The sequence below is a fragment of the Geobacillus thermopakistaniensis genome, assembly GCF_000498995.1.
Taxonomy (GTDB): domain Bacteria; phylum Bacillota; class Bacilli; order Bacillales; family Anoxybacillaceae; genus Geobacillus; species Geobacillus thermoleovorans.
Genome location: NZ_AYSF01000056.1, coordinates 1 through 115,343, shown reverse-complemented (window position 1 = coordinate 115,343; position 115,343 = coordinate 1). Strand labels below are relative to the sequence as shown.

105 protein-coding genes, 11 pseudogenes and 2 riboswitches (1 of these 118 running past the window's edge) are annotated in these 115,343 nt (G+C 51.2%); of the genes and pseudogenes, 80 read left to right on the top strand and 36 right to left on the bottom strand.

Going from position 1 to position 115,343, the window contains the following annotated elements:
- On the bottom strand, positions 1-718 hold the 5' portion of the coding sequence (gene gltC, locus T260_RS127395) for a glutamate biosynthesis transcriptional regulator GltC (RefSeq protein WP_011230926.1). Its footprint begins 194 nt before the window's first position; the window shows 718 of its 912 coding nt (coding positions 1-718); it begins with the start codon at positions 716-718; its stop codon lies off the left edge, out of view.
- A 125-nt stretch (positions 719-843) separates the two neighbouring features.
- Here gltC and gltB point away from each other — a divergent pair, with 125 nt between their 5' ends.
- The 5 genes and pseudogenes from gltB to T260_RS127410 all read left to right on the top strand — a co-directional run bounded on the left by gltB (position 844) and on the right by T260_RS127410 (position 11,335).
- Positions 844-5,547: a glutamate synthase large subunit gene (gltB, locus tag T260_RS0120485; protein ID WP_023634142.1), complete on the top strand. Its 4,704-nt coding sequence runs from the start codon at positions 844-846 to the stop codon at positions 5,545-5,547.
- 385 nt (positions 5,548-5,932) lie between these two features.
- A pseudogene (locus T260_RS01000000138035) lies at positions 5,933-7,463 on the top strand (glutamate synthase subunit beta).
- Between the two features lie 212 nt (positions 7,464-7,675).
- The gene (locus T260_RS127400) at positions 7,676-8,260 is read left to right on the top strand and encodes a phosphatase PAP2 family protein (RefSeq protein WP_020278734.1); all 585 of its coding nucleotides are present in this window, start codon (positions 7,676-7,678) and stop codon (positions 8,258-8,260) included.
- A 167-nt stretch (positions 8,261-8,427) separates the two neighbouring features.
- Positions 8,428-9,090, top strand: coding sequence for a hypothetical protein (locus T260_RS127405; protein WP_014195611.1), 663 nt, complete (start codon positions 8,428-8,430; stop codon positions 9,088-9,090).
- Between the two features lie 151 nt (positions 9,091-9,241).
- Complete coding sequence (locus T260_RS127410) at positions 9,242-11,335, top strand: GDYXXLXY domain-containing protein (protein ID WP_011230931.1); 2,094 nt, start codon at positions 9,242-9,244, stop codon at positions 11,333-11,335.
- A 24-nt stretch (positions 11,336-11,359) separates the two neighbouring features.
- Here T260_RS127410 and T260_RS127415 read toward each other — a convergent pair whose 3' ends face one another.
- On the bottom strand, positions 11,360-12,232 hold the full coding sequence (locus T260_RS127415) for a fructosamine kinase family protein (RefSeq protein ID WP_014195613.1): 873 nt from the start codon (positions 12,230-12,232) through the stop codon (positions 11,360-11,362).
- A complete protein-coding gene (locus T260_RS127420) occupies positions 12,229-12,957 on the bottom strand; it encodes an NAD-dependent deacylase (RefSeq protein WP_014195614.1) in 729 nt (242 codons plus the stop codon). Before T260_RS127420 ends, T260_RS127415 begins: the two co-directional genes overlap by 4 nt.
- A 145-nt stretch (positions 12,958-13,102) precedes the next feature.
- Here T260_RS127420 and T260_RS127425 point away from each other — a divergent pair, with 145 nt between their 5' ends.
- A complete protein-coding gene (locus T260_RS127425; RefSeq protein WP_023634140.1) occupies positions 13,103-13,654 on the top strand; it encodes a DJ-1/PfpI family protein in 552 nt (183 codons plus the stop codon).
- Positions 13,655-13,809: 155 nt separating this feature from the next.
- Here the strand turns inward: T260_RS127425 and T260_RS127430 are convergent, their stop codons facing one another.
- Positions 13,810-14,703 (bottom strand): DMT family transporter, encoded by an 894-nt coding sequence (locus T260_RS127430; RefSeq protein ID WP_023634139.1) that lies wholly within the window; start codon positions 14,701-14,703, stop codon positions 13,810-13,812.
- A 313-nt stretch (positions 14,704-15,016) separates the two neighbouring features.
- Between T260_RS127430 and T260_RS127435 the strand changes: the two genes are divergently transcribed.
- The 6 genes from T260_RS127435 to T260_RS127460 all read left to right on the top strand — a co-directional run bounded on the left by T260_RS127435 (position 15,017) and on the right by T260_RS127460 (position 21,226).
- Entirely contained in the window at positions 15,017-16,453 is a 1,437-nt protein-coding gene (locus tag T260_RS127435) for an NAD-dependent malic enzyme (RefSeq protein ID WP_014195615.1), read from the top strand.
- Between the two features lie 145 nt (positions 16,454-16,598).
- Complete coding sequence (locus T260_RS127440) at positions 16,599-17,354, top strand: SIS domain-containing protein (RefSeq protein WP_011230937.1); 756 nt, start codon at positions 16,599-16,601, stop codon at positions 17,352-17,354.
- A 79-nt stretch (positions 17,355-17,433) separates the two neighbouring features.
- A complete protein-coding gene (locus T260_RS127445; RefSeq protein ID WP_013145591.1) occupies positions 17,434-17,658 on the top strand; it encodes a glycosyl hydrolase-related protein in 225 nt (74 codons plus the stop codon).
- 466 nt (positions 17,659-18,124) lie between these two features.
- Complete coding sequence (locus T260_RS127450) at positions 18,125-18,859, top strand: CAP domain-containing protein (RefSeq protein ID WP_011230938.1); 735 nt, start codon at positions 18,125-18,127, stop codon at positions 18,857-18,859.
- Positions 18,860-19,076: 217 nt separating this feature from the next.
- On the top strand, positions 19,077-20,342 hold the full coding sequence (locus T260_RS127455) for an MDR family MFS transporter (RefSeq protein ID WP_011230939.1): 1,266 nt from the start codon (positions 19,077-19,079) through the stop codon (positions 20,340-20,342).
- A 134-nt stretch (positions 20,343-20,476) separates the two neighbouring features.
- On the top strand, positions 20,477-21,226 hold the full coding sequence (locus T260_RS127460; RefSeq protein WP_011230940.1) for a zinc ribbon domain-containing protein: 750 nt from the start codon (positions 20,477-20,479) through the stop codon (positions 21,224-21,226).
- Here the strand turns inward: T260_RS127460 and T260_RS127465 are convergent.
- Positions 21,216-21,878: an SIMPL domain-containing protein gene (locus tag T260_RS127465; protein ID WP_014195621.1), complete on the bottom strand. Its 663-nt coding sequence runs from the start codon at positions 21,876-21,878 to the stop codon at positions 21,216-21,218. The genes T260_RS127460 and T260_RS127465 overlap by 11 nt on opposite strands.
- A gap of 20 nt (positions 21,879-21,898) precedes the next feature.
- Positions 21,899-22,027 (bottom strand): hypothetical protein, encoded by a 129-nt coding sequence (locus T260_RS1000000140525; protein WP_013145587.1) that lies wholly within the window; start codon positions 22,025-22,027, stop codon positions 21,899-21,901.
- Positions 22,028-22,186: 159 nt separating this feature from the next.
- Between T260_RS1000000140525 and T260_RS127470 the strand changes: the two genes are divergently transcribed.
- Together T260_RS127470 and T260_RS127475 are read left to right on the top strand one after the other, a co-directional pair.
- Complete coding sequence (locus T260_RS127470) at positions 22,187-22,831, top strand: 5-bromo-4-chloroindolyl phosphate hydrolysis family protein (protein WP_014195622.1); 645 nt, start codon at positions 22,187-22,189, stop codon at positions 22,829-22,831.
- A gap of 2 nt (positions 22,832-22,833) precedes the next feature.
- Positions 22,834-24,024 (top strand): toxic anion resistance protein, encoded by a 1,191-nt coding sequence (locus tag T260_RS127475; protein ID WP_014195623.1) that lies wholly within the window; start codon positions 22,834-22,836, stop codon positions 24,022-24,024.
- A 338-nt stretch (positions 24,025-24,362) separates the two neighbouring features.
- Here the strand turns inward: T260_RS127475 and T260_RS127480 are convergent, their stop codons facing one another.
- The 3 genes and pseudogenes from T260_RS127480 to T260_RS1000000140520 form a co-directional block, all read right to left on the bottom strand.
- Positions 24,363-24,875, bottom strand: a complete 513-nt coding sequence (locus T260_RS127480; RefSeq protein ID WP_013145584.1) for a YndM family protein — start codon at positions 24,873-24,875, stop codon at positions 24,363-24,365.
- Between the two features lie 193 nt (positions 24,876-25,068).
- Positions 25,069-25,173, bottom strand: a pseudogene (locus tag T260_RS1000000140985) (YndM family protein); the annotation flags it as partial.
- Positions 25,174-25,188: 15 nt separating this feature from the next.
- A complete protein-coding gene (locus T260_RS1000000140520; RefSeq protein ID WP_014195625.1) occupies positions 25,189-25,317 on the bottom strand; it encodes a hypothetical protein in 129 nt (42 codons plus the stop codon).
- A gap of 154 nt (positions 25,318-25,471) precedes the next feature.
- Between T260_RS1000000140520 and T260_RS127485 the strand changes: the two genes are divergently transcribed.
- The 5 genes from T260_RS127485 (at position 25,472) to T260_RS127505 (ending at position 29,489) form a co-directional block, all read left to right on the top strand.
- Positions 25,472-25,660, top strand: a complete 189-nt coding sequence (locus T260_RS127485) for a YozQ family protein (RefSeq protein WP_014195626.1) — start codon at positions 25,472-25,474, stop codon at positions 25,658-25,660.
- Positions 25,661-25,813: 153 nt separating this feature from the next.
- Positions 25,814-26,221 carry a VWA-like domain-containing protein gene (locus tag T260_RS127490; RefSeq protein WP_014195627.1) on the top strand — a complete coding sequence of 136 codons (408 nt, stop codon included), beginning with the start codon at positions 25,814-25,816 and terminating at the stop codon, positions 26,219-26,221.
- A 175-nt stretch (positions 26,222-26,396) separates the two neighbouring features.
- Positions 26,397-27,698 carry an ammonium transporter gene (locus tag T260_RS127495; protein WP_020756901.1) on the top strand — a complete coding sequence of 434 codons (1,302 nt, stop codon included), beginning with the start codon at positions 26,397-26,399 and terminating at the stop codon, positions 27,696-27,698.
- A 17-nt stretch (positions 27,699-27,715) separates the two neighbouring features.
- Positions 27,716-28,768 carry a DUF294 nucleotidyltransferase-like domain-containing protein gene (locus T260_RS127500; RefSeq protein WP_023634137.1) on the top strand — a complete coding sequence of 351 codons (1,053 nt, stop codon included), beginning with the start codon at positions 27,716-27,718 and terminating at the stop codon, positions 28,766-28,768.
- A complete protein-coding gene (locus T260_RS127505) occupies positions 28,761-29,489 on the top strand; it encodes a 3'-5' exonuclease (protein ID WP_023634136.1) in 729 nt (242 codons plus the stop codon). The genes T260_RS127500 and T260_RS127505 overlap by 8 nt, the downstream gene beginning before the upstream one ends.
- Before the next feature lie 82 nt (positions 29,490-29,571).
- Here T260_RS127505 and T260_RS127510 read toward each other — a convergent pair whose 3' ends face one another.
- The 7 genes from T260_RS127510 to T260_RS127540 all read right to left on the bottom strand — a co-directional run bounded on the left by T260_RS127510 (position 29,572) and on the right by T260_RS127540 (position 35,520).
- Positions 29,572-30,060 carry a PCYCGC motif-containing (lipo)protein gene (locus tag T260_RS127510; protein ID WP_023634135.1) on the bottom strand — a complete coding sequence of 163 codons (489 nt, stop codon included), beginning with the start codon at positions 30,058-30,060 and terminating at the stop codon, positions 29,572-29,574.
- A 76-nt stretch (positions 30,061-30,136) separates the two neighbouring features.
- The gene (locus T260_RS127515; protein ID WP_023634134.1) at positions 30,137-31,342 is read right to left on the bottom strand and encodes an MFS transporter; all 1,206 of its coding nucleotides are present in this window, start codon (positions 31,340-31,342) and stop codon (positions 30,137-30,139) included.
- Between the two features lie 94 nt (positions 31,343-31,436).
- Positions 31,437-32,642: an FAD-dependent monooxygenase gene (locus T260_RS127520; protein ID WP_023634133.1), complete on the bottom strand. Its 1,206-nt coding sequence runs from the start codon at positions 32,640-32,642 to the stop codon at positions 31,437-31,439.
- Positions 32,643-32,673: 31 nt separating this feature from the next.
- Complete coding sequence (locus T260_RS127525) at positions 32,674-33,786, bottom strand: cupin domain-containing protein (RefSeq protein ID WP_023634132.1); 1,113 nt, start codon at positions 33,784-33,786, stop codon at positions 32,674-32,676.
- A gap of 15 nt (positions 33,787-33,801) precedes the next feature.
- Complete coding sequence (locus T260_RS127530) at positions 33,802-34,305, bottom strand: DinB family protein (protein ID WP_023634131.1); 504 nt, start codon at positions 34,303-34,305, stop codon at positions 33,802-33,804.
- On the bottom strand, positions 34,302-35,240 hold the full coding sequence (locus T260_RS127535) for a fumarylacetoacetate hydrolase family protein (protein WP_023634130.1): 939 nt from the start codon (positions 35,238-35,240) through the stop codon (positions 34,302-34,304). The genes T260_RS127530 and T260_RS127535 overlap by 4 nt, the downstream gene beginning before the upstream one ends.
- A gap of 25 nt (positions 35,241-35,265) precedes the next feature.
- Positions 35,266-35,520 carry a YciI family protein gene (locus T260_RS127540; protein WP_023634129.1) on the bottom strand — a complete coding sequence of 85 codons (255 nt, stop codon included), beginning with the start codon at positions 35,518-35,520 and terminating at the stop codon, positions 35,266-35,268.
- A 193-nt stretch (positions 35,521-35,713) separates the two neighbouring features.
- Here T260_RS127540 and T260_RS0120470 point away from each other — a divergent pair, with 193 nt between their 5' ends.
- The 5 genes from T260_RS0120470 to T260_RS127560 all read left to right on the top strand — a co-directional run bounded on the left by T260_RS0120470 (position 35,714) and on the right by T260_RS127560 (position 41,036).
- Complete coding sequence (locus tag T260_RS0120470) at positions 35,714-36,487, top strand: IclR family transcriptional regulator (protein ID WP_031212880.1); 774 nt, start codon at positions 35,714-35,716, stop codon at positions 36,485-36,487.
- Positions 36,488-36,744: 257 nt separating this feature from the next.
- The gene (locus tag T260_RS127545; protein WP_031212879.1) at positions 36,745-38,097 is read left to right on the top strand and encodes an MFS transporter; all 1,353 of its coding nucleotides are present in this window, start codon (positions 36,745-36,747) and stop codon (positions 38,095-38,097) included.
- A gap of 67 nt (positions 38,098-38,164) precedes the next feature.
- Positions 38,165-39,172 carry a TRAP transporter substrate-binding protein gene (locus tag T260_RS127550; protein ID WP_023634127.1) on the top strand — a complete coding sequence of 336 codons (1,008 nt, stop codon included), beginning with the start codon at positions 38,165-38,167 and terminating at the stop codon, positions 39,170-39,172.
- A gap of 98 nt (positions 39,173-39,270) precedes the next feature.
- The gene (locus T260_RS127555) at positions 39,271-39,762 is read left to right on the top strand and encodes a TRAP transporter small permease (protein WP_023634126.1); all 492 of its coding nucleotides are present in this window, start codon (positions 39,271-39,273) and stop codon (positions 39,760-39,762) included.
- A 2-nt stretch (positions 39,763-39,764) separates the two neighbouring features.
- The gene (locus tag T260_RS127560) at positions 39,765-41,036 is read left to right on the top strand and encodes a TRAP transporter large permease (RefSeq protein ID WP_023634125.1); all 1,272 of its coding nucleotides are present in this window, start codon (positions 39,765-39,767) and stop codon (positions 41,034-41,036) included.
- Between the two features lie 90 nt (positions 41,037-41,126).
- Here T260_RS127560 and T260_RS127565 read toward each other — a convergent pair whose 3' ends face one another.
- Complete coding sequence (locus T260_RS127565; protein ID WP_023634124.1) at positions 41,127-42,098, bottom strand: ABC transporter substrate-binding protein; 972 nt, start codon at positions 42,096-42,098, stop codon at positions 41,127-41,129.
- Positions 42,099-42,301: 203 nt separating this feature from the next.
- Between T260_RS127565 and T260_RS01000000138030 the strand changes: the two are divergent.
- From T260_RS01000000138030 to T260_RS127670, 26 genes and pseudogenes are all read left to right on the top strand, one after another.
- A pseudogene (locus tag T260_RS01000000138030) lies at positions 42,302-42,628 on the top strand (iron chelate uptake ABC transporter family permease subunit); the annotation flags it as partial.
- A gap of 31 nt (positions 42,629-42,659) precedes the next feature.
- Positions 42,660-43,448 (top strand): annotated as a pseudogene (locus T260_RS0120460) (FecCD family ABC transporter permease); the annotation flags it as partial.
- Positions 43,445-44,497, top strand: a complete 1,053-nt coding sequence (locus T260_RS127570; RefSeq protein WP_014195636.1) for a FecCD family ABC transporter permease — start codon at positions 43,445-43,447, stop codon at positions 44,495-44,497. The pseudogene T260_RS0120460 and the gene T260_RS127570, both read left to right, overlap by 4 nt.
- Before the next feature lie 12 nt (positions 44,498-44,509).
- Positions 44,510-45,322, top strand: a complete 813-nt coding sequence (locus T260_RS127575) for an ABC transporter ATP-binding protein (protein WP_011230957.1) — start codon at positions 44,510-44,512, stop codon at positions 45,320-45,322.
- On the top strand, positions 45,322-46,059 hold the full coding sequence (locus T260_RS127580) for an IucA/IucC family C-terminal-domain containing protein (RefSeq protein WP_014195638.1): 738 nt from the start codon (positions 45,322-45,324) through the stop codon (positions 46,057-46,059). Before T260_RS127575 ends, T260_RS127580 begins: the two co-directional genes overlap by 1 nt.
- 134 nt (positions 46,060-46,193) lie before the next feature.
- Positions 46,194-46,613, top strand: a pseudogene (locus T260_RS1000000140635) (PAS domain-containing protein); the annotation flags it as partial.
- A gap of 43 nt (positions 46,614-46,656) precedes the next feature.
- Positions 46,657-48,345 (top strand): annotated as a pseudogene (locus T260_RS0120450) (putative bifunctional diguanylate cyclase/phosphodiesterase); the annotation flags it as partial.
- Between the two features lie 77 nt (positions 48,346-48,422).
- Positions 48,423-48,725: a DUF5634 family protein gene (locus tag T260_RS127585; protein ID WP_013145569.1), complete on the top strand. Its 303-nt coding sequence runs from the start codon at positions 48,423-48,425 to the stop codon at positions 48,723-48,725.
- 48 nt (positions 48,726-48,773) lie between these two features.
- Complete coding sequence (locus T260_RS127590; protein ID WP_011230961.1) at positions 48,774-49,229, top strand: GNAT family N-acetyltransferase; 456 nt, start codon at positions 48,774-48,776, stop codon at positions 49,227-49,229.
- Positions 49,226-49,378 (top strand): peptidase U61, encoded by a 153-nt coding sequence (locus T260_RS127595; protein WP_013145567.1) that lies wholly within the window; start codon positions 49,226-49,228, stop codon positions 49,376-49,378. Before T260_RS127590 ends, T260_RS127595 begins: the two co-directional genes overlap by 4 nt.
- 36 nt (positions 49,379-49,414) lie before the next feature.
- Positions 49,415-50,041, top strand: coding sequence for a histidine phosphatase family protein (locus T260_RS127600; protein ID WP_031212871.1), 627 nt, complete (start codon positions 49,415-49,417; stop codon positions 50,039-50,041).
- Positions 50,042-50,191: 150 nt separating this feature from the next.
- A pseudogene (locus tag T260_RS127605) lies at positions 50,192-50,575 on the top strand (hypothetical protein); the annotation flags it as partial.
- Positions 50,526-52,460 (top strand): PAS domain-containing hybrid sensor histidine kinase/response regulator, encoded by a 1,935-nt coding sequence (locus T260_RS1000000138905; protein WP_081712614.1) that lies wholly within the window; start codon positions 50,526-50,528, stop codon positions 52,458-52,460. The pseudogene T260_RS127605 and the gene T260_RS1000000138905, both read left to right, overlap by 50 nt.
- 251 nt (positions 52,461-52,711) lie before the next feature.
- Positions 52,712-53,428, top strand: coding sequence for an EAL domain-containing protein (locus T260_RS127610; RefSeq protein WP_011230965.1), 717 nt, complete (start codon positions 52,712-52,714; stop codon positions 53,426-53,428).
- Positions 53,429-53,460: 32 nt separating this feature from the next.
- Positions 53,461-54,282, top strand: a complete 822-nt coding sequence (locus tag T260_RS127615) for a 6-carboxytetrahydropterin synthase (protein WP_023634121.1) — start codon at positions 53,461-53,463, stop codon at positions 54,280-54,282.
- 4 nt (positions 54,283-54,286) lie between these two features.
- The gene (locus T260_RS127620) at positions 54,287-55,006 is read left to right on the top strand and encodes an SDR family oxidoreductase (RefSeq protein WP_011230967.1); all 720 of its coding nucleotides are present in this window, start codon (positions 54,287-54,289) and stop codon (positions 55,004-55,006) included.
- Between the two features lie 13 nt (positions 55,007-55,019).
- Positions 55,020-56,021, top strand: a complete 1,002-nt coding sequence (locus T260_RS127625) for an ATP-binding protein (RefSeq protein ID WP_011230968.1) — start codon at positions 55,020-55,022, stop codon at positions 56,019-56,021.
- On the top strand, positions 55,963-56,988 hold the full coding sequence (locus T260_RS127630) for an alpha/beta hydrolase (RefSeq protein WP_011230969.1): 1,026 nt from the start codon (positions 55,963-55,965) through the stop codon (positions 56,986-56,988). Before T260_RS127625 ends, T260_RS127630 begins: the two co-directional genes overlap by 59 nt.
- Positions 56,989-57,000: 12 nt before the next feature.
- On the top strand, positions 57,001-57,240 hold the full coding sequence (locus tag T260_RS127635) for a phosphopantetheine-binding protein (protein ID WP_023634119.1): 240 nt from the start codon (positions 57,001-57,003) through the stop codon (positions 57,238-57,240).
- Positions 57,237-58,724, top strand: coding sequence for a class I adenylate-forming enzyme family protein (locus tag T260_RS127640; RefSeq protein ID WP_023634118.1), 1,488 nt, complete (start codon positions 57,237-57,239; stop codon positions 58,722-58,724). The genes T260_RS127635 and T260_RS127640 overlap by 4 nt, the downstream gene beginning before the upstream one ends.
- A 20-nt stretch (positions 58,725-58,744) precedes the next feature.
- The gene (locus tag T260_RS127645; protein ID WP_023634117.1) at positions 58,745-60,319 is read left to right on the top strand and encodes a HAMP domain-containing protein; all 1,575 of its coding nucleotides are present in this window, start codon (positions 58,745-58,747) and stop codon (positions 60,317-60,319) included.
- 32 nt (positions 60,320-60,351) lie between these two features.
- Positions 60,352-60,669, top strand: coding sequence for an STAS domain-containing protein (locus T260_RS127650; protein ID WP_011230973.1), 318 nt, complete (start codon positions 60,352-60,354; stop codon positions 60,667-60,669).
- 86 nt (positions 60,670-60,755) lie between these two features.
- A complete protein-coding gene (locus T260_RS127655) occupies positions 60,756-61,478 on the top strand; it encodes a PP2C family protein-serine/threonine phosphatase (RefSeq protein ID WP_236620442.1) in 723 nt (240 codons plus the stop codon).
- Positions 61,479-61,501: 23 nt separating this feature from the next.
- Positions 61,502-63,526: a FapA family protein gene (locus T260_RS127660; protein WP_023634115.1), complete on the top strand. Its 2,025-nt coding sequence runs from the start codon at positions 61,502-61,504 to the stop codon at positions 63,524-63,526.
- A 19-nt stretch (positions 63,527-63,545) separates the two neighbouring features.
- Positions 63,546-63,878 (top strand): STAS domain-containing protein, encoded by a 333-nt coding sequence (locus tag T260_RS127665; RefSeq protein ID WP_011230975.1) that lies wholly within the window; start codon positions 63,546-63,548, stop codon positions 63,876-63,878.
- 26 nt (positions 63,879-63,904) lie between these two features.
- Entirely contained in the window at positions 63,905-64,645 is a 741-nt protein-coding gene (locus T260_RS127670; RefSeq protein WP_023634114.1) for a LytR/AlgR family response regulator transcription factor, read from the top strand.
- A 400-nt stretch (positions 64,646-65,045) separates the two neighbouring features.
- On the opposite strand, the gene T260_RS127675 is transcribed toward T260_RS127670, so the two are convergent.
- The 3 genes from T260_RS127675 to T260_RS127685 are packed head-to-tail and all read right to left on the bottom strand — an operon-like array spanning position 65,046 to position 67,390.
- Positions 65,046-66,440: a nucleoside recognition domain-containing protein gene (locus T260_RS127675; protein ID WP_011230978.1), complete on the bottom strand. Its 1,395-nt coding sequence runs from the start codon at positions 66,438-66,440 to the stop codon at positions 65,046-65,048.
- Positions 66,409-67,143, bottom strand: a complete 735-nt coding sequence (locus T260_RS127680) for a FeoB small GTPase domain-containing protein (protein WP_011230979.1) — start codon at positions 67,141-67,143, stop codon at positions 66,409-66,411. The genes T260_RS127675 and T260_RS127680 overlap by 32 nt, the downstream gene beginning before the upstream one ends.
- Positions 67,136-67,390 carry a FeoA family protein gene (locus T260_RS127685; RefSeq protein ID WP_011230980.1) on the bottom strand — a complete coding sequence of 85 codons (255 nt, stop codon included), beginning with the start codon at positions 67,388-67,390 and terminating at the stop codon, positions 67,136-67,138. Before T260_RS127685 ends, T260_RS127680 begins: the two co-directional genes overlap by 8 nt.
- Positions 67,391-67,627: 237 nt before the next feature.
- Between T260_RS127685 and T260_RS127690 the strand changes: the two genes are divergently transcribed.
- Positions 67,628-69,616 (top strand): acetoacetate--CoA ligase, encoded by a 1,989-nt coding sequence (locus T260_RS127690; RefSeq protein WP_031212863.1) that lies wholly within the window; start codon positions 67,628-67,630, stop codon positions 69,614-69,616.
- A gap of 376 nt (positions 69,617-69,992) precedes the next feature.
- On the opposite strand, the gene T260_RS127695 is transcribed toward T260_RS127690, so the two are convergent.
- On the bottom strand, positions 69,993-70,421 hold the full coding sequence (locus tag T260_RS127695; RefSeq protein ID WP_011230982.1) for a hypothetical protein: 429 nt from the start codon (positions 70,419-70,421) through the stop codon (positions 69,993-69,995).
- 161 nt (positions 70,422-70,582) lie between these two features.
- On the opposite strand from T260_RS127695, the gene T260_RS127700 reads away from it, so the two are divergent.
- From T260_RS127700 to T260_RS127740, 9 genes and pseudogenes are all read left to right on the top strand, one after another.
- Positions 70,583-71,554 carry an ABC transporter ATP-binding protein gene (locus T260_RS127700; protein ID WP_011230983.1) on the top strand — a complete coding sequence of 324 codons (972 nt, stop codon included), beginning with the start codon at positions 70,583-70,585 and terminating at the stop codon, positions 71,552-71,554.
- Positions 71,551-72,324 (top strand): ABC transporter permease, encoded by a 774-nt coding sequence (locus T260_RS127705; protein ID WP_023634112.1) that lies wholly within the window; start codon positions 71,551-71,553, stop codon positions 72,322-72,324. The genes T260_RS127700 and T260_RS127705 overlap by 4 nt, the downstream gene beginning before the upstream one ends.
- Before the next feature lie 2 nt (positions 72,325-72,326).
- The gene (locus T260_RS127710; protein WP_011230985.1) at positions 72,327-73,115 is read left to right on the top strand and encodes an ABC transporter permease; all 789 of its coding nucleotides are present in this window, start codon (positions 72,327-72,329) and stop codon (positions 73,113-73,115) included.
- A gap of 364 nt (positions 73,116-73,479) precedes the next feature.
- Positions 73,480-73,626, top strand: a pseudogene (locus T260_RS127720) (MerR family DNA-binding transcriptional regulator); the annotation flags it as partial.
- Positions 73,627-73,636: 10 nt separating this feature from the next.
- Positions 73,637-73,783 (top strand): annotated as a pseudogene (locus T260_RS1000000140290) (threonine/serine exporter family protein); the annotation flags it as partial.
- Between the two features lie 115 nt (positions 73,784-73,898).
- Complete coding sequence (locus T260_RS127725; protein ID WP_023634109.1) at positions 73,899-75,068, top strand: M20 peptidase aminoacylase family protein; 1,170 nt, start codon at positions 73,899-73,901, stop codon at positions 75,066-75,068.
- Positions 75,043-75,855 carry a GNAT family N-acetyltransferase gene (locus tag T260_RS127730; RefSeq protein WP_023634108.1) on the top strand — a complete coding sequence of 271 codons (813 nt, stop codon included), beginning with the start codon at positions 75,043-75,045 and terminating at the stop codon, positions 75,853-75,855. The genes T260_RS127725 and T260_RS127730 overlap by 26 nt, the downstream gene beginning before the upstream one ends.
- A gap of 23 nt (positions 75,856-75,878) precedes the next feature.
- Positions 75,879-77,006: an o-succinylbenzoate synthase gene (gene menC / locus T260_RS127735; protein ID WP_023634107.1), complete on the top strand. Its 1,128-nt coding sequence runs from the start codon at positions 75,879-75,881 to the stop codon at positions 77,004-77,006.
- A 43-nt stretch (positions 77,007-77,049) separates the two neighbouring features.
- Positions 77,050-77,298 (top strand): annotated as a pseudogene (locus tag T260_RS127740) (GNAT family N-acetyltransferase); the annotation flags it as partial.
- A gap of 61 nt (positions 77,299-77,359) precedes the next feature.
- Here T260_RS127740 and T260_RS127745 read toward each other — a convergent pair.
- Positions 77,360-78,895: a solute symporter family protein gene (locus T260_RS127745; protein WP_014195250.1), complete on the bottom strand. Its 1,536-nt coding sequence runs from the start codon at positions 78,893-78,895 to the stop codon at positions 77,360-77,362.
- Positions 78,895-79,236: a DUF485 domain-containing protein gene (locus T260_RS127750; RefSeq protein WP_011230430.1), complete on the bottom strand. Its 342-nt coding sequence runs from the start codon at positions 79,234-79,236 to the stop codon at positions 78,895-78,897. Before T260_RS127750 ends, T260_RS127745 begins: the two co-directional genes overlap by 1 nt.
- 317 nt (positions 79,237-79,553) lie before the next feature.
- Here T260_RS127750 and bcaP point away from each other — a divergent pair, with 317 nt between their 5' ends.
- The 3 genes from bcaP to T260_RS127765 all read left to right on the top strand — a co-directional run bounded on the left by bcaP (position 79,554) and on the right by T260_RS127765 (position 83,069).
- A complete protein-coding gene (bcaP, locus tag T260_RS127755) occupies positions 79,554-80,969 on the top strand; it encodes a branched-chain amino acid transporter BcaP (protein WP_023634106.1) in 1,416 nt (471 codons plus the stop codon).
- A 277-nt stretch (positions 80,970-81,246) separates the two neighbouring features.
- Positions 81,247-82,005 (top strand): RNA polymerase sigma factor SigI, encoded by a 759-nt coding sequence (sigI, locus tag T260_RS127760; RefSeq protein ID WP_021321416.1) that lies wholly within the window; start codon positions 81,247-81,249, stop codon positions 82,003-82,005.
- Positions 82,002-83,069, top strand: a complete 1,068-nt coding sequence (locus tag T260_RS127765) for an anti-sigma factor domain-containing protein (RefSeq protein WP_011230434.1) — start codon at positions 82,002-82,004, stop codon at positions 83,067-83,069. Before sigI ends, T260_RS127765 begins: the two co-directional genes overlap by 4 nt.
- Positions 83,070-83,081: 12 nt before the next feature.
- Here the strand turns inward: T260_RS127765 and T260_RS127770 are convergent, their stop codons facing one another.
- Entirely contained in the window at positions 83,082-83,282 is a 201-nt protein-coding gene (locus T260_RS127770; protein ID WP_011230435.1) for an alpha/beta-type small acid-soluble spore protein, read from the bottom strand.
- Positions 83,283-83,460: 178 nt separating this feature from the next.
- On the opposite strand from T260_RS127770, the gene T260_RS127775 reads away from it, so the two are divergent.
- The 8 genes from T260_RS127775 (at position 83,461) to T260_RS1000000139985 (ending at position 90,735) form a co-directional block, all read left to right on the top strand.
- Positions 83,461-84,477 (top strand): LacI family DNA-binding transcriptional regulator, encoded by a 1,017-nt coding sequence (locus tag T260_RS127775; protein WP_023634104.1) that lies wholly within the window; start codon positions 83,461-83,463, stop codon positions 84,475-84,477.
- Positions 84,478-84,671: 194 nt separating this feature from the next.
- A complete protein-coding gene (locus tag T260_RS127780; RefSeq protein WP_023634103.1) occupies positions 84,672-86,768 on the top strand; it encodes an amylo-alpha-1,6-glucosidase in 2,097 nt (698 codons plus the stop codon).
- 61 nt (positions 86,769-86,829) lie between these two features.
- Complete coding sequence (locus tag T260_RS127785) at positions 86,830-88,098, top strand: ABC transporter substrate-binding protein (protein WP_023634102.1); 1,269 nt, start codon at positions 86,830-86,832, stop codon at positions 88,096-88,098.
- Positions 88,099-88,230: 132 nt separating this feature from the next.
- Positions 88,231-89,130: a carbohydrate ABC transporter permease gene (locus T260_RS127790; RefSeq protein ID WP_023634101.1), complete on the top strand. Its 900-nt coding sequence runs from the start codon at positions 88,231-88,233 to the stop codon at positions 89,128-89,130.
- A gap of 14 nt (positions 89,131-89,144) precedes the next feature.
- A complete protein-coding gene (locus T260_RS127795; protein WP_023634100.1) occupies positions 89,145-89,972 on the top strand; it encodes a carbohydrate ABC transporter permease in 828 nt (275 codons plus the stop codon).
- A 298-nt stretch (positions 89,973-90,270) separates the two neighbouring features.
- Positions 90,271-90,426 (top strand): hypothetical protein, encoded by a 156-nt coding sequence (locus tag T260_RS1000000139990; protein ID WP_013523245.1) that lies wholly within the window; start codon positions 90,271-90,273, stop codon positions 90,424-90,426.
- Positions 90,426-90,590 (top strand): protein YkzP, encoded by a 165-nt coding sequence (ykzP, locus tag T260_RS1000000139830; protein ID WP_014195259.1) that lies wholly within the window; start codon positions 90,426-90,428, stop codon positions 90,588-90,590. The genes T260_RS1000000139990 and ykzP overlap by 1 nt, the downstream gene beginning before the upstream one ends.
- On the top strand, positions 90,583-90,735 hold the full coding sequence (locus tag T260_RS1000000139985; protein ID WP_021321412.1) for a hypothetical protein: 153 nt from the start codon (positions 90,583-90,585) through the stop codon (positions 90,733-90,735). The genes ykzP and T260_RS1000000139985 overlap by 8 nt, the downstream gene beginning before the upstream one ends.
- A gap of 79 nt (positions 90,736-90,814) precedes the next feature.
- Here T260_RS1000000139985 and T260_RS127805 read toward each other — a convergent pair whose 3' ends face one another.
- On the bottom strand, positions 90,815-92,587 hold the full coding sequence (locus T260_RS127805) for a B12-binding domain-containing radical SAM protein (protein WP_011230443.1): 1,773 nt from the start codon (positions 92,585-92,587) through the stop codon (positions 90,815-90,817).
- Between the two features lie 264 nt (positions 92,588-92,851).
- On the opposite strand from T260_RS127805, the gene T260_RS127810 reads away from it, so the two are divergent.
- Together T260_RS127810 and T260_RS127815 are read left to right on the top strand one after the other, a co-directional pair.
- On the top strand, positions 92,852-95,068 hold the full coding sequence (locus T260_RS127810; protein ID WP_023634098.1) for a PAS domain-containing sensor histidine kinase: 2,217 nt from the start codon (positions 92,852-92,854) through the stop codon (positions 95,066-95,068).
- Positions 95,058-95,552: a methylated-DNA--[protein]-cysteine S-methyltransferase gene (locus tag T260_RS127815; protein WP_011230446.1), complete on the top strand. Its 495-nt coding sequence runs from the start codon at positions 95,058-95,060 to the stop codon at positions 95,550-95,552. The genes T260_RS127810 and T260_RS127815 overlap by 11 nt, the downstream gene beginning before the upstream one ends.
- A gap of 149 nt (positions 95,553-95,701) precedes the next feature.
- Here the strand turns inward: T260_RS127815 and T260_RS127820 are convergent, their stop codons facing one another.
- From T260_RS127820 to T260_RS127845, 6 genes are all read right to left on the bottom strand, one after another.
- Positions 95,702-96,715, bottom strand: a complete 1,014-nt coding sequence (locus T260_RS127820; protein ID WP_011230447.1) for an ABC transporter permease — start codon at positions 96,713-96,715, stop codon at positions 95,702-95,704.
- Positions 96,657-98,207, bottom strand: coding sequence for a sugar ABC transporter ATP-binding protein (locus T260_RS127825; RefSeq protein WP_011230448.1), 1,551 nt, complete (start codon positions 98,205-98,207; stop codon positions 96,657-96,659). The genes T260_RS127820 and T260_RS127825 overlap by 59 nt, the downstream gene beginning before the upstream one ends.
- Positions 98,204-99,364: a sugar ABC transporter substrate-binding protein gene (locus tag T260_RS127830; RefSeq protein ID WP_011230449.1), complete on the bottom strand. Its 1,161-nt coding sequence runs from the start codon at positions 99,362-99,364 to the stop codon at positions 98,204-98,206. The genes T260_RS127825 and T260_RS127830 overlap by 4 nt, the downstream gene beginning before the upstream one ends.
- Complete coding sequence (gene mtnA / locus T260_RS127835) at positions 99,351-100,418, bottom strand: S-methyl-5-thioribose-1-phosphate isomerase (RefSeq protein ID WP_011230450.1); 1,068 nt, start codon at positions 100,416-100,418, stop codon at positions 99,351-99,353. Before mtnA ends, T260_RS127830 begins: the two co-directional genes overlap by 14 nt.
- 83 nt (positions 100,419-100,501) lie before the next feature.
- Positions 100,502-101,692, bottom strand: a complete 1,191-nt coding sequence (gene mtnK, locus T260_RS127840; RefSeq protein WP_023634097.1) for an S-methyl-5-thioribose kinase — start codon at positions 101,690-101,692, stop codon at positions 100,502-100,504.
- 141 nt (positions 101,693-101,833) lie between these two features.
- A riboswitch (SAM riboswitch) is annotated at positions 101,834-102,002 on the bottom strand.
- Between the two features lie 94 nt (positions 102,003-102,096).
- Positions 102,097-102,909: a carbon-nitrogen family hydrolase gene (locus T260_RS127845; protein WP_023634096.1), complete on the bottom strand. Its 813-nt coding sequence runs from the start codon at positions 102,907-102,909 to the stop codon at positions 102,097-102,099.
- A gap of 97 nt (positions 102,910-103,006) precedes the next feature.
- On the opposite strand from T260_RS127845, the gene T260_RS127850 reads away from it, so the two are divergent.
- The 5 genes from T260_RS127850 (at position 103,007) to mtnD (ending at position 107,565) form a co-directional block, all read left to right on the top strand.
- Complete coding sequence (locus T260_RS127850) at positions 103,007-104,194, top strand: pyridoxal phosphate-dependent aminotransferase (RefSeq protein ID WP_031212858.1); 1,188 nt, start codon at positions 103,007-103,009, stop codon at positions 104,192-104,194.
- 84 nt (positions 104,195-104,278) lie between these two features.
- Positions 104,279-104,387, top strand: a riboswitch (SAM riboswitch).
- Between the two features lie 71 nt (positions 104,388-104,458).
- On the top strand, positions 104,459-105,700 hold the full coding sequence (mtnW, locus tag T260_RS127855) for a 2,3-diketo-5-methylthiopentyl-1-phosphate enolase (RefSeq protein ID WP_023634094.1): 1,242 nt from the start codon (positions 104,459-104,461) through the stop codon (positions 105,698-105,700).
- Complete coding sequence (mtnX, locus tag T260_RS127860) at positions 105,697-106,359, top strand: 2-hydroxy-3-keto-5-methylthiopentenyl-1-phosphate phosphatase (RefSeq protein ID WP_014195271.1); 663 nt, start codon at positions 105,697-105,699, stop codon at positions 106,357-106,359. The genes mtnW and mtnX overlap by 4 nt, the downstream gene beginning before the upstream one ends.
- On the top strand, positions 106,356-106,988 hold the full coding sequence (locus T260_RS127865) for a methylthioribulose 1-phosphate dehydratase (RefSeq protein WP_013145967.1): 633 nt from the start codon (positions 106,356-106,358) through the stop codon (positions 106,986-106,988). The genes mtnX and T260_RS127865 overlap by 4 nt, the downstream gene beginning before the upstream one ends.
- A 34-nt stretch (positions 106,989-107,022) precedes the next feature.
- Positions 107,023-107,565, top strand: a complete 543-nt coding sequence (gene mtnD, locus T260_RS127870; RefSeq protein WP_011230457.1) for an acireductone dioxygenase — start codon at positions 107,023-107,025, stop codon at positions 107,563-107,565.
- Positions 107,566-107,611: 46 nt separating this feature from the next.
- On the opposite strand, the gene T260_RS127875 is transcribed toward mtnD, so the two are convergent.
- Positions 107,612-108,346: a ZIP family metal transporter gene (locus T260_RS127875; protein WP_023634093.1), complete on the bottom strand. Its 735-nt coding sequence runs from the start codon at positions 108,344-108,346 to the stop codon at positions 107,612-107,614.
- A gap of 221 nt (positions 108,347-108,567) precedes the next feature.
- Between T260_RS127875 and T260_RS127880 the strand changes: the two genes are divergently transcribed.
- On the top strand, positions 108,568-109,017 hold the full coding sequence (locus tag T260_RS127880; protein WP_023634092.1) for a MarR family winged helix-turn-helix transcriptional regulator: 450 nt from the start codon (positions 108,568-108,570) through the stop codon (positions 109,015-109,017).
- An 87-nt stretch (positions 109,018-109,104) separates the two neighbouring features.
- A complete protein-coding gene (locus T260_RS127885) occupies positions 109,105-109,671 on the top strand; it encodes a phosphate propanoyltransferase (protein ID WP_031212856.1) in 567 nt (188 codons plus the stop codon).
- 213 nt (positions 109,672-109,884) lie between these two features.
- Here T260_RS127885 and T260_RS127890 read toward each other — a convergent pair whose 3' ends face one another.
- The 4 genes and pseudogenes from T260_RS127890 to T260_RS127905 form a co-directional block, all read right to left on the bottom strand.
- Positions 109,885-110,418, bottom strand: a complete 534-nt coding sequence (locus tag T260_RS127890) for a short-chain dehydrogenase (protein WP_011230461.1) — start codon at positions 110,416-110,418, stop codon at positions 109,885-109,887.
- Between the two features lie 18 nt (positions 110,419-110,436).
- On the bottom strand, positions 110,437-112,458 hold the full coding sequence (locus T260_RS127895) for a S9 family peptidase (protein WP_023634091.1): 2,022 nt from the start codon (positions 112,456-112,458) through the stop codon (positions 110,437-110,439).
- A 123-nt stretch (positions 112,459-112,581) separates the two neighbouring features.
- Positions 112,582-113,736, bottom strand: a pseudogene (locus T260_RS127900) (amino acid permease); the annotation flags it as partial.
- A 213-nt stretch (positions 113,737-113,949) separates the two neighbouring features.
- On the bottom strand, positions 113,950-115,197 hold the full coding sequence (locus T260_RS127905; protein WP_014195799.1) for an RNA-guided endonuclease InsQ/TnpB family protein: 1,248 nt from the start codon (positions 115,195-115,197) through the stop codon (positions 113,950-113,952).
- Positions 115,198-115,343 lie beyond the last annotated feature (146 nt).

Here is a 115,343-nt window from a genome sequence, read left to right as displayed (position 1 = left end):
GGGTCACGCCGATGCCGGCGGAGACAAGCCCTTTAATGGCATCGAGATCTTCGCCTTCCGATGAGATGTTGGGCGAAAATCCGGCTTGGTGGCAAGCGTCAATGACGATTTGATGCAAAATGTATCCCTTTGGAAACGTAACAAACGGGTCGTGGCGCAGTTCGTTTAACACGATCCGGTCGCGGCGAGCGAGCGGATGGCTGTTCGGCAGGAGGGCCGCAAACGGTTCAGAAAATAAAATTTCCCCTTTGATGCCGATTTCGCGTGCGGGAATTGGTCCAAGAAAGGCCAAGTCAATTTCCCGTTTTTTCACCGCTTCGATTAAATAATAGTACGACCCTTGGCGGAGATGGAACGAGACGTTTGGGTGTTCCGCTTTAAAGGCGGAGATGACCATGGGCATCATGTGGCTTGCCAGGCTTGTCGGAAACCCGATTTTAATCGTCCCGCGCTCCGGGTCTAAATATTCTTCGATTTGTTGCTTTGCATCATCGACCGCCTTCAACACCGCTTCGGCGTGCGGCAAAAAATGACGGCCGATGGGGGTGAGCTTCACGTTCCGCCCTTCCCGTTCAAAAAGCTGCACGCCAAGCTCCGCTTCTAAGTTTGCGATTTGCCGGCTGATCGCCGACTGCGCGACATGGAGGGCATCGGCGGCTTCGGAGACGTGTTCGCGCCGGGCGACTTCCACGAAATATTGCAGCTGCCGCAGCTCCATTTTTCTCCCTCCTTTTGATTGATCGCAAAATGAGATGGATTTTATCTAAATTATATATTGTTTATATTAATTTTGAAAACTACAATGAATATTACAGACAATTCGGAACGGGAGGGGAAGGCAGCATGAAACACTACGGATTACCGGAAGCGCAAGGGTTATATCGCCCGGAATTTGAGCATGATGCATGCGGGATCGGGTTTTATGCGCATTTGAAAGGAAAACCGTCGCACGACATTATCAAAAAGGCACTTCATATGCTTCGCCAGCTTGAACACCGCGGCGGACAAGGGAGCGATCCGGAAACGGGCGATGGCGCGGGCATTATGACGCAAATTCCGCATGAGTATTTTCAAGCGGTGTGCGGCGGGATGAACTTGCCGGAAAAAGGGCGCTACGGGGTCGGGATGTTCTTTTTGCCGGAAGAGGAAGCGAAACGGGCGTACTATGAATCGATGTTCAATGAGATCGTCGCTCAAGAAGGGCAACGGCTGCTCGGATGGCGGACAGTTCCAGTTGATCGTGAAAAGCTTGGCAAACTGGCGCGGCAAAGCCAGCCGTTCATCCGCCAAGTGTTTGTCGCGGCAAGTGATGACGTGGCTGATGAGTTGGCGTTTGAACGGAAGCTGTATGTGATCCGCAAACAATTCGAAAAATGTGTGGAAAACAACGAGTGCTATGTAGCGAGCTTCTCGAGCCGGACGATCGTTTATAAAGGGTTGCTTACGCCGGAACAAATCGATGCGTTTTATTTGGATTTGCAAGATGAACGGTTCCGTTCGGCGTTTGCCCTCGTGCACTCGCGCTTCAGCACGAACACGTTCCCGAGCTGGGAGCGGGCCCATCCGAACCGCTATTTGATCCATAACGGCGAGATCAACACGCTGCGCGGCAATGTCAACTGGATGACGGCGCGCGAGAAGCAATTTGTGTCGGAAGCGTTCGGCGCGGATTTGGAAAAAGTCGTGCCGATTTTGGATACGAACGGCAGCGACTCGTCGATTTTGGACAATGCGTTCGAATTTTTCGTTCTTGCTGGCCGGAAGCCGGCCCATGTCGCGATGATGCTCATTCCGGAACCGTGGTTTTGGGATGAGCAGATGGACGGGGCGAAAAAGGCGTTTTACGAGTACCATAGCTGTCTCATGGAGCCGTGGGATGGACCGACGGCGATTTCGTTCACCGACGGCAAGCAAATCGGCGCCATTTTGGACCGGAACGGCTTGCGTCCGGCCCGCTATTACGTCACCAAAGACGACTACATTATTTTTTCATCCGAAGTCGGCGTCATTGATGTCGACCCGAACAACATTTTATATAAGGAACGGCTGAGCCCGGGGAAAATGCTTTTGGTTGACCTCGAGCAAGGGCGCATCATCTCCGACCAGGAAATCAAGGAAGAAATGGCTCATGAAAAGCCATATCGCCAATGGATCAACGAGCAAATGATCACGCTTGGCGATCTGGAAATTCCGGAGGACGTCGAAGCGCCGAAGCAACTCGTCAAACTGCAAAAAGCGTTCGGCTACACGTTTGAAGATGTGGAAAAAACGATTTTGCCGATGGCGGCGGAAGGAAAAGATCCGACCGGCGCTATGGGCATGGACGCGCCGCTTGCCGTGCTGTCGGAGCGGCCGCAAAGTTTGTTCAACTACTTCAAGCAGCTGTTCGCCCAAGTGACAAATCCGCCGATTGATGCGATCCGCGAATATGTCGTCACCTCGACGATGACGCTGCTTGGCAAAGAAGGGAACATTTTGCATCCGGACGCCAAAGCGGCGCGGCGCATCCGCTTGGAAACTCCGCTATTGACGAACGAAGAGCTCGCAGCGTTAAAAGCCAATCCGTACCCGGAATTTGCGTGCGCGGTGCTGCCTACGCTGTTTACTGATGATTTGAAACAGGCGCTTGATGAGCTGTTTGCCAAAGCGGATGAAGCGATCGAAAACGGGGCGGCGCTTCTTGTGCTGTCCGACCGCGGCGTTGATGAAACACATGTCGCCATTCCGGTTTTGTTGGCGACAAGCGGGCTTCACCAGCATCTTGTCCGCAAAGGGACGCGCACGAACGTCAGCCTGCTTGTAGAAAGCGGTGAAGCGCGTGAAGTGCATCATTTTGCGGCGCTCATCGGCTACGGGGCGGACGCCATCAACCCGTACTTGGCGCTGGAGACGATCCGCCAAGCGTCAGAAAACGGCACGATCGCCTTGTCTTACCGTGAAGCGGTGAAAACATATATCAAGGCGGCTGTTGACGGTGTCGTCAAAGTGATGTCGAAAATGGGCATTTCGACGGTGCAAAGCTACCGCGGCGCACAAATTTTTGAGGCCGTCGGCATCGGCAACGATGTCATTGATGAATACTTTACCGGCACGGCATCGCAAATTGGCGGCATCGGGCTTGCGGAAATCGCCAAAGAAGCGAAAATGCGCCATGAGTCCGCATTTGACGCACGGTACGAAGACGATGTGCTGGATACGGGCAGCGAGCTGCAATGGCGACGCAACGGCGAACATCACGCGTTCAACCCGAAGACGATCCATTTGCTGCAGTGGGCGTGCCGGAAAAACGATTACAACCTCTATAAACAATATTCGAAACTGGCCAATGAAGAACAGTTGACGTTCTTGCGCAATTTGTTCGATTTCGATTCGAGCCGGCAACCGGTGCCGATTGAGGAAGTCGAACCGGTCGAGTCGATCGTCCGCCGCTTTAAAACAGGGGCCATGTCGTTCGGTTCGATCAGCCAGGAAGCCCATGAGGCGCTGGCGATCGCCATGAACCGGATCGGCGGAAAAAGCAACAGCGGCGAGGGCGGCGAAGACCCGGCCCGCTATGTGAAAGATGAAAACGGCGACTGGCGCCGCAGCGCGATCAAACAAGTGGCGTCCGGACGTTTTGGCGTAAAAAGCCATTATTTGGTCAATGCCGATGAATTGCAAATCAAAATGGCCCAAGGAGCAAAACCGGGTGAAGGCGGGCAGCTTCCGGCCAACAAAGTGTATCCGTGGGTCGGCAAAGTGCGCGGCTCAACGCCAGGGGTGGAGCTCATCTCTCCGCCGCCGCACCATGACATTTACTCGATTGAAGATTTGGCCCAACTCATTTATGATTTGAAAAACGCCAACAAAGATGCGCGCATCAGCGTGAAGCTCGTCGCCAAAGCCGGCGTTGGCACGATCGCCGCTGGCGTGGCGAAAGGGAACGCCGATGTCATTGTCATCAGCGGCTATGACGGCGGCACGGGCGCTTCGCCGAAAACGAGTATTAAACATGCCGGCCTGCCGTGGGAGCTTGGTTTGGCGGAAACGCATCAGACGCTCATGCTCAATGGGTTGCGCGACCGCGTCGTTCTAGAAACCGACGGCAAATTGATGACNGACGATTATGTGAAAAAACCGCCGAAAAGTATTAAACATGCCGGCCTGCCGTGGGAGCTTGGTTTGGCGGAAACGCATCAGACGCTCATGCTCAATGGGTTGCGCGACCGCGTCGTTCTAGAAACCGACGGCAAATTGATGACCGGCCGTGACGTTGTGATGGCGGCGCTGTTTGGGGCCGAAGAATTCGGATTTGCGACGGCACCGCTCGTCGTTTTAGGCTGTGTCATGATGCGCGTCTGCCATTTGGATACATGCCCGGTCGGCGTGGCGACGCAAAATCCGGAACTGCGTAAAAAATTCACCGGGAAGCCAGAACATGTCGTCAACTTTATGTACTTTGTCGCTCAAGAAGTGCGGGAAATTATGGCGGAGCTCGGCTTCCGCACGATCGACGAAATGGTCGGCCGCGTCGATGTCTTGAAGGTAAGCGAGCGGGCGAAAGCGCATTGGAAAGCGAAACATCTCGATCTGTCGCGTCTTCTGTACCAAGTCGATGGACCGCGCACTTGCATCAAAGGGCAAAACCATCGTTTGGAAGAGACGCTTGATCATACAGAAATTTTGCCGGCGGTGCAGCCAGCGCTTGAACGGCAGGAGCCGGTCGAACTTCACCTCGCCATCCGCAACGTCCACCGCACGGTCGGGGCGATGACCGGCAGCGAGATTTCGAAACGCTACGGTGAGGAAGGGTTGCCGGATGATACGATCCGCCTCCATTTCACCGGATCGGCCGGGCAAAGTTTTGCGGCGTTTGTGCCGAAAGGGATGACGCTCGAGCTCGTCGGCGACGCGAACGACTACGTCGGCAAAGGGCTTTCCGGCGGCAAAGTGATCGTCCGTCCGCCGCATGAGGCGCCGTTTGCCGCAGCGGACAATGTCATTATCGGCAACGTCGCTTTCTACGGGGCGACGAGCGGCGAGGCGTACATTCGCGGCCGCGCCGGTGAACGGTTCTGTGTGCGCAACAGCGGCGTTCATGCCGTTGTTGAGGGAGTCGGCGATCACGGGTGTGAATATATGACCGGCGGCCGCGTCGTCATCCTCGGTTCGGTTGGCAAAAACTTCGCCGCTGGCATGTCCGGGGGCATCGCTTACGTTCTCGCTGACGAAGACAGCTGGCAGCAAACCGCCAACCTTGAGCTCGTCTCGTTTGAGCGGCTCGAAGACGAGGAAGAAATTCGCGACGTGCGTCGGATGATCGAAAACCATTACCGCTATACGGGAAGCCCGCGGGCGGCGTTAGTGCTCGAAGAGTGGGATGCGTATGTCCGCCGGTTTGTCAAAGTCATTCCACACAACTACAAACTGATGGTGGAAACGATTCAAGCGCTCGAACAATCCGGGTTTTCGTATGATGAAGCTGCCTTGGCGGCGTTTGAAACGGTGGCGAAACGGAAAAAAGCGGCTGCCGTCGGTGTCCATGTGTTGCAAGCGGCCGCGAAATAAGGTCTTCCTTTCGGGCGGCTGTGGCATGGCGGCGCCGCTTTGGCCCCGCGGCCGCGCGGGGCTCGCTTTTTGACTGGCCTAACAGGCGGGAAGGCCGCATCGGGGAGAAGAGAGGNGCGAGCTCTTCTTCATACCGTTTATGGACTTCTCTATTTCCCGCCCATTTCAGCCTGAAATCATCCGTCGCCTTCTGCAAAGCCAGCAAAAACTCTGCCGAAAAGCAAGCGGCCGCGAAATAAGGTCTTCCTTTCGGGCGGCTGTGGCATGGCGGCGCCGCTTTGGCCCCGCGGCCGCGCGGGGCTCGCTTTTTGACTGGCCTAACAGGCGGGAAGGCCGCATCGGGGAGAAGAGAGGACGTGTACGGAAAGAAGGAGGGGGAACCATCGTGGGAAAAGCAACAGGGTTTATGGAATATGCACGCGAGGAGGAAAAAAAGCGCGACCCGCTTTCCCGTCTTGATGATTGGAAAGAATATACACAGCCGTTTTCGGAAGAGGTGCTGGCCCGCCAAGGCGCCCGCTGTATGGACTGTGGCACGCCGTTTTGTCATATGGGATTGGAGCTGAACGGCCTTACCTCGGGGTGTCCGGTGCACAACTTGATCCCAGAATGGAACGATTTGGTGTACCGAGGGCGCTGGAAAGAAGCGCTTGACCGACTTTTAAAGACCAATAATTTCCCGGAATTTACTGGACGCGTCTGTCCGGCGCCATGCGAAGGATCGTGCACGGTGGCCATTTCCGACCCAGCGGTTGCGATTAAAGGAATCGAACGGGCCATTATTGATAAAGGGTTTGCTGAAGGATGGGTGAAACCGCGCATCCCGAAGACGCGCACGGGGAAAAAGGTGGCCATCGTCGGCTCCGGCCCGGCCGGGTTGGCCTGCGCTGACCAACTCAACCAAGCCGGCCATTCGGTGACGGTGTATGAGCGGGCTGACCGCATCGGCGGCTTATTGATGTACGGCATTCCGAATATGAAGTTGGAAAAAGAAGTGGTCGAGCGGCGGGTGCGTCTGCTCGAAGAGGAAGGCATCACGTTTATTACGAACACCGAAGTCGTTTTCGGCCCAATTTTCATGGAACCATANGAAACCGGTTCAAAAAGGACGCCGAAAAATGGCTGACGAACTTCGTGCTCAGTACGACGCCGTCGTCTTGTGCATCGGTGCGCAAAAGCAGCGCGATTTGGCCATTGAAGGCCGGGAGCTTGAGGGGGTCCATTTTGCGATGGATTATTTGACCGGCGTGACGAAAAGTTTATTGGATTCGAATTTTGCCGACGGCCAGTTTATCGATGCCAAGGGAAAACGTGTCATCGTGATCGGGGGCGGCGACACGGGGGCCGACTGCGTGGCGACCGCGCTGCGCCAAGGCTGCAAAAGCGTCGTCCAGTTTGGCAAACACCCGGCTTTGCCGGACAAGCGCCCAGACAATAACCCTTGGCCGCAATATCCGCTCGTTTTCACGCTTGATTATGCGTATGAGGAAGCGAAGGCGAAATTTGGGGCAGACCCGCGTCAATATTGCATTCAAACGAAAAAAATCGTAGGCGACGAGCACGGCCGCGTGAAAGAGCTGCATACGATTCAAATGGAAAAAATCATTGATGAAAACGGCAAAGCGATCTTTAAAGAAATTCCGGGGACGGAACAAGTATGGCCGTGTGATTTGGTGTTTATCGCCATCGGGTTTGAAGGGCCAGAGCAGCCGTTGTTGAAGCAGTTTGGCGTTGAAACGATCAACAACAAAGTGAAAGCCCCATACGGCAAATATACAACAAACATCGAGGGCGTGTTTGCGGCTGGCGACGCCCGCCGCGGCCAAAGCCTGATCGTTTGGGCGATCCACGAGGGCCGGGGGGCGGCCCGTGAAGTGGACCGGTTCCTGATGGGAGAGACGAAGCTGCCGTCGTAACGGTTGTTTCCTCCTTAAAAAGTGTTGCTTTTTAAGGAGGATTTTTCTTTTGTTCATGAAAATATATTAAGTTATAATGAGGAACTTTCAATGTTTCCTTTTGGTTTGATCTCCGTACAAATCGACTTTGATATCCAGTGGTGGGCAACCGACTGATGCGGTTGTGAGGAAGCATCAACAAGGAGTGAGTCAGAGTGAACCGACGATTATGGATGATAGCGGCTGTCGGCGCGGTCTTTTTTTTGGCTGTTTGGGCAAGCGTGGCAGCCGGGGTGACAAAGGCGGCTGACGAAGGTGGGCTGCAGCTGTTTGATTCATGGCAATGGCTCGATCCGTTTACGTTTCTCGGCAATGGGAAAACAATAGGCATCATCAGTGTGATGCTTGTCATTGGTTTATGGTTTTTCCGCCGCGATGTCTATGGAATGGTGTTGGTTGTCGTCGCTGTTGGTGGGGGGTATGGCATCAACGAATGGATCAAGCATGTTGTGGGGCGGGAGCGCCCGCCGCATGCCGAGATCGGGGGGTTCAGTTTTCCGAGCGGCCACGCGATGATCGGGACGATTTACTTGCTGCTTTTAGCGTATTTTTTGGCGCAAACGCGCACCAAGCGTGGAGAACGGGCGGCCATTTACGGCGTGTTTGCGGCGCTGGCGCTCTTAACTGGCTTAAGCCGGTTAAGCTTGCAAGTGCATTATCCGTCTGATGTGCTTGGCGGGTTTGTGCTTGGCGGTGCTTACTTGGCGGCCTGTCTTGCTCTTTATCGGATGTGGATTCATCGAGGCGGCCGTTTGTAGCTGATCATCAAAAAATCATTTTTTGCCCCATGTTGATTTGATGATGAAGCCGATTCATCGGTTTGATTTAGCGTCTGATCTTGTCGAAAAGGAGAAGAAAATCTCTTTTTCTATACTATGACGTTGTGTGGGACAATGATACAATGGGGGAAAGGAGGTGAGAAACGATGAGCCAAGCCGAACTCGTGCAACTAATGGCTGAATTGCTTGACCAAAAGTTGAATCCGATCCACATGCGGCTCGATCGGATCGAAGGCGATGTCCGGGCCCTTCAAGAAGGACAAGCGCGTTTGGAAGGCGAGATCCAAGCGCTGAAAGAAGGACAGGCGCGCTTGGAAGGTGAAGTGCAGTTGTTGCAAGAGGGGCAAGCCCGCTTGGAACAGCGGCTTCACCGGGTGGAAGAGGATGTGCGCACATTAAAAGCGGACATGGACATGGTCAAAGGCGACGTGCAAACGTTGAAAGCGGACATGGACGCGGTCAAAGGTGACGTGCAAACGTTGAAAGCGGACATGGACGCGGTCAAAGGCGACGTGCAAACGTTGAAAGCGGACATGGACATGATCAAGGGCGACGTGCAAACGCTCAAAGAAGGGCAACAACGGCTTGAAGCGAAAGTTGAACGGGTCGAAGAAAAAGTTGACAACCTCGCAACAGAAATGCGGAGCCACTTTCGCCACATCGAGAACATGCTTCATAAGCATCAGGCCGCTCTTGATCTGGCTTCGCGCGAGTTCTCTTCCAAACAGGCATCCATCGATTATTTGATGAAAAAAGTGACAGAGCATGATATGGAAATTTTCCACTTAAAAAATTATCTCCAACCATAATGTTCTTCACCGCAACAAAGAAAAAAGTCTAAAAGGCCGGTGGTAACTAGGAAAATGCGATGGAATAAGGCGTGTTTTCACTGGTCTTCTAGACAGCTTTTTCAGCATATGCTTTATAGAGGAAAGATCTGAGTCACAGGGAGGAAGCGATATGGCGGCCCGGATCGTGAAAACGGGGTATGCGTTGGCGTTTTTGTGCATCATTGCCGGCATTGTGTATTTTTTTGCCGCCAACTGGCCGGGGATGGGGCGAGAGGTGAAAGTCGGAATCAGCATCGGCATGATGGCGGCATTTTACATCGCAAGCGCGGCGCTTTGGGGCCGCCATCGTTTCTTAGGGCGCTGGATGCTGATCGGCGGGGTGTTGTCATTTGGCATTGCGTTGGCGTTGCTTGGACAAATTTACAATTCGCATGCTGACAGTTATTGGCTGTTTCTTGCCTGGCTTGCGCCGACCGCTTTGTTGGCGCTGCTGACAAAAGAACGGGTGCTGTCCGTGATCGCGATTGGGTTGTTGCAGCTTGCGTGCTGGTTTTATTATTTTCCGTCCGCTTATCGGATTGAGTGGACGGAATGGTCGTCGTTTGGTTTGCTCTTATTGTTTGCAGCGATCAACGGCGTGCTGGTTGGTGTCAGCCGTACGCCGTTAGTCGCCCATCTCGCTTATATTGCCATGCAAGGTTGGCTGCTTGTGATTGACGTAACCGGTTTTTCCTATGGGCGCGACGCATGGTGGCCATACGTGTATACCGTGTTGCTCGCCGTGTTGCTTTATTATTTTCTTGTCATCGCCAAGCAGCGGCCGTACGTGTTGTTGACGAGTTTGTTTGCTGGACTGTTTTTGTTCATTCAATACATTCGCTTGCTCGCAGATCATTTTGAAACGTGGCTGCTTCTCATTGGGCTTATGGCGGCCGCTGCTGTGCTGTGCGGCGGCGTTGTGCTATTGCGGCGGGCTGGGCTGTTTTCAGCGGAGACGAAAGCTGGAAGGCGTTTTTTGGCGTCGTTTCAAGCGATTGTCACGCTTGCGGCTTCCGCGTTGGCCATACAAAGCCTGCTTGGCTTGTATTTCCTTTGGACAGAGTCATGGTCGCCTTACGTGCTCTTTTTCATTTCCATCTTTGGATTTGTCGTTCCCGCCTCATTTGGCCGGCGTTGGAATCCGGTCGTTCGTTATACACTGCTTGCTATTGGTTACGGGCTCGGGGTGGCGATGGCGTGGGAGGTCTCGCGGTCGACTCTGTTCCTCTATGCCATTGGGCTTGCGATTGGCGTCATCCGATCATCAGACAGCGGAGTGCGCCGGTTGACGACGGCGGCGCTGACGGTCTATTTAGGGATCGCCTTAAGTTCGGTGATGGATGACGGCCGGATGGTGTTGCTCACCTTGGCTTTGGTCAACGGCGGGTTGTATGCGTATGGCCGCTTTCGCGAAACGCCGTTTCTCACTCCGCTTGTCTTGGCGTTCGGCGCGCTTGGGATTGCGACAAGCGTTGATGTGTTTGCGGCTGATGGACTGTACGTGACGTTGAATATCGCCATGATTTTGGCGCTTGCCTTCTTTCTTTTCCGCGGTCGGCAACTGGAGCGGAAGACCGCTTGGGTGTACACAGCGCTTTATCTCGTGCTGAAATATTATGAACTCGCATGGAATTTGCTTCATAAATCGGTCAGTTTGCTGGCGGCGGGAGCGGTGTTGCTCGCATGGGCGGTATGGCTTGAGAAACGAAATGGCTTCACATGGAGGCTGGGCGTGCGCTGGGGGCGGCGCGTTTCGTTGTTGACGCTCATAGTCGTGATCGCTCAATTTTCATTTTTAGGTTATACCGTGTGGCAAAAAGAACGATTGTTGCGATATGGTGATGTAGTAAAGTTGGAACTTGAACCGTTGGATCCACGTTCCATGTTGCAAGGGGATTATATTCAGCTTCGGTACGATATTTCCACCATTCCGTCGCTTGACGGAAGCGGACGGGTGCAAGTCGGGCTGCGAAAAGGAGAGGACGGGGTGCACCGTTTGGCTGGCGTATATATGGTCAATGGGGAAAAAAGGCCGGGATACACGCCGCAACCGGGGGATGTGATCATCACCGGTACGTTTCACGGCCCGCAAGTCCTGTATGGCATTGAATCGTATTTCATTCCGGAAAAAACGGGGATGAAACGGCAAGAGAATGTTCGGTTTGCCTATGTGCGCGTGAGCGAAAACGGTGATGCGCTGCTCGAAGCGATCCGTGCTGAATAAGGATGGCGGGGGAAGCAGGAAAAACTACTCCCCCGCGTAACGATCCAGCACGCGGTCAACCGCGCTGCCGTATGTTTCGCCAAATAAATTTAGATGAACGAGCAAGTAAAACAGCTGGTAGAGTGGTTTTCGGCCATGATAATCAGCCGAGAGCGGCATAAGCTCGCGATAGCTCTCATAAAACCGGACTGGGAAGCCGCCAAACAGCTCGGTAAACGCGATCTCAAACTCATGATGGCCATATAAAACAGACGGATCGATCAAATACGGCACTCCGTCTGGTCCTGGAATCCAGTTGCCGCTCCATAAATCGCCATGCAAAAGCGACGGAAAACAGTCATCCGGGAGCCATTGGTCAAGCCGCTCGAGCAGCCATTCGAGACGTTTGCGCCGCTTGACGGGCAGGAGGCCTCTCTCCGCCGCTCGCGTTATTTGTGGTCTAAGGCGGGCGTCGCGGTAATAGTCGGTCCAGCGGCCGTACCAGCCGTTGCGCTGCGGCAGCATGCCGATATAGGTATCGCGGTCAAGCCCGAACGCCGGTCCGCGGCATTGATGGAGGCGGGCAAGGCCGCGGCCGAGCTGTTCGGCCGTCTGTTCCGTTTCTGTTCCTTCGATCCACTCCAAGACGAGCCAGCCCCAGCCGTCCGCTTCCCCGAAGCCGAAGGTATGCGGAACGTTGATGGCACGTGCTTGCCTGATCAGCTCGAGGCCCATCTGTTCGGCAGCGAAAAATCCACTCGGCGGGAAACGTTGCATTTTGATAAAGTACGTTTGTTTGCCGCTTTGGACGCGATAGACGTCATTGATGTCGCCGCCTGATACGCGGCGCCAATGGCGGATGTGGGAGTGGTCGCCGATCGATTCGAGCGCCATTTGCAACATCGTTTCTTTGGTCATGGATCCACCTCCGCCAACTGCTCATTGAGCTCGTTCAGCACTTCACCGATTTTTCGCTGATGGATGACAGCATCGGCGAGATCGTCCAGTTCCGTCGGTTCCCAATTGATGATCACGAGTTTAGCCCCACTCCGCTTGGCAACAAGCGGCAGCTGGTTGGCTGGGGATACCTGCAGAGAGGAGCCGAGCACAACGAACAAGTCCGCTTGGCGGGCCGCTTCCCACGCTTGATCGATGGCTTTCTCCGGCAGCGGCTCGCCAAACAGCACGACCGACGGGCGCAAAACTCCGCCGCATTCGCACGTCAACACACCGTGCAAATAGACAAAGCTGGGTTTTGACTCCCCGCACCGCTGACAATGGACGGTGCGGAGCGAGCCATGAAGTTCGATGACGCGTCGGCTTCCCGCTTCTTGGTGAAAGCCATCGACATTTTGCGTCACAATCGTTTGCACGATCCCGCGCCGCTCCCAATCGGCCAATAAGCGGTGTCCGTCATGCGGTTGGCATTGTTGCAAGGTGCGAATGCGATATTGGTAAAACTCGACGAACGATTCACGGCGATGGTACAGCGCATCGATGGTAGCGAGTTCGCTCGGGTTAAAACGCGCCCACAGCCCGGTGCGCGGCGAGCGGAAATCGGGCAGCCCGCTTTCGGTTGACATGCCGGCGCCGGTCAGCACGACGGTGTGGCGCGAGGCGGCCAGCCATGAGGTGATGGTCATTCTGTTTCCCTCCTTACTGTCGCAACCATAGCGACTCTCGTTTCTGCTGCTTCATACCTTTCCACCAATCATTTTACTTTTCCTTTTCACTCGTTTCCAGTATGATAGAAATGAAAGAAAAAAATGGACAAGGAGGCGGGAATCCATGAGCAAAAAAGTGCTGATCATCACGGGTGATGCTGTTGAGGCGCTTGAAGTATACTATCCGTATTACCGCTTGCTTGAAGAAGGTTATGAAGCGACGATTGCCGCGCCGAAGAAAAAGAAACTGCATACGGTCGTTCACGATTTTGCCGACTGGGATACGTACGTGGAAAAGCAAGGCTATTTGATCGACGCCCATGCATCGTTCGCCGAGGTTGACCCGGCGCAATACGACGGATTGGTCATTCCGGGCGGGCGCGCTCCGGAGTACATTCGCCTTGATGAGAACGTGCAGCGCATCGTTCGCCATTTCTTTGAGGCGAATAAGCCGATTGCCGCCATTTGCCACGCCTCGCTCATTTTTGAAACAATGCCGGATTTGCTGAAAGGACGGAGTTTGACAGCGTATATTGCCTGCAAGCCGGGGGTTGAGGCGCTAGGAGCGACGTATGTGTCTGACCATACAGTCCACGTTGACGGCAACCTCGTCTCCGCCCATGCGTGGCCGGATTTGCCGGCGTTTATGCGTGAGTTCCTTCGATTGCTCCAATAGCCAAAAAGCGGTCTCCCTTTGGGTGAGGGGAGACCGCTTGTGCATGCAACAGGGTTTTGGGTGCGGCGGGCGGCGCTGTTTTTCATGGCTAAAGGTTCCCGCTTGTGATGGCGGGTTTTATTTTTGATGATGCTGTCCGCCAAACGGCCCGGCCGTCATCCTGCGATATCCACTTGTTCCGTCTTCACTTTCGGCGCTTTTGTCGCCAAATAGACGCCGAACAAGACGATTGCGCCGCCGGCCAGCTGCAGGACGGATAGAGCACCGCCAAGCAAAAACGTGATCACAGCGGTAAATACGGCAATTAAGTTTAAATATACACCGGCATGGCTCGGACCGACTTTTTGCACTGAGATGTTCCAAAATAAGAAGGAAAGAATGGACGGAAACAAGCAAATATAGACCAATCCGGCGAGCCCAGCTGCACTTATGTGATCAGCTGGAAACGGATAAAAGAATGCGAACGGCCACAGCAGCAGCAAGCTAAAAAAAACGGAGCACGTTGTCGCTGTAATCGGTGGGACGGGTAGTTTTTTGCCGATGATCGAATAAAGCGCCCAGACGACACCGGCGGCGAGCATCATCAAATCACCGCGGTTGTAGTTCATTCGGAAGACGTGTGCTATATGCCCATCCGTTAAAATAAACAATACACCGGCCAGCGACAACAAAAAGCCGGCAATATTGGTTTTTGACAGCCGCTCCCGCAGCAGCGCATACGACAACACGACGATGATCGCCGGATTGAGCGAATTGACGATCGCTGCGTTCATCGGCGATGTATAGGCGAGCGCGCCGTATAAAAGCAAATTATAGCCGATGACGCCAAGAATTCCGGCTGCAGCGAGCGGCAGCCAATATTGTTTGATGATGTCCTGGTAGCGCGGCCGCTCAAGCCAGTACGATACGGGCGCCAACACGATAAAAGCGGCGCACCAACGGATCAACGTCAGCCAAAATGGGCCCGTTTCCGCAATGATGGACTTCCCGATGACGTAATTGCCGGCCCAAAACAAGTTGGCCAGCACGAGAAACAGCTTTTCTCTCATTCTTTTTCGCTCCTGTCTAGTTTTTCCTTTCTTTTACGTTTACTTCATTGCTGCTCTGATTTCCTTCTTGCATGTTGTTTTTCTGCCGTCAGCCACCCCTGTTGCTGTTTTGCCAACAGCGGAACATGAACGGTGGGAAGAAGGCTGCGCTGGCTCAGGACGCATGCTGTTTCACGTTCGGCGGAAAGATGCATGTGTTTGCCGAAAGGGGTGTACAATAAGGGTTGTCTTTTTCCGGTTCATAGGATAACATTTGTACCGTAAGATGATTTACTGATTTAAACAAAAATAGAGAAAAGGAAGGACGATTGTTATGGCATTACCAGGCGGGGCAGCGATGAACATTACGATTCGTCTCCAGTTCGAAAAAGATATCGTCTCGTTCAGCGATATCGCCGCCGCAATCGGCAAAGCGGGCGGGGACATTGTCGGAATTGACGTCATTTCATCAAGCAAAGTTCACACGGTGCGCGACATCACCGTCAGCGCCCTCGACACGAAGCAGTGCGATTTGATCATTGAGGCGCTGAAAAAAATTCGCGGTGTCAAAATCATCAACGTTTCCGACCGCACGTTTTTGATGCACATCGGGGGGAAAATTGAAACAAATTCAAAAATCCCAGTGAAAACGCGCGACGACTTGTCGCGGGTGTACACGCCGGGCGTGGCGCGCGTCTGCACGGCCATCGCTGAGGATCCGCGCAAGGCGTATTCGCTGACGATTAAACGGAATACGGTCGCCGTTGTCTCGGATGGCACGGCGGTGCTCGGGCTTGGCGACATCGGCCCGTATGCGGCGATGCCGGTCATGGAAGGGAAAGCGATGCTGTTTAAGGAATTTGCCGGAGTGGACGCGTTCCCGATTTGTTTGGATACGAAAGACACGGAAGAAATCATTCAAATTGTGAAAGCGATCGCCCCGGCGTTTGGCGGCATTAATCTCGAAGACATTTCCGCTCCGCGCTGCTTTGAGATTGAAAAGCGGTTGAAGGAAGAGCTTGACATCCCGGTGTTCCATGACGACCAACACGGCACGGCGGTCGTGCTCTTGGCCGGGTTGCTTAATGCGTTGAAAATCGTCGACAAAAAGCTCGAGGACATTAAAGTGGTTCTCACCGGCATTGGCGCCGCTGGCATCGCCTGCACGAAAATTTTGCTTGCGGCCGGCGTACGCAACATTATCGGGGTCGACCGCCACGGCGCCATCCATCGCGATGAAACGTATGAAAATCCGTATTGGCAAGAATATGCGCAAATCACGAACCCGGATAATCTGAAAGGAAGCTTGTCCGATGTCATCGCCGGCGCAGATGTGTTTATTGGCGTCTCAGCTCCCGGCATTTTAAAAGTGGAAGATGTGAAAAAAATGGCGCGCGACCCGATCGTGTTTGCGATGGCCAACCCGATTCCGGAAATTGATCCGGAGCTGGCCGAACCGTACGTGCGCGTTATGGCGACCGGACGTTCTGATTATCCGAACCAAATTAACAACGTCCTTTGCTTCCCGGGCATTTTCCGCGGGGCGCTCGACTGCCGGGCGAGAGAAATTAACGAGGAAATGAAGCTTGCCGCTGCGAAGGCGATTGCCTCTGTCGTGACGGAGGATGAATTGAACGAAACATACATCATCCCGAGCGTCTTCAACAGCAAAGTCGTTGAACGCGTCAGACAAGCGGTCATCGAAGCCGCTTACCGCACTGGGGTGGCGCGGAAGGACAATATCCCGGTTGGCGGATATACAGGGCAGTAAAGCAAGGAATGCGATGGAACCGACGGACGGCTTCCTTTATAGGGGAAGCCGTTTTTTTGGCTGCAGGAGCGGGTCTAACTGTGGCTGCGGCGGGCTAAATCTAGTTTAGGGATAGGAAATCAAGCGCTTAAGGGGCGAATGGCCGATGATCAATCAATATTTCCAAAAAATCAATGAACATCTGGAACTCGTTTTAAGCCATGAAAAGGACAATCTAAAAAAGGCCGCCCATATGGTAAGCGAAGCGATTCAAAACGGCGGAATCGTTCAGTTATTCGGATGCGGCCACTCCCATATTTTGACAGAGGAAGTGTTTTACCGGGCGGGAGGGCTTGTTCCGGTGAAACCGATCTTTGTCGAGCCGCTGATGCTTCACGAAGGGGCGGTGCGGTCGTCCATGTTGGAGAGAATGAATGATTTGGCACAAAATTTTATCAATCATGAGGATATCCGTCCTGAAGATGTGTTTTTTGTTTTGTCCACATCGGGGCGCAATCCTGTTCCGATTGATGTGGCGTTGGCAGCAAAGGAGAAAGGGGCGTACACGATCGCGATTACATCTTTGGAATATTCGAAGAGTCAACCGTCGCGGCATAAGAGCGGTCGGTTATTGTATGAAGTGGTGGACTTGGTGATTGACAATCATTGTGTGAGAGGAGACGCGATTTTAGCTCATCCGAATGTTTCCGTTCCATTTGCCCCTACTTCGACCGTGATCGGCAGCGCGATTTTAAACGCCGTTTTCGCCGAGGCGATTGTCCTCATGGCGGAAAATGGAATAGAACCGCCGATCTTTTTAAGCGGCAACATTGAGGGGGCGGACGAACATAACCGCCGATGGGTGGAGAAATATAAAGAACGCATTCCGGTGTTGGTTGAGGGGCATCAACTATCGCAATAGAAGAGGCGCTCTATAGCCAACCGCCATCCGTTCTTGCTAAAATAGTAGCAAACGATGAGACGGTGGGGGATGGAGATCGATGCGCTTTGACGAACGGGTGCGGCTGTATGCCGATAAGCTCCTCTTTTACAATTCAACGCCAACGATAACGACGGCGGCGTTCCAATGGAACAAGCCGTTTTCGGGCGTTTTTCGCGCGAATCTCAACGAGGAGCCGCTTGACTCGCTCGCGGCGGACGAATGCGGGACGTTTGCCGTCGAGGTGAAGCCGAATGAAGTGCAAACGGTGCTCGTTGTCGACTAGGAACGAAAAAGATCATGACAGAAGCTGGGGCTGATCGCCACCAGCTTCTTTTTTAAAACAAGAATGTGAATATCTCCCCTGTTTTGTAACACAGCTGTAACAATTGTTAAACGAAATGGTCCAAAAAAGAGGCTGTCAACTCCCTTTTTCCTAGAAAAATGTGGGTGGCTAGAATAATAGAGGGGAAAAAGGAAGGGCAGTTAGTGAAAGGATGCCGCTTCCAATCGTTGCAACTGCCGTGATGGGCAGCCAACTGGCAATGAAAACAAGCGCTTGTTTTTCCAGGTGTTGCCAGCCTGCGTTTTTTCCATTTTAGCCCAAAAATATTACAAAAAACCCGTGTTATAATGAGGGCGAAGGCAAGGGAACAACGAAACCGTTCCTCTTCGAATCTCATCGTGTAGGCATGACTGACGGACGCAATATCTCTGAAACTTTCAAATAGAGGATACAAGGAGGAATTCCGATGAAGAAAAAAATGGTAGCAACAATCGCAGCTTCGGTCGCACTCGCCGGCGCTTCGTTCGCGGCAACGAAAACGGAAGCAGCTGGGACGACGTGTCCGACAGCGAATGCGTATCAAGTAAAATATGTCAGCACAAACGTTCAAGATTTTGAGAAATGGCTGCAACAATACTTCCCGTTCGTGTCGTTCCAACCCGTAAAACCGGCAACACAACAACCGGCGGCAAAACAGCCAACGACAAAACCGCAGGCGCCGGCAACGGTCAAACAGCCAGCGACGAAACCGGCTGCGAATACGCCAGCACCGGCGAAAACGCCAGCGACGGCCCCAACAGCAGCACCGCAAAAAGCAACTGGCTTAAACGCCTATGAGCAACAAGTCGTTGAACTGACGAATAAAGAGCGGGCAAAATACGGCTTGCCGCCGCTTCAAGTTGACTTGGCCCTCAGCAAAGTCGCACGCGAAAAATCGCGCGATATGGCCGTGAACCACTACTTCTCGCACAACAGCCCGACGTACGGTTCTCCATTTGAGATGATGAAAAAATTCGGCATCTCGTACACGGCTGCCGGGGAAAACATCGCCAAAGGCCAACGCACACCACAGGAAGTCGTCAATGCGTGGATGAACAGTGAAGGCCACCGCGCGAACATTTTGAACAAAAACTTTACGCACATCGGCGTTGGTTTTGAAGAAAATGGATATATTTGGACGCAGCAATTCATCCGCAAGTAAGAGACAAAAGAAATGCAAGTCGAGGGTGTCCCAAAAGGATCGGGACACTTTTTTTATTATGTATATAGGCATGAAACAATATGTTGTGTTTGGTTTAAGGAAAAACACCCTTTTGGGTCAGCCCTTTTTTATTTGAAAAATATTTCTCCGATCCCCTATAAAAATATGATATAATTTCCAAAGAAATTCGAAAGACGAAAGATTAGGGGGACAGCGGATGCGAATACGCGATTGGGACCGCAACCTAAAAGTGCGCCTGTTTGGCGAGGCGCTCATGAATACGACCTTTTGGATGTTTTTTCCGTTTATATCGATTTATTTTGCCGATGCCTTTGGCAAAGAGACAGCGGGGTTGTTGTTGATTGTTTCGCAGTTGTTCTCGGTCATCACCAATTTAATGGGCGGCTATTGTGCTGATGTATTCGGACGCAAGCGGATGATGGTGTTATCCGCCTACGGACAGGGGGCGGCGTTTTTCGTTTTCGCCTTGGCCAGCTCCCCGTGGTGGTCGTCGCCGTTTGTTGGATTTCTTAGTTTTACGCTGGCTGGCATTTGCGGGTCATTTTATTGGCCGGCGAGCCAGGCGATGGTGTCCGATGTGGTTCCGGAGAAAGACCGGAGCGATGTGTTTGCTGTGTTTTACACATCCATCAATATTTCTGTTGTCATCGGCCCGACAATTGGCGGTCTTTTTTATGCTGAGCATCGGTTTGCCTTATTGCTTTTGGCGGCATGTTCATGTTTTGCGATGGCAACACTGCTCTCCAAAACGTTGCGTGAGACGGCGCCTCTAGCCGCAGCCGGCCAACAAAGGAGAGGGACATGGCAGTCTTTTTTGCGCACGCAGTTCAAGCAGTATGCCATCATTGTCCGCGACCGTGTCTTTTTCCTGTTTATCGTTGCTGGAGTGTTGGTGGCACAAACGTTTACACAGCTTGACTTGCTGATCCCGGTATATACAAAAGAAACGGTCGAAGCCGAAACATTGGCAGGATGGACGATTGACGGCGCGAGCGCCTTTAGTTGGCTCATTGCCGAAAACGGTCTGTTGGTCGCACTATGCACGGTGGCTGTGACGCGTTGGATGTCTCGCTACTCGGAGCGGCAGGCGTTTGTCGGTTCATCCGTCTTATACGGCATCTCGATGTGGCTGTTTAGTCAAACGTCTTCGCTGCTCGGATTGATCGCGGTCATGGCGCTGTTTACGCTGGCTGAGTTGATGACAGCTGGCTTGCAGCAGTCGTTCATTTCCCGCTTGGCTCCGGAGGCGATGCGCGGCCAATATTTTGCCGCCGCCAGTCTCCGTTTTACGATTGGGCGGATGTTGGCGCCGCTGTCGCTCGCCGCGGCGGAATGGATCGGCTATGCATGGACGTTTGTTGTCCTTGGGATGCTGGCGCTAGGAAGCGCGGCCTTATACGCCTGGATGTTTCAACAAGTCGGGCGGCGAATGGAGCGACCGAACGCTTCGTTTTCGCGATAATGGGCGGTGCAAACGGCTATCCGTTTTTCGCTCAGGCGGGTATAATAAAAAGCGCACCGTTGTTCGTGTAACATATATTCCCTGTCTCTGACATAAAGTGGAACTAGACAGCGAGAAGGAGAGGGGAAGCGCTCATGAAACCGCGCGTGTTCGAACCGGATGCCATTGAGGGGGAAACGGGAAGCCGCGGCGGTCAGAACGGCGCCGCGGCGTTGGCGCGCAGCGAAAAGAGGCAGCAGGCGCGCGTTTTGTCTCGGGAAAAGAGGAGAAAAAAGCAATACCGTCTCATCGGCTGGCTGCTTGTCGCCATCGTCGTTCTGTGGGGGGCGAGCACGCTTCTTTGGAGCGGGTATGGGGCGTTGAAGACGGCCGCGAGCCGAGAAATGGCCATTATGCGTTTAAAAGATGCGATCGAAGACCGCGATGTGGCCGCTTTGCAGGCGATGCTGCGGGTGACGGAGGAAAGCGTGCCGATCAACGAGAAAACGTTGGCGCCGTTGTTCGCGTATGTGGAACGGCACCCAGAAGCGTATAAACAGCTAGATCGGGAGTTTGCCCGCCAGCGCAAGAGCGGCCACGTGTATATTAAAGGATTGACATCTTACCCGCCGGTGTTTACGATTCATGTGTTTGAGGACCGGTATGTGTTTGAGCCAGCCCTCTATTTTCTCCATGTGCGCGTCGATGATCCGGAGGCGTCGCTTGTCGTCAATGGGGTGAAAACGGAAGAGGAGGCGACGAAAGACCCATTTGTCAAAAAAATCGGCCCGTATTTGCCGGGCGCGTACGCTGTGACCATCGTCCATTCGAACGGGAAAAAGAAAACCACCCGCGTCGAGCTGTTTGGCGGCGCTCGTGTCCATGAAGTCGACATCACGAAATGAACGAATAAGCAAATACCGCTTCCACGACGGCGGTAATGACAACATCTTGCGTCTGCACAGGCGGCGCTGATGAGGGAACGCTGAGAACAGCCGGACCGTATGGCGTCGGCCGGATCGATGACTGTTCTTTCAGTTCAATCGGCGTGTCATAAAGAGGCAAGCTGAGAGCGCGGGCGATGGCCAGCGCTTTTTCTTTGGCGTTTTTCACGGCCAACGCCAATGCCTGCTGGTAATAGGCTTGTTCGTTTGCTAGACGGAATTCCAAGCCGCGGGCGAGGTTTGCTCCATGGGCAACGGCCGCCTCGTAAATGGCGCCGGCTTTTTTAGGGTCGCGGACGGTGATTTCAAGCCAATGTTCGACTCCATAGCTGGATAATACGTCGGCTCCATTGTGATGTTCGTATTGGGGATAGATGGAAAACGCCGTCGTCTCCAAATCTTCTGTTTGCACGCCAAGCGCCTTGAGTGCTCCAATGACTGCGTCGGTGCGTTTCGCGTTGTCAGCAAGCGCTTCTTGAATATGGACGTGTTCGGTGCGCACCCCGAGCGCAATGAGGACGGTGTCTGGCTTGGCGATGACTGTCCCTTGGCCGGTGACGGTCAGTGCGGCGCGGGAGGCGGTTGGCGGTGTGGGGCGGTGCCAAGGCTGCATCGTGTTCCCTCCTTCTGCTGTTAGGCAGTTTTTTTGTCATCATCCGCCGCCTGCCAATAGTAGACGCGCGGCAGTCCGGCATAGCACCAATATTCTTTCAACAGCGAGATCGCGACAAAGGAGACAAGCTGCCAATTGATCGCTTTCATCCCGATTCCCCTTTCGATGGCCCTGTTACTATAGCCTATTCGAAACGGCCATTGTCCTATGCGCGCCGTCCAGTTGGCGATGAAACTTCTTTGGGCGCTTGTACGTATCATGGAATGGACATGCTATAATGAAAGAAAAGATAAAGAAGGAGAGGGACAATGAAGCAGCTGCTTCGTACGATATGGCGTTGGTTTGTCTCATGGAACGCAGGGGTCATCGTCGCGGTGATCGTATTCATCACTGCTGATTTTCGCTTTTGGCCTTCGATTTTATCCGGAATGGGGGCGATGTGGGGGGTGTCCGCCATCATGAAAAGGCGGCATCATCGCCTGCCGGCTGATGTGTCCGCTGAGGAGCTTGTCTACGTTCGCAGCCAGCTTGGCGAAGCGCGCGCGTTATGGAAGCGGCTGCGCCGCGCTCGCTATCGGCTTCGTTCTGTGGTGATGTGGCAAACGGTTTCCCGGTTGAGTGCCATCGTCGATCGAATCATTCGCGCCATCGAGCAACAACCACATCAACTGCGCCTCGCCCAGCCATTTTTCTTAAACGAATGGCCGACGGCGGTGGAGATGGTGGAGAAATACGTTTATTTGGCGCAGCAGCCGGTGCAAAGCGCCGATATGGCAAAAGCGTTGCAGGAGACGGAAAGAGTGCTTGACGAGCTGACTTCAGCGGCTGAACGGCAGTTGCTTGAGGTGTTATCGAACGACATCTGGTCGCTGCAAACGGAAGCGAAATGGCTCGAGCGATCGCTCCGACAATCGGATGGGCTTCGTCTGCCGCTGTCAAAGAAAGGAGAATGACGATGGACGAACGGAATCACGGGATGGAATCGACGGATTGGCTGCAAGGGCTGGAACGGACAAGTTCCCTTGATGAGCTGCTTGCAAAGCCGTTTTCTTCGCCGGCCGAATCGCGGCTCAAGGAGGAAGAAAAGCCGGCGCGCGCGCTTGATGCGTTGAAGCCTGAGCATCGGGAAAAAGCGCTTGCGCTCGCCAAACAAATCGACCCGGCCAACCATCAGGCCGTCTTGCAATACGGTGTGGCGGCGCAAGCCGAGCTGTCGAAGTTTTCTCATGCGATTTTGCATCATGTGCAAACGAAAGACGCTGGGCCGGTCGGCGAAGTGATCAGCGAACTGATGGCCAAAATTAAGGAGGTCAACCCCGATGACCTAATGCCGGCGAAAAAAGGGTGGCTGTCCCGCTTGTTCGGCGCAGTGGCCAAGCCGCTGCAAGAGATGGTGGCGAAATACCAAAAAATCGGCGTTGAAATTGACAAAATCGCTGATCGGCTTGAGAAGCACCGGCATTTGTTGCTTCGCGACATCATGATGCTTGAGACGCTCTATGAAAAAAACAAAGACTATTTTGAAGCGCTCAATATTTATATTGCGGCAGCGGAATACAAACTCGAAGAGCTGCGGACGAAGACGATTCCAGAAAAGCAAGCGGAAGCGGAGCGCTCCGGCGACCAAATGGCATGGCAGGATGTACAGGATTTGCGGCAGTTTGCCGAGCGGCTTGAGAAGCGGGTGCATGACCTAAAGCTCAGCCGGCAAGTGACGATTCAAACGGCACCGCAAATCCGCATGATTCAGCATATGAACGAAACGCTTGTCGAGCGGATTCAATCGTCGATTTTGCATGCCATCCCCCTTTGGAAAAATCAAGTCGTGATTGCCTTGACGCTGTTTCGGCAGCAAAGGGCGGCTGCGGCGCAAAAGCAGGTCGCCGAAACGACGAATGAGCTGTTATTGCGCAATTCGGAGATGTTAAAAACAAACAGCATCGAAATCGCCAAGGAAAACGAGCGTGGCTTGGTTGATATCGAAACGTTGAAGCGAACACAAGAAAATTTGATCGCTACGCTCGAAGAAACGTTGAAAATCCAAGCGGAAGGCCGCTTAAAACGGCAGCAGGCCGAACGCGAGCTGGCGGCGATGGAAGCGGAATTGAAACAGACGCTGCTTGCGCTGAAGCGACCGGAGCAATAAGGGCGGATAGGAGATCGTCCTGTTTCGGCTTGCGGCCAAACGTCCGATGGATCCGCCCATGGCTGTAGAAGAAAGCGCCGAAAAACCAAAGATCCTCATGCGAAACGGGTGTCTAGCGAACGAGAAGACACCCGTTTTTTCGTTCGCCATCTGTGTTATGATTTCCCAATTGAAGCTCCCCCACTTCCCTTTTGTACAGGGCGCAACCCAAAACGAAGTGGAGATGCAGCCATTGAATGTTCCAAACAAAGGTGGAGTCATTCACGTTGAAGCCCTGTTTGGAAGGAAGGAGAAGCGGCTGGCGTCTCAGACTGCAGCCGCCAACATTTGTTCCTCCTTCATAGGATGGGGGGATGGGGAGGCTCTTGATGATGCTGTTCATCCTCTTGTTCCGCTCGTTCACGATCGTTGCCGTCCGGGCGGGCGGCGCGGACATCAAACTCTTCTGCCGCCTCCGTTTGCCATTGGCGGCCGATGAGCGGGGCGTCTTTTTCACCGTGCTCGACAGTGACAAATCGCAGCACATAGGCGTGAAACAGCAATTCTCCGAACGCTGTAAGCAGAGCAGAGAAAAACGCCGCGTTTAATATGGCGGCGCCGGCGATGTCATAAAACGCGCCGATGCCGATCCATACCGCCACAAACACAAGTCCAAAGTCGGCAATCGTCGCTGAGACGTTGCCAAGGCGCCGCAGAACGTACAAGTCGCCGAGCGCATAGGCGACAAGCGTCAGCCAAAGGCTGAACCATAAAATCTCTGCCGATGAAATGCGCAAAAACAGCGGTAAAATGGCAAACATCACCGTGGCGGTCAGCAAATATTTCAGCACTAACGCAAGCAAATGTCTCATTGGGATTCGCCGCCTTTATTCTGCTGGATGGTTTGGACCTTCTAGTTTTTTATCGCCGCATCCCGGCTGTTTTTCCCTGTCTTTGTCCGGTTGCTGCTTTTTTTGTTGCTGTTCAACGCTGTCGTTTCGTGTTGGCTTTCTAGATCGGAAGAGCGTCGTGTAGGGAAANGTTCTGTTCGAAAAAATGAGCCGAAAATAAAATCTCTGCCGATGAAATGCGCAAAAACAGCGGTAAAATGGCAAACATCACCGTGGCGGTCAGCAAATATTTCAGCACTAACGCAAGCAAATGTCTCATTGGGATTCGCCGCCTTTATTCTGCTGGATGGTTTGGACCTTCTAGTTTTTTATCGCCGCATCCCGGCTGTTTTTCCCTGTCTTTGTCCGGTTGCTGCTTTTTTTGTTGCTGTTCAACGCTGTCGTTTCGTGTTGGCTTTCTCATCGGGGCTATCATCCTCTCTTGATCGTTGTTTATTCGTTAGTTTGCCACGTTTGCCTTTCTATATGCATTCATCATCCATAAACTTCCTCTGTTCATTTTTCGCTCTTGTTTTCACACTAATCACGAAACAGCATTCATGTAGGAGGAATGGTGGATGACGAAAAAGAAACGGCCCGTTGCGATTGCGGGGCAGCAATACGATCCGGCAGATGGCGGGGACGAGTCGTTTGTGTATGAGGCGCTCTCTGAGACGCGCGAACAGGTAAGCGATGTGTATGCAGAAGGAACGATTGAGGCGGCAGTGAATCAAGAAAATGGTTCGAACATCCCCCTTTCGCAGTAGTAAGAAACGTCAAGGAGCTGTTCCTTGGCGTTTTGGTTTATGTTTGTGAAACGGGAGGGGAAAAAGGAAAGAAAAACAGTTCGTACTTTCCCCCATCGTCGTCTATACTAGTAGTGCGCACGGCGATTCACCGATATAAGGGGGATGATCATCGTGAGATGGCAGCGGGCTTTATTGGCGTTGCTCAAAGAGCGGAAAGACCATTCCATCGCGTTGGCGATCGACACATCAAACCGTCCGGAGCGGCCAATGCTCATTCAAAACATTGTGAAGCTGTTTGAAAAGCTGCGTCCGGATACGCTGCTCGTCCAAGCGGATTTTAAAATTCGCGATGTCTCTCCGGTTGGCGTGGCGACGATTAAATATTTCAAGCACGGGAAATCGTCGTACACCGAAGTGTTGGAATGGGCCGCTGCGCAAAAAATCGATACGTTGTTTTACATCACCGATGTAACCGGCTATTTTTATGAAGAACTCGAAGTCGACTATGAAGTGTTTTGGCTTGTGCCGGACGATTATATGCCGCGCGTGCCGTTTGGCAAGCCCATTCGTGTGGCGTAACACTGTGAGGAATGCCCCTCGTGATGAGGGGCATTCTTTTTTTGTTAAGAAATTTAACAAACTTTTTGTGTTTGAAACCGATTGCAACCAAAAACACGCGTTGCTTTTGGTTGGTTTATGTTATATATTATGACATATAAAAGGGATGATAAATGACAAAAGGGGGATGCGTAAAATGGATGAAAAAACGTTGACGCTTGGGCTGGATGCACTCTGGGTCATGCTTTCGGCGGTGCTCGTCATCGGCATGCAGGCAGGGTTTGCTTTGCTTGAGGCCGGATCAACGCGCATGAAAAACTCCGGGCATGTGGCTGGCAAACAAATTTTAAGCTTTGCCATCGCCTCATTGGCGTTTTGGGCGTTCGGCTTTGCGATTACGTTTGGGGCTGGGAATAGCTTCATCGGGACGGAAGGATGGTTTTTAAAAGAAGGAAAAGGAACGTTTGACTCGTTGTCGTGGGCGAATGTGCCGCTCGAGCTCAAATTTTTATTCCAGCTCGGCTTTGCCGGCGTGTCGCTGGCCATCGCTTGGGGCGGCTTCGCTGAGCGGGCGAAACTGTCTGTTTATTTTCTTTTCGGCACGATTTTTACGATCGCCATTTACCCGGTGATCGGCCATTGGGTGTGGGGCGGCGGCTGGCTTGGAAAAATGGGAATGCAAGATTTCGCCGGTTCGACCGTTGTTCACTTGCAAGGAGCGATTGCGGCGCTCGTGGCTACAATTTTGCTTGGGCCGCGCATCGGCAAGTTCAATAAAGATAAGACTCCAAACGTCATTCCTGGGCATAACCAAGTATATACGGTCATTGGCGGATTGATTTTATGGATCGGCTGGTTCGGCTTTAACGCTGGCAGCACGATGGCGGTTGGCGACGGATTTTTCGGCTATGTCGCGCTGACGACGAATTTGGCCGCCGCGGCGGGAGCGATCGCCGCGATTGTGACGGCGAAAATTTTGGTCGGCAAAGCGGACATTCCAGCGATGGTCAACGGCGTGCTCGCGGCTTTGGTTGCCATTACCGCCGCGTGCGCGTTCGTCGAACCGTGGGCGGCGGTTGTGATCGGTGCAGTGGCGGGGTCGTTTACGTTCTGGACATCCATCTACTTTGAACGCAAAGGGATTGACGATCCGATTTATGCTTTTTCCGTCCATGGTGTCGCTGGCATTATTGGCACGATTTCAACCGGGTTTTTCGCCTCGCCGCGTTTAGTCGAGATCACGGGCATCGGGAAGGCTGGACTGTTTTACGGCGGCGGATTTGATCAGCTGATTGTGCAAACGGTCGGGGTGCTCGGCGCTGCGGTGTATGTCGCTGCTGTTTCGTTTGTCATCTTATATGCCCTGAAGAAAACGATCGGGCTGCGTGTCACGGCGGAACAAGAAATTTCAGGTCTTGATATTAGCGAGCACGGTTCTTATGGCTATCCGGAACAGCTCGATCCGGCGTATCAGCCCAAGACCCTCGCCCAGCAGTAGCCAGGAGGGGAAAGGTGATGGAATCGTTGGCGGCAAAGGTGGTCGAGCGGCTAAACCGAGCCGAGTCGGCCGCCGAACTTCGTTTTTGCCACGATGAACTGGCGCGCGAACTGCGGCGCTGTCTAGCACCTGAACAAATGAAGCAGCTTGCAGGCGACGTCGTTTGTGTGCATGAAGCCATCCTTCGCCGCGCGTTCTTCCTTGCGGAGCGGGAGACGATGAAACGGTCGGTCGGCATTCGTCCCCCGGCGTGGTGCTGGTATGTGATGGGAAGCATCGGCCGGTGTGAGCCGACGATTTGGACGGACCAGGACCACGGCATTTTATTCGACTGTCCTGAGGAAGAGGAGGCGGCTTGTTATGAATTCATCCGCCATATGGCGGCGGTTGGGGTGGACATGTTGCATGAGGCCGGCTATCCGTACTGCTCCGGTTACGTGATGGCGACGAACAAGCGGTGGGCGCAGTCGGTCCGCGGTTGGGAGCAACAACTTTCTTCCTATTTAGACAGCGGGTGGCCGAACGACATTCGTTTTTTGTTGATTGCAATGGATATGCGGCCTCTTTATGGGGAAGCAGAATTGGCTGAGAAGGCAAGAAAGGCGCTGTTTGCGGCGGTGGCCAAACGGCCGCCGCTGTTGGCGCGCATGGGCGAGCACGTTCAATTTCCTCCGGTTCCGCTCGGTTGGCTGGGCAACGTGCAAACGGAGCGATGGGGGCCGTACAGCGGGGCCGTTCATATGAAACAAAGCGGCTACGTGCAACTCACTAACGCTCTGAAATGGTTGGCCTGTTTTGCGCACGTCCCGACGGCGGGCACAGCCGAGCGGCGGCGGGCGCTTGAAGCGAATGGCGTATTGACGGCGCCGCTTTCCGACGCCGTTTGCGAGGCGCTTTCTGTTTACTATTCGATTCGCCTTAAGTACAGCACTGAGGCGGGGGACGGACGTGAATATGTGTTATGGCGGGCGCTTGAGCGGACGGAACAAAAGCAGCTGAAACAAGCGATGCGCACCGCAAAACGGTTGCAGCGCTTTGTCGCCCGGCGGGTGGCTAACATTCATGCATGAGCGGCACCGGTTTTGGCAACGGGCGCTCCGCTTGTTGTCGCTCGGCGTTCCGCGCGAGGCATCATCCGCCTTATTTGGGCATGACCATTCGCTGCAACAGGAAACATGGCTTCGCTCGCTGCAAAAGGAAAAACAGCACATCATCGATTGGCATGACCGTTTGACTGACATCCCGTTTGTCATCATCGATATGGAAACGACCGGCTTTTCCCCGGAGCAAGGCGATGAAATTTTGGCCATGGCGGCAGCGAAAACGGTTGGAGGAGTCGTGACGGATGCGTACATGACGCTCGTCAAGCCGGAAAAGCCGATTCCGGAACATATTTCCGCCTTGACCGGGATTGAGGCGAAGGATGTGGTGTTCGCTCCGCCGCTTGCCGAGGCGCTGCGCACGTTTGTGCCGTTTATTGCCGCCGGCGTCTTAATTGGCTATCATATCGGCCATGATTTGGCGTTTTTGCGCCATGCCCTTTGGCGCCATTATCGGCAAAAATGGAGCGGACGATTTCTTGACTTGCAGCCGATGATGACGCTGATCGGCCATTCGTGCCCGACGTTTGACGATGCGTTAGCTTGTTACGGCATCCGTTGCCCGCGCCGCCATACGGCGGATGGCGATGTAGAAGCCATGGTGAAGCTATGGGCGATCTTGCTCGGCGAACTGCATGAGCTCGGCATCGAAACATTGCACGACTTGTATGCCGCGCTCAGCCGTCATTGAGCTTCCAAGCGGGGAGGTTTCCGAGCGGGAAACGGCCGGTCTGAATAGAAAAAGCGCCGAAGTCGGCGCTTTTTTGTCGATATTAGAGTGGTTTCGTCGGTGTCGGTTCGGCGTAACCTTCTTTATATTTTTCATCGATCATGCGACGGATGTCTTTCACCGATTTCCCGTCTTCATAAGCGGCAATCGACTCAGCGGCGATCTCTAGGCAGACGCCGCATTTTGTCGCGTGGTCATCCCAAACGACTGCTCCGTCTTGTTTATTTTCATGGACGAAACAGTCGTAATTGTTTTGATGGCCCGCTGCTTCACCGCAGCCGCAATAGCACGGGATGTTCTCAAGAAGTTCGCGGTGCTCAGCGGCTTGTTGGTACAACACAGCCATGTCTTCTTCGAATGCACCTAAAAAGCTTGGCAAATGCTCAACCGATTTCGTTGTCTCACGAATATCGCCAGCAGCGGTTTTCGTCATATGCGAATGGCTTTGTTCTTGGCTGCTGTCATCGGCACAGCCTGACAATAGAACGCTAAGCGACAACAGGCATGCTGCGATCTGTGTCGGACGTTTCAATCTTCTTCTCCCTTTCTCTCCTTATTTCATAGTTTGAATGTATCACACTTTGCGCCAGGCGGCAACGGACTTGCTGTCAGGCGTGCTCTTGCCTGGCATGGGAATATTCTTTTTTCAGCTTTTTCCCCACCATTGAAAAATAAAGGATAAACACAACAAGCAAAAACGCTGCATCAGCCGCATATAATGTCCGAAATCCGAACGAAGTCATCAGCACACCGGTAAGAAACGATCCGGCGCTGATTCCAACGTCGAACACCGATAAAAACGTGCCGAGAGAAGAAGAACTGCGCGACAAAGGGCCTGATTGAATCGCCATCGTCTGTAAAATTGGAAACAAATTCCCCCATCCCATTCCGATGAGCGCGGCGCTCAACAGATACACTGCCGCTGTTTTCGCCATGCTTAACAAAAGCAGCCCAATCGCAAACGATGCTGTGCAAAATACAACGAGCGCTTTCGGACCGCGTGCGTCAAACCACCTTCCGGTAAACGGGCGCGAAACAAGCAGCACGGCGGCATAAATCACGAAAAATAAGTTGCCGCTCTCTCCGAAATGAAGCGATTGGGCATAAACCGACACAAACGATAGCACAGGGGCGTACGCCAAGGCAAACAGTGCGCCGATCAGCGCCAGCGGGAGAACGGAAGGTTCAATCATCTGCTTCAGCGAGAATCGGAGTTGCCGCTTTGCAGCCGGCCGCTTCACTTGTTGCGCCGCCAAGCGGATCAATAAGAAGGAAAGGAGAGAAGCGATAGTACATCCGAGCGCGAACACGAGCATCCAAAATGCCCCAAGACGTTCGAGCGAAAAGAGTCCGAAAAACGGTCCGGCTACCATAGCGAGATTCGAAGATAATACAAAATAACCCATTCCTTCCCCTTGCCGCGACAGCGGAACGATATGAGCAACGATCGCGCCGGCTACCATTGTTGCAACACCGAATCCTAAGCCGTGCAAAAAGCGGACAGCAAGCAGGCTAGCGGGATTATCGGAAAATAAGTATAATAAGGAAGAGATAACAAACATGATGATGGACCATTTTAGCATCGGTAATTTCCCGTAGCGCTCGATCAATGGATGGGCGACAAAGCGAACAATAATGGCCGCCGTTAAAAAAACAGCCGATACGAGTCCGGACAGCGACTCATCGATGTGCAAGTCATGTATGGCGTAAATCGGCATGGTGACTAAAAGAAAGTAATAGTTCGTAAACAGAAAAAAATTGCAAAGAAAAAGACTGATAAAGTTTTTCGTCCATAATGGTTCTGATTGGCTCATGAGTCAAGATCCTTTCTTTGTAAAAAATGAAAAACAGCAGGAGAAGCGGCATATGCCGCTTCCGCCTGCATTCGATGAATGTTTCGTATCATATTTATGATAGTACTTCTGACTTGATTTTTCTAGTTGTATGCTCGTAGTTATACAAAAAGTCGGCTGCCTCGTAATCTTGCGGTGTCCGCTGTTTGAAAATCGTGTTGCGCAATAAAATCGTGATCGGATCGGCGGCGTGGAGAATTTCTCCCCATGTCCGGGCGCTTTGTTGCACCCGAGCCGTGCGTGGAATCCGTTCTTTTTGATAAGCGAAAAATGCTTGTTCATAATCGTTTGGATATTGTTTGAACATGTCCGCCAAATAGGAAGCATCCTCAAGCGCTTGACAGCCGCCTTGGGCTAAATATTGAAGCATCGCATGAGCGGCGTCGCCAAGCAAGGTGACTTTTCCTTTTGTCCAGTTATCCATCGGCAGGCGATCATACATCGGCCAGCGGAACTGGCGGTTAATGAAGGATAGAGCGCGCCATACTTTCGGATGGCTGCCTTGGAAACGCTGTTCCATTTCATCCGGTGTTCCCCAGTCGTCACTGCCTTCTTTGTAACGATACGATTTAAACACGACGACTTGGTTATATAGCTGCTTGCTTCGAACCGGATATTGGACAAGGTGCAAGTATGGCCCAATCCACATGATGACATCGTCGAGCTCGAGATTATCTGTTTCTATTTCCTCGATCGGAATGGTGCCGCGGTAGGCGACATATTCGGAACAGACCGGTTCATCATCCGCAAAATATTTGCGGATGTTTGAACGGATCCCATCGGCGCCGATGACCGCGTCGGCAGTAAATGTGTCCCCGCTTTCGCTTTTAACGGTAACACCTTCGCCGTTTTGTTCCACGGAAACAATGGTTTGATTATTGACAAACGTTACTTTTCCCGTCTGGGCGCACGCTTCAAACAAAATGCGATGCAAGTCGGCACGGTGCAAGACGATGTACGGATGCCCGTAGCGTTTCAGGAATGCGTCCCCTAGATCCATTGTGCTTAACTCTTCACCTGTGTAAACATCTTTTAACACAAGCCGTTTTGGAAAGACGGCGACTTTTTGAATTTCATTCATTACGCCAAAACGTTTCAACACAGCCGTGGCGTTTGGCGCCAATTGAATTCCGGCGCCGACTTCGCCGAATTCCGGCGCCCGTTCTAACACCATTGATGTTTTTCCGTTTTCGGCGGCGGCTAAAGCCGCAGCCAAGCCGCCAATTCCGCCGCCGACGATGATCAAATCCGTTTTTGCCATGATGAAAACCTCCTATCTTCATGGTGAGTGATTATCCAAGAACAGGTGTAAATTCCCCAGTCACCGTTTGATGACCGTTGTTGTTTTCAAATGCCTCTTCGCGTTCCAAGCCGAACTTCTCGAGAATCGGCAAGTCGTTTGTCGAGAATAGGTAGCTGTCTTCTTCGGCCACATGTTCATGCCACGCCCAGTTCGGCACGACGAAGAAGTCGCCTTTTTCCCAGTCGAAGCGGACGCCGTTGATGATCGTATACCCCGATCCTTCAAAGACGTGATAGATGGATGCATGCGTATGGCGATGGGCTTTTGTGTGGAAGCCTTTCGGCAATTTTTGCATCCAGGAGGCGATCGTCGGGCAGGCCGTTTCGCCGGTTGACGGGTTAATATACTCGACCGCGTACCCGTCGTACGGATCGGGTTCAAAGCGGCTCAGCCCTTCTAACGCCTCATGTGTCCGCTTCCATTTATACGCGGCCAGCGGTGCTTTTTTCGGATAACGGTCGGAAATTGGGCGCACCATTCCGCCTTCATAGCGCTGTGCCGAGTAGTTGTCCGGCACTTCCGGCTCTTGGAGCCGTTCCGGATACGGATCGAAGAACGTGCCTCCCAAAAAATAGATGGTCGGAATATCCAAGCAGTCCATCCAGATCATCGGTTTTGTGCCCGGGTGGCCATGGCCGTGCCAAAAGCCGTTCGGCGTCGTCAGGAAGTCGCCGCGCTCCATGAAAATGCGTTCCCCTTGCACGATCGTGTAGGCGCCTTCTCCTTCCATCACAAAACGGAGTGCGTTTTGTACGTGACGGTGGGAAGGGGCGGTTTCGCCCGGCAAGATCAGCTGGACGGCCGCATACAACGTTTGGGTCGTCGATGCCCAACCCCACGGTTTTCGGTAGTTCAAGCCCGGGTTTTGCAAGTAGATGGCGCGCCGCTCGCCGCCGCGGTCCGGCGTGAAAATTTGCGTTGCTTCCATCAACTTTTTCTCAAGCAGGCTGTATTTCCATAAGTACGCCTGAGCATGCGGTTCCGGCTGGTGTTTCATCAAATCCGGAATGGCATGCCAAAGCGGGCCTAAATGGTATCGTTCGATATCGCGGTTAAAATCAAGAACGTCTTGGTCTTGTAAAAAGCTCCATTTTTCCGCCATGCAGATGTCCCTCCTTTAGTGGGTTTTGTTCCATTTGCGGACGTTGCGCTCGATTTGGCTAAGGTGCTTTTGGACGTGCTCCACAATCAAATGATCGATAATGAATTGCAGCGGTTGGCCGTTAAATTTGGGGTTCCGGCTTGGCGCGACAACGGACAAGTCATGTTCATCGAGCTGTTGGAACAAATGCTCCACCGCAGCCGGAATCGTTTTCAATTGCGCCAACAATTCTGCCGTAGACAAAGCATTGACATGCGTTTCGGCGACAGCGGCCAGCCGGGTTTCATCCGTGAGCCCGCGCCCCCATGTGACGGAGGCATCGTGCTTAATCCGTTTGATTTCCTCAATCCAGTACGGAATCGCTTCGTTTAAATGGGAGAGGATTTGTGCAACCGACCACTCATCCGCCGACGGTTTCCAGCGGATCAGTTCTTCAGAAAGAGATTGCACGAGTTCGGCAATGTTGTCGATCGTTTCTTTGACCGTTGCGGTTGAAGATTGTAAGAGTGCTTTCGTCATGACGGCATCTCCACCTTTTTCACCCGATTTTCCAATGCACCGATCTTATCGACCTCGATGCGGACGACATCCCCGTCTTTTAAGAACACTTGCGGATTGCGAGCCACGCCGACGCCGCCCGGAGTGCCGGTGAGAATGACATCGCCTGGTTCGAGCGTCATTAAACCGGATAAAAATTCAACGAGATACGGAACAGTAAACACTAAATTGGCGGTATTGGAGCGCTGGCGCTCTTCACCGTTGACAAATAAGGCGATGCCCAGCCCTGACGGGTCGGTGAGTTCATCGGATGTGACAAGCCATGGCCCCATCGGTGCGCTGCCATCGACCGTTTTTCCTTGCAGCCATTGCAGAGTGCGCCGCTGCAAGTCACGATATGTGACGTCATTGACAATCGTATAGCCGGCGACATAGTCAAGCGCTTCAGCTTGCGACACATTGCGAGCCCGCTTGCCGATCACAAACGCGAACTCCGCTTCATAGTCGAGCTGCTCGGAAATCGGATAGAACGGGATGTCGTCTTCCGGGCCGATGACTGTATTGGCGAATTTGGCGAATACGACAGGATAAGACGGGATTTCCCGACCCATTTCCAAAATATGCTCCCGGTAGTTATGGCCGACGCAAATCATTTTCCCAGGGGTGGGAACAGGGGCGTTCAGTTTCACTTCTTCCCGTTTGAACACAAGTGGGACATCGCTGTCATGGGAAAGGGCGAATTCCACCGCCTGTTTCGCATAGTTCATGCTTTCTTCGCCGCCTTGTAAAAAGCCAACGATATCATTTGGGACGTAGGCGTCGGCGATTTGTTGGGCGCGCAATTTGCCTTCGGCGCGCAATTTCTCAACAAACGCGCAGTGAAGATCAATGATGTAACCGCTTTCCACCACCCCGATACGGGTGAAGCCATCCTTCGTAAACGTAATAAGTTTCATCGTTCAACTTCCTTTCGCTTATCATCTAGTGGGCATTCCATTCTTTTAATTCATAGATTGCTTCGTTCGGGTCGTTCATCGGATCGCGGCGCACGATCGCTTCCGCTTCGCTGTATGAAGAACATTGCAAAATGTAGGCGCCGCCTGTTTGGTCAGTGAACGCCCCAGCGGAAACGAGTGTGCCGGACTCCCGCAAACCAGCTAAAAAATCACGGTGGGCGGGAAGAGTGCGTCCAGTAAAGTGCTCCGTTCTGCGAATAAAGACGAGATATTTGTTCAAGTCACGCCCCCCTCTCTTATGTTCACTATTTGATAACAATGTTATCTATTTATAGAATATTTTAATGTTTGTAGTATTGTCAATATTTATTTTCAAAAAAATGAAAAAACCAAAAACAAATCAACAAACATTGATTTTTTCACATGCGGCTGTTACATTCGTTAAAGAGGAAAAGAAAAAAAGGGGAACGACGATGGTGAAAACGGAAAAGAGTGCGAATGTCATTCAGTCGCTGCAAGTTGGCATGAATATTATTGATATTGTCGCTACGCAAAACCGGCCGTTAAAATTCACGGAAATTCAAGAATTATCGGGGATTACGAAAAGCAATTTATATAAATACTTAAATACATTGACCATGCTCGACTTATTGTATCGCGATAAGAAGAACGGCACGTATTCGCTCGGCGGAAAGTTCATGGAATATTGTGCAGCGGCGTTAGGGGATCGGAATGTAATCGGAAAGATTACACCGTATTTGCGTGAAATCAGCGCCCGCACGTCCCAAACCGCCTTGCTTGCGCTTTGGACTTATGACGGGCCAGTCATTGTCGATATATGCAGCGCCAACTATGGACTGAATATTGGGGCGCAAGTAGGAACGAAACTTCCACTCTTGTCGGCGACAGGAAAAGTGTTCGCGGCGTTTAAAGATGAAAGCGACCCACAAGTAAAAGAGTGGAAGCAAAAAGAGTTGAACAAGTTAGCGAATGAACGCCGCCAGCAGTTGGAGAAAGAGATCGAAAACATTAAACACCGCCTTTTCTCCCGTGCATTAGAACCGTTAGTGAAACATGTTTCGTCGTTTAGCGTCCCGATTTTCGATTTCCAACGCGACCTTGTCGGTGCAGTGACCGTTGTCGGATTCACCGAACAAATCCCGCAGACGGCGGAAGAGGGAGTGGGAAAATATATTATGGACGCTGTGCTTGAGATTTCCAAATCGTTTGGATTTGTTGCCGGTTAGCTGTGAAAAGCTAGCCGGTTTTTTTAATAATCAACTATAAGAAATATTAAAAATGTTTTGACATGAAATATGGGAGTGTTATATAGTGAATATAGTTCTCTATTTATATAAATAATCAAAGGGTGGTGAAAGGAAGGGAAGCGACCGAAGGGAGGTCATGCCGCCGAATCGCGGACATTTTATGCATTATGGCAGGGGAAAGGTTCCATATTTATGAAAGCGATTCCGATGTGCAACACGAAAAAGGGGTGGGGGTCTTGCAAACGGTTCATTTAGAACAAATCATCCATGCAAGTAAATTTAACCGTTTTCATTTTTGGCTCGTCGCTTTATGTTTTCTCATTATTTTGTTTGATGGGTATGATTTAGTCGTTTACGGAACCGTGGTGCCGGTATTGATTAAAGAGTGGCAGTTAAGCCCGGTTGAGGCGGGGGCGATCGGCAGCTACGGATTGTTTGGGATGGTATTTGGGGCTGTTTTATTGGGGATGATGGCCGACCGGTACGGAAGAAAGCCGGCAATTATTCTTTCCTTATTCTTGTTTAGCTTTTTTACGATGCTTTGTGGGTTCGCGGACAATCCAACGATATTTTCTGTGTATCGCTTTCTCGCCGGCCTTGGGCTCGGGGGGATTATGCCGAACATTACTGCGCTATTGACCGATTATGCGCCGGCACGGTTGAAAAGTTTATTGGTCACGGTTGTGTTATGCGGCTATTCGGTCGGCGGCATGCTGGCGCCGGTGTTTGGCATGACGCTGATGCCGGTGTTTGGCTGGGAAGCGGTGTTTTGGGTAGCCGGTATAGGGCTGTTGTTTATCCCACTCGTCTATCAGTATGTCCCGGAAACAGCCGCACGTCTTGTGCAAACCGGAAACAAAAAAGAAATCATCCGCGTGATGGCAAAAGTGAATCCGGAAGTGACTTTGTCAGAAAGAGACGAGTTCATGATAGACCACCAGGCGGGGGCGAAAGTGCCGGTTGTAGAGCTGTTTAGACAAAAGCGCGCATTCAGCACGATTCTGTTTTGGACAACCTATTTTATGAGTCTATTAATGGTATACGGTTTAAATACGTGGCTGCCGAACTTAATGATCAAAGCCGGATACGGCTTGAACTCTAGCTTGGCTTTTTTGATGATTTTACAAGGAGGTTCCATTGTCGGGGCGATTACGATCGCCCGCTTAAGCAGCACATATGATTTGAAGAAAATGCTTTCCTTTATGTACGCTATCGGCGCCGTGGCAATGACACTGCTTGGGATGGGCGGAAATGTACTGTACATTTATGTGCTTGTCGCCATCGCTGGAGCCAGCTCGGTTGGAGCGCAGCATTTGATCCAAGCCTACGTTTCTCAATATTATCCGCCCTCTATCCGTTCCACCGCGCTCGGCACGGCATCGGGAATGGGACGCTTCGGCGGCATGTTCGGACCGATGATCGGAGGATGGCTGTTATCGATGGCACTGCCGACTCAAGTGAATTTTCTCGCCTTCGCCATCCCAGGAGTGATCGCCGCCGCCGCGCTAGCGATGGTGCCGGCTCGATTGGCGTATAGCGGCGGGGGTGAGGATGCGCACAGTGAACATCAATTAAAGGCGAACGCATAGTCTTTCGACGTGCTTTTACACAAGTAACCACAACTAATTTTGAGGAGTATGGAGGGGAGTTCGTTTGATGAAAAGGATGCTGCACGTATTGGCTATCGCTTTTGTGGTCTTTTTGGCTGCTTGCAGCAATGACAATAGTGAAACAAATGGGAAAAATGGTGAAGCAACATATGTATTTAAGCTCGGACATGTGACGCAGGAGTCGCACGTTTGGCATCAGACGGCGTTGAAATTTGGCGAAGAGCTTGAAAAGTTATCAAACGGGAGAATGAAGCTGCAAATTTATCCAGCTTCCCAGCTAGGACAAGAAAAAGATATGGTTCAACAGTTGGAAACCGGATCGTTAGATTTTGGATTTTTGACAAATGCTTATATGAGTACGCGTGAACAGTCGCTAAATGCCTGGTTTATGCCATTTGTGTTTTCGAATTTGGAGGAAGCGGCTAAGATGAGGGGATCAGCTGTTGCCAATGAGATGTTAAAAGAGCTAGAGTCGCAAGGATTGATCGGCTTTGACTTTATTTTCGCTGGAAATCGTCATGTTTTGATGAAGGACGGTTTTGTCAACTCACCTAATGATGTAAAAGGAAAGAAAATACGGATTATCGGCAGCCCAGTTATGCAAGATTTCTGGAAGGAAATCGGCGCCGGGCCGACTGCCATGCCGCTGTCTGAAGTGTACACCTCGCTGCAAACAGGGGTGATCGACGGGGTGGATATCGATTTAGACGCCTTAGTGACAGAAAAGTATTATGAAAATGCGAAATATTTAACCATCACAAACCAGATGACATTTCCGGCAGTTGTCGTTATGAGCAAGCAAAAGTTTGATAGCCTCTCTCTTGAAGATCAAGAAATCGTCAAAAAAGCGATTCAAGCAGCATGTGATTGGGGGGTGAATGAAGCGATCGCAAGGGAGACAAAAAATCTAGAAACATTAAAATCAGCGGGTGTGCAAGTTCATCAACTAGAGCAGCTAGGCGATTTTGAAAAGGTAGCCAAGAAGATACAAGAGAAGTACGCGAATGAATCACCAGTGATTAAAAAATTTTTAGAAGAGGCTTTGCAAAAATAAACGAAATAAGAAGAAGTAGGGATTTCTTTTAAAGTGGAAATCCCTACTTTGGTTGTCATTGGAAAGTAGTTTTTTGTCTTAGACAGGGGGGGATAGCAATGGAGTTTATTCATCGATTAAGCAATGCCGTTTATGCGATTGAAAAAGTGTTGGCGATCATTTTATGCGTGATTATGCTTATCTCATTGTCATTAGGGGTGGTTTATCGGTACTTGCTTAGTTCACCGTTGACATGGTCAGAGGAAGTTTCTATTTTTTCATTAGTATGGCTCACGTTTATCGGGGGCAGTATGAGTATTAAAAGAAAAGAGTATGCGGCGGTTACGATTGTGATGGACAAGTTGCAAGACAGAGTTAGAAAGAGATTGCTAAGTTTAAGTTTCCTTATTGTATTTGTTTTTGTGCTATATATTTTCTATTTGGCGATTTTATGGGTCTCATCACCAACGATCATGTTGCAGTATTCGAATGCCATGCGGTTGCCAATGATTATTCCGTATTTGAGTGTGCCAGTGAGTTTTTTGTTTATGGTGATTCATTCTCTTGACTTATTTCTTAGTCAAGGCTTTCAAAAGAGAGGGGAAGAATAGGAATGGTTGTTGCATCACTCATTTTTATTATCCTATTGCTATTGCAAGTCCCCATTTCGTTCGTATTAGGAATCACAACGATCATATATATTCTTTTGTCAGGAAACGCGGGGTTGTTGGCCACTGCTCCGCAACGTTTGTATTCGGGGCTTGAAAATTATGGGTTGCTGGCGATTCCACTTTTTATGATGGCCGGCGAGTTGATGAACTCCGGCGGCATTACAAAACGGTTGATTGATTTTTCTAAAACGCTGGTCGGCCATTTCCGTGGTGGATTAGCTTATGTCAATGTGATTTCCAATATGTTGTTAGCCTCAATTATTGGTTCAGCGACTGCCCAAATCGCCATGATGAGTAAAGTGATGGTTCCTTCCATGGAAAAAGAAGGATATTCTCGGGAGTTTAGCGCGTCGACTACCGCGGCGGCTGGATTGCTAGGCCCAATTATCCCCCCGAGTATGTTATTTATTATTTACGGCGTGGCATCTGGGGCTTCGATTGGCGACATGTTCTTGGCTGGCATTACGCCTGGGATTTTGCTCGGCGTCGCTTTTGCTCTTTTGATTGCATATGTCGGGTTCAAACAACAATGGCCGACACACCAACGGGCGCCATTCGTTGCAGTGGGAAAGTCGTTTTTCAATGTCATTCCTGCCTTACTTGTCCCGATCATTATTATTGCAGGGATTTTAAGCGGGGCGTTTACGCCGACTGAATCGGCAGCTGTTGCCTGTGTTGTAGCGCTTATTGTAGGGGTGATGTACAAAGAATTGAAATGGAAACATATCCCTTATATTATGATTAATACTGCTGTGTCGACGGCAACAATTACGATGTTAATTGCCATGGCCAACTTGTTTGGCTGGATGCTTTCGTTTGAACAAATCCCGCAGTCTATCGCAACATGGATGACATCATTAACGGACAATCCGTGGGTGTTTCTATTCATCGTTAATATTTTTCTGTTAATCGTGGGAATGTTTATGGACGGCATTGCAGCCCTGATTATTTTAGTACCTGTATTCGCTCCGTTGTTAGCAAGTTATGGTATTGACCCGATTCACTTTGGAATTATTATTTGCATCAACTTAACGATTGGATTGTTGACTCCCCCCGTTGGAGCAGGTTTATATATTGCCTCGGCCCTTAGCAATGTGAAGTTGGAGTTGTTAACAAAGGCTATTTTGCCGTTTTTAGCGGTTTCGATTGCCACACTGTTTGTGATTACCTATTGGCCGCAAATGGTTCTATGGATCCCCAACGCCTTAAAATGAGGGGATGTAAGGCGACAGAAGCCAACAAAAAAGCTGTGCAAACGGAGCACGTTTAGTGCTCCGTCTTGTACAGCTTCATTTAGTTTGCCATTATTGTTCCTGCAAGAAATATTTCTCAATATCGTCGAGCATCAGATGGGCAGCGAGCACACCGCCAGCCGTGTTCCAAATCGTGTCGCTCACTTTGTACACTTTGCCTTGTTTCGCGACATTTAAGTTTTGGAAGAGCGGGTCGTTGATCCATTCTTTTTCGATTTCGCTTGCTTTGCCGTCGCCGGTTTCATATGTAAAGTAGAACAAGATATCGCCATCCATGGCTGGGATGCGTTCTTTCGTCACGCCGGTTTCCGCAAAGTCGTTTACGTTTTGCGATTCCGGGCGGGCGAAGCCGAGTTGGTCTAAAATGACGCCGGAGAACGAGTCTTTATGGTAAATGCGCACGTCGCCGGCCATAAAGCGGATGATCGATACTTTCATCTTCAGCTTGTCACCGAGTTTTGCTTTTAAGTCTTCGATGCGCTTGTCGTATTCAGCGATGACTTGCTTTCCTTTCTCTTCTTTGTTCACGGCTTTCGCATAGAGCATGAAGTTGTCTTTCCAGTTGCCGCGCAGCGTTTCCGCAAACACAGTCGGAGCGATTTGTTTCAGTTGCTCGTAAATTTTTTCATGGCGCATTTTGTTTCCGATGATTAAGTCTGGTTTTAACGCGGCGATCGCTTCCACGTTTGGCTCCGATTCGAGACCGAGCTCTTTGACGCCATCCATTTGGTCTTTAATGTGGTCGTACCACGGATCGCCCGTCCACGATTTGACCGCGCCGACCGGCTTCACGCCTAGCGCGAGCAGCGCTTCCGTTCCTTCGTTCGTTAAAATGACGACCCGTTTTGGCGTCCCTTTGATTTCTGTTGTTTCCATGGCGTGTTCGACCGTATAGCTTCCTTCAGATTTCGGTTCCTTGTTTTCCGCCGGCTCGGCCGTTTCTTCCTGTTTTCCGCCGCAGCCGGCAAGAAGAAGGAGAGAAAGGATGAAGGCGGACAGAAGAGTGAGATGTTTCCGTTTCACAGTGAAATCCCCCTTTATTGTTGATAATGAGTTTCATTTACGCTAATATCATAAATAACAGCGATAATCATTGTCAATAAAAAATGAAAAAATCATGAGAATATCATAAAAAAGATGGTGAAAAATATTGACGATGAGAGTCATTATCAAATAGACTTAACGTATAGATATAGAATGAATGAAGCAAGGGAGATCGCGGGGGAATGTTCGCAACAAACCGTCAAAAAATGATTGGCCTCATCGGTTTGCTGATAGTGCTGCTTGCCGCCATGTGGATGAGCATCGTTTGTGGATATACCGACACGAGTTGGCGGCAGGCGGTGGCGGCTCTTATCGACAATAACGGATCGAACGCCCATTTAGTCGTGGCGACGGTTCGGCTGCCGCGAGCGTTGATTGCGGCTGCCGTTGGCGCCAGCTTGGCGATGGCCGGAGCGCTCATGCAAGCGCTGACGCGAAACCCGCTCGCTTCGCCAGGCATTTTTGGCATTAACGCCGGGGCCGGTTTTTTCATTGTTGTGATGGTCACCTTTTTTTCCATTTNTTTTCGGCGTTGTTTTCAGCTTGGCGATGGCCGGAGCGCTCATGCAAGCGCTGACGCGAAACCCGCTCGCTTCGCCAGGCATTTTTGGCATTAACGCCGGGGCCGGTTTTTTCATTGTTGTGATGGTCACCTTTTTTTCCATTTCTTCATTGCAAATGTTGTCATGGATCGCGTTTATTGGGGCGGCGGCCGCGGCGGCGATCGTGTTTGTGATCAGCGCCGCAGGGAAAGACGGGCTGACGCCGCTCAAAATGACGCTTGCCGGCACGGCGGTCGCGGCTTTATTTGCCTCGCTGACGCAAGGGATGCTGGCGATGAATGAAAAAGCGCTTGAAGAAGTGCTCTTTTGGCTGGCCGGGTCGGTCGCCGGCCGGAAGCTCGAGCTGTTGGCAGCCGTCTTTCCGTATTTGGCCGCCGCCTGGCTTGGGTCCATGCTGCTGGCGCGCCATGTCAACATCTTAATGATGGGAGACGATGTAGCGAAAGGGCTCGGGCAGCGGACAACCTTCATTAAAGCGGCCGCCGCTCTCTTAGTTGTCCTGCTCGCCGGCGGTTCGGTCGCTGTTGCCGGTCCGATCGGCTTTATCGGCATCATGGTGCCGCATATGGCGCGGGCGCTGGCCGGCGTCGACCACCGCTGGCTGCTTCCGTATTGCGCCTTGCTTGGCGGGATTTTGCTTCTTATGGCCGATATTGGGGCGCGCTACGTTCTGATGCCGCGCGAAGTGCCGGTCGGCATCGTCACCGCCTTGCTCGGCGTTCCATTTTTCATCTACATTGCCCGCAGGGGGATCGCCGCAAAATGAAAAAATACATCACGGTCCGAATGGGAAAACACATCTCGTTTTTCTATGACAAAAAAGCTGTTGCGGTGCTCGCCGCGCTCATAGCAGCGGCCGTCTTACTTTTCCTGATCAGCATTGGCAGCGGCGAAATGCGCATGTCCCCGCTTGAGGCCGCTGCCGCGCTGTTCGGATACGGAGAGGAAATTCATCAGACGGTGATTGTGACGTTCCGCCTGCCGCGTGTGCTTGTCGCTTGGTTGGCCGGAATGGCGCTGGCTGCCGCGGGTGCCATTTTGCAAGGAATGGTGCGCAATCCGCTCGCTTCGCCGGATGTGCTCGGCATCACCGGCGGAGCGGCGGCCGCGGTCGTTGGCTTTTTGGCGCTGTTTAGCGATGAAAACAACTCTTTGACCGTCAGCATCCACTGGCTGCCGCTTGCCGCCTTTCTCGGCGCAGCGGCCGCTGCTTGGCTCGTGTATATGCTGGCGTGGAAAAACGGCCTCGCCCCGCTTCGGCTCGTGCTTGTCGGCATCGGCGTTTCTGCGCTCATGCAGGCGTTGACGACACTGTTGATGATCACAGGACCCATCTATCGGGCGAGCCAGGCAAACGTGTGGATTACGGGCAGTGTGTATGGAGCTTCTTGGCAGCACGTTTCGCTCATGGCGCCATGGGTCATCGGACTGCTCCTTGTGGCGATATTGGCCGCGCGGCATGTCAATGTGCAGGAGCTGGGCGATGAGCTGGCGATTGGGCTTGGCGGCGCGGTCGAACGGCAACGGCTAGGACTTGTTTTGCTTAGCACCGCGCTCACCGGCGGCGCGGTCGCTTTCGCCGGCGGCATCGGCTTTGTCGGGCTGATGGCGCCGCATATGGCGCGCCGCCTTGTCGGTTCGGCGTTTGGCGCTCTTCTTCCGACCGCTGCGCTGTTAGGCGGTGTGTTCGTCATGGGGGCGGATTTGGCTGGGCGGCTGCTTTTGGCGCCGACGGAAATTCCGGCTGGAGTGTTTACCGCGGCGATTGGAGCACCGTATTTCATTTATTTATTGTACCGAAGTCGGAAATTATAAGGAGGGATGCGCATGCATGGGTTGCAGGCGAAAGAGTTGACGCTATCCTATGGCGAGGCGATCGTTATTGACCGTTTAGACTTGACGATTCCAAAAGGAAAAATCACGGTGTTCATCGGCGCGAACGGCTGCGGCAAGTCGACGTTGCTGCGCGCCTTGGCCCGGCTGCTAAAACCAACAAGCGGCGCTGTGCTGCTGGATGGAAAAGAAATCGCCAAACAGCCGACAAAAGAAATCGCCCGCCGGCTCGCCATTTTGCCGCAGTCGCCTATGGCTCCGGAAGGACTGACCGTGTTGCAACTTGTGAAGCAAGGGCGCTACCCGTATCAAACGTGGTTCAAGCAATGGAGTGACGAAGATGAGCGGGCGGTTGTGCGGGCCCTAGAGGCAACTGGACTCGCCGAATTCGCCGAGCGGCCGGTCGATTCGCTTTCCGGCGGACAGCGCCAACGCGCATGGATCGCCATGACATTAGCGCAAGAAACAGACATCATTTTGCTTGACGAGCCGACGACGTATTTGGATCTCGCGCATCAAATTGACATTTTAGATTTATTGTTTGAGCTGAATGAAAAAGAACGGCGGACGATCGTCATGGTGCTTCACGATTTGAATTTAGCGTGCCGTTACGCCCATCATCTCGTCGCCATTCGCGATAAAACGGTGTATGCCGAAGGAAAGCCGGAAGACGTCATTTCCCGCCAGCTCGTGAAAGATGTGTTCCAAATGGATTGCCAAATCACGTACGATCCGATCTTTGGCACCCCGCTTTGCATTCCGTATGGGAAAGGACGGCGAATTTTACAGAAAGAAGGCGTATCGTGATGAGACTGCGTGAAGACGAAATGAAAACGTTGGAAACGTACCGTTTTTCAAGCGGGGCGGCTGATGTCTCGTCGTCGATGTTGTTTGCTTGGCTGCTTCATGACGACGGGCAGCTCGCGAAGTATGTCGCGCACGTCCGCACCGAGATGGGAGCGGCAAATGACGCCGTTGCGGCGTCGATGCTCGTCAAACGATTAAGCTTTTTGGCACCGATGGCGCTATACGCCATGTCGGTATGGAACAAGCGGCTTGTGCTCGATCCTGGACGAATTTGGCTTGACACGGACGGCGAAGGGGAGATGTGGATGCCGCGGTTTCGCTTTGAGCCGCCGGAAGCGGAGGCGTGCGGCATTGAGCGCAGCCGCTGGCGCGAGCAAGTCGTTCGCGACGTGTTCGCCGGCTTGTTCGCTCCGCTCATCGCTCGGTTGCGGCGTCTGACGCGCATATCGCCGCTCGTCTTATGGGAAAATGTCGCGATTTACGTGTATTGGGTATATGAACGTTGGCTTGAGGATGAGTCGCTTGCCCCGGTCGCCGACCGGCTGCGCGATGATTTCCGCTTCCTTATTCATGAAGCCGACGGCCGCCTGTTTGGACAAAAAGACAACCCACTTCGCCGCTTTTTTAAAGGAGCAAGCGGCATGCAGCGGACGACGTGCTGCCTGTACGTGCACACAAAAGGAGGGACGTGCTGCCAAACGTGTCCCACTCGCGCCCGCCAGCGGCAAACCGGGTGACCGGAAGGCCGCCGGTGGGCAGTTCCATATTTTTGACAAAATGTTTGCGAAATTTGTTGATTTTTGCCGTGATTTTCGTGAAAATGGAAGTGTGGACATCGCTTATTTTGGTGAAACGGCGAGGTAGCAATTGCATGGACAAATATACGGCCTTTTTCCATCACTTCACAGAAGCAGTGGTCATCTTGAATTTGCAAGGCGTGATCATTTACAACAATCCGGCTTTTGCCGGCTTGGCGCTGAGTGAAGAAGAACAGAGGACGCTGTCCGTCGAAGGACGGGCGTTGGTTGAACGGGTGAAACAGCGCCCGGCTGCCTTTCGCTGGGAGTTGCTTGACGGCTTATTGGTTGCAGGCGTGTCGCCGATCATCGGTGAAAACGGACAGACGGCCGCCGTCTTATGCGTTCTTCGCCGCCAAGCGGAGGAGAGCGGCCTGCAAGCGCGGCTTGCCGAAGCGGAACGGCGTCTGCAGCTGATTGTTGAGCATTCGAACGATTACGTGTTGATTTTTTCTCCCAATCGTGAGTTGTCATACATTCCGCCGTCATGGAAGCGAAAAACAAACAATTTTCGGCGGCATTTTATCGGCATGGCNGGAGAGCGGCCTGCAAGCGCGGCTTGCCGAAGCGGAACGGCGTCTGCAGCTGATTGTTGAGCATTCGAACGATTACGTGTTGATTTTTTCTCCCAATCGTGAGTTGTCATACATTCCGCCGTCATGGAAGCGAAAAACAAACAAGCGCCTTCCAGTGTCATACGAAGAGGTGCTGACATTTGTCCACCCTGATGACGCCCCGGTCGTGGCACAAAAATTGGCTGAGCTGTACGATACATACGAGACGCAATCCGCCGAATTTCGCAAGCAAGGCGAGAAAGGCGAATGGGTTTGGATGGAGGCGCAAGGGAAGGCGATCATCGATGAAGCGGGGACGCTCGATTGCGTCATTGTGACCGTGAAAAACATCAGCGAGCGGAAGCGGTACGAAGAAAAGCTGCGCCAACTTGCCTATTTCGATTCGCTCACGGGCATCGCCAACCGCAGCTATTTCGAGTGGCATATTCATGAGCTGATCGCGAGTCAGACGCCGTTTGCTCTTTGTTATTTGGATTTTGACAAATTCAAATGGATCAACGATCATTTTTCCCATCAAGCCGGCGATTACTTTTTGCGCGAGGCGGTCAAGCGCGTCGAGCGGGCGTTGCGTCCCGGCGACTTTTTTGCCCGCATCGGCGGTGATGAGTTTGTTCTCTTGCTGCCGAACATAACGAAAACAGAGATGACCGCCTTGGCGGAACAGCTTGTCAGTTCGTTTCACGAGCCGTTTTATTACGAAAAACAGCTGATTCAATCAACATTGTCGATCGGCATCGCTTTTTTCCCGAAAGACAGCGATCGGATCGAGCAAGTGATGAAATATGCCGATCAAGCGTTGTACGAAGTGAAAGAGCGGGGGCGGAACGGCTATGCCTTTTACCGGCCGACCGAGCATCGGCATGCGGTGATCGAGCAAGATTTGCCGTTTGCCATTATGCGCGGGCAGTTGTATTTATGCTATCAGCCGAAAGTGCAACTTGCTAAAGGAAAGGCGATGGGGGTTGAGGCGCTTTTGCGCTGGCGTCATCCGTCGCTCGGTGAAATTCCGCCGCTCGATTTCATTCCGTTGGCGGAGGAAAGCGGGTTTATTTTTGAAATTACATTATGGGTGTTGGAACAGGCGTCCCGTCAAGTGAAAGAGTGGGAAAGAAAATTTCCGGGCCTCAAGCTCGCAGTCAACTTGTCGCCGTTTTTGCTCAATCGTCCGGAGCTCATCGAGCATGTGAAGCGCATTTTGCGGGAGACGGGGCTTTCGCCCGATCGGCTCATTTTGGAAGTGACCGAAAGCGGACTGATGGAAAACATCGAAACAGGGCAGCACATTTTAACCGAATTGCAACGTCTCGGTGTGCAGGCGGCGATCGATGACTTTGGAACCGGTTTTTCATCATTGGCTTACATCCGCAATTTGCCAGTGTCGCTGTTGAAAATCGACCGCAGTTTCATTGAAGGCATTGCGGAAAACTCGAAAGATGCAACGATTGTTGATACGATCATTCATTTAGCAAAAAGCCTGGATATTGAAGTATTGGCCGAAGGGGTGGAGAGTGAATCGCAAGTGGCGCTTCTTTCGCAAATGCATTGCGACTATGCACAAGGGTTTTACTTCAGCCGCTCGCTCGAAGCGGAAAAGTTGCAGCAATGGCTTGAGGAGTACAACCGCACGGCTTGCAATGGGCCTTCGTCATAAGTCGGTCATTTCCACTCATGAGTTTCCTCGGCTTGCCGCAAACTACACTTGATGACTAGGCAAGAGGAGGAAAAACCATGGAATTTGCGCCAAGAAGCGTTGTGATCGAGGAGTTCATCGACACGCTCGAGCCGATGATGGAAGCCTATGGACTCGACCAAGTCGGCATTTTTGAAGAGCATGGTGAAGGCAATCGCTATTATGTCGGCTATACGATCAACAAAGACGATGAGATGATCACCATTCACATGCCGTTTGTAAAAAACGAACGCGGTGAACTGGCGCTTGAGAAGCAGGAATGGACCGTTCGAAAAGACGGTCGGGAGAAAAAAGGCTTTCATTCGCTGCAAGAGGCGATGGAGGAAGTGATTCATTCATGATAAGCGGCCGGGCTCGGCCGCTTTTTCGCCATCGAAAGGGAGAGGAGCATGATTGCGGAACTTCACATAGCAGACGACGAAACGGCCGTTAAGGTGCTGCACCTACAGCGGCGCGCGTATACGATCGAGGCGCAGATCATCGGCAGCACGGCGCTCCCGCCGCTTCACGATACGATCGCTTCTCTGCAACGATGCGGCGAGCGCTTTTTCGGCTATTTTCAAGGGGAACGACTCGTTGGGGCGATCGCTTGCAAGCGGAATGGGAAGACGCTTCGCCTTTGCCGGCTGATGGTCGATCCGGATTGTTTCCGCCAAGGGATCGCCAGCGCGTTGCTCGACTTTGTCATCAAGCAAGAGCCGTCGATAAGCGAGATCGTCGTGACGACCGGAAGCGGCAACGCGCCGGCCATTCGCTTTTACGAACGCCATGGGTTTCGTGCCATCGAGCGCATCGAAACGCCGGAAAGAATCGAGTTAACGAAACTCGTGAAACGAAGCGGATGACACGCGGGTACGAGTTTCCGGTTGTGTATGATGCCGATTTTGGCCATACAGATCCAATGGCAGTGTTGCCAAAAGGCATTCAAGCAGAGATGAAAACGGACAAAAGCGGATCTGTTGCGTTTCGCTTGCCTGAGCGGGCGGTTGAATGAGAGGTAGATTAATAGAGAGGAGACATGAGGGAAGACATGGCGACAACCTTGTATTTGACCAGACATGGGGAAACGAAGTGGAACGTCGAAAGGCGGATGCAAGGCTGGCAAGACTCGCCGCTCACGGAAAAAGGGCGGCAAGACGCCATGCGGCTTGGAAAGCGGCTTGAAGCGGTGGAATTGGCCGCGATTTACACAAGCACAAGCGGCCGGGCGCTTGAGACGGCGGAGATTGTCCGCGGCGGGCGGCTCATTCCGATCTATCAAGACGAGCGGCTGCGCGAGATTCATCTTGGCGATTGGGAAGGAAAGACGCATGACGAGATTCGGCAAATGGATCCGATCGCGTTCGACCATTTTTGGAACGCGCCCCATCTGTACGCTCCACAGCGAGGCGAGCGGTTTTGTGACGTGCAGCAGCGGGCGCTTGAAGCGGTGCAGAGCATCGTTGATCGGCACGAGGGAGAAACGGTGTTAATCGTCACTCACGGCGTCGTGCTGAAAACGCTCATGGCGGCGTTCAAAGACACGCCGCTTGACCACCTGTGGTCGCCGCCGTATATGTACGGCACGAGTGTGACGATCATTGAAGTTGACGGTGGGACGTTTCACGTGGCCGTTGAAGGAGATGTGTCACATATTGAGGAAGTAAGGGAAGTATAGCGCTGAATAATTGATTAAGACAGGAAGGACGGACGCTTGACCGTTGCCCGTCTTTTTTTTTTTTTTGTGAAACAACAGCTTCTTAAATATAGGTCATAACGATCCATCGCAACAATGTTGGATGGCTGACTCCATTGTTACGTAGGGGTTGCGGCTATGAAAACGGAGATGTCTATGCATCATCATCCGTTTTTTGTTTGTCTGTCGATCGCTATTTCATTTTTCGCTTCGTTTTTGACATTGTTTATCCTGTTTGTTGCCTGCCGTGTAAAGAACGATCAGTTTTTAAAAAAGGCGGTTCGTTCCGTTGTCCTGGGAGGAGGAATCGCAGCAATGCATTATATATCGATGAAAGGAACATTGTTCCAACTGCCTTATGGCCAAGAAATAATGCGAGCGGAATCGGCATCCTTGATTTCGGTTAATAGTTTGGCTTACATCCTCGCTTTTATTACAATGGCTATATTGATCATGACTAATGTAATTGCTTATCTCGAACGGCGTGAAGTTTTGCGAAAAAAAAAACTTTACTGAAGCTCATTACAAATGTTTAGTCGATTACAATCCGCATCTTGTGTTGTCTGCTGACCTTAAGGGGGAAATTGTAAGCATCAATCCAAAGGCGATAGAGATCCTGCAGGTTCATCAAGATGCACCGTTGACCAGTTTATACGACCTATTTTATGAGCATGATGATGAAAAAATTGATGAATGCTTAAGAAAAGTAGAAAAAGGTCAATCATGTTTCTTTAAGGCTTCAGTGAAAACGTCTCGGGAAGAAAGAGTCATCATGGAGTTTACTTTTATTCCGATAGTGGAAAAGAAAGATGTCATAGGGTTGTTTGTGGTGGGAAAAGATATTACAGAACTAATAAAATATCAGGAGCGCATCAAAAAAGTGCAACGAGATTTATGGAATGCCATGTGCCAGCAGCAAGGCATGATTTTTAAATTTGTGAAAAGAGGGGAAAGTTTTATTCATACGTTATGCGGCGGGGAATTACTCAATAATTTCGGCATAGATCCTAAACAAGTGCTAGGTAAGAGATTACATGATTTTTTACCGGAGCCTATTGCCGATCAAAAAGAACAATATTATCGGTATACATGGGAAACCGGGGAAACATTGTACTATGAGGGGAATATAAACGGGATTGATTATTTAGTCAGTTTACGTCCCATAAAAAAAGATGGCAAAGTGATTGAAGTGGTTGGTTCGGCGATCGATATTACAGAAAGAAAAATGATGGAACAAGAGATGCTGCGGGCAAAAGAGGAGGCGGAGAAGGCCAACCAGGCGAAATCTAATTTAATTTCACGCATGAGCCACGAAATTCGAACGCCATTGAACGGAGTGCTAGGGTTCGCCCAATTGTTGGAGATGGATCCTTCCTTAAAGGGCCGGCAGCGGGAGTTTGTGCAAGAAATATTGGGAGGTGCCCGCCATTTATTAAATTTAATCAACGAAATGTTAGACTTGGCAAGGATCGAAACAGGAAGGCTGCCCTTAACTTATGATGTAGTCCATCCAGACGACATTATTAAAGAAAGCATTAAATTAGTCGAACCGTTAGCCAATAAGAAAAACATCGACATTCAAGCTCGATCGAGCTTCAGTGAACAAGTGTATTTATACACAGATGCGACGAGAGTGAGACAAGTGTTATTAAACTTGCTTGACAATGCCATTAAATACAATCGTGATGGCGGTACCGTCCTCATTGAAGGGAAATATGATCAGGAAAAAGTGGTTATACATGTAAAAGATAATGGGATAGGCATCCCGGATGAAGAACAAGAAAATATCTTTGAACCATTTTATCGCATAAAAGGCACTCATGTCGACGGCAATGGCATTGGGCTCGCTTTTGTCAAGCAGATTATCCGTCTTTTGGGCGGCACGATTGAGGTGAAAAGCAAGTTGGGCGTGGGAAGCGACTTTTCGTTCAGTCTTCCGGCTGTCAGTTATTTTCACAGCTGGCCGCATTCATCACGAAACAAACCGGTGAATCAGGAGAGGCTATTGAAGCTTGGAAACAAAAAAATTTTATACATCGAAGATCATATATCCAACTTGAAACTGTTGGAGCATATCTTGAAGCCGTTTCCCAATCTTTTGTTAACGTTTGCCTGCAATGGCGGCGAAGGCTTGCAAAAGGCTATCAGTGGCTGGTTTGATTTGATTCTCATCGATATTCATCTCCCAGATATAAGCGGATATACGGTGTTGGAAATGTTGCAAAGCGATGAACGAACAAAGCATATTCCGATGATTGCGCTCAGTGCCAATGCGGTACCAAAAGAGATTGAAAGGGCTTTAAAAGCAGGATTTACGGATTACATGACAAAACCGTTGGAGGTAAACGTGTTTCTTGAAAAACTAATACACATATGGGAGGAAAAGCGCCCTCATAAGTAAGGGGCGTTTTTGCATTTTATGACAAAAAATAACGAAAACGAGAGTTGAACATGTCGTAAAAAGTCGAAAAAAAGGTTTTATATGTCCTTTTGTGTGCTTCTAAAGTCTGTATAGATGCTTCATGTGCGAGAATGGAGTTAGACAGGTACATGAAAAAAGGTTAAGGTTAAAACAAAAGGTGTATTAGGTGAATTGTCCCATTCATCGATGGTGTGTATAGGATTAAATGACTATGGAAGGATAGTGAAAGCGTGATCCCGGTCTCTATCAGAGAAATGATCGACAAACGACAGTTTGAACATGTTTACCAGCCGCTGTGGGACTTGTTTAACTGGAGCATCTTTGGATATGAATCGCTGTTGCGGGTAAACGGGATCAATAACGTTGAGCATCTTTTTCAAAAGGCTCGGGAGGAAGGATGTTTATACGAACTCGATCTCGCACTGCTGGAAAGTTCCATCTTTCAGTTTCCTTTTTTAGAGAATAAGGGAAGGCTGCTTTTTTTGAATGTATATCCCTCTACTATTTTGCATCATGAATTTAAACCGTTTTTGGAAAGAGTAGTTGAACGCTTTCCGTATATTGAAAACCGAATTGTGTTCGAATTGAACGAGACAAAAGAAGAAGAGGGTATATGGAAGGATGGAGAGTTAAAAGCAGCTATAGAGTTGATGAGAGGGTATGGTTTTTACATTGCTATTGACGATGTTGGCAAAGGGGCATCGACCTTGCAAAAAATTATTGAATTGCAGCCTGATTATGTGAAGTTGGATCGGTACTTTGCTCAAGGGCTGGCAGCCAATGAAGAAAAACAAAAAATGGTCAGTTTGTTGGCAAGCTACTGCGGCCGCAAAATGGTGCTCGTTTTAGAGGGAATTGAGGAAGAAGTGGATCTCGCCCAAGCGAAGCTTTTGAGAGTGCCGGCAGCGCAAGGGTATCTTTTAGGAAAACCGGGTAAGTTAACATAAGCAAAACATCAATGTTGGCAGGTGTATAAATATTGCTTTACTTAACACGTACAATTGCATTTTCGGCAGCACACCGGTATTGGATTGAGGATTGGAGTGTGGAAAAAAATAAAGCTGTTTTTGGCCTATGCAGCAACTTGAACGGGCATGGCCATGATTATCAGCTTGACGTGACGGTAAAAGGGCTTGTCAATCCGCTCACCGGTATTGTCGTTAATATCACTCAAGTCGATGCCATTATGAAAGAAGTAGTTTCTGCCGAATTAGACGGAAAATTTCTCAATCAAGAACATCCATATTTTCAAATACATATTCCGACGACTGAGATGATGGTCACGTACATTTGGGATGTTTTGCAAGGAAAATTTAGCTGCTGTCAACTTTGCAAAGTGAAACTGCAGGAAAATGAGACGCTTTATGCAGTCAAGGAGGAACAAGAGTTGGTCCAATTGACGAGAAGGTACTATTTCAGCAGCGCCCATCGGTTGCATAGCGATCAATTGACTAATGAAGAAAACCAAAGGTTATTTGGCAAGTGCAATAATCGTTACGGCCACGGCCACAATTATTGTCTGGAAGTCACTGTAATCGGAAAACCCGATCCGATTACTGGGATGGTGGTAAACTTAGCGGAATTAGATGAAATTGTAAATAGGGAGGTTTTAGTGAAATTTGATCATAAACATCTTAACCTGGATACAGATGAATTTAAGCAAATCAACCCGACGGCAGAGAATATAGTGATCGTCATTTGGGAGCTTCTTGCCCCGCATCTTTCGTCTCTTTATAAAATTGGACTATGGGAGACACAGAAGAACTATTTTGAATATTTCGGACCGCATAAGGAGAAGTAAAAACATGTTTGATATGAAGGCATTAAAAGGAAAAAACATTGTTATTACGGGGGCAAGTCGCGGCATTGGGTATGAAACGGCGAAACAACTAGCAAAACTTGGATCTAATTTAGCGTTAGGCAGCCGGACGATAAAACAGATGAGCCCAGAACAGTTCAGCAGTTACGGGAATGTTTTCTTGGCGGAAGTGGACGTTGCTGACGAACGTTCAGTCAAAGATTTTGTATGCGATGTGGTTAGCACGTTAGGCTCGGTCGATGCCTTGATTAACAGCGCGGGGGTCGGAACGTTTGCGAATGTGCTCGATTCACAGACCGATGAGTTTGATACGATGATATCGGTGAATTTAAGAGGAACGTATTTATGCTGCAAACATTTTGGGCGGCATATGGTGGAGCGGAGAAAAGGAAGAATTTTAAATATGGTATCCGTCGCGGGCGTCACCGCAATTCCAGGATGTGGAGGGTACTGCGCCTCGAAGTTTGGAGTGCTCGGTTTAACGAAGGTGCTTCAGTCGGAGTTAAGAGCCCAAGGTGTATATGTTTCCGCCGTCATTCCTGGGGCGGTAAGAAGCAGTTTTTGGGATCGTATCGACCATCAACTGGATGTCAAGCAAATGATTCCAGTTGAAACATTAGCGAAGCATATTGTTTACATGCTTGCCCAACCGGAAGATGCCTTGATCGACGAAATCGTCATTACCCCGCCTCTTGGAATATTATAGGAGAGAAGGTGGGATGGTGGCGAAACTGTTTAAAAGCTTCTTTCGTCGCTCCGATGAAGAAACGGCCTCTTTTCCCTTGTTTTGCATGCCTGAGCTGCCGCTGCCGGAGTTGTTACATCGAACGAAACGAGCGTTTCTTGCTAGAAAACTAGGCCAATATATTGGGATTAGGGCACGGGGTGTGGATCGTTTCTTTTATGAATCGCTAGCCACGAAAACATTTAAAAATAACAAGAAAGACTTGGAAAGTTATGTCCTTTATTTAAGTGAATTGATGCTCGAGTGGGGCGAGAATGGACAGGATATTCAACAAGAAATAAAGGAGTTAAACGAAACAGCCATTTTCACTAATGCCATGTTAAAAGCGTATGACATATACAAGGATGAGCTGTTTGGCCGCCCTGCGCATTCCTGTTCTTGTCAGCCAAAATGCAATGTTCGTGATATTGATGAGAAAAAGTGGGAAATATACCGCGATGTGATGCACGCCGCCACTCAAGGGAAATTTCTGCTCGTTAAGGAGGAAGAAGTGGGGCGGCTTGAACAAGGAACGATCATTTGCCGGGCCGGAATCCGCTCCCGCTCAGACATTCCGAAATGCAGGGAGTTGGCCAAGCAGGCGTTTGAAGCTCTCGGCGTTGGCCCATTGGCCCTTGTCAGCTGGTTGCTTGCCGTCTCCGAAGCAGTGACAAATGTCATTAAACATGCGGAATGGGGAGAAATGTCGCTGATCCAGGACAAGGCAAGCAAGGAGTTGCGGTTGATTGTGAAGGACCAAGGACCTGGATTCCCGATGAAGGAACTTCCGAAAATGGTGCTTCTATCCGGATATTCAACAAAGAAATCGCTTGGTCAGGGATTTACGTTAATCATGAGAATAGCCCAAAAAGTGTTTCTATCTACTTCCTCGCAAGGTTCCGTGCTTGTTTTAGTTTTTTACGCCGAGGAGGGAGCCAATGTCAACGGATTGCTTAAAGACGATGCAAAAAACGATCATCGCCGCCAAGTGGATTGATGGTTTTTGGGACCGATGGATTGTCCATGGGGTGGAGAAGGACGATATTTCTTCGATCCGCTCTTTTTTGGTCGATAAAGAAAGCTGGGTGGAAACATGGGGGGCGCTCGCCCGTTCATGGGCTGAAAGAGCGGTGAGTTTGCCGGCTGCGGAGGCGGAAACCGCTTGGCGGAAGGCGAGCCTTTATTACCATTTGGCGCAATGGATCATCCCGGAACGGAATGAGGAAAAGAAGGAATGGCTGTTAAAAAGCTTGCAAGCCGCCCGCATAGCTGATGAGCTGTCGCCGCTCGAAACTCATTACGTCCAACTCGATGTGGAGGGTAAGACGTGTTTTGGAAGGGTTCGGCTGCCCGTTAAGGCCAAAGGGGCGGTCATTATCATCAATCCGCTTGATTCAACGAAAGAAGAACTTTTCACATATGAGGACGATTTTTTGCAAAACGGGTTTGTGACTGTCAGTTTTGACGGCCCTGGCCAAGGCGAAACGTATGTGCATAGCGGCTTAAAAGGCGCCGCCGGGCGTTGGGAGCAGTTTATTCATTTATTGATCGACTGGACATCTTCGCACTTTTCGCTGCCGATTTGCGTATTTGGCACCAGCTCTGGCGCTTCTTGGGCCATTTACAGCAGCGGCCATCCGAAAGTGAGAAAAGTGGCGGCTGTTTCTCCAGCGTTCGAGAGTAAAGAAATTCAGCTGCCTGCCTATTTTGTTGAGAGGGTACAGTTTGTCAGCGAAGAAAAGGGGTCGGTTTGGCTCCCACAGTTAGAAAGGACAACGTTTCGCCATCCGGTTTTGCTTGTGCATGGAAAACGGGATACTATGGTGCCAAGCGAGCACATTTATCGCCTATATGATCGGTTGCCCGTTGGAAAACAACTGCTCGAATTCGACGATGAAGGACATTGTTGCAATTATAAACTGCACTATATTCGCGGATATGCCGCATCATGGTTTCAAGAATAGCGGGGGATATCGATGGGGTTTTCTGACTTTTGCCAATTGATTGCTGAAGAGGCAAAAGTGCCGGTGGAGCAAGTAACCGCCGAATCTTCGTTTCAAAATGACTTAGGGGTTGATTCGTTGCAACTTGTTCATTTGCTTGTCGTATTGGCTGAAAAGCTTCAGTTAGAAATTGGGCAAATTCCTCACGATTTGGACTTCCGAACCGTTGGTGGACTGTACAAGTCGTTAGTTGGGAAAGGAGAAATAATATGAGCCAGCTATACAAATGGATATTTGAGGAAGGGAAAAACGAAGATGTTCATAAGACGATTTTAACGTCGCAAACGGGCAGCTATTCGCTAGACGATATACGGCAGGAAGTAAACAAATACTGTTCTCTCCTGACGCAGCTCGGCCCCGTCCAAAGAAAAAGAGTAGCGTTTATGATTCCATATGCTTCCAGTTTCCTTAGTTTACTGTTGGCCGTTAACCGCCTCGGAGCGGTTGCTGTGCCGATCAGTCCGTTTTTAAGAAGCGAAGATTTATCCCGCTTGCTCGAATTCATAAATCCGCATGTGATTTTGACCATCAGGCAACATCAAAATTTTCAATTTTTCAATGCCGTTTCCCAATGGGCTCATGGCACGGGAGAGGAAACGATCATTTATGATTCGGTAAAAGGGGATCATTGGAAAGCAACGGTCGTTGCCGGGATGCCTAAGCCGGTTGAAAGCGAGCCTGTTGACATCATTGCGTGTACGTCAGGGAGCACTGGGGTCCCAAAAGGGGTGATGGTTGATTTCAACTTTATCCAATTTGGCGATGCAGCGTTATCTGCTGCGCTGTCTCTTTCTGCATCGGACAAAGTGCTTGGGATAGTTCCGTTTTCAGGATTATTCGGGCTATGTTTAATGGTAGTATCGATCAAAAAACGGCTGCATTTTGTTGCTACTGAATCATTTCACTTTCCCGATATCATTCGACTGTTGCACACCCATCCTGTCAATAAGTTGGTGACAAGCCCGTCACTATTTCGATCGCTGTACTTGTTGGCGAAAAAACCGGTGCTCGAGCCGCTCGAGCTCATCGGGTTGGCGGGGGAGAGGATTACGGCCGATTTTATCGAAGCCGTGCGGCCGATTGACCATTGCCGCATCATAAGCATATATGGCTTGACGGAGATTGGCGGTGTGATGTTTAGCAAAAACGATGTTCGCCAAGGAATGGATTGGGAATTAGTTCCAGGGGTTGAGGCGGCCATCGTCAATGCTCCGGACAAAAGGGAGATCGGTGAATTGGTCGTCAAGACGCCTAACGGATTTTTAGGATATTATCAGCGCCCGGATTTAACGCAGGAAGCCTACCGGGATGGATGGTTTTATACCGGAGATGTAGCGCGGATGACAGAAAGCGGGGCGATTGAAATCGTCGGCCGCAAAAAAGAAATGATTAAAAAAGGTGGGCAACAGGTGATTCCGGGAGAGATCGAGAGTTTGTTGGCCAGTCATCCGAGCATTTTTGCGGCAGCGGTTGTGGGGATTCCTCATCCAATTTTTGGAGAGCAAATTGTCGCCTTCGTTGTTCCGAAAGAACATGTAAGCGATACGAATCTTTACTCATTTTGCCGCGAGCGGCTCGCTTCTTATAAAGTGCCCGATCATATTTTCACCATCGATGAGATCCCGGTCAGCCAAGGGAAGGCCGATAAAGTCAAATTGCAGCAGTTGGCGACGAAGCGGATTGCTGCCCGTGAATAGCAGGCGAAGGAGTTGGATGGATGAGGCGAATAACGTTAAGAAAGCGGTTTTTAGTGCAAGTATTTTCTTTGCTTATCGTCATTGCGTGCCTGTTTGGTATGTTGCAAGTTTATTTTATGAATCGGCAAATCGAAGCCGATATTTATGAAAAGTCGTTGCTCATAGCTCGCGGCGTCGAGCAAGGGATCGAGGAAACAGAGCTGGCGTCGAAAATGATCGAGCACCAAATTGACTTGCAAATGGTAGCGGTCGCACGGCATATCGGCGATCTTCTCCGTACGCCGGAAGCCCGACATATTCGCTATGAGCAGTTGGAAGAGATGAAAGAGAGGTTTCAACTGGCCGGGCTGACGATTTTTGAACGAAAGGGCGACGATATTGTAGCGACGAAGTCGACGGATCCAAAAGATATTGGATTCAGCACCAAAAGTTACGGAAAAACCGTGTATGCATACGCGGACACCCTCTTAAAAGGGGGAATGCCGCGGGTTGCCGGGGAGGAAGGGTATGCGAGCCAAAACATCTTCGTGCTCCCAATTGTCCAATCCGGCTCCCATAAGGACAAGCCGCGCTTTTTTAAGTACGCCTACTATCATCCGCCCGGATCGGATTATATTATTAACCCGTTTATTCAAGCGGGGGACGTATACCAGTTCACCAAGCAGGCGGGTCCGGATCAGTTGATCGAACAAATCAAGCGAAGAAGCTCCTATATCAAGGATATTTCCGTATTAAATGCGGCGGTATTTAAAAACCCTGCTTTGGAAACAAACTTTTATCCGCCGGTGAAGAAAATAGAATACGGCGAGTTTAAGTACCATACAAAACAAGATATTGATATGATGAAAGAGTTGGTAGACAATCCGGCAAAAAAACTGTCTGTCCAAGAAGTCAACAGCGAAAAACTGTATAAAGTTTTTCTGCCGATCAGCGATCATCGCATTCTTTATTTAGTGTTGGACTATCAAAAAATGACTGCGCCATTCTATAACTATTCGATTATTTTAATCGCTTCAAGCTTATTGTCTTTGCTGTCGCTGTTTGTAGTGACGATTCCATTTTTTAACCGCATTTATGAAAACATTCAAAAACTGAAACGGCAAATGCAACAGTTGGCGGCTGGGGATTTGACGGTAAAAAGCCATGTGAAGGATGGCAGCGAGTTAGAAGAACTTTCAAACGATGTGAATCAAATGGTTCAAAAGCTGAATGTGCTCGTCACAGACGTAAAGGAGCAGGCGGTCAAAACTCAGCGTTCATCCGTCGTGCTTGAAGCAGAGGCTTCGCGGTCGGTCGAGAAAATGTATGAGTTGGCCGTGGGAACAACGCTTCAATCGAGAGAATGGCTGAATGAAATCCATGCATTTTTAGACGAAATGGCAAATGTATTAAAAGCATTTCCGGGGGATCAAAAGGTGATGACTGTTTTGGAGAAGGTTGAGCAAATGAGAGTGATCGCCAATGACCGAACGGCGGTAGTCACAGAGATGACGATCCAATTGTCTGATTTACTGAAAGAGCTTCATGGTCAGTCAAAAGAGCTTTCATACATCTCTAATGCGCTGCTTCAACAGATGAGCCGTTTTATCCTTTAATTTTGTTTAGATAGGAGTGAAAAACAGCTGCTATGGGGTTACAGATCGGGTTGCACTTCGATGATGAGGCAGCCAATTTGGAAATCAGGGGAATACTTGATATATCGACCGCCCATATATTGGAAGGTTATATACAAAAGCTTATAGGCATCAAGGGGTTGACTATTGATCTTTCTGGATTGGAATTTATTGACTCTACAGGGGTTGGAGCGATCATGGAAATCATTTATCATTCCATCGAACATTCATTTTCAATCGAACTAAAAGGGATGAGTGGGCCAATACACGAGATTTTAGAAACGGTCGGTTTATTGACGATGTTGGAGACGATTGCCGGGAGGGCGGTTTGATGTATTTCAGTGAGAACATCTATCTATACGGTCGGCCGCTCGCCAATAAACCGGATATGGAGAAATGGCTGGAGCGAGAAATTCAGTTGGCGAAAAATATTCAAACGAAATTGTTGAATGGCTCGGTTCCTGATGTAAAAGGTGCAGAAGTGAAGGGCCTTTCCATTCCAGCTAGGTTGATTGGCGGAGACTACTATGATTTTTACCCGCTCGGCAACGGAAAAGTCCGTATCGTGATTGGCGATGTGATGGGAAAAGGGATTCCCGCGGCAATGTTAATGATTTTGACGCGCGGAGCGTTTCGCAGCGCCTCAGAAAGCAGTAAAAGCCCAAGTCAGACGCTGACGGCGATGAACAAAGCTCTCTGTCAAGATTTGCGCTCCTTGAAATCGTTTGTCACACTAGTTTGTGCTGATTGGGACCCGCATACGAACGTTCTGACATATGCGAGCGCCGGCCATATGATGCCTTTGCTGTTGAAAAGCAAAGAAAGGAAAGTCGTTGAACTTCCTAAGACGTTGGGGATCATGGTTGGCGCGTTCCCTGAATATGTGTATGAAGAAAAAGAGATCGCTCTTGAAACGGACGATGTCGTGTTGTTTTATACTGATGGCATTATCGAGGCGGAAAACCGGAAAAAGGAGCAATTTCAGCGTGATCGTCTTATCCGCGCATTATTAAAATACGCCAGCTGTCCAGCGCATCAGGCGGGGCAGCGTGTGATAGAGGATATTTACACCTTTACGGAAGGCGCTATGCAAAAAGATGATATGACCATGGTGATAGTAAAAATTCATCAAGAAACATAAACTTTTGGCAAGGGGGGGCGGCGATGGGGCAAACGATCATTTCGAAAGGAAAAAACATCGATGAGGCGATTCACGTTGGCCTAGCGATTTTGCAAAGCAAACGTGAAGAGGTGCAGATCGAAATTATCCAACGGGAAACAAAAGGAATTTGGCGCATCGGTTTCAAACCAGCAATTGTAAAGCTGACGAAAGTAGAAAGGCAGGTTGAGCCGTCTAGCGTTGCTGAAGAAGAAAAATCCGATTCGGCCAGTGTGGGCGGAGCGCGGTCCAAAGTAACTGAGGATCATTTGAGCGGAAAAGCATGGGTACGAGGAGGGCAAATTTTTTATCGTCCATCGCCGCTATGCTATCCGACCATTACCGTGGGGCAAGGCGTTCTGCTTTTAAAAAATGGCGAGCCAGTGACGGGGACGACGGTCATCACGGAAGGCGACCAATTAGAAATACAAACGGCGGAGGAAACGGTCGAGACAAAATGGGATATCATCGTTGATGAAGACAAGCTGCACGCCATCTTGCGCATAGAGCCGGGGGTGAAAAAACGCTTTCAAATAAAAGATATCGACCCTGATTACCATATTGAGTTAAAAGCCGAACAGCACATTGAAGTGCAAAACACTCTCGAGTACAAACCGGTTTTGCAAAAACTAAAATCGTTGAATATTGTCCAAGGGCTTGATTTTATCGCGATGGCTGAAGCGGCCAAAACGACAAAACCGGGTGATTTCGTCATTGCTAGAGGAGTGAAACCGCAGCAAGGAAAAAACGGTTGGGTGGAGTTAACGGTCAATTTGGACAGTAAACAGGCGGGGCCGAAACTGCGGGAAGACGGCACTGTTGATTTCCGCGAAGTAAACAATATTCCTTCCGTTCATCCGGGGCAAGTCATCGCGATCGTTCATCCCCCGGTCCCGGGCGTTCCGGGCGTGACGGTGACGAATGAGCCGATTCCGCCTAAACCTGTCTACCCGGTGGCTGTCTATTTAGGAAAAGGAGTAACGGCGATTGAAAATGGAACGAAAATTGTGGCGTTGGCCAACGGGCGGCCCGTATTTCGGCAACAAGGGCTAGATGTGCATATATTTATAGTGGACAAGCTTACTCATCAAGGCGACGTCGATTTAGGTTCGGGCAATATTCGGTTTCATGGCGACGTCGACATTACCGGCAACGTCGAAGACGGGATGAGCGTCGAGGCGGAGGGCAATATTACGATATTTCAAAATGTCACTCGAGCGACGATTACGTCAAAACAAGCTGTCTTTATCAGACGAAATGTCATTGGAAGCGTCATCTCGGCGGGAACAGGCCATATACTGACTTCCGAGCTCGCGCATTTGTTAATCACAATCGAAGGATATATTGAAAAAATGATTTCCTCTATAAAGCAGCTAGTCAGTTCTCCGGCGTTTAAAAGGACAGATTGGAAACAGAACGGACTGTTCCCATTAATCAAGCTTTTAATGGATTATAAATTCCGCCCTTTAGTTGCAGTAGGGCACAAGTATATTGAGGTGACCAAAAGGGGCGACCGCCAGCAGTTTCATCCGGTTTGGTTCGATTTAGCTGAGCGGTTTCAACGCTGTTTTTTCTCGAGCATCCCGAACGAGCTCCATTCCCTTGAACAGCTCGCCAAGCTGCTTGAGGACATAAAGACAACAATGAAACAATACACGGATGTCAATGGCGAAAGCAGTTATATCGAGATGGCCTACGCGTTGAATAGCACGATCTACTGCAGCGGCGATATAACCGTTTTTGGCCAAGGATGCTATAACTGTACGATTCATTCCGGCGGTTTTCTAAACGTAAAAGGGGTTATGCGCGGCGGCCGCGCCTACGCCCGAAAAGGGGCGTCTATTCAAGAGGCTGGTTCGGATTCCGGGGTCGTTACACACATTGCCGTGCCTGAGGGCCAAACAGTGAGATTTGGTGTGGTGAAAGAGGGGACAATAGTTCAAATCGGTAAAACAGCTTACACGTTCCAAAAAGAACATCGCCAAATTGAAGCGGCGTTAGACGAAAACGGACAAATGATTTTCGATTAAAAAAGTTGAGGGGGATACAATGTTTTTATATGAGTTGGCGAAAAATGGGCAGAATGTAGATGTTTATTTTAAAGGGGACTTAGATATTGAGGCAACAGAGGCAATGGAAGCGATGTTTCAAGAAATCAGGTGTTTCCATACGGTTTCTTTCGATTTGTCAGCTGTCCCTTTTGTTGATTCGACGGGGATCGGGCTGCTCGTTCATTTCATTGATGCCTTAAAGGAGGACGGAAAACAAGTGATGATTTTCGGAATACAACCGGAAGTAAATGAAGTATTTCGCATTGTTCAGTTAGAGGAAATTTTAGGAGTGCCGATGTTCTGTCAATCGCGAGGGGATCAGTTGGAATAGGAGGATAGAAAGAAGGGAAGGAAGCAATGAATGATTTAAAAATCGTGATTGCTGATGATGATGCGTCTTCAAGAACGATTTTGCGGCATTTTATCCACTTATTCCCCAATTACAACGTTGTGGCTGAGGCGACAAGCGGAGAGGAGTTTTTGCAGCTTGTGCTCCAAGAACAGCCGGATATTGTATTGGTCGATATCAATATGCCTGGGCTCGATGGCATGGAGGCGGTCAAGATATGCAGGCAGCTTTTGCCTGCCCTCCAGGTGATTTTTATTACTGGATACGATGAATTTGCCGTAGAGGCTTTTGAAGTGTCCGCTACGGATTATATCGTGAAACCGATTGAGCGAACGCGTCTCTTTTATGCGTTGGAAAAGGCCCGCAAATTGATTGAAATGGCCAAGCAATGCGCCGCTGTAAAAGCGAAACAGCCGAGCAAAAGGCTTGGAATCCGATCGAAAAACTCTATTGTTTTGCTGCCGATGGAAGATATTTTATTCGTGGAAAAGGAAAGCAGAAAAACGGTCATTCACACGGCAAATGAGCAATATGAAACAACGGAGACGCTGAACGAAATTGAAAGGGAGCTGGACAATTGTTTTTTTAAGACTCACCGCTCTTATATTATCAATTTAAAAAAAATAATAAAAATTACCCAAGTTGGCGAAACGTATTTGGCTCATTTTTTCGATAGTGAGAAAGTCGCATATATTTCGAAACTGAAATTTCATGAAGTGCAGAGAAGAATTTTCGATATGAATAATTAGGTGAGTTTTTCAGCAGGAAGCAGAGAGCAGCACGGAATTGCTGAAAGACAGCGCTGGGCAACCTACAATCAGCATAGGAATCGTTGTTTGCCCATCGGATGGAAACACCTCGAAAAAAGTTGAGCGTCCACGCCGACCAGGTCTTTATCAAGCAAAGGGGGAGCGCAACAATTATACGTTTTATGGCCGGAAGGTTCGAAGGCTTGTCAAGAAGGCTCTATATGATCCGCAGGTGTTAGCAAGGAACATCGATGCCAAACATGAAGGATGTCCTCAAAAAAAGCGGGACATCCTTCTTTATTGTCGGCACTACTTACTGAGAAGCCTCTCCTCTTGAAACAGAAGGTGAGAGGAGAAAGTTCGGAGCGGGACAGCCTGTTAAGCCAGTCTCGAGAAGAGATCAAATAAGCCCCAACCATCTCGCCAGCTGTGCGGTCGTAAAGGTGACCGCAATGGCAATCGCTGTCGGCAAGGCAAAGGCGACGAACGTCCATTTCGCGCTTTTCGTTTCTTTGTAAATGTTGACGAGCGTCGTGCCGCATGGGTAGTGAAGCAGGGAAAACAGCATCATATTGAGGGCGGTGAGCCACGTCCAGCCGTGGTCAAGCAAAATTTGTTTTAGAGAATGCAGGCCATCGACTTCAGTGAGCGCCCCCGCGGATAAATAGCCCATCAGCAAAATCGGCACGACAATTTCATTGGCTGGCAAGCCTAAAATGAACGCCATCAAAATGTAGCCATCCAATCCCAATGCTTTGGCAAATGGGTCAAGCCAGTCGGCTAAATACGCCAGCACGGTCGTATCTCCCACGTGAACGTTGCCGAGCACCCATGTCAGAATGCCGGCCGGCGCCGCAACCGTTACCGCCCGTTTCAGCACATAGAGTGATTTGTCGAGGGTGGCCCGGATGATCGTCTCCATGATTTTCGGGCGTCGGTACGGCGGCAGCTCCAGAGTGTAATGGGTCGGAATGCCGCGCAAGGCCGTCTTGGATAAGACCCATGAAACGGTCAACGTGACGACGATGCCAAACAACACCATGGCGACGACCACACCCGCCGTAACGAACGTTTTCCATCCGCCTGTATAGCCGGCTGCCATAAATAAGGAGGAAAGCAGGATCAGCGTTGGCCAACGTCCATTGCAGGGGACGAAGTTGTTGGTCAAAATGGCCAGCATTCGTTCGCGCGGTGATTCGATAATGCGCGTCGACATGATGGCCGCCGCGTTGCAGCCGAAGCCCATGGCCATCGTCAGTGATTGTTTGCCATGCGCCCCCGCTTTTTTAAACAAGCGATCCATGTTAAAGGCGACACGCGGCAAGTAGCCATAATTTTCGAGCAAAGCGAATACGGGAAAGAAAATCGCCATCGGCGGCAGCATCACGCTGACGACCCAAGCCGTGCCGCGGTATAGGCCAAGTACAATGAGGCCGTGCAACCAGTCGGGGGCGTGAATCGCTTGAAAGGCCATGGTGAGATACGTTTCGATCGTTCCGAACAAGCGGGCGAGCGAATCGGAAAATACGTTGGCGCCGGCGATCGTCATGTAAAGGACAGCGGCGAGAAGCGCCAGCATAATTGGAAATCCCCACCGCTTCGACGTGACGATCCGGTCAATCTGTTCCGTTCGATCACGTTTCACGCTCTTCGTATGATTGACACATTCTCGATAAAGCTCGGCCGATGTTTGAAAGATGGCGGCAACGATTTGCTCGCGCACATTGTCCGGCGCCAATGATTTCGCTTCTGTCATTAAGCGGTCAAATCGATTTGATGGATCCGCAACAGGCATACGCGTTCCCCTCCTTGATCAATGGTTGCGGCGGTTGTTTCAGCGCTTGAAGCAGCGATGTATCGCCGTCAAGGAGACGAAGAGCGATCCAGCGAGCAGGATACGTGTCTCCCATCACGTCTTTCACGAGTGGAAGAAGTTTGGCAATGCCTCGTTCGATTTCCGGGCTGTACCGGATGGAAAGCGGGTTGGTGTTGATGCGGCCATGCGCCATGGCATCCACTGTATCAAGCAGTGCATCGATTCCTTCCCGGTTGCGGGCCGAGATCGGCACGACCGGCACGCCGAGTTTGACGGCTAATTTTTTTGTATTGATATGAATGCCTTTCTTTTTCGCTTCATCCATCAAATTGATAGCGATAATGACGCGGTCGGTCATTTCCAATACTTGAAGCGCTAGATTCAAGTTGCGTTCTAATGCCGTAGCGTCGACCACAACGACCGTGACGTCAGGACGTTGAAACAGGAGAAAATCGCGCGCCACCTCTTCATCGGCTGAATTGGAATAGAGCGAATACGTTCCCGGCAAGTCGACGATCCGGTACAACGTGCCGCGGTGGCGGCATTCTCCTTCCGCATGAGTGACCGTTTTCCCGGGCCAGTTGCCGGTATGTTGGCGCAGGCCCGTTAAGACGTTGAACAACGTGCTTTTGCCGGTGTTCGGATTTCCCATTAAGGCAATCGTATACGTCATATCAGTCATGGCTGATCTTCTCCCCGTAAATATAGTCACTTTCTTCTTTCCTTAATGCGATCGTCGTTCCACAAACGCGATAGGCGGTCGGGTCGCCAAGCGGGCTTCTTTGTCCAACCTTCACTTCCCCGCCGGGTACAAATCCCAAATCAAGCAACCGCCTTTTTAACATAGGATCAGGAACATCAACCTTTTCGATGCGAAATCGATCGCCCGGTTTCATATCGGAGAGGCGGCAACGTTTTCCTTGTGCCATAAAAGTTTCCCTCCGGTTAATATTTTTTATAAAAGACATTTTTTTTGCTTAGACCAACTTTTGTGTTTATCATATTCCAGTTGCCTCGCTGTTGTCAACAAATTTGTTTCATCTTTTTCTGACAGAGTTGTCGAACTGGCGACTATTCAAAACAATAGGAAATCATGTTATCATATGAATAGTCTGAACAAACTATCGGCAGAAAGGCGGTGACGGCGTCCATTGACGCACGATGAAATGAAAACGATTACGGAAGGGACGATTCTTTGGCAGCCGACGGAGGAGCAAATTCGGCAATCGAACATTCGACGGTATATGGACTGGCTGAAAGAGAAAAAGGAGTTGTCATTTAACTCGTACCGCGAACTATGGACATGGTCAGTTGAGCATCTTGAAGAATTTTGGGAAACGGTTTGGGAATATTGTGGTGTTCAGGCGGCAACGCCGTATGAGTGTGTGCTGCGGGAGCGGAAGATGCCAGGGGCGGAGTGGTTTCCAGGCGCTGCGCTCAACTATGCGAAACATATTTTCCGGCATGCGCGCGCCGACCGCCCGGCCATCATTTTCCGCTCGGAACGCGTGCCGTACCGGGAAGTGTCATGGCAGGAGCTCGGCGAAAAAACGGCGGCGATCGCCAAAGCATTGCGAGCGATGGGAGTGAAGCGCGGCGACCGCGTCGTCGCTTATATGCCGAATATCCCCGAGACGGTGATGGCGTTTTTGGCGTGCGCCTCGATCGGCGCCATTTGGTCAAGCTGCTCGCCGGATTTTGGCGCTGGCAGCGTCATTGACCGGTTCGCGCAAATCGAGCCGACTGTCTTGTTTGCCGTCGACGGCTGCCAATACAACGGCAAAGAATTTGACAAAATGCCGGTCGTATCCGAATTGCGCGCCAAATTGCCGTCATTGAAAAAGACGGTGCTGCTTCCGTATTGGCGCGGGCAGATGGAAGCACCGGATGAGGGCGTCGTGCTGTGGGATGATGTCGTGGCGGACAAGGCGGAGCTCGTCTATGAAGACGTTCCGTTTGACCATCCGCTTTGGATTTTGTATTCTTCGGGAACGACCGGTTTGCCGAAGCCGATCGTCCAAGGGCATGGCGGCATTTTGCTTGAACATTTGAAAGCATTGACTATTTCAGAAAACTTGACGAAAGACAGCACGTTTTTCTGGTTTACGACGACTGGATGGATGATGTGGAACTTTCTCGTCGGCGGACTGCTGGCCGGGTCGACCATCGTGCTCTATGACGGCAGCCCGACGTATCCGGATGGCAACGTTTTATGGGAGCTCGCCGAGAAGGCAGGCATCACCCATTTCGGCACAAGCGCGGCGTTTATCAACATCTGCATGAAGCGCGGCCTGAAGCCAAAAGAGCAATATGACTTGTCAAAGCTCGAGGCCGTGCTCTCGACCGGTTCGCCGCTGACGGTCGAAGGGTTCGCCTGGGTGTATGAAAACGTCAAGGATGACATTTGCCTGGCATCATGCAGCGGCGGAACGGATGTGTGCACCGCGTTTGTCGTCGGTTCGCCGATTTTGCCGGTGCGCGCCGGCATCCTCTCGTGCCGCGCGTTGGGCGCGGATGTGCAGGCGTTTGACGAAAACGGCCAGCCGCTTGTGAATGAAGTCGGTGAACTTGTGATTACAAAACCAATGCCGTCGATGCCGCTCTTTTTCTGGAACGATCCAGACGGCGAACGGTATCGGAACAGCTATTTTGACACGTACCCGGGCGTCTGGAAGCACGGCGACTGGATTAAAATTGACGAACAAGGGGGATGCGTCATTTACGGACGCTCCGACTCGACGATCAACCGCGCCGGCGTCCGCATGGGCACGAGCGAAATTTACCGTGCGGTCGAAGCGGTCGACGGGGTGTTCGAAAGCCTCATTGTCGATTTGGAAATGATGGGCAAGCAATCGTTTATGCCGCTGTTTGTCGTCCTCAAGCCGGGCGCAGTGCTCGATGACGAGCTGAAAGAACGCATCCGCCAATCGATTCGGCAACACGTCTCGCCGCGCTTTGTTCCAGATGAAATTTACGAGGTGAAGCAAATTCCGAAAACGCTAAATGGAAAGAAAATGGAGATTCCGATCCGGAAACTGCTCTTAGGCTTCCCGCTCGAAAAGGCAGTCAACCCGGGCTCAATGGCCAATCCAGAGGCGCTCGACTTTTTCCTCGAGCTGGCGAAGACGCTGGCGGCGAAGACGCAGATAAGCTGAAATGCGAAAGGTTGTTATTAAGTGACGACGCTTAATAACAACCTTTCTATGTATTAGTGAATTATAAATAGAGGAGTCGGGGGCATGGAAGAAAGCAAGCGGACTAGGCCAGTTTGGAAATCCATCGGTGATTGAGGAGCGGACGACGGTGAAAGAGATGTTGGGGCGATGAGACGAGACGGTGTCCGTTTTCATGATGAGAAAGTCCGGAAGATCTGTTTAGGAGAACCTTCCGGGCTTCATTTGCGGCGACGATGATTCGGAGTTTTAGTATGACGTAAGCAGGGGGATGTTGTTTGATGATGGCTATGTTCACACAGGATATGGAACAAGCGTTAAACGTCGAAGAGATCAACGAAATGGAGCGGACTGACGTCTAGTACATATTGAGCGCCGTTTTGACCCGCTTGATCTCCTTTTTGTTTTCGAACAGCTCTTCAACTAAAATGTTTTGGCCGTTGGCGACATCGGTGATCCGTTTGTCCATGTCGGCCACTTGCTGGCTTAATTGGTTGAGTTGTTCATTCGTTTGCTGCACTTGTTTGGCGAGCTGGTCGACTTGCTCATGAGTTTGCTGTACTTGGTGGTTCAGCTGCTGCACTTGGCTGTTAAGGTGTTGGACTTGTTGGCCCAGTTGCTGCACTTGCTCATTTGTTTGTTGCACCTGTTGGCCCAGTTGCTGCACTTGCTCGTTTGTTTGTTGCACCTGTTGGCCCAGTTGCTGCACTTGTCCGTTCGTTTGTTGCAGCTGCTCGGCAAGTTCTTTAATGGCTTGCCAAATCATTTCATTTGAGATCGCTCCCATTCGACAATCCCCTTTCTGGTTCGATTCTCCTTCTATTATACATGACGAAAGAAAGAGATGATAGAAGAAAGATGACGAAACGTTTTTCTTTGCGGCGCGTCCTTCGAATGTGATATAACAAAAGAATGTCAGTAGTATGCACATACTGGAGGATGAACATGGTGATCCGTGTCAGCCATTTGCATAAATCGTTCCGCGTCCATCGCCGCGAAGCGGGATGGCTTGAGGCGGCGCGCAGTTTATGGCGGCGCGACTACCGCGTCATTGAGGCGGTGAAGGACGTTTCGTTTACGATTGAAAAAGGGGAGATTGTCGGCTTTTTAGGTCCAAACGGGGCGGGGAAAACGACGACGATGAAAATGCTTGCTGGCCTCTTGCATCCGACATCAGGAGAGATCACGGTCGGCGGGTTTGTGCCGTTTGAGCAAAAGCCGGAGTTTAAAAAAATGATGAGCTTGGTGATGGGGCAAAAAAGCCAGCTCATTTGGGACATCCCGCCGATGGAGACGTTTTTGGTCAATAAAGCCATTTATGACATCGACGATCGGGCTTTCCGCCAGACGCTCGAGGAATTGACGGAACTGCTCGACTTGGCGCCGCTGTTGGACAAGCCGACGCGCAGTCTGTCGCTCGGGCAGCGGATGCGCTGCGAGCTGGCGGCGGCGCTTTTGCATCGGCCGCAAGTGTTGTTTTTGGATGAGCCGACGATCGGGCTTGACGTTCATACGCAAGAAAACGTGCGTCGCTTTATCGTTGACTACAATCGGGAGCACGAGACGACGATTTTGTTGACATCGCATTACATGGGTGATGTTGCAGCGCTTTGCGACCGGGTGATGATCATCAACTACGGGCGATTGATTTACGACGGGGAACTGTCAGTGCTGACGGAGAAGCTGGCGCCGTACAAGCGATTGGAAGTCCGGTTTTCACGGGTTCCGGACATGGATTGGGGAGAGTATGGCGAAGTGGCGGAAATCGAAGAAGGAACAGTCGTATTGCGGGTGGCGCGCGAGAAGGCGGCGGGGACAGCAGCGCGGTTATTAGAGCGGTTTGATGTCCGCGACATCAATATTGAAGACCCGCCGCTTGAGGAAGTGATTACGCGCGCGTTTCAGGAGGAGCGTGTATGATTCGCAAATATATCGCTTTGTTGCGGATGAAATACATCGAAATGCTCGCGTATCGTTTGGCGACGTTCGTCTGGATGACGGGTGCGATCACGCAGCCGCTGATCACGATGTTTGTCTGGATGAACATTCATCCGGAAGAGAGCGATTCGTTTGTCTTTTATTTTATGGCCGTCATTTTTGTCGAACGAATGACGAGCGCGTGGGATGTATGGGAGCTGGACCGTGAAATTCGCGAAGGGACGTTTTCGAATTTGCTGCTTAGGCCGCTTCACCCGATCCATTGGGCGATCGCGGAAAACATCATTTATAAATGGCTGTTTGCCGTCATTTTAGTGCCTGTCTGGGTAGTGGCAGCGACATTTTGGCCGGCGCTTCGTCCTCACATGACGGCAAGTCAAATCATGTTGTTTTTGATGGCGGTTGTATTGGGTGCGGCGCTTCGTTTTTTGCTTAGTTACTCGTGCGGGTTGCTTGCGTTTTGGATGACGAAAGTGGCGGCTGTGTACGGCGTGATCGACGTCATTTCGTTGTTTTTGTCAGGACGGATCGCGCCGCTTGGGCTGCTTCCGCCGCAGCTTCGCGAATGGAGCGAGTGGCTGCCGTTTCGCTATATGATCAGTTTTCCGATCGAAATCGCCACCGGGGCGGCGGATGGAGGAGAGTTGGCGCGCGGCTTTGCGATCGCCGCCGGGTGGATGATGGCGCTGATTGGTGCTTTGCAATGGCTGTGGAAAGCGGGGATGAGAAAAAATCAGGCGGTAGGTGGATGAACATGCGGCGATACGGGCGGGTGTTCCGCGAGTTTTTCCGCGCTTGTTTGGTCGAGGAAATGGAATACCGGAGCGAATTTTTCGGCAATTTTATCGCCAGCTTTTTTGGCATCGCAATCGCTCTGTTGACCGTCCATATCTTTTTTTACCAGACGGATCGCTTAGGCGGCTGGACGTATGGGGAAGTGCTTGTGCTGCTCGGCGTCTTTAATACGCTGCGCGGATTCATCGATTTTGCGCTCCGCCCGAACATGCCAAGGCTGCTTGAGCATGTCAGGCGCGGCACGCTCGATTATATTTTGACGAAACCGGTCGACAGCATGTTTTACGTCAGCTTCCGCCACCTTGTCTTTTGGCGGCTTATCGATGTGGCGCTTGGCATCGGCGTCATCGGCTTCGGCTTGTATGTTGAACGCTACGTGCCATCGGCGGCCGACGTATGCATGTTTCTGATCGTGATGGCCGCTTCTCTTTTGCTCATTTATTCGCTATGGATGATGTTGATGACGACCTCGTTTTGGGTCGTGCGCATCGATGACTTGTCGTTTATTTTCGATTCGTTTTTTGATACGGCCCGCTTTCCCGGCAGCATGTACCGCGGGGCGGTGCGGTTGGTGATTACCTACATCTTGCCGGCGGTGTTGATCACCAATACGCCGGCTTTGGCGCTGCTTGGAAAATGGCGCATCCCGACAGCGCTGGCGGCTTTGGCTGCGGCCATTCTCTTTTTATGGCTGGCCCGTCGCTTTTGGCGGTTTGCCTTGCGCTTTTACACCGGGGCGGGCGGGTGAGGAAACGGCTCCTTAGACAGGGGCTTTTTTCTTTTGTCATGGTGATTTCGCCAGGGAATCAGCGGCGCGTATATCGACCCATGCCGTCCGATTCGCTTCTGGCCGCCATGAATAATGGAAAAGCGTTTCAGTGCTGATGACCTGTGCGTTCGGTCGACTGTCTCTTTCTTTGCATTGGCTTAGGATGTCTCCTTTCGCCGACGGCTCCCAGATCCATTTTTTCCATATTGATGGTTGGATGGCGGAGAGAATGGACACGGAGAAGGGGGAGGATGACTGTTTCTTTGCTTTCATATTCGTTGACTTTTACGTAAACGTCAATTAAAATAAAATTCAGAATATTGATTCTAGAAAAGGGATGGCCATGCACTATTTCACCATTTCCGATTTGGCGCAAGAGTTTGATGTGAGCACACGGACGATCCGCTATTATGAAGAACGCGGATTGCTCTCCCCAATCCGGACCGAGTCAGGGCAGCGGCTGTATACGAAAAAGGAGCGGGCAAAACTCAGCCGAAAAAGCGTTTGATGCGATGCGCCATGTTGTCATGAACGATTACAATGCGGCCATTTCACTAGCGGCAAAAGCGTTCATGATTTCTGGGGCGATTGCGATGGGGCTCATTTTTTCTGAGGTCGTCAACCAACTGGTCAAGCGCCGCCCTTAACTGCGTGTAGTTGTTTTTTCCAATCATTTGCCTATCGTTGTATTTGTTTGCTTGAATATTATAATGAATATAACCATGTTTTTTCTATTGATTTTAAACAGCGGGGGAGAGCGGGATGAAAGAAATTGTTCAGCAGATGAAAGCGGAGCTATGGGAGATTTTCGATCACCTTCATCGTCATCCAGAAATCAGTTGGGAAGAGTGGCAAACGACCGAATTTCTCCGCCGAGAGTTGGAGCGCGAAGGGTATCAGGTGCGGACGTTTGCCGATTGCCCGGGTGTGGTGGCGGAAATCGGCGCCGGGCCGTTTACGGTTGGGGTGCGCAGCGATATGGACGCCCTTTGGCAAGAAGTGAACGGCGTTTGGCAGCCGAACCATGCGTGCGGGCATGATGCCCACATGACGATCGTGCTCGGGGTGGCGAAACTGCTTCGCCGCATCGGCTATGAGCCGCCGGGGACGCTGCGGTTTTTGTTCCAGCCGGCTGAGGAAAAAGGCACGGGGGCGCTGAAGATGATCGAAAAAGGAGCGGCTGATGGCCTAACGTTTTTGTACGGCGTTCATTTGCGCCCAATTCAAGAGGTAAAAGGCGGTTATGCGTCTCCAGCGATCATTCACGGAGCGGCGCAATGCATCGAGGGGCGGATTCGCGGCGTGGCGGCGCATGCCGCGCGGCCGCATTTAGGCGTCAACGTCATTGAAGTCGGCAGCGCCATCGTGCAGGAGCTCGGCAAAATTCATATCGACCCACAAGTGCCAGCGTCGATCAAAATGACGAAGTTTCACGCCGGTGAAAAAGATGCGAACACGATCCCGGACTACGCGGAATTTGCCCTTGATTTGCGGGCGCAAACGAACGAGGCGATGGAGCGGCTCGTCGAGGGGCTGCGCCATGTGATCAATGGGGTCGCTGCGATTTACGGAGCTGATATTGAGCTTGTTGAGCGGACGCGCATCGTCGCCGCTGATCCTGATCCAGATGCTGTGCGGCTGATGGAGGAGGCGATTATCACGACTTTGGGGACGGAAAAATGCGTTCCGCCGGTCGTGACGTCGGGAGGAGAGGATTTCCATTTTTATTCCTTTAAAAAACCGGAGCTGAAAACAACGATGCTCGGATTGGGCTGCGACTTGCGTCCAGGGCTCCATCACCCGAACATGACGTTCCGGCGCGATGATTTGCTTTCCGGCGTGGAAATTTTGGCGCGGGTTGTGATGAACACGTTTGCGACGTTTGCGCCGCAGGGGGAGAACGAGCGTGCCTCTGTCGCTGCAAATCATTGAGACGATCGAACAGTTGAAAGAGATGGCCAGGCTTGAGGAGGAGATTTGGAAAACGGCGCCGGTTCCGCTCCATCAAACGCTGACGGTGGCGAAAAACGGGGGCATTATCATCGGGGCGTATGCGGACGGGAAGCTTGTCGGCTTTGTCTACAGCTTTCCTGGGTTTCGAAATGGGGAATTGTATCTTTGTTCCCATATGATGGGGATTGCTGAATCGTTTCGTGATCGTGGCCTCGGCTATCGCTTGAAAATGAAACAGGCGGAAGAAGCGCGGCGGCGCGGTTATCGAGTCATCCGCTGGACGTATGACCCGTTGCAAAGTCGAAACGGCTATTTGAACTTGGCGAAGCTTGGGGCCCTTGGCGTCGAGTATGTGGAAAACTGCTACGGCGAAATGAATGACGCGTTGAACGGTCAACTGCCGTCCGACCGCTTCATTGTCGAATGGCGGCTTGATGAGCGTCCGACCGGGGAGCGGAGCTTGGCTAAAGCTGATCTTCTCAAGGCCAGAAGTCTGACGGTGCTCGAGGCAGGTCAAAGGGCTGACGGTCTGTTGCGGCCCTTGCTGAGAGACATCGATGAAACAGCAGCACCGCTGTTGTTGGCTGCTGTTCCGCTTGACTTTCCGCAGCTGAAAGAGCGGGATCTCGCGCTGGCGCTTGAGTGGCGGCTGGCGACGCGCGCTCTGTTTCAGCGGTTGCTCACGGAAGGCTGGATTGCCGCCGGCGCTTGGCGCCGTTCCGGGGAGCCGGCGATGCACTACATATGGGTGAGGAGAAACGAATGACTGCCGCAGAAAGGGGAAGAGGAATGGCGATCAACATCGAGTACGTCATATTGCGCCATTTGCAAATGGAGTTGAAGGCGCCGTTTACAACGAGCTTCGGCACGTTTCAAACGAAAGAGTTTATTTTAGTGGAGGCGGTCGACTGCGATGGCGTTTCCGGCTGGGGCGAATCGGTTGCGTTTTCCGCCCCGTGGTACAGCGAGGAAACGGTGAAAACGAACTGGCATATGCTTGAAGAGTTTCTCGTGCCGCTCTTGTTTTCGAAGCCGCTTAGGCATCCAGCGGAATTGCCAGAGCGATTTGCCGCCATCCGCCAAAACAACATGGCGAAAGCGGCGCTTGAGGGAGCGGTATGGGATTTGTATGCCAAGCGGCTCGGCGTCCCGCTTTGTCAAGCTCTCGGGGGAACGAAAAAGGAAATTGAAGTCGGCGTCAGCATCGGCATCCAGCCGACGGTTGCCGATCTGCTCCAGGTGATTGAGCGGTATGTGGCGCAAGGGTACCGGCGGATCAAAGTGAAGATCAAACCGGGATGGGATGTTGATGTCATTCGCGACGTGCGGCGCGCGTTTCCCGACGTGCCGCTCATGGCGGATGCCAATTCGGCGTATACGCTCGCTGACGCCAAGCGGCTTCAGGCGCTCGATGAGTTTGGGCTGATGATGATCGAACAGCCGCTCGCCGCTGACGATCTTGTCGATCACGCCCGGCTGCAGCCGCTTCTTCAGACGCCGATTTGCCTTGATGAAAGCATTCGTTCCTATGACGATGCGCGCAAGGCGCTTGACCTTGGCAGCTGCCGCATCATCAACATCAAAATCGGGCGCGTCGGTGGGCTTTGGGAGGCGAAGCGCATCCACGATCTTTGTGCTGAGCGCAGCGTGCCGGTGTGGTGCGGGGGGATGCTGGAAGCAGGGGTCGGGCGCGCCCACAATATCGCGATCACGACGTTGGAAAACTTCGCGCTTCCCGGCGACACCGCCGCGTCGTCCCATTATTGGGAGCGGGATATTATCACACCGGAAGTCGAGGTGCAAGGCGGCTTGATCCGCGTGCCGAACGCCCCGGGCATCGGCTATGAAGTCGACCGCCGCCAAGTGGAGCGGTATACGCAGTTTGCGAAGGTGTTTCATCGTACGGCGACGGCATAAAGGATGATAAAAGGGAGGCGATGTAAAACGAAATCGACATTCTGCCAATGTTGTTTTGGGAGTTCTTGAAGACTATCAAGGACAGGGCATTGCCACTAAACTATTCAACAAAGCGTTTGAGTGGGCAAAGGAAGTTGGAATTTCGAGATTAGGACTTACGGTCATGAAAGGGAACGATAAGGCGTTCAACTTATATAGGAAGATGGGATTCGTATTAGAAGGCGAGAGGGTTCAATCATTAAGAGTGGGCGGAGAATTTGTCAATGAATATTACCTATACAAACTGTTGTAACGCCAATTTGGGGCTGACCCAAAACGCATTCGCGTTTTGGATCAGCCCCTTCTTCGTTGTGTTACACGCGTCCGATCCCAGTATTCGCCTTGACGACAATTTCCGTATATTTCTTTTCATCCGCTTTTTTCGACGAGACGAGCGTGCCGACGATGGCGCCGACAAAGCCGAGCGGAATCGAGATGATGCCCGGGTTGGCGAGCTTAAAGAGCGGTTCGCCGACGAAAATGGCAGCACCCGGCTGCGGCGACCAGACGTTCGGGCTGAAGAAGACGAGCACTAAAGCGCTGATGAGCCCCACCAACATGCCTGTAATCGCTCCGGTGGTGTTAAAGCGGCGCCAGAAAATCGTAAAGACGATCGTCGGCAAGTTGGCGCTTGCGGCGACCGCAAATGCCAGTGATACAAGGAACGCGACGTTCATTTTTTGCGCGACCAGCGCCAACAAAATCGATAATACGGAAACGCCGACAGACGCCCAGCGGGCGGCGAGCATTTGTTCTTTTTCCGTCGCTTGGCCGCGCCGCAAAATATGGCTGTAAAAGTCATGGGCAAACGCCGAGGCGGCTGACAGAACGAGCCCGGCGACAACGGCCAAAATGGTCGCAAACGCTACGGCAGAGATGAAAGCGAACAAGAAATCTCCGCCAAGGGCTTCTGCCAACAGCGGGGCGGCCATATTGCCGGCCGGATTGGCGGCGACGATTTTGTCATAGCCGACGAACGCGGCGGCGCCAAACCCTAAAAAGATCGTCATTACGTAGAAAATCCCAATGATCCATGTTGCATAAACGACCGATTTGCGCGCGGTCGGCGCGTCTTTGACCGTAAAGAAGCGGATCAAAATATGCGGCAGCCCGGCCGTCCCCAACACGAGCGCCAAGTTTAAGGAAATCGTATCGAGCGGGTCTTTAAACTTGTTGCCCGGGTTTAAAAACGCTTCGCCAAGCGGTGTCGCGGTTTTGACTTCATGGAACATTTTGGCGATGCTGAAATCGAATTTAGCAAAGACGATGATGGAAATGATAAACGTACCGACCATCAATAAGACGGCTTTGACGATTTGCACCCAGCTCGTGGCCGTCATGCCGCCGAAGACGACGTACACCGTCATCAAAACGCCGACGATCAAGACAGAATAAACGTAGTCTAAGCCTAACAGAAGCTTGATGAGGCCGCCGGCGCCGACAAGCTGGGCGATCATATAGAAGATCGAGATGGCGATCGTATTTAACGCCGCGACGCCGCGCACTTTCTTATCATCAAAACGGGCGGCGATCATATCGGCCATCGTGTATTTGCCGAGGTTGCGAAGCGGCTCGGCAACGATGTACAAGACGACAAGATAAGCGACAAGGAAGCCGATGCTGTAAAAGAAGCCGTCAAATCCCGTCAGCGCGATCATGCCGGCAATGCCGAGAAAAGAGGCGGCGGACATATAGTCGCCGGCGATGGCGAGCCCGTTTTGCCAGCCGGTGAGGCTGCTGTCAGCGGTGTAAAATTCGCTCGTTGTTTTCGTGCGCTTGGAGGCGTAGTACGTAATGACGAGCGTCAAGGCAACGATGATGAGAAAGAGGAAAAAGGCCAACCCGTGCATTAGGCGTTTCCTCCTTCCTTCGCTTCTTGCTTCACTTGCTCGACGATGGCATCAAATTGTGCTGCGCGTTTCGAATAAAGGATGCATAAGGCCCATGTCATGATAAATTGCGCAAAGGCAAACAGCCAAGCCCAGCTGACCGGCCCGATCGCCGGCGCATTGAGTGCTTTCGAGTACGACGTTAATACCGGAAGGGTGAAGTAAAAAACGAAGAAAAAGACGGTCGCCGGAACGATAAAGCGTTTCTTCGCTTGGATGAGGGCGCGAAATGAAGCTGACTGGGCGATCGCTTCGTAATTAGCGCCGACCGGATCGGAAAACGACTGCTTTTTGACGGCCATGAAAATCCCTCCTTGATTTGAATTCAAGCGTTTTCAAAATGAGATATCGATGCATGACGATGATCGGAAGAACCATCCTCCTTTCTGTCACAAATTTGTCACATATTCATTATATATTTATCTGAAAAAATTGTAAATTAATATTTTTTGTTATTTTAAAAAACTATTTTTTGCTTTGCCGCACAAAACGGAAAAAATTTTTTGCTGTTTTTCTTATTTTCGCACTTTACAAAAAAACAAGGATCATGTAGAATGACAACTGTATTCGACAATAAAATTCAACAATTTTCTACAAAAAACGACAAGGGGAGACATCTATGAATTTGTTTCGTAAAAAACCGATTCAGTTGCTCATGAAAGAATCGGGGGCAAAAGGAGCTTCGCTGCGAAAAGAGTTAGGCGCATTTGATTTGACGATGCTCGGCATCGGCGCCATTATCGGGACAGGCATTTTCGTCTTGACCGGGGTGGCGGCGGCGGAACATGCTGGTCCGGCTCTCGTTCTTTCGTTCGTTTTGTCTGGGTTGGCGTGTGTGTTTGCGGCGCTTTGCTACGCAGAATTTGCCTCAACTGTGCCAGTGTCGGGGAGCGCTTACACTTACAGCTATGCCACGTTTGGTGAGCTCATCGCTTGGATTTTGGGATGGGATTTGATTTTGGAATACGGGGTTGCTTCGTCGGCGGTCGCTGTCGGTTGGTCCGGCTATTTCCAGGGGTTGCTTTCCGGTTTTGGCATCGAGCTGCCGAAGGCGCTAACGAGTGCGTATGATCCGGCGAAAGGAACGTTCATCGATTTGCCAGCGATTATCATCGTTCTGTTCATTACGTTTTTGTTGAATTTAGGTGCGAAAAAATCGGCTCGTTTTAATGCGGTGATCGTTGCCATTAAAGTGGCGGTCGTGCTGCTCTTTTTGGCGGTCGGTGTTTGGTACGTCAAACCGGAGAACTGGACGCCGTTTATGCCGTATGGCTTCTCTGGCGTGGCGACCGGCGCGGCGACGGTGTTTTTCGCTTACATCGGCTTTGATGCGGTGTCGACGGCGGCGGAAGAAGTGCGCAATCCGCAGCGTGATATGCCGATTGGCATCATCGTCTCGTTGCTTGTGTGCACATTGTTGTATATTGCGGTTTCACTCGTATTGACAGGCATCGTTCCGTACGAGCAGCTCAACGTGAAAAACCCAGTGGCGTTTGCGTTAAACTATATCCACCAAGACTGGGTGGCGGGCTTTATTTCGCTCGGGGCGATCGCCGGCATTACGACCGTGCTCCTTGTGATGATGTATGGGCAGACGCGTCTCTTCTACGCCATCAGCCGCGACGGTTTGCTGCCGAAAGTGTTTGCTCGCATCAGCCCGACGCGCCAAGTGCCGTATGTCAATACGTGGCTGACGGGAGCGGCTGTAGCGGTATTCGCCGGCATCATCCCGCTCAACAAATTGGCGGAACTGACGAACATTGGCACACTCTTTGCCTTTATCACCGTCTCGATCGGCGTGTTGGTGTTGCGTAAAACGCAGCCGGACTTAAAGCGGGCATTCCGCGTTCCGTTTGTCCCGGTCGTCCCGATTTTGGCTGTCTTATTCTGCGGCTACCTCGTTCTTCAGCTTCCGGCGATGACATGGATCGGTTTTGTCTCGTGGCTGCTGATCGGTCTAGTGATTTACTTTATCTACGGCCGCAAGCATAGTGAGCTGAATGAAATGGCACGGACGGAAGAAAAGGCTGGATGAGCGGCCACATAATGAAAAGGGGGCTGTCCCAATGGGGAAACAGCCCCTTTTTCCATTTCGTCAAACTTTTCGGCAACACCGCGTTTCCCCTTTTTCATTAGATGGGAAAAACACCTGATTTTTTGCCGATGGAAGGCGTGTGCTCGGCGCGGCGGCGTTGGGCTCTTTTGGGGACCTGTGTTCACTTGCACAGCTAAAAAAATCCCCTTTGAACGACGGTCATATTTGGATTGCGATGTGCGAATAGTATAAAGAACGAGCGTCAGTCCGGTTTTGTATGAGCGGGGTGAAAAGGGTGTTTGGGACATTATTGAAAAGAAGAGAGAGAACGCTTGAACGGACGGTTGTGGAAATTCAGCGGGGAAATGAAGCGTTGCGCAATGAGCTTATCCGGCAATATAAGCCGTTTATCGTCAAAACAGTCTCAAGTGTATGCAAGAGGTTCATCCGCGAGGAAGATGATGAGGCGAGCATCGGGCTGATCGCTTTTAACGAAGCGATTGAAAAATATGCGTTGCACAAAGGAGGTTCCTTTCTGTCGTTTGCGGAGCTGCTCATTAAGCGGCGCCTCATCGATTACATTCGAAAAGAGGTGAGAACGCGAGAGGCCATATGGCATGTCGAAGATGAAGAAAACGGCGAGCAGGCGGCGCAAACGTACGTAGATGCGAAATTATCGGTTGAGGAGTTTTATAGGCAAATCGAACAGGAACAGCGTCGGGAAGAAATTCTCCATTACCAGCAAGTGCTGAAACAATTCGGCATTCATTTTCACGATTTAGTCGAACAATCGCCAAAACATAAAGACGCCCGCCTCAACGCTATTCGTGTGGCTGAACTGCTTGTTGCGAATGACGAATGGCTTGGTATTTTGTTTCGAAAAAAGCAACTGCCGATCAAACAGCTGGAAACGATGGCGTCGGTCAGCCGCAAGACGATTGAGAGAAACAGAAAATACATTATTGCGGTCGCGGTCATTTTGGCAGGCGATTACATTTACTTGAAGGACTATATAAAAGGGGTGCTTTCATCGTGAAAAAGGGAATTGTGCTGGAGTTGGATGAAGAGTTCGTCACTGTATTGACGCCGGAAGGGGAATTTCTTCGATTGAAAAAAGAAAAAGAATGCGAGATTGGAGAAGAGGTCAAAGCGAATGCGGTTGGCCGTCCTTTTCCGTTTCGCCGCCGTTCGTTTCGATATGCGCTCATAAGCGTTCTAACGGCGGCCACGGTGCTTCTAGCGACTTGGATTCAATGGCCTTCCAATGCGGTGTACGCCTACATGTCGATCGACATCAACCCAAGCATGGAAGCGGGCGTCGACGCGGAGCTGCGCGTGTTGACGCTGAAGGCTTACAATGAGGAAGGAAAGAAGGTGCTGGCGGCGCTTCCTTCCTGGAAACGTCAACCGTTTTCTTCGGTAACGAAACAAATCATTGCGTTAAGCGAACAAAAGGGGTATTTAAAGAAAGGCGGGGAAGTGCTGATTACGACGGTGGAGAGGGAGCGCGACGCCTCTTCAGCGCGGAAGCTGTCCGCAGCGCTCGCGGAAATCCAGCGGTCAGTGGCGGATGACCGGATTGTCATTACCACGGCCAATAGTACGATGGCAGTGCGCAACCAAGCTGTCAAACGGGGGATGACAACCGGAAAACTATTGCAAATCGAGAAAAAGGTGAAACCGGCTGCGCCAGCATCTGTCCGCTCGGCAGATGGAAACGGCCGGAAAGGAGAAGGTTGGAAAGATAAGGCCAAAGGTGGAGAAAAAGAAAACAAAATGCCAGCGGTCAAAGAACAACCGACACAACAGCCGTCAAAGAAACAGAACCATAACGAGTCAAACCCGAAGCCATCAAAAAACGAAAAACAGTCGCCGCGCAAGCAGAAACATTCTCATCCGACCAAAGGAAGCCTTTCTCCTGAAAAAGAGAGTTATGTGAAATGGAAAAGCCATGGGAACGCCCGTCCGTTGCGGCCAGGCGCTCATTATGAAAAGAAAAAGGGGAATGGGGGCGACAGCGGCAAGGAGGGACACCGCCGCCAAGCCGACGTCCACCGCCATTTGAAAGCGATGGATGCCAAAACGAAAAAAGCCGAGTGATTCCGCTCGGCTTTATTCCGTTTTTCGGCCTGCCAATTCGCTTTGTGCTTGAGCAATGAGCCGTTTCGTAATCTCTCCGCCGACGGAGCCGTTGGCGCGCGAAACCGTGCCAGCCCCGAGCTGTACGCCAAACTCTTGGGCGATTTCGTACTTAATTTGTTCCAACGCTTGTTCGATGCCTGGAACAAGCAGTTTGTTGCTTGAACGAGCCATATGAAATTCCTCCTTGATGGTTTTTTTGATGCGGTATGATTAGTATGGACGATCTAACAAAGAGATATGGTTGGGAATTAAAGGAGGAATTTTTCATTAAAAAAAGATTGCAAACGTTTTCGGTTATTGTTTATAATGAAAACGAGCAGATGACCGAAAACGTTTTGGAGGAATGGCAGTGACAACCATTAAAGATATTGCCAAGGCAGCGGGAGTTTCGATTACGACGGTTTCACGCGCGCTGAACGGCTATTCCGATGTGAATGAAAAAACGAGACAAAAAATCATGGATATCGCGAAGCAGTTGAACTACAGCCCCAATACACTGGCGCGCGGGCTTGTCATGAATAAATCGAAGACGATCGGGCTGCTCGTTTCTGGATTAACAAGGGAAAGTGCCAAGGATAATTTTACCTTTGAGGTGCTGGCCGGCGTCAATGAGTATGTCAGTGAAGTCGATTATGATATGGTGCTGTTCAGCACGACATCGACCAAGCAAAGAGAAAAAACGTATACACAGCTTTGTCGGGAGCGGCGCGTCGATGGGGCGATTTTGCAAGGGATTCGTACGGATGACCCGTATTTGCATGAGGTCGTGGAAAGCGAAATTCCATGTGTCCTGATTGATATTCCCATCGAGTCCAAAACCGTTGGCTATGTGACAACGGACAATGTGCTGGGTGCGAAAAAAGCGGTGCGTCATTTAATTGAGCTCGGGCATAAACGGATCGCTATGATCAATGGATATGAATACGCATTTGTGAGTGAACAGCGTGAGAAAGGATTCAAGGAAGCATTGATTGAAGCAGGTTTGCCCGTACGCGAATATTGGATTGCCAATGGAGCGTTCCGCGAAGAAATCGCGGAGCAGGAGGCATTGAGGCTGCTTCAGCAATATCCAGAAATTACGGCTTTCTTTTGTGCAAGCGATTTAATGGCGCTAGGTGTCATCAAGGCAGTAAAACAGCTTGGAAAGCGGGTTCCGGACGATGTGGCCGTGATTGGCTACGATGACATTATTTTAGCGTCCTATTCATCGCCTGCACTCTCCACCATCGCCCAAGACAAATTTGCTATGGGATATGAGGCCGCCAAGCTGTTGATTGATATGTTGGAAGGCAACGCTCAGTCCCATGTCAAGATTCTGGAAACAGAACTGAAAATACGGGGGTCGACGGTGAAAAAAGATGGATGAGGGCTTTTTTCACCGCCCTGAGCCAGTTTCAGTTATGATCCAAAACGTTTCGGATTGTTGTGGTGTCATGAAGACAGACTTTTTTTGAATCATCAATGAAAACGTTTTGGAATTCGCTTGTAAGCATAATTGACGCAGGAAAGACATCGTGCTGTTGAGCCGATGATGACAACCTAGAATCAGGGGGAAGCAGCATGGATTATCGAGTGATTAAAGAAAACGATGTGTTTTTATTGACGGATCAAGACGGGGATATCCCTGAACATCATCCGTACGGATTAGGGCTGTATACAAAAGACACCCGTTTTTTGAGCAAATGGAGTTTGCGCATCAATGGGGAAGAACCGGTGCTGCTGGCGTCTGATGCGGCGCAAAATTATGTCGCTACCATTTTATTGACAAACCCTCATATTGAACGGGACGGAGAGCTGATTTTGTGGCGCGAATCCGTTGAAATTGAGCGCAAACGATTTATTTATGCGGGTGTGCTCTATGAAACCATTAAGCTGAAAAATTATCATCCCAAGCCGGTGCAATTGGAAATCAGCGTGCACATGGATGCCGATTTTGCCGATATGTTTATCGTTCGCGGCTTTCAGACAGGAGAGGTGGGAAAGCGGACAGGCCAGACCATTGGAAAACGTTCGCTCACGTTCCATTACGAGGGAGCCGACGGAGTGGAACGGGCAACGAAGGTCAGCTGGGATCGAGAGGAGAAAACCGTTAAGGAACATGGAGAAATTGTTTTTGACTTTGCGCTCGACCCGGCGGAAGAGCAGACGGTTACGTTGATGGTCGAACCAATCATCGGCAAAACAGGCAGAGTGGAGGTCATTCCGCCTGAACAGGCGCTTCAACGATTGCAAGAATCCTATCAGCGTTGGGAAAGGGAAACAGCGAACGTCATCACGGACGAACGACAGTTTGAGCGTTTAGTCCGCCGGGGCATTGGGGATTTGCGGGTGCTGCTTACGGATCTTGGCTGTGGGCCATTTCCGGTGGCCGGACTTCCGTGGTTTGGCGTTCCCTTCGGCCGGGACAGTTTGATTGCGGCTTTGCAGCTGCTCCCGTTCAACCATGAAATAGCCAAAGGCACGTTGTTGACAATGGCCCGCTATCAGGGAACGAAAGTAGACCCGTGGCGCGATGAACAGCCTGGAAAAATCATGCATGAAATCCGATTCGGTGAGTTGGCCAATACGAATCAAATTCCGTTTACCCCTTATTACGGAACGATCGATGCGACGCCGCTCTTTTTAGTTCTGTTGGTGGAGTATGTCAAATGGACCGGCAACTTCGATCTCGTCCGGCAGCTTCGATCCAACATTGATGCGGCGCTCCATTGGATTGACCGGTATGGCGACCGCGACGGCGATTTATTTGTCGAGTATTTCCAGGAGTCGAGCAAGGGGATTGCCAATCAGGGATGGAAAGATTCAGGCGATTCGATTGTGCACGAAAACGGCGAGTATGCCCGCGCGCCGATCGCCCTTGTTGAAGTCCAAGGCTACGTTTATCACGCCAAAATGGGGCTTGCCGACATTTTCGAACAGCTTCAGGAAGTGGAAAAAGCAGAAGCGCTTCGAACGCAGGCGGAAGCTTTGAAAAAGCGCTTTGAAGAACAGTTTTGGATGGAAGATCGGAAATTTTATGCTCTTGCGTTAGATGAAAACAAAGCCCCTGTCAGAACGATTACATCGAACCCAGGTCATGTGCTGTTTTCAGGAATGCTCGAAGGAAGGCGGGCGGATGCCGTCATTGACACCCTTCTTTCGGAAAAAATGTTTTCGGGTTACGGCATCCGGACGATGGCCGAAGGAGAAGCGGGATATAACCCGATGAGCTATCATAATGGAAGCATTTGGCCGCATGACAACAGCCTCATTTTGCTTGGCTTAAGCAAACTGGGGAGGCGGCGCGAGGCAAAGACGGTCATTGAAGGACTCATGGAAGCATCGATGCATTTTGAGTATGATCGCTTGCCGGAGTTGTTTTGCGGCTACAGCCGGTCAGAGGGAAAACCGGTCCGCTATCCTGTCGCCTGCTCGCCTCAGGCGTGGGCGGCTGGGACGCCGCTTGTGTTTGTTCAGGCGTTATTAGGATTGTTTCCTAATGCGTTGGAAAAGAATATTTATCTGTCGCCGACGTTGCTTGATTCGATGAATATGTTGCGTGTGGAAAACATCCTAATCGGCGGCGGGCGATTGTCATTGACGGTTACCCGTGAGCAGGATAACTTCCATGTCCAAATCGATGAGAATACGACGGGTTGGGATATTGTCCTTCGTTAACAGCAGGGGAAGCATTCCTTTCCCTGTGTATATAAACCAATTTTTAGGGGAGGTTGTTTACATGGGCAAAACAAAGTGGATGGCAGCGCTAGGCATCACAACGATGCTGTTTGGCAGCCTTTTGGCCGGTTGCGGCGGTGGTGAGAAAAGTGAGAAGGCAAACGGGGGGAGTAAGCAAGGCGAGAAAGTAGAAGTCACGTTAGCTGGCTGGGGCGGCAATCCAACGGAGCAAAAGTTGTTGAAACAAACGTTGGATGATTTTGAAAAAAAATATCCCAACATTAAGGTCAAGTATGAAGTCATTGCCGACCAGTATATGGATGTCATCAAAACCCGTTTAGCGGGTGGGCAAGGGCCGGATGTGTTTTACCTTGATGCATTTGAAGCCCCAGCTCTGATTGAAACAGGGGCGCTTGAGCCGCTTGACAAATATGTAACGGACGATTTTGACATTAACGATTTTGAAAAACCGATGCTTGATGCGTTTAAAGGGAAAGATGGAAAAATTTATGGGTTCCCGAAAGACTATTCGACGCTAGCACTGTTTTACAATAAAAAGATGTTCGAAGAAGCGGGTGTTGAAGTCCCGAAAACTTGGGACGAACTGCGGGAAGTGGCGAAGAAGCTGACAAAAGGGAAACAAGTATACGGATTTGGCGTTGCTCCGGAACTGGCTCGCTTATACTACATTGCTGAATCCAAAGGCGGCAAAGTTGTGACAGATAATAAAGCGAGCTTCGCTGATCCGAAAGTAGTCGAGGCGCTCCAGCCGATCGTTGATATGCACTTAAAAGATAAGTCGGCAGCCCAACCTAATGAAGTTGGGGCTACATGGGGCGGCGAGATGTTCGGTCAAGGCAAGGCGGCCATGGTCATTGAAGGAAACTGGGCGATTCCGTTCCTGCAAGAGACGTTCCCGAACTTAGAATTTGGAACGGCTGAAATTCCAACGATCAACGGCAAAAAAACGACTATGGCTTATACGGTTGCCTATGTCATGAACAAAGATTCGAAAAAGAAAGAAGCCGCTTGGAAGCTGATCGAGTATTTGACAGGAAAAGAAGGAATGAAAACATGGACGAGCAAGGGATACGCTTTGCCGACGCGGAAATCGGTCGCTGCTGAATTGGGATTTGACAAAGATCCGCTGCGTGCACCGCTTGTCGCTGGCGCATCGTATGCGACCGTATGGCAGAATGGAACGAACTTGCCGATTATTACGAATAACTTCAATAACCAATTTGTCAGCGCTTTCCTCGGTGAACGTCCGCTTGCTGAAGCGTTGAAAGAAGCACAAAAAACGGCGAACAGCGAAATCGAAAGCAAATAAGGCGAATCAGCCCTTGGCAGACGGGTCATGCTCTGCCAGGGAGCTGTTCCTTTCTTTCTAACCGCAGCTATTTTTGGCTGCGTTAGAAAGAGAGGAACAGCGATTTGATTCTCGGCAAGGAGAGGGAATAAGATGAAAAGAATGTCAACGAAGCGAATGTGGCGCGAAGCGGGAGCAAGCTACTTGTTTTTGTCTCCTACTTTATTTGTGCTGCTTCTTTTTATTATCGGCCCGATTTTGTTTGCGATTTTTCTGGCCTTTCACAAAGTGCAATTGTTGGGTACGACTTCGTTTGAGTTCGTCGGGTTGGACAATTTCAAGCGCATGGCCGATGATACTCGGGCCAAAATCGCGTTATGGAACACGCTGAAATATGTCGTCATTGTCGTTCCATGCCAGACCATTTTAGCGCTTGTATTAGCGGCGACATTAAATGCAGGGCTCAAGGGACAAAAGTTTTTCCGCATTGTGTACTTTTTGCCGACGTTGACGTCCTCGGCCGTGCTGACGCTCATTTTCATGTGGATGTACAACCAAAATGGACTTATCAATCACGTATTGAAAGCGGTTGGTTTGCCGACATATAACTGGATCGGCGATCCCGATGTAGCATTGAATGCCATTATGATCATGAACATTTGGGCGACAGCCCCATACTTTATGGTCATTTATTTGGCGGCGTTGCAAGATATTCCTGATTCCTTGTATGAAGCAGCTGAGCTGGACGGCGCGAACGCTTGGCAAAAGTTTTGGCATATTACTGTTCCCTATTTGCGGCCGGTGACTTCATTTGTCGTGGTCATGGGGCTGATTGGGACATTCCAGCTGTTTGACCAATCGTATATTTTCTCGGGCGGTTCCGGCGGTCCGAACAACTCGACGTTGACGGTTGTGCTTTTGATTTACCAATATGCATTTAAAACATTAGGGACAATGGGATATGCCGCTGCGCTTGCGTTTGCGTTAGCGATTTTGATTTTCATCGTGACATTGTTGCAACGGAAGTTGTCAAAAGAAGAGTCTCTTTATTAAGGGGATGAGCATGGATGAAAAAGAAAATGGGCATTGGAAAGCTGTTGCTGTATGCGGTCTTGATCACATATGCCGTGATTACGATGATTCCGTTTTTATGGGCGCTGTCTTCGTCGTTTAAGACGCTTGAAGAAATTGTGAGCGGAACCATGTCCTTTATTCCGAAAAAGTTTACGCTTGATAATTATAAGCAGATTTTTGTCGAACAGGAGCTATTTCCACGCTGGCTGCTAAACAGCGTTGTGGTTGCGGGAACTGTGACGGTGCTGAATTTATTGTTCAACTCTATGGCTGGCTACGCGTTGGCCCGACTGCAATTTCCCGGCAGAAAACCGCTGTTTCTGATCATTTTGGCTGTCTTGATGATTCCAGCCCAAGTGACGATGATTCCGAACTATTTGATTTTGAAACAGCTCGGTTGGTTGAACTCGTATCAAGGAATGATCGTGCCGACGATGGTGAACGCTACGTTTATTTTCATGATGAGGCAATTTTTCATTAACTTTCCAAAAGAGTTGGAAGAGGCGGCAGAACTTGATGGACTCGGGCGGCTCGGGATCTTTTTCCGGATTGTTCTTCCGCTCGCTCGTCCGGCGTTGGCGGCTCAAGCCATTTTCGTCTTCATGGGTTCGTGGAACGATTTCATGCGCCCGCTCATTATTTTGTCCGATCCGCAGCTGTTTACGCTGCCGCTTGGGCTTAACAGCTTCAAAGGGCAATATATTAGCTACTGGAACTACATTATGGCTGCATCAATGGTATTTACCATGCCTGTATTGGTTATTTACGCCTTTTTCAATCGCTATTTTATTAAAGGGATTTCATTCACAGGTGGAAAATAACAGATATTTTGCATACTGGTTTACCGATCATTGCGAAAAGGGGCTGTTTGCCGAAAGGAAGGTTGTCCTCCTTTGGCGGCAGCCCTTTTTCATTCGGCATATCCATAAAAAAAACGTACATCATATAGGTGGAAATATAGACTCCATTAGGATGATGACAGACGGGAGATGTACCGGCTATGGAGACGCGTGAACTACTCCCGCTTCGCTTTGCTTGAAGTGGGAGTCTTCTTTCGGAACTATGATAAAACGCACCTGAACGAGGCATGATAAGAAAAAATGTGAAAGGAGGATGGGTGTGGCCAACGTCGCATTTCCAGTCGCCCGTCTTCATGACGGGACGCTTCGCCAGCTTCAGCAACTCGAACAGCGGCTGCGTGAAGAAACAGGAGAAGAAATTGTGCTTGTCGCTTATGAGCGGAAAACGGTTGATGAGGAGGAGACGAAACGATGATGAAGCGAAAAGTGAAATTTGACGCAGCGAAAAACAACAATAAAACGCCAACGGAAAGTTTGCCGGATACCGAATTTGCGGCACAATATGCCGGCGAGGAGGACATGATCCGCGGCGCGAACCGCAATTCGAAAAAAGGGAGACAAGGAGGCGGCGATGGGTAAAGAGCATAAGAAGCGGCCCGCTCGAACGAATGAAGAAATGGCGTTTGAATGGGGCGATTTCGCTCGTGATCAGCCGTTTTGGCTGATCGAGGAGCAAAAGCAAGCAAAGGAGAAGGAGACAAAACAAAAAGAGCCGCCGCGGTGAGGCCGCCGTTTTGATGGGATTGGATCGGTGGGCGGACAAAGAAGAGCGCTGGAAACAGCGCTCTTTTTCGCTTGGGCGTTCAATCCGATGCGGATGACGCAAACAGGGTGGAAAGCGGTGCAGAAAAGACCGTAGTTCCTGTGCCAGACGGGTCGAAATAGGCGACGATGGCCGTTGGCGCAAACGAGAGCTGCTTCGCGGCGATATAGCAGCCGACATCGACCGGCACGATTTCAACGACCGTATGTTTAAACAATTCCTTTTCCCCGAGCCCGAGGGCGGCAAAGTCCTCCCCAAGCGCCTCGGGGCGCTCAAGCAACGCGCGGTAGACGGTCGTGCGCGTCGTTTTCTCCGTTTTTTCTTCCCACCACGGCTTGCGCGGCTTATGCTTTTGTCCACGCAAGTAGTCGTATTTCATGAGCGATTCGGCGACAGGCAGGGCATCTGGCGCACACGTACGTAAAAACTCATGCAGGCGGCGGAATAAATCCTCAAGCTGATGGCCAATGCGCGCCCAGCCGCGCTCATCCCAATACGTGCCAAACTGCTGGAAAAAGTCAAACGGCGATGGGAACACATCGGTCACCAAGTACTCGATCGTTTCGTCCATTCGATGGGCGTTCCAATACTTTTCGAGCACGTCTTCCACTTGCTTGATGCGGATGACGTCATCAAACGACAAGACGTTGTTGGCGAGCACTTCGTATGGCGCATGGTCCATATACACATAGCCGTACTCCTCGGCGCGCAGGCGCAGCCCAGTGCCGCGCAGCAGTTTCAAAAAGCCAAGCTGCAGTTCTTCCGGGCGAAGGGCGAACACGTCGTTAAACGTCTTTCGGAACGAGTTGTAGTCTTCTTCGGGCAGACCGGCGATCAAATCCAAATGCTGGGCGATTTTCCCGCCTTCTTTAATCATCGTCACCGTTCGCGAAAGTTTTGCGAAGTTTTGCTTGCGCATAATGAGACGGTTCACTTCGTCGTTTGTCGACTGGACGCCGATTTCAAAGCGGAACAGCCCGGGCGGCGCCTCCTTGTTTAAAAACTCGATGACCTCCGGGCGCATAATGTCGGCGGTAATTTCAAACTGAAATACCGTTCCCGGTACATGTTCGTCAATTAAAAAGCGAAACATGTCCATTGCATAGCTGCGGCTGATGTTGAACGTCCGGTCGACGAACTTGATCGTCCGCGCTCCGTGCTTCATTAAATAGCGTAAATCATCCTTGATTTTTTCACGGTCAAAATAGCGGACACCTACTTCAATCGAGGACAGGCAAAATTGGCAACTGAACGGGCAGCCGCGGCTTGTCTCCACATAGATGATCCGGTTCGGAAGATGTGGGATGTCTTCCGGAAAGCGAAACGGCGACGGCATATCAGCAAGGCGGAGCTTGTTCCGTTGTGGATTCATGACGATGCGGTCTCCATCGCGAAACGCCAGCCCTGCGACATCTGCCACTTCTTTGCGGCCTTCTAAGGCAAAGAGCAGCTGTTTAAACGTTTCTTCCCCTTCACCGATGACGATAAAATCCAATTCCGGCACCCGCTCCATCCATTCACGCACATCGTACGACACTTCCGGTCCGCCGGCGACGATGACAATATTCGGCGCTGCTTTTTTCAACAGCTTGACGACTTTGATCGTTTCTTCAATGTTCCAAATGTAGCAGCTGAAGCCGATGACATCCGGACGGCGTTGGTACAAATCAGTCACAATGTTCAGCACCGGGTCTTTGATCGTATACTCAACAAGCTTGACGTCAAATTCGGGCTGAGCGTATGCTTTTAAATAGCGGATGGCTAAATTCATATGAATGTATTTGGCGTTCAATGTCGCACAGACGATGTTCATCGCAACAAAACCCCTTTGTCTATAATATAGCAGCAAAACTCCTTTGTCTATAATTTATAGATGCAATTGGAAGCTTTCATTTGGCTTTAAGCGAGGGGGGAGAGTTGACTATCATGCAGTTTAGCCAAATGAAAAAGCAGAAAAACTTGTCGAACATTGTGGAAAAGAATTTTAAAAAATCTTCGTAAATCAAGGGAGGAGTAAATTTTTCCACATCGAATATATATTTCGTTGAATGGTTTGAATAGACAAGGAGAGATGGATATGGCCCAAAGCCTTTCTCCTCGGGAAGAACAAAATGCATCGCCGGATGTGCGGTCGCTTGAAGAGGAAAATCGGCGGTTAAAAGAGCGGTTGAACAGTTATTCGATCATTTTTGAGCGGTCGCTCGATGCGATCGTGATTTTAAATAAAAACGGTGAATTTGTCGATGTGAACGAAGCGGCGTGCAAGCTGTTTGAGATGGATAAGTTTTCGTTGATCGGCCATTCGTTTTCTTCGTTCCTCGAACTTGTGCCGCCCGATATTTTGCTGTTTCAGCGCTCGATGTTGCAAAAGTTCGGTTCGTTCAGCGATGAACTGCTCATCAAACTGCCGGACGGCAAAGTGAAGCATGTGGAATTTTCGATGAAAAAGGATGTGTTCGACGAATTTGACCTTGTCATGATGCGCGACATCTCAGCCCATAAGGCGCTTGAGCGCGAACGCATCATTCATGAGTTTTTGTTTCGCGACGTATTCAACCGCGCTGTTGACGGCATCGTCATTTTCGATGAATTTGGGCGGTTTATCGATGTCAATCCGGCGTTTTCGATGAGCTTGAACTTGGAAAAAGGAAAACTGCTCAATTTGTCGTTTCAGCAGTTCGTCGCCCGCGAATGCGCCAATGAGTTCGCTCGGCTGCTCGCGGAAGTGAAAGAAAAGGGAACGGCCAAAGGCGAGTTGTCGCTTGTCCGCCCGGACGGAACGGTGAAAATGTTTGAGCTGACGGCGACTTCCAACGTCTATAGCGGGTTTTACATGGCCATTATGCGCGATGTGACAGAAAGAAAAAATATGGAAATCAAGTTGCAAAAAAGCGAAGAACGGTTCCGGGCTATTTTCGAACAAGCGCATGAGGCGATCCTCATTTGGGACGATTTTGGCTGCATATTGAACGCCAATCCGGCGGCGAGCCGGACGTTTGAGCTGCCCTTGAATTTGCTTGTGCGCCGCAATTTGTTTGATTTTGTCGACTATGGGGACGAAAAGGTGAAACGCATTTTCAGCGAGTTCCGGCGCAAAGGGGAAATCCGTGACGAGCTGACGTTTCATATGCCGAACGGTGAGGATAAGCAGCTCGAGTTCACAATGAAAAAAGGAGCGATCGACGGGTACCACTTGACGATTTTCCGCAATGTGAGCGAGCGGCGGAAAATCGAGCGCGAGCTGCGCGAAAGCGAGCAAAAGTTCCGGAGCATTTTCGATCATGCGATGGATGGTATTTTGCTTTGGGATGCCAAGCATCGGATCATCGACGCCAATCCGGTTGTCTGCGGCATTTTTTCCGTCGAAAAGGAGGCGCTCCTTGGCCGAATGGTGGTCGAGCTCGTTCCGGAGCGGGCGCGCCGCCAGCTCAACAAGCTGCTTCAACAATGCCAACGCACCGGCGAAGCGAGCGGCGAGGTCGAATTTTTCGACGAGGGAAAAGGGAGAATTATTGAGTTTTCACTGAAAAAGGAAGTGATTCCCGGCGTCGGGATGATGATGCTGCGCGATGTGACCGAGCGCAAGGAGATGGAGCTGCAGTTGCGCAAGTCGGATACGCTCAACGTCGTCGGGGAATTGGCCGCCGGCATCGCCCATGAAATCCGCAATCCGATGACGGCGCTAAAGGGTTTCATTCAGCTGTTGCAAGGAAGCATTGACGGCGACTATTCGATGTATTTTAATGTCATTATGTCGGAATTGAAACGGATTGAGTCGATCATCACCGAGTTTCTGGTCTTGGCGAAGCCCCAGGCGGTGCAGTACAAACAAAATGATATCTGCAAAATTATGCAAGACACGATCGATTTGATCAGCGCCCAAGCGATGATGCACAACGTGCAAATCATCGCCGACTTCGAGCGCGGGCTGCCGCCGGTGTATTGCGAGCCGAATCAGTTGAAGCAAGTGTTCATCAATATTTTGAAAAACGCCATCGAAGTGATGCCAAAAGGCGGGGACATTACGGTGCGCATCACCCGCGCCGGGTGCTATGTGCGCATCTCCATCACCGACCAAGGATGCGGCATTCCAAAAGATAAAATCAAAAAGCTTGGCGAGCCGTTTTATACGACGAAAGAACGCGGCACCGGCCTCGGCTTGATGGTCAGCTATAAAATCATAGAAGAGCACCAAGGGAAAATTGAAGTGGAAAGCGAAGTCGGCGTCGGCACGACGTTCCATATCACGCTGCCGATCGAACGAATGGAAAGGGAGGACGACGATGACGATTGAATATGCAGTATACCGCTCAGAGCTGCTCGGCGACATTTACATCGCCTCCGACGGCGACGCGATTGTCAAAGTCGAGCTGTTTCCAGAAGAATGGCGCGCGTTCGCCGGCGAACATCCGGCTGTCAAAAGCTGGTCGCCGCTTCTTGAACGCGCGCTTAGGCAGCTGGATGAGTATTTCCACGGTCGACGCCAAGCATTTGACTTGCCGCTGAAGTGGAAGGGAACTGCCTTCCAAGAAGAGGTGTGGGCGGCGCTTTGCCGCATTCCGTACGGCGAGACGGCGACATACGCTGACATCGCCGCGCAAATCGGCCGCCCGAAAGCGGTGCGCGCCGTCGGTCAGGCAAACCGGGCGAATGAACTGTCGATTCTCGTTCCGTGCCACCGCGTTGTCGGCAAAAACGGCGCTCTCATTGGCTATGCTGGAAGCCGCACCGATGTGAAGGCGAAGCTGTTGGAGCTTGAGCGCCGCTTACGTAGATGACGCTCTTGCGTTCGTGGAACAGGCAAAGGGTTTGGAAGGCGTTGTATGCGGATGCTGCAATGAAGCAGGCGGAAAAAGAGGCTGACGGCTTGCCTAGAAAAACGCGTCTGCCCCCGAGGATTGCCATCCACGGGGGCAGAGATCGGGCGTTATTTTTTTTGCCAATGCGACAAGGCGAGGGCGCCGACTAAAATGGCGCCTTTTATAATGTCTTGGGCGTAATACGGAACGTTTGCCATCGTCAAGCCGTTCAGCAACACGCCCATTAAAATCGAGCCGAACAATGTGCCGATGACGTTCGGCTTGCCGGCGCCAAAGACGGAAAAGCCGATGTAGGCGGCGGCGACGCTGTCCATTAAAAGCGAGGCGCCGGCCGACACTTGCCCGGTGCCGATGCGCGAGGCAAGGACGATGCCGCCTAAGGCCGCAAAAAACCCGCTGATGACGTATGCATATGTCCGATAGCGGTTGACCGGGATGCCTGAGAGCCTTGCCGCCTCGCGGTTTTCTCCGGTCAAATAAAAGAGGCGGCCGGGTTTCGTGTACGTTAAAAACAGATGAGCGGCAATGACGACAAACAGCATAAGCAAGACCGAAAACGGCACGCCGAACAGCTCTCCCTGGCCGATAAATAAAAAGGAAGGAATGAATTTGCCCGGCGCCGTGCCGCCATCGGGCAGCGGCATGTCGTTGTAGATCGAAAACCCTTTCGTATAGGTGAGCTGCACGCCGTTAATGGCGTACATCGTCGCCAACGTCGCGAGCAAATCGGGCAATTTGAATTTGACGATCAACAACGAGTTCAAGAGCCCGACAGCAATGCCGAGCAACAGCGGCACGAGCAGGGTGATGAAAATTTCTTGGCGGTACAGGACGAGCGCCGCTGCGCTCGCGATCGTCGCTAGGCTCACCGTCGAGCCGACGGACAAATCGAAGCCATCGACGATGAGCGAAAACGTAATGCCGATTGCCACGAGCGTCACGATCGAAATGGACCGCAAAATGTCACTGAAGTTTTCATACGTAAAAAATCGGTCTTGCGTGATGCCGAAGTAGGCGATAACGGCAAGAATGGCCAGCAAGGTGCCGTGTTTATACAACCATTCAAGAATGGACGGCGCCGTTTTTTTCGACGGCGTTGTGGAAACGGCTGGCTGGCTCATGGATCTCACCTCCGCTGCAATAGTAAACAAGCTGTTCATACGTCAATTCAGCGGCCGGCAGGCGAGCGAGCAGCCGGCCGTCGACCATCACGTAGATGGTGTCGCAAATGTCAAGCAGCTCTTGAAATTCGCTGGAAAAGTACAGCACCGTTTTTCCTTCATCGGCAAGGGAGCGAATGATGGAAAACACCTCTTGCTTCGCATGGACGTCGATCCCTTTGGTCGGTTCGTCAAACAAAAAGACGCGTGCGTTTGTGTTGAGCCATTTGCCGATGACGACTTTTTGTTGATTGCCGCCGCTCAAGTGGCGAACGACGGTGGTGCTTGACGGCGGATGAACACCTAGCGAGCGGACGAGCCCGTCGGCTTCAGCCGCTTCTTTCGCCCAGCTGATCCATTGCCAGCGCGACAGGCGGGAAAGAAGGCGGACGGTCAAGTTCGTTTTCACTGATTCGGGCAAAAACAACCCTTGTTTGCGCCGTTCTTCCGGGATGAGGCAAAGGCCGGCGTCGATGGCTTCATAAGGCGATGAGAACACATAGCGTCTGCCATCAATTTCCCACTCGCCGGATGTGTTCCGGTGGGCGATGAGGCTTTCGGCAAGCTCCGTCTTGCCGGCGCCGACGAGGCCAGCGATGCCGACGATTTCGCCGCGGTGGGCGTATAGGTCGACTGTTGTCCCGGTTTTGTCGATCAAAATTCCGCGGGCGGCAAACGCGATGTCGCTTCTGTATGTGCGTGCTTGTTTCGCGGCGGCGGTCCGCTTCGTTCCAGTCATATGAAGGACGATGTCCTCAAGCGGCAGGCTGCGGGCGCCTCCGTGATAGACGACGCGGCCGTCGCGCAAAATCGTCAGCCGGTCAGCGATCTCCTGAACTTCTTTCAGTTTATGAGAGATGTAAATAAAGCCGACGCCTTGCTGCTTCAGTTCATCGATGATGGCAAACAGACGCCTTGTTTCCGCCTCGCTTAAGGCGGCCGTCGGTTCGTCTAGGATGATATAGCGCGCGTTGGATGACAGCACTTTGGCGAGCACAATCAGCTGCTTTTCATGGAGCGAGCAGTCGCGAACCAATTTCGTCGGCGGCAACGACAGGCCGACGCGGCGAAGCAGGGCGGCGGCCCGCTCTTTTTCTTGACGCAGCGAGCGAATCGGCCGTTGCTTCACATGGACGAACTCGTCCGCCGCTACATTTTCGTAAATCGGCAAGCCGGGAAAGAGCGCTGTGTCAACTTCTTGAACGACGAGGCCGATGCCGGCTTGTTTTGCTTCGCGCGGCGATGAAAACGTGTATATCGTACCGTCGATCGTGATCGTACCAGCGTCAGGCGGAATGGCGCCGGCCAAAATGTTCATGAGCGTGCTTTTGCCGGCGCCGTTCATGCCTAAAAGGGCGTGGACTTCGCCAGGACGAACGTCGAAGTCCACGCCGTCGAGCACGCGCACGGCGCCAAACGATTTTTCCATGCCCCGCATTGACAACCCGTTCATTTTTTGTTCACCTGGGCTTCCAACGTTTTCATCCACGGCGAGATGGCGACATTGGATTGCCCCCAGCCCGGGATGTATTGCGAAAGCTCATTCATCGACACTTGTTTGTCCGGAAGATCGGACCGTTTCACTAAATGCGGCTCAAGCGAGTAAATGTTCGGCGTTTTTTCTCCAGCGATTTTTTGATACGCGAACCGCACTTGGACGCGGCCGACTTCGGCTGGGTCGGTCGCCGTTGTCGCCACCCATGGGCTGTTTGGTTTTTGGATCATTTGCAAGTCTTCATCGCTCAAATCGATGCCATACACTTTAATTTCCGTGCGCCCAGCTTGCTCGATGGCGCGCGTCGCCCCTTTGGCGAACTCGTCCCAAGTTGCGAAGACAGCGTCAATGTCGCCTTTGTTCGGGTATTTTTTCAAAATCGCTTCCATTTGCGTTTGTGTGTCCAAAGCTGTGTTGGCGCTCGCCGTGCCAAACTTGGCAATTTCTTTAATGTTCGGATAGCGTTTTTTGAACGCGTCATAAATGACATGGCGGCGTTCCATCGGGGTAAAGCCGCCGACCCAAATCGTGACGATGTTGCCTTCCCCGTTTAAGTCTTCTGCGAGCGTTTTTAATGTTTTCCAGGCGAGGCTGTAGTCGTCTTGGTCGATGACGGTGACGCCGGGAATGTTCAAATCGTTGTCAAACGCCACAACTGGAATGCCTTTGGCGACGGCTTTTTTCACCGGGCCTTCGAGCGCATCGGCGCGGCCGTGGTCAAGCAAAATGGCGTCCACATTTTGTGTAATGGCCGTCTCAACGTACGATGCCATTTTGGTTAAATCGTTGTCGGCGTTGTAAATTTGCACCTCGCCGCCGAATTTTTGCACTTGTTCTTTGACGCCGGCGATGTATTGCGATGAGAACGTGCCGATGGACAGTTGCATAATGGCGGCGATTTTCACCGGCTTTTTCAACTTTTCAGGAATGGCCGCTTGCTCGTCGCTTGTTGCCGTCGAGTGGCTGGATGTCGTTTCCGTTTTGTTGTTCGTGGTCTTGGCTCCGTTGGCTGGCTTGGAGCTAACGGCATCTTGCTCGTGTGTGCAGCCAGCCAAGATGGAGAACACGGCAAAGAAAAGAAGAAAAAGGGAAGATAAGGCCTTAAATCGTTTCATGTTGCTCCTCCTTTGTGAATAATGATGGCAGCGTTGCGTTGTAATTGCCGCGAATGATGCCTTTTTCGGTAATGATCGCGGTAATGAGTTCGTTTGGCGTTACGTCAAACGCCGGATTGTATACGTTGACGCCTTCCGGGGCGATGCGCACGCCGGCGATGTGGGTCACTTCATCCGGATGGCGCTCTTCGATCGGGATGTCCGCACCTGTTTTCGTCGTCAAATCGATCGTGGACAACGGCGCAGCGACGTAAAACGGAATGTCAAACGACTTCGCGAGCAAGGCCAGGCCGAACGTGCCGATTTTGTTCGCCGTATCGCCGTTTTGCGCGATCCGGTCGGCGCCGACGATGATGGCGCCAATGCCTTTCGCCTTGATCGCTTGCGCTGCCATGTTGTCGGTGATGAGCGTCACATCAACGCCCGCTTGCATCAGTTCCCAAGCGGTCAGGCGCGCCCCTTGCAACACCGGCCGCGTCTCGAGAGCGTAAACGGATAGTTCAATTCCTTTTTCTTTCGCCAAATAAAACGGGGCGAGCGCCGTTCCGTAGCGGGCGGTGGCGATCGAGCCGGCGTTGCAAATCGTCATCACCCGCTCGCCGGGCCTGAAGAGCGACAAGGCATGCTCGCCAATGCGGCGGCACACATCCTCGTCTTCTACTTGAATGCGAATCGCTTCGTGGACGAGCGTCGTTTTGGCCTCGTTGACGGAAAGGGCGTCGGCCGCAGCGGTGACGAGCCGATCGAGCGCCCAAAACAAGTTGACGGCAGTCGGCCGGGCACTGGCTAGGTAGTCACGATCTCGTTTCAAGCGACGGCGGAATTCATCGAGCGATTCGGTGTCGTAGCGTAAAGCGGCAAGCGCCAGGCCATAGGCGGCGGTGATGCCGATCGCCGGCGCGCCGCGCACTTTCAGCGTGGCAATCGCCTCATAGACGTCTTCCAGAGTGTGCAAGTCGATATATTCGATGATGGATGGAAGCTTTTGCTGGTTTAAAATCGTCACATGCGTCTCGCGCCATTCAACGGAGCGTGGGATGGCAAAAGTGCTCATCGCCATCTTCCTTTCTCTTTTTTTTTGGTTTGTCCGGGTCAGCGCCGCGCAGCTTGCGTCGAGACCCGGACGATTGTATGGCATTATTGTTCCGTTTCGGCAAACAGGCGGCGGAAGTCTTCCGTTCCGGTGAACACGCGGCGCTCAATGATCAAGCGGCGGCCGAGGCGGAGCGCATGACGTTTGGCTGCAAGGCGCGCCTCTTTTTGCTCAATGCCGTCAAGGTCCGCCACATGGGCAAGGCCGATCGTCCGGCGGATCACTTCGCAGCCGGCGAAGCCGACAGCATCGATGAACGCGTGCCGGAGCACGTCCTCGAGCAAGCCCGGCGTCGCGGCGTACGTTTCCACACTCTCGGTGCGCCAAAGGTTTGAGAACACGGACGTGAAAACGTCCCATGTCCGGTCGATGTGGTCAAAGAGCGGCTGTCGCTCCGATTCAGGGCGGGACAACGCATTTAACAGCAAGTTGGCGAAAAATTGGCCAAGGTCAAACCCGATCGGGCCGTAAAAGGCGAATTCCGGGTCAATCACTTTCGTTTCGTCATCGCTGGCGAAAATGCTGCCGGTATGCAAATCGCCATGCAAAAGCACATCGGCTTCGGTTAAAAACTTGCGCTTCAGCTTTGCCGTTTCGAGATGGAGGCGGTCGTCGCCCCAAAGCGCTTCAACGTCTGGGCGCAATTCGTCTTCAAAGTTGTTCGTTTCGTGGTCAAAAAACGGGTCGGTGAAGACGAGGTCTTCGGTAATTTTGCACAGTTCCGGATTGACGAAGCTTTGCGCCAATTTCTTTTTCTCTTGCTGGTTCATGCCGAAGTCAGACGTATAAAATGCCGTTTTGGCGACAAACTCGCCGATATGCTGGGACAAAAGCGGATACGTTTTTCCTTCGATCAACCCTTTGCGGGCGATTTGCAGGCGGGACAAATCTTCCATCACCGTAATGGCGAGCGATTCGTCAGAATAGTAGACTTTCGGCACGTATTGCGGCACATAGCTCGCAAACGTGCGCAGCGCGTTGCTTTCAATGACAGCGCGCTTTAACGTGAGCGGCCAGCTTTCGCCGACCACTTTGGCGTACGGCAACGCTTGTTTGATGATGACGCCTTGTTTCGTTTCTTGATCGACGATATGAAAAACAAGGTTCAAGTTCCCGTCGCCGATCTCGCGGCAGGCAAGCGGCGCTCCGTCGCGGAATAGGCCGAGGCGGACAGCGAGAGATACCGCCTTCGGTTCGGTCAGCGGTTCGTAAACCGATGTTTGAACAGTGGTCATTTCCTTGTTCCCCCTTTTTTCATTTCGCTCGTTTTCAAATGCCGGTTCTGACGCGGCGCTGAAATCTCGGCGTTTCCGGCAAATGAAAAAGCCTCTTTCGCATACGGAAAGAGGCTTGAAGATTCATTACGTTCTTCGCGCCTCTTATCTTTCAGAAAGACATCGGTCTTTCTGTTGGACTTAGCACCGTGCCCTGCGGAAGCATGACGCTTCCGGCGCCGCCCTTGGCGTGCGCCCTATCTCACGATAGTATTACGGTCGGTTGCTGGGCTTCATTGGGCCAATTCCCTCAGCCAACTCTTGATAAGAGTACCGATTTCTCGTATTCAGTTTTTGCAATTTTCACGATGTTGTCAATCGTTTGGTTGTTTGATTCGAATGATACATGGTCGATCAATCGATTGTCAATACGTTTTGAAAAAATTTTTTGCCGCTTCGTAGTCGTGCGGCCGGCGGTCGGCAAACACCGGGATGCGCGCGCGGACGTCCGCAACGAGTGCGGGATCGATGTCGGCCGAGAGAATGCCCGGCTTCTCGTCCGCCTCGGCGATCACTTCGCCCCATGGGTCGATGACGAGCGAATGGCCGGCAAAGACGTTGTTCGGGTCGCGGCCAGCCCGGTTGCAGGCGACGACGTAGCATTGGTTTTCAATCGCCCGCGCCATCAAGAGCGTCCGCCAATGGTGCAGGCGGGGAAGCGGCCATTCGGCGACGACAAACAGCACTTCCGCCCCAGCCAAAGCATGGGCGCGAATCCACTCCGGAAAGCGGATGTCATAGCAAATGACCCCGGCGCATGCAAGCCCGTCGAGCGAAAACAAGCCTAAGCTGCTTCCCGGCTGCAAATACAAATGTTCATCCATTAATTGGAACAGATGGAGTTTGCTGTATTCGCCGACGATTTGACCGCTCCGGTCGGCCACGATCATCGTGTTCGTCACGCCGGTTGTTGTTTTTTTAGCGACCGAGCCGGCGACGAGATGGATGTTGTGTGCTTGCGCTAGGCGGGAGGCGAACGCTTTCGCCCGTTCGGCGCCTTCGTCGGCAATCTCATCTAGGCGCGTCAAATCGTAGCCGGTCGTCCATAATTCCGGCAGCACGATGATATTCGCGCCGTCCTTGACGGCCGATTCAATGGCGCTTTCCGCGCACCGTTCGTTTTCGTTCGGGTCGCCAAACGCAATATCAAGCTGGAGGCAGGCGATGCGGATCGTCATGAGTTTTCACCTCGAAAAAATTTTGCTTTACATTTTGCTTTTTACGATATATGATGTTGCACTAGAATTTCAAGAATTTTTTAAGAAGGTGTGGGCGATGACGATGGAAATTCCTTTTTCCGAGCTGCTTGAGCAGCTGCCAAAGCAATTTTTCGCCTCGCTTGTCGCAAAAGTCGGGGAGAAAATCAAGGCCGGATGCGACGTGATCAATTTAGGGCAAGGCAACCCGGATCAGCCGACGCCAAAGCATATCGTCGAGGCGATGCAGCGGGCGGCGGCCAATCCGAAATACCATAAATATTCGCCGTTTCAAGGCTACTTCTTTTTGAAAGAAGCCATCGCCGCGTTTTACGCGCGTGAATACGGGGTGAACATCGATCCAGACCGCGAAGTCGCCATTTTGTTCGGCGGCAAGGCCGGGCTTGTCGAGCTGCCGCTTTGCCTCGTCAACCCGGGCGATGTGGTGCTTGTCCCGGACCCGGGCTATCCGGACTATTGGTCGGGGATCGCGCTTGCCCGCGCGCGGATGGAGATGATGCCGCTTTCTTCGGAAAACGGATTCTTACCGGATTACGAAGCCATTCCGGAGTCGGTCGCCGACCGAGCGAAGCTCATGTTTTTAAACTATCCGAACAATCCGACCGGTGCGACGGCGACAAAGGAATTTTTCGCGGAGACGGTGGCGTTTGCCGCCAAGCACGGCATTGCCGTCGTGCACGATTTCGCTTATGGGGCGATCGGCTTTGACGGCCGGAAACCGGTCAGCTTCCTGGAAGCCGATGGGGCGAAAGACGTCGGCGTCGAAATTTATACGTTTTCGAAAACATACAATATGGCCGGCTGGCGTGTGGCGTTTGCCGTCGGCAACGAGCGGATCATTCGGGCGCTTGAGCTTTTGCAGGATCATTTGTATGTCAGCTTGTTCGGCGCCATCCAGGAAGCGGCCGCCGCGGCGCTCCTTGGTCCGCAAGATTGTGTCACGGAGTTGGTCGCATTGTATGAGGCGCGCCGCAATGCGTTCATCGCTGCGCTCTGCGAGATCGGTTGGGAAGCGCCGGCGCCATATGGGTCGTTTTTCGCCTGGCTTCCGCTGCCAAAAGGCATATCATCCGCTGAGTTTGCCGACATGCTGCTTGAGCGGGCGCATGTCGCCGTCGCCCCAGGCATCGGGTTCGGCGAGCACGGCGAAGGGTATGTGCGCGTCGGCCTCTTGACCGATGAAGCGCGGCTTCGCGAAGCAGCGGAGCGGATCGGCCGCCTTGGATTGTTCGAAAAAAATTTTTGAAAAATGATTGACAACGCCAATCGGCGATGTCATAATTCAAAGTAAATTTGCCAATTGTTTGACAAGTGCATAAACGAGCAGGCTTTCTTATCAAGAGCAGGCGGAGGGACGAGCCCAATGAAGCCCGGCAACCGGCTTGGCGCGCGCCAAGCACGGTGCTAATTCTTGCAGCGGAAACGCTGAGAGATAAGAAGAGCGCCATGGATGAGTGACGCCTCTTCTTATGAAGAGGCGTTTTTATTTCGAGATTGAGAGGGATGAACGATGAGTGCAGTGATGGCAACGTATTTGCTTCATGATGAAACAGACATTCGGAAAAAGGCGGAAGGGATCGCGCTCGGCTTGACGATCGGCACGTGGACCGACTTGCCGGCGTTGGAGCAGGAGCAGCTTCGCAAACATAAAGGGGAAGTCGTCGCTATTGACGAGCTTGGCGAAAGCGAGCGGGTAAACGCCTATTTCGGCAAGCGGCTGAAGCGGGCGATCGTCAAAATCGCCTACCCGACAGTCAACTTCAGCGCCGATTTGCCGGCATTGTTGGTCACGACGTTCGGCAAGCTGTCGCTCGACGGTGAAGTGCGGCTGCTTGATTTAGAGTTTCCGGATGAATGGAAGCGACAGTTTCCTGGGCCGCGCTTTGGCATCGACGGCATTCGCGACCGAGTCGGGGTGCATAACCGCCCACTGTTGATGAGCATTTTTAAAGGCATGATCGGCCGCGATTTGGCGTACTTGACGTCGGAATTGAAAAAACAGGCGCTCGGCGGCGTTGACCTGGTCAAAGACGATGAAATTTTGTTTGACAGCGAACTTCTTCCGTTTGAAAAGCGGATCACCGAGGGCAAGGCGGCGCTTCAGGAAGTGTACGAACAAACAGGCAAGCGGACGTTGTATGCCGTCAACTTGACCGGCAAAACGTTTGCGTTAAAGGACAAAGCGAAACGAGCCGCCGAGCTTGGCGCTGATGTGCTGTTGTTTAACGTCTTCGCTTATGGGCTTGACGTGTTGCAGGCGTTGCGCGAGGATGAGGAGATTGTGGTGCCGATTATGGCTCACCCGGCGTTCAGCGGCGCTGTTACGCCGTCTGAATTTTATGGGGTGGCGCCTTCGCTTTGGCTTGGAAAGCTTTTGCGGCTCGCCGGCGCCGACTTTGTCCTGTTCCCGTCGCCGTATGGCAGCGTGGCCTTGGAGCGTGAGCAGGCGCTTGGCATCGCAAGGGCGCTCACCGACGACCAAGAGCCGTTTGCCCGGGCGTTTCCGGTGCCGTCGGCCGGCATTCACCCGGGATTGGTGCCGCTCATCATCCGCGATTTCGGCCTTGACACCATCGTCAACGCCGGCGGCGGCATTCACGGCCATCCGGACGGGGCGATCGGGGGCGGCCGGGCGTTTCGCGCGGCGATCGACGCGGTGCTGGCCGGCCGTCCGCTTCGTGAGGCGGCTGCAGAAAACGAAGCGCTGCAAAAAGCGATCGACCGCTGGGGCGTCGTTGAGGTGGAAGCATGACGAAACAGCTCGTTCTCTTTTGTGATTTTGACGGCACCATTACGGAAAACGACAACATCATCGCGATTATGAAACAGTTCGCCCCGCCGGAGTGGGAGGCGTTAAAAGACGACATTCTCGCTGAGCGCATTTCTGTTCAGGAAGGAGTGGGGAAGATGTTTTCCCTCCTTCCGTCCACGTTGAAGGATGAAATTGTGGATTTCCTGCGGCGCACCGCTCGGTTGCGCGCGGGATTCCGAGAGTTTGTCGCGTTTACGAAAGAGCGAGGCATTCCGCTTTATATCGTCAGCGGCGGCATCGACTTTTTTGTCTATCCGCTGCTTGAAGGGCTCATTGAACCGGAGCGCATTTTTTGCAACGGCTCCGATTTCAGCGGTGAGACGATCCGCATCACATGGCCGCATGCATGCGACGGTGAGTGCCAAAACGGCTGCGGCTGCTGCAAGCCATCGCTCCTTCGCAAGCTTGCCCGCCCGGACGGATACCATGTCGTCATCGGCGATTCGATTACGGATTTAGCGGTGGCGAAGCAAGCGGATTACGTGATGGCGCGCGATTTTCTGCTCCAAAAATGCCAAGAGCTCGGCTTGCCGCATGCGCCGTTTGCAACGTTTTTTGACGTGATTGATGCGTTGCAGCGAATGGAGGTGATCGTATGAGCATTGTCGTGAAAAAGTGGAACGAGCTCGCGGAAGTGAAAGCTGAGCTCGCCGCCCGCGACTGGTTTTTCGCGACAAGCGGCAATTTGTCGATCAAGGTGACGGACGACCCATTGACGTTTTTGGTGACAGCGAGCGGCAAGGATAAGCGGAAGCAAACGGATGAGGATTTTCTGCTCGTTGACGCCGCCGGAAAACCGGCGGAGGAAACAAACTTGAAGCCCTCGGCCGAGACGCTCTTGCACGCGGAAATTTACGGACGGACGAATGCCGGCTGCGTCTTGCACGTTCATACGGTCGACAACAACTTGATTTCTGAACTGTATGCGCAAAACGGGGAAGCGGTCTTTTCCGGCCAGGAAATCATCAAGGCGTTCGGCATTTGGGAGGAAAATGCCGCCGTGCGCATCCCGATCATTGACAATTACGCCGACATTCCAACGCTCGCTCGGGAGTTTGCGAACTATATCCATGGCGACGCCGGCGCCGTGTTGATCCAAAACCATGGCATCACGGTCTGGGGGCGTACAGCGTTTGAAGCGAAAAAACATTTGGAGGCATGGGAGTTTTTGTTCCGCTGGCAGGTGAAGCGGCTGCTTTTGCAGCGGGCCGGCCTGCCGGTTGGCTAATCCATATACATTTTTCCAAAGGAGGATGTGAACAATGGCAGTCATCAAAGTGAGAAAAACGGGCCAAGTGATTGAAGGAGAAGACAATGTGCGCGCGTTTTTGAACAGTCAAGGGGTGTTGTATGAACATTGGGACATCACGAAACTGCCGGAGCATTTGCGCGATAAATATGTTCTGACAGATGAAGAAAAAAATGAAATTTTAGCGACGTTCAAAGACGAAATTGAAGATTTAGCGGCGCGCCGCGGCTACAAAACGTGGGATATCGTCGCTCTGTCCGACGCGACGCCGAACTTGGATGAGTTGCTGAAAAAATTTGAACAAGTGCACATCCATACGGAAGATGAAGTGCGCGCCATTACGGCCGGCCATGGCATTTTCATCATCAAAGGCGACAAAGAAACCGGCTATTTTGATGTAGAGCTTGAAGCCGGCGACGTCATTTCCGTGCCGGAAGGGAATCCGCATTACTTTACGCTCATGGATGACCGTCGGGTCGTTGCGGTGCGCTTGTTTATCGACCCGTCCGGCTGGGTCGCTCATCCATATGAAGAAAAAGAGGAAGCCGTCCAATAACAATGAACGCCCCGCTGCTTATATACAGGCAGCGGGGTTGTTTTCGTTAAAACGATTGTGTTAGAAAAATCATAAACAAAATGCCGACAATAAACGCGTACGTCGATGTCCGTTCATTTCCATCGCCATGGCTTTCGGGAATGAGCTCTTTGTAAATGATAAACAGCATCGCCCCCGCGGCGAACGCCAGCCCGTACGGAACGAGCCCACGAAAAAGGGAGGTTAAGTAAAAACCGAGCAGCGATGTGACGATTTCCACGGCTCCGGTCAACGTGGCGATCAGAAACGCCTTCAAGCGCCCGATTTGCTGGTTGATTAAAAACAAAGCGACCAAAAACCCTTCCGGTGCATTTTGCAAGCCAATCGCCAGGGCGATTAAATTGCCGATTTGGGAAGAGCTGTCGGAGGCGTAGCTGACCCCGACCGACAGACCTTCAGGCAAATTGTGCAACGTAATGGCGGCAATAATGAGCATCGCTTTTTCATCAAATTGCAAGCCGCTTTTTGTATGTTCCAAGTCAATATGGGGGACGGTCATTTCAAGCAACGTCAAAATAAGTACGCCAGCGGAAAGCCCTACTGTTAACGTGCTGAAGCCCCCTGATTTTAACGATTCCGGAATGAGACTCATCATCGAAGCCGCCATCATAATGCCGGCGGAAAAGGCCAGCAGTACGTCACGCCACCGGTGGGTGAGCGATTTGGCCATAAACAAAATCGGCACGGCGCCAAGCCCGGTGGATAAGGCGGAAAGCACGCTTCCAGCCAACACTTGGTTCATCTACTTCCCTCCCTGACATCTTTTCTCCTTCTTCACATATGCATCATTCATCGGAATGTGACAGTCGCCCAAGCGCCGACATTATAATAAATTTATCATAGCCGAAGGAAAAGCCGTGAACCAGGAAAATGCATCATCGCAAACAAAAAACGGTTGCCCGGGAATTTGCTGTTCCAGTATAATGAAAGTAAGAAAATGTCAACTTTAAAGGGTTGGATGCTATGGAACAAAAGGAACAGGCGTTGCAGCAGTCATTAAAATTATTCATCGTGTTATCGAGGGCATATCGGTCGGTCAGCGACCAAGTAAACAAGTCGATTCAAGCGTTCGGCGTGAATCCGACCGAATTTGCGGTGCTCGAACTGCTTTACCATAAAGGCGATCAGCCGCTCCAGCAAATCGGGGAAAAAATTTTGCTCGCCAGCGGCAGCATCACGTATGTCATCGACAAGCTTGAAAATAAAGGCTTGATCATCCGCCGCGCCTGTGAGCGGGATCGCCGCGTGACGTATGCGTCGATCACCGACAGCGGCCGGCGGTTCATCCAGCGCGTGTTTCCCGAACATGCCGAGACCATCCATGAAACGGTGGCGGCCCTGACGCCGGAAGAAAAGGAACAGGCCATCGTGTTGCTGAAAAAATTAGGCTATGGCGCAAAAAGCAGAGACTGACCTCGCGTCAGTCTCTTTAATTTTTCCGAAAATGGATACGTTATATAAAGAACATAACACTGCAAGAAAAAGGAGAGATCACCATTGATGATTCCTGTTGGGGTATCCAACCGCCACATTCATTTATCGAAAGAGCATATGGCGGCGCTGTTTGGCGAAGGCGCCGAGCTGACGGTGCTCAAGCCGTTGTCGCAGCCCGGACAGTTCGCCGCCAAGGAAACGGTGACGGTCGAAGGGCCGAAAGGGAAAATTGAAAACGTCCGCGTCCTCGGACCGGTCCGTTCGCTGACGCAGCTTGAAATTTCGAAAACCGACAGCTTCAAGCTCGGCGTCGCGCCCCCGGTCCGCTTATCCGGCGATATTGACGGAACGCCGGGCATTACGATTCACGGGCCGAAGGGGACGGTGACCGTCGACAAAGGGGTGATCATTGCCAAGCGGCACATTCATATGACGCCGAAAGATGCGGAAACGTTTGGCGTCTGCGACAAACAAGTCGTGAAAGTGAAAACACAAGGGGAACGGGCGCTCATTTTCGATGAAGTCATCGTCCGCGTCAGCGAAGATTTTGCTTTAGATATGCACATTGACACGGATGAAGCGAACGCGGCTGGCTTGAAAACCGGCGATTATGTCGAACTGCTTCCGTCGTGAAATCATCCGCAGCAATGGGAGACAAGGCGCCCTCTCGTTCGTCCCGAGAGGGCGCCTCCCGTCAACGCGGGTGCTTCTTCTCTGATCGATCTAGAAGGGCGGTGAAAAACAGCGATCGCCCCTAGCTGACGTCGGACGACGTGAAACGAGAAGCTGATACCACGAGATTTCTCAATTTGAGAAACAAGGCGGTGAGGAAACCTGTTCCTTTAATCACCGGCCTTCTAGGGTGCCGACCAGATGAAACGGCGCATCACGCCGAATGGCATCAATGACGCCGCCGCTGATTTCTTGATGGGTGAGCCAGCGCGAACCGTGTTTTTCCACGACAAAACCGAGCTGAACTTGCCGATAAAGGCAAGCGACAGGCAAACAGAGTTCCGATTTCGCTTCGGCTGGATCGGCGCGGCTGCCGAGCACATGAAACAACCGCCAAGAGCCGGGATGTCCGCTATTTTTTTGGATGACAGTGGACAGCGCCTGGGTTCCGTCTGTATGCACCCACGCAATGATTAGAGCAAACGTTCCGTTTTTTTGGATGGACCGGGAAATCAGAGAACAAAGCGCTTCTTGATCGCGATAATCAACAAGAAGCGGGTTGATGGATGCCATCGGTCCAGCGCGGTCGATGAGCTGCTTCATCCGTGCGTAGCGGCGGGCGATGACGGACACATCATATCCTTCCCGCACAAGCCAAAGCGACACATCAGCCAACATGCCTGTCCCGCCGATGACAAGAGCGTGCATGGCGCGTCTCCTTTCGAATTAATCCAGTGGTCCTTTCAAATAATGATCAAACCAACCGACGATTTGGCGAAGACGTTCGAGGCGAAGCGCCGGGTTGCCGGTGCGCGACAAATCGTGGTTGGCGTCCGGGAAGCGGACAAGTTTCGTTTCCCGCCCGAGTTGTTTCAATGCGATAAACAGCTGTTCCGCCTGCTCGATCGGGCAGCGGTAATCGCGCTCGCTATGCAAGATTAAGAGCGGTGTGCGCATGTTTTGGACGTATTTGAGCGGTGAATGATGCCAAAGCCGCTCCGCGTCTTCCCAGATGTCGCAGCCGACTTCCCATTTCGTGAAAAAGTAGCCGATGTCACTCACTCCGGAGAAACTGAGCCAGTTGGAAATCGAGCGCTGGGTGACAGCCGCTTTGAACCGGTCGGTATGCCCGACGATCCAATTGGTCATAAACCCGCCGTAGCTGCCGCCAGTGACGCCAAGCCGTGTCTCGTCAATGAAGTCGAACTTGCTGATCGCGGCGTCGACGCCGGCCATAATGTCTTCATAATCCATGCCGCCATAGTCGCCGCGCACGGCATTGACGAATGCCTGTCCATATCCGTGGCTGCCGCGCGGGTTCGTGAACAAGACCGCATAACCACGCGAAACGAGCAGTTGAAATTCATGGAAAAAGGTAAACCCGTACATCGCATGCGGCCCGCCGTGAATTTCGACGACAAGCGGCGCCTTTTCCCCTTCGCCAAGCCCGGGCGGTTTCATGATCCAGCCTTGAATCTCCCAACCATCCGCCGATCGATACGTAAACGGTTCGGCATCGGCGAACACCACTTCGTTTTCGAGCGCTTCATTGGCACGCGTAAGCCGTGTTTTCGTTCCGTCTTCAAGCGAGATTATATACAAATCGCCAATGACCGTCGGCTCGCTCATGGCGGCGATGGCTTGCTGTTCGCTTGGGTGGATGGCTAAACCGTATAAATGGAAGTTGCCTTCGATCACCGGAACGATCGGGCCGTCGAGCGGGACGAAATACAAGTTGACGCGTCCGCGCTCCGAGGCGGTGACATACAGGCCGCTTCCGTCGCTCGCCCAAATCGGTCCCGGCCCTTTCGCATCAGCGTGTGTGTCGCCGACCATGGCATCGCCGAGATGGACGTCCCAATCGGCGGTCAACACCCGCTTCGTTCCACGCTCCGGCTCAAAGACGTAAAGCCGGTGAAGCGTAGCCCCGAGATAAGCAAGATCATGGCCGATGGCGGCGAGCTTCGTTCCGTCCGGCGACCAGGCGAGCGAAGCGAATGTGCCGCATCCGTTCGTCAAGTTCGTTTCCGCTTTCGATTCGAGATCAAGCAAAACAATGTCGCGCGTAAAGGTTGTGTCTGGATCATCGTTTCGGTTGGCGACAAAGGCGAGCGTCCGTCCGGTTGGGGAAACGGCAAACGAACCGATTTCTTCCTCGCGGCCCGTCAACGCTTCGGTTTTTCCTGACGCCGCATCGATGCGCACCAGCACGTCCTGCTTGCCGTCAAGAAAACCCGACGCGTCTGATTTGTAATAGAGCCGTTCCACAACGCGCGGCTTCGAATCGGCCGGTTTTTGTTCCGCCGTTTTCTGCTCTTCTCGGTCTTCGATCGTTTCTTCGTCGCCAAGCGTCGTTAGGGCGATGAGAAACGTCCCGTCCGGCGACCAAACGTAATCGCGCACACCGTTTTTGAAAAACGTCAGTTGGCGCGCCTCACCGCCATTGGCGGGCAAAAGCCAAAGCTGTGTGCGTCCGGAGCGGTCGGACAAAAAGGCGATCGTTTGGCCGTCTGGGGAAAAGCGCGGCTTCGTGTCGCGCCAGCGGCCGAACGTCCATTGACGGACGGAGCCGTCTGCCGCCCATATCCATAAATGGGAGCGGTATTGTTTTTCCTCATCAATCGATTTTTCCACAAACACGGCGCGCGTCCCGTCCGGCGCGTAGTGCGGGTCGCGCACCGAGCGGAGGCGAAGCAAATCTTCCACCGTTATGCCGCGGCGTTTTGTCGGTTGTTCGTTGTTGTTCATCAGTTGGCCCCCTCTTTCTTTTAAGTAAAATGGAACTACATTGTATATTTCGTCTTCCGAAAGACAAGATCCTGCCCAAAACAGAAAAAACGAACGCCCCCATAATGGACGTTCGCTTTTTGGCTATGCCGATAATTTTTGTTTTTCTTTCGCCTGCTGTGCCGCTTTTTTTACTTGCGGATAGAAGATTAGGCCGCTAGCGAGCAGGACAACACCGAGTAGGAAGGTTTTGATGTCTGCCGTGCCAGCGATAACGACCCAGATCGAATACACCGTCGCTAAGGCCGCAATGATTCCGTCAACCATCCGCTCGCGCGCCTCCATGTACGTTTCGCCGGTGAGCGTGAGTTTCAACTGAAAGACGGAAGCGATCAAATACGGGATGAGGTAGGCGAGCGTAGCGATGTAAATGACAAAATCGAACGCTGCCGCCATCGAATGGGAAATGGTCGAGAAAATGAACAGCTGGGCTAATGCATTCGATAGCGTCAACGAGAAGCTCGGCACATTTTTCTTGTTTTCCTTTAAAAACATCGGCAGAAACAGCCCTTGTTTGGCCGCTTGGTACGGCACCTCAGCGCTCAGCAAGATCCAGCCGAGCGTCGAGCCGAGCAGGCTAATGAGCCCAAGACCAGCCAACACGTAGCCGCCCGCCGGTCCGACGATGGCAATGATGGCATCAACGAGCGGTTTTTCCGATTGAATCAGTTCGCGTTGCGGCAAGACGCCCATCACCAAAAAGCTGATACCGATGTAAATGGCTAAGGCGATGAGCAGGCCGGCGATCGTCGCCCGTTTTACGTCCGCTTGTTTGCGCGCGCGGGAAGCGAACACCATCGCCGATTCGACGCCGACAAACGCCCAGAGCGTCGATAACGCGGCGTTGTTGATTTGCCCGAGCAAACCGATCGCTTGCCCGTTTCCGTCATAGCGCGGAGCGTCAAGCGGGCCGATGACCGCTTTGTCAAAGGCAAACAAGGCGATGACGATAAACAGGAAAAAGCCGAGCACTTTGGCCGCGGTGGCAACAAAATTCAGCTTGCCAGCGTCTTCTACACCGCGCAAAATGATGATATGCATCCCCCAAAGGAGCGCCGTGCAGACGAGAAATGTAAGCAAATTCCCGAGTTTCAGCGCAAACGAGCCGATCTCAAGCACCGTTTTACTGCTTGTCAGCACCGGGAAAAACGTCGACAAGTAGCTTGTAAATGTCGTAATGATCGCGACGTTGCCGGCAAAGTTGCCGACCCAGTAGCCCCACGATGACATAAATCCCGGTGAACTACCCCCACTTAATTTTCTAGCGAAAATTTGAAGTGGGGGCTTCCAAAGAAGTTTGACTGCTTCAAGCAATCCTTATTCTTTGAGGCGTGTCCACTTCGCCGCTAGAGCATAAGACACTCAGGTCTACAGCTTTACTTTNGTGAACTACCCCCACTTAATTTTCTAGCGAAAATTTGAAGTGGGGGCTTCCAAAGAAGTTTGACTGCTTCAAGCAATCCTTATTCTTTGAGGCGTGTCCACTTCGCCGCTAGAGCATAAGACACTCAGGTCTACAGCTTTACTTTTCTTTAAGATGTTTAATGCGCCATTGACATCAGCATTAATTAGTTTGCCAGACTTTGTTCGATACAAGCCGCGCTTAATACGTTTGCCGCTGAACTTATATTCTTTTGGATTGTCGGCATTATATTCAGGAATCTCATCGCCGTCAAAAAAGCTGGCTTGAGACGTATATGATTCTTCCTGTTTCAAGAATTCAATGCCGTAAAATTCACAAAGATATTCTAGTTTTTCTTTTATGTTACCGAGAGGAATATTGACAAAGTTTTGATTTGTCTTTTTTCCTAGATTAATATTGCGTTGCCATGTTTCCGCATAGCCAATGACAAGTTTGCCAATTTGATTTTCAATACAGTAGTTAATGATGTAACGGCAAGTCTTGTTGATATAATCATTCACTTTATTATTGCGATTCATAGCAAGCAAAGCCTGTTTACGAGTGGTGCCTTTGATTTTTTGCTTATCTTTTATGCTTTGAAGTCTGGCATTTTCTTTGTTAAACCATTGATTTATACTTTTTAATCTCCGCCCATCAATGATGAATGATCTGCCGTCTGATGTGACACAAGTGGCAAAATTGTTTAATCCTAAATCAATTGCCAGTGCTTTTTGGTCATTTAATTCTCTTTGATCTTCAGGCATTTCATATTTGTACTGAATCTCAAAGAACCTGGCATGATGCTTAGGAATGATTTCAATCTGCTTAATCTTTTTGTCCAGTAACACAGGCGGAATCGTTATCGTGATAGGCTTGTGAGTCTTTTTAAATAGGCGAGAATACGGTATCGTGAATTTGTTGCCGTCTATACGAATCTGGCCAATGATCAGTGAATGAAAGCCATCTTTTTTAAGATATTTTGGAATACTGATAGCCTTGTGGTCATATTTTCCTTGTTTGGCAAGACTGATCAAACCAAAGAAAGATTTAAAGGCTTCATTGACCTTTTTTAAAATTTGCTGTGCCATGTTGCTGTTTAACAGCTTATAGTTTTCGTTAGTTTTTGCAAGATGATAGTTTTTCTCATAATTAAGAAATTCCTTGTGTTCAAAATAGTATTGTCTGACATTGTACAATCCGACGTTGTACATGTTCTTGGCAATATGGCACAGTTCTCGAAGAGTCAAGTATTCTTCTTTGGTCAAACCATTTAGCTGTTGTTTGATACAAAAATACATTTTTTCACCTCCCATCTAACTATATTATACTATATTTTACTGAATCTATCCTATTTTCAGCAAAATATAGTTAAGGCGATTCATCTCCCACTTACTCCGCTTCGCTTCGTTGAAGTGGGAGTCTTCTCGCCTAATTAAGATAAAAT

Bases quoted from the DNA above. Each gene is read 5' to 3' on its own strand.
- T260_RS127400 (WP_020278734.1), top strand. From the start codon at position 7,676: ATGATAGCGGCTGTCGGCGCGGTCTTTTTTTTGGCTGTTTGGGCAAGC.
- T260_RS127405 (WP_014195611.1), top strand. From the start codon at position 8,428: ATGAGCCAAGCCGAACTCGTGCAACTAATGGCTGAATTGCTTGACCAA.
- T260_RS127410 (WP_011230931.1), top strand. From the start codon at position 9,242: ATGGCGGCCCGGATCGTGAAAACGGGGTATGCGTTGGCGTTTTTGTGC.
- T260_RS127415 (WP_014195613.1), bottom strand. From the start codon at position 12,232: ATGACCAAAGAAACGATGTTGCAAATGGCGCTCGAATCGATCGGCGAC.
- T260_RS127420 (WP_014195614.1), bottom strand. From the start codon at position 12,957: ATGACCATCACCTCATGGCTGGCCGCCTCGCGCCACACCGTCGTGCTG.
- T260_RS127425 (WP_023634140.1), top strand. From the start codon at position 13,103: ATGAGCAAAAAAGTGCTGATCATCACGGGTGATGCTGTTGAGGCGCTT.
- T260_RS127430 (WP_023634139.1), bottom strand. From the start codon at position 14,703: ATGAGAGAAAAGCTGTTTCTCGTGCTGGCCAACTTGTTTTGGGCCGGC.
- T260_RS127435 (WP_014195615.1), top strand. From the start codon at position 15,017: ATGGCATTACCAGGCGGGGCAGCGATGAACATTACGATTCGTCTCCAG.
- T260_RS127440 (WP_011230937.1), top strand. From the start codon at position 16,599: ATGATCAATCAATATTTCCAAAAAATCAATGAACATCTGGAACTCGTT.
- T260_RS127445 (WP_013145591.1), top strand. From the start codon at position 17,434: ATGCGCTTTGACGAACGGGTGCGGCTGTATGCCGATAAGCTCCTCTTT.
- T260_RS127450 (WP_011230938.1), top strand. From the start codon at position 18,125: ATGAAGAAAAAAATGGTAGCAACAATCGCAGCTTCGGTCGCACTCGCC.
- T260_RS127455 (WP_011230939.1), top strand. From the start codon at position 19,077: ATGCGAATACGCGATTGGGACCGCAACCTAAAAGTGCGCCTGTTTGGC.
- T260_RS127460 (WP_011230940.1), top strand. From the start codon at position 20,477: ATGAAACCGCGCGTGTTCGAACCGGATGCCATTGAGGGGGAAACGGGA.
- T260_RS127465 (WP_014195621.1), bottom strand. From the start codon at position 21,878: ATGCAGCCTTGGCACCGCCCCACACCGCCAACCGCCTCCCGCGCCGCA.
- T260_RS1000000140525 (WP_013145587.1), bottom strand. From the start codon at position 22,027: ATGAAAGCGATCAATTGGCAGCTTGTCTCCTTTGTCGCGATCTCGCTG.
- T260_RS127470 (WP_014195622.1), top strand. From the start codon at position 22,187: ATGAAGCAGCTGCTTCGTACGATATGGCGTTGGTTTGTCTCATGGAAC.
- T260_RS127475 (WP_014195623.1), top strand. From the start codon at position 22,834: ATGGACGAACGGAATCACGGGATGGAATCGACGGATTGGCTGCAAGGG.
- T260_RS127480 (WP_013145584.1), bottom strand. From the start codon at position 24,875: ATGAGACATTTGCTTGCGTTAGTGCTGAAATATTTGCTGACCGCCACG.
- T260_RS1000000140520 (WP_014195625.1), bottom strand. From the start codon at position 25,317: ATGAGAAAGCCAACACGAAACGACAGCGTTGAACAGCAACAAAAAAAG.
- T260_RS127485 (WP_014195626.1), top strand. From the start codon at position 25,472: ATGACGAAAAAGAAACGGCCCGTTGCGATTGCGGGGCAGCAATACGAT.
- T260_RS127495 (WP_020756901.1), top strand. From the start codon at position 26,397: ATGGATGAAAAAACGTTGACGCTTGGGCTGGATGCACTCTGGGTCATG.
- T260_RS127500 (WP_023634137.1), top strand. From the start codon at position 27,716: ATGGAATCGTTGGCGGCAAAGGTGGTCGAGCGGCTAAACCGAGCCGAG.
- T260_RS127505 (WP_023634136.1), top strand. From the start codon at position 28,761: ATGCATGAGCGGCACCGGTTTTGGCAACGGGCGCTCCGCTTGTTGTCG.
- T260_RS127515 (WP_023634134.1), bottom strand. From the start codon at position 31,342: ATGAGCCAATCAGAACCATTATGGACGAAAAACTTTATCAGTCTTTTT.
- T260_RS127520 (WP_023634133.1), bottom strand. From the start codon at position 32,642: ATGGCAAAAACGGATTTGATCATCGTCGGCGGCGGAATTGGCGGCTTG.
- T260_RS127525 (WP_023634132.1), bottom strand. From the start codon at position 33,786: ATGGCGGAAAAATGGAGCTTTTTACAAGACCAAGACGTTCTTGATTTT.
- T260_RS127530 (WP_023634131.1), bottom strand. From the start codon at position 34,305: ATGACGAAAGCACTCTTACAATCTTCAACCGCAACGGTCAAAGAAACG.
- T260_RS127535 (WP_023634130.1), bottom strand. From the start codon at position 35,240: ATGAAACTTATTACGTTTACGAAGGATGGCTTCACCCGTATCGGGGTG.
- T260_RS0120470 (WP_031212880.1), top strand. From the start codon at position 35,714: ATGGTGAAAACGGAAAAGAGTGCGAATGTCATTCAGTCGCTGCAAGTT.
- T260_RS127550 (WP_023634127.1), top strand. From the start codon at position 38,165: ATGAAAAGGATGCTGCACGTATTGGCTATCGCTTTTGTGGTCTTTTTG.
- T260_RS127555 (WP_023634126.1), top strand. From the start codon at position 39,271: ATGGAGTTTATTCATCGATTAAGCAATGCCGTTTATGCGATTGAAAAA.
- T260_RS127560 (WP_023634125.1), top strand. From the start codon at position 39,765: ATGGTTGTTGCATCACTCATTTTTATTATCCTATTGCTATTGCAAGTC.
- T260_RS127570 (WP_014195636.1), top strand. From the start codon at position 43,445: ATGAAAAAATACATCACGGTCCGAATGGGAAAACACATCTCGTTTTTC.
- T260_RS127575 (WP_011230957.1), top strand. From the start codon at position 44,510: ATGCATGGGTTGCAGGCGAAAGAGTTGACGCTATCCTATGGCGAGGCG.
- T260_RS127580 (WP_014195638.1), top strand. From the start codon at position 45,322: ATGAGACTGCGTGAAGACGAAATGAAAACGTTGGAAACGTACCGTTTT.
- T260_RS127585 (WP_013145569.1), top strand. From the start codon at position 48,423: ATGGAATTTGCGCCAAGAAGCGTTGTGATCGAGGAGTTCATCGACACG.
- T260_RS127590 (WP_011230961.1), top strand. From the start codon at position 48,774: ATGATTGCGGAACTTCACATAGCAGACGACGAAACGGCCGTTAAGGTG.
- T260_RS127595 (WP_013145567.1), top strand. From the start codon at position 49,226: ATGACACGCGGGTACGAGTTTCCGGTTGTGTATGATGCCGATTTTGGC.
- T260_RS127600 (WP_031212871.1), top strand. From the start codon at position 49,415: ATGGCGACAACCTTGTATTTGACCAGACATGGGGAAACGAAGTGGAAC.
- T260_RS127620 (WP_011230967.1), top strand. From the start codon at position 54,287: ATGTTTGATATGAAGGCATTAAAAGGAAAAAACATTGTTATTACGGGG.
- T260_RS127625 (WP_011230968.1), top strand. From the start codon at position 55,020: ATGGTGGCGAAACTGTTTAAAAGCTTCTTTCGTCGCTCCGATGAAGAA.
- T260_RS127630 (WP_011230969.1), top strand. From the start codon at position 55,963: ATGTCAACGGATTGCTTAAAGACGATGCAAAAAACGATCATCGCCGCC.
- T260_RS127635 (WP_023634119.1), top strand. From the start codon at position 57,001: ATGGGGTTTTCTGACTTTTGCCAATTGATTGCTGAAGAGGCAAAAGTG.
- T260_RS127640 (WP_023634118.1), top strand. From the start codon at position 57,237: ATGAGCCAGCTATACAAATGGATATTTGAGGAAGGGAAAAACGAAGAT.
- T260_RS127645 (WP_023634117.1), top strand. From the start codon at position 58,745: ATGAGGCGAATAACGTTAAGAAAGCGGTTTTTAGTGCAAGTATTTTCT.
- T260_RS127650 (WP_011230973.1), top strand. From the start codon at position 60,352: ATGGGGTTACAGATCGGGTTGCACTTCGATGATGAGGCAGCCAATTTG.
- T260_RS127660 (WP_023634115.1), top strand. From the start codon at position 61,502: ATGGGGCAAACGATCATTTCGAAAGGAAAAAACATCGATGAGGCGATT.
- T260_RS127665 (WP_011230975.1), top strand. From the start codon at position 63,546: ATGTTTTTATATGAGTTGGCGAAAAATGGGCAGAATGTAGATGTTTAT.
- T260_RS127670 (WP_023634114.1), top strand. From the start codon at position 63,905: ATGAATGATTTAAAAATCGTGATTGCTGATGATGATGCGTCTTCAAGA.
- T260_RS127675 (WP_011230978.1), bottom strand. From the start codon at position 66,440: ATGCCTGTTGCGGATCCATCAAATCGATTTGACCGCTTAATGACAGAA.
- T260_RS127680 (WP_011230979.1), bottom strand. From the start codon at position 67,143: ATGACTGATATGACGTATACGATTGCCTTAATGGGAAATCCGAACACC.
- T260_RS127685 (WP_011230980.1), bottom strand. From the start codon at position 67,390: ATGGCACAAGGAAAACGTTGCCGCCTCTCCGATATGAAACCGGGCGAT.
- T260_RS127690 (WP_031212863.1), top strand. From the start codon at position 67,628: ATGAAAACGATTACGGAAGGGACGATTCTTTGGCAGCCGACGGAGGAG.
- T260_RS127695 (WP_011230982.1), bottom strand. From the start codon at position 70,421: ATGGGAGCGATCTCAAATGAAATGATTTGGCAAGCCATTAAAGAACTT.
- T260_RS127705 (WP_023634112.1), top strand. From the start codon at position 71,551: ATGATTCGCAAATATATCGCTTTGTTGCGGATGAAATACATCGAAATG.
- T260_RS127710 (WP_011230985.1), top strand. From the start codon at position 72,327: ATGCGGCGATACGGGCGGGTGTTCCGCGAGTTTTTCCGCGCTTGTTTG.
- T260_RS127725 (WP_023634109.1), top strand. From the start codon at position 73,899: ATGAAAGAAATTGTTCAGCAGATGAAAGCGGAGCTATGGGAGATTTTC.
- menC (WP_023634107.1), top strand. From the start codon at position 75,879: ATGGCGATCAACATCGAGTACGTCATATTGCGCCATTTGCAAATGGAG.
- T260_RS127745 (WP_014195250.1), bottom strand. From the start codon at position 78,895: ATGCACGGGTTGGCCTTTTTCCTCTTTCTCATCATCGTTGCCTTGACG.
- T260_RS127750 (WP_011230430.1), bottom strand. From the start codon at position 79,236: ATGGCCGTCAAAAAGCAGTCGTTTTCCGATCCGGTCGGCGCTAATTAC.
- bcaP (WP_023634106.1), top strand. From the start codon at position 79,554: ATGAATTTGTTTCGTAAAAAACCGATTCAGTTGCTCATGAAAGAATCG.
- sigI (WP_021321416.1), top strand. From the start codon at position 81,247: ATGAGCGGGGTGAAAAGGGTGTTTGGGACATTATTGAAAAGAAGAGAG.
- T260_RS127770 (WP_011230435.1), bottom strand. From the start codon at position 83,282: ATGGCTCGTTCAAGCAACAAACTGCTTGTTCCAGGCATCGAACAAGCG.
- T260_RS127780 (WP_023634103.1), top strand. From the start codon at position 84,672: ATGGATTATCGAGTGATTAAAGAAAACGATGTGTTTTTATTGACGGAT.
- T260_RS127785 (WP_023634102.1), top strand. From the start codon at position 86,830: ATGGGCAAAACAAAGTGGATGGCAGCGCTAGGCATCACAACGATGCTG.
- T260_RS127790 (WP_023634101.1), top strand. From the start codon at position 88,231: ATGAAAAGAATGTCAACGAAGCGAATGTGGCGCGAAGCGGGAGCAAGC.
- T260_RS127795 (WP_023634100.1), top strand. From the start codon at position 89,145: ATGAAAAAGAAAATGGGCATTGGAAAGCTGTTGCTGTATGCGGTCTTG.
- ykzP (WP_014195259.1), top strand. From the start codon at position 90,426: ATGAAGCGAAAAGTGAAATTTGACGCAGCGAAAAACAACAATAAAACG.
- T260_RS1000000139985 (WP_021321412.1), top strand. From the start codon at position 90,583: ATGGGTAAAGAGCATAAGAAGCGGCCCGCTCGAACGAATGAAGAAATG.
- T260_RS127805 (WP_011230443.1), bottom strand. From the start codon at position 92,587: ATGAACATCGTCTGTGCGACATTGAACGCCAAATACATTCATATGAAT.
- T260_RS127810 (WP_023634098.1), top strand. From the start codon at position 92,852: ATGGCCCAAAGCCTTTCTCCTCGGGAAGAACAAAATGCATCGCCGGAT.
- T260_RS127815 (WP_011230446.1), top strand. From the start codon at position 95,058: ATGACGATTGAATATGCAGTATACCGCTCAGAGCTGCTCGGCGACATT.
- T260_RS127820 (WP_011230447.1), bottom strand. From the start codon at position 96,715: ATGAGCCAGCCAGCCGTTTCCACAACGCCGTCGAAAAAAACGGCGCCG.
- T260_RS127825 (WP_011230448.1), bottom strand. From the start codon at position 98,207: ATGAACGGGTTGTCAATGCGGGGCATGGAAAAATCGTTTGGCGCCGTG.
- T260_RS127830 (WP_011230449.1), bottom strand. From the start codon at position 99,364: ATGAAACGATTTAAGGCCTTATCTTCCCTTTTTCTTCTTTTCTTTGCC.
- mtnA (WP_011230450.1), bottom strand. From the start codon at position 100,418: ATGAGCACTTTTGCCATCCCACGCTCCGTTGAATGGCGCGAGACGCAT.
- mtnK (WP_023634097.1), bottom strand. From the start codon at position 101,692: ATGACCACTGTTCAAACATCGGTTTACGAACCGCTGACCGAACCGAAG.
- T260_RS127845 (WP_023634096.1), bottom strand. From the start codon at position 102,909: ATGACGATCCGCATCGCCTGCCTCCAGCTTGATATTGCGTTTGGCGAC.
- T260_RS127850 (WP_031212858.1), top strand. From the start codon at position 103,007: ATGACGATGGAAATTCCTTTTTCCGAGCTGCTTGAGCAGCTGCCAAAG.
- mtnW (WP_023634094.1), top strand. From the start codon at position 104,459: ATGAGTGCAGTGATGGCAACGTATTTGCTTCATGATGAAACAGACATT.
- mtnX (WP_014195271.1), top strand. From the start codon at position 105,697: ATGACGAAACAGCTCGTTCTCTTTTGTGATTTTGACGGCACCATTACG.
- T260_RS127865 (WP_013145967.1), top strand. From the start codon at position 106,356: ATGAGCATTGTCGTGAAAAAGTGGAACGAGCTCGCGGAAGTGAAAGCT.
- mtnD (WP_011230457.1), top strand. From the start codon at position 107,023: ATGGCAGTCATCAAAGTGAGAAAAACGGGCCAAGTGATTGAAGGAGAA.
- T260_RS127875 (WP_023634093.1), bottom strand. From the start codon at position 108,346: ATGAACCAAGTGTTGGCTGGAAGCGTGCTTTCCGCCTTATCCACCGGG.
- T260_RS127880 (WP_023634092.1), top strand. From the start codon at position 108,568: ATGGAACAAAAGGAACAGGCGTTGCAGCAGTCATTAAAATTATTCATC.
- T260_RS127885 (WP_031212856.1), top strand. From the start codon at position 109,105: ATGATTCCTGTTGGGGTATCCAACCGCCACATTCATTTATCGAAAGAG.
- T260_RS127890 (WP_011230461.1), bottom strand. From the start codon at position 110,418: ATGCACGCTCTTGTCATCGGCGGGACAGGCATGTTGGCTGATGTGTCG.
- T260_RS127895 (WP_023634091.1), bottom strand. From the start codon at position 112,458: ATGAACAACAACGAACAACCGACAAAACGCCGCGGCATAACGGTGGAA.
- T260_RS127905 (WP_014195799.1), bottom strand. From the start codon at position 115,197: ATGTATTTTTGTATCAAACAACAGCTAAATGGTTTGACCAAAGAAGAA.